At 75.2% G+C, this 114,544-nt stretch carries 100 protein-coding genes and 1 pseudogene (2 of these 101 cut by a window edge); 57 read left to right on the forward strand and 44 right to left on the reverse strand.

Annotated features, from left to right (window positions below; all coding sequences use genetic code 11):
• The 4 genes from RMN56_RS23235 to RMN56_RS23250 form a co-directional block, all read right to left on the reverse strand.
• On the reverse strand, positions 1-463 hold the 5' portion of the coding sequence (locus RMN56_RS23235; protein ID WP_313719647.1) for an ABC transporter ATP-binding protein. The gene continues 428 nt to the left of window position 1, outside the view; 463 of the gene's 891 nt are visible here — the first part of the coding sequence; the start codon lies at positions 461-463; its stop codon lies beyond the left edge, outside the window.
• A 96-nt stretch (positions 464-559) separates the two neighbouring features.
• Positions 560-865, reverse strand: a complete 306-nt coding sequence (locus RMN56_RS23240; protein ID WP_313719648.1) for a hypothetical protein — start codon at positions 863-865, stop codon at positions 560-562.
• An 86-nt stretch (positions 866-951) separates the two neighbouring features.
• The gene (locus RMN56_RS23245; protein WP_313719649.1) at positions 952-1,314 is read right to left on the reverse strand and encodes a hypothetical protein; all 363 of its coding nucleotides are present in this window, start codon (positions 1,312-1,314) and stop codon (positions 952-954) included.
• Positions 1,315-1,494: 180 nt separating this feature from the next.
• Positions 1,495-2,484, reverse strand: a complete 990-nt coding sequence (locus RMN56_RS23250; protein WP_313719650.1) for an ArsR/SmtB family transcription factor — start codon at positions 2,482-2,484, stop codon at positions 1,495-1,497.
• Positions 2,485-2,558: 74 nt separating this feature from the next.
• On the opposite strand from RMN56_RS23250, the gene RMN56_RS23255 reads away from it, so the two are divergent.
• A complete protein-coding gene (locus RMN56_RS23255; protein WP_313719651.1) occupies positions 2,559-3,065 on the forward strand; it encodes a tetratricopeptide repeat protein in 507 nt (168 codons plus the stop codon).
• 53 nt (positions 3,066-3,118) lie between these two features.
• Here RMN56_RS23255 and RMN56_RS23260 read toward each other — a convergent pair whose 3' ends face one another.
• On the reverse strand, positions 3,119-4,492 hold the full coding sequence (locus RMN56_RS23260; protein ID WP_313719652.1) for an MFS transporter: 1,374 nt from the start codon (positions 4,490-4,492) through the stop codon (positions 3,119-3,121).
• Positions 4,489-4,836 (reverse strand): nuclear transport factor 2 family protein, encoded by a 348-nt coding sequence (locus tag RMN56_RS23265; protein ID WP_313719653.1) that lies wholly within the window; start codon positions 4,834-4,836, stop codon positions 4,489-4,491. The genes RMN56_RS23260 and RMN56_RS23265 overlap by 4 nt, the downstream gene beginning before the upstream one ends.
• A 77-nt stretch (positions 4,837-4,913) precedes the next feature.
• Between RMN56_RS23265 and RMN56_RS23270 the strand changes: the two genes are divergently transcribed.
• A complete protein-coding gene (locus tag RMN56_RS23270; RefSeq protein WP_313719654.1) occupies positions 4,914-7,529 on the forward strand; it encodes a helix-turn-helix transcriptional regulator in 2,616 nt (871 codons plus the stop codon).
• 19 nt (positions 7,530-7,548) lie between these two features.
• Here the strand turns inward: RMN56_RS23270 and RMN56_RS23275 are convergent, their stop codons facing one another.
• Positions 7,549-8,487 (reverse strand): helix-turn-helix domain-containing protein, encoded by a 939-nt coding sequence (locus RMN56_RS23275; protein ID WP_313719655.1) that lies wholly within the window; start codon positions 8,485-8,487, stop codon positions 7,549-7,551.
• Between the two features lie 96 nt (positions 8,488-8,583).
• Between RMN56_RS23275 and RMN56_RS23280 the strand changes: the two genes are divergently transcribed.
• The 7 genes from RMN56_RS23280 to RMN56_RS23310 all read left to right on the forward strand — a co-directional run bounded on the left by RMN56_RS23280 (position 8,584) and on the right by RMN56_RS23310 (position 18,784).
• Positions 8,584-9,630 carry a saccharopine dehydrogenase family protein gene (locus RMN56_RS23280; RefSeq protein ID WP_313719656.1) on the forward strand — a complete coding sequence of 349 codons (1,047 nt, stop codon included), beginning with the start codon at positions 8,584-8,586 and terminating at the stop codon, positions 9,628-9,630.
• A gap of 93 nt (positions 9,631-9,723) precedes the next feature.
• Positions 9,724-10,176 carry a Fur family transcriptional regulator gene (locus tag RMN56_RS23285; RefSeq protein WP_313719657.1) on the forward strand — a complete coding sequence of 151 codons (453 nt, stop codon included), beginning with the start codon at positions 9,724-9,726 and terminating at the stop codon, positions 10,174-10,176.
• Positions 10,176-12,455 (forward strand): catalase/peroxidase HPI, encoded by a 2,280-nt coding sequence (gene katG, locus RMN56_RS23290; protein ID WP_313719658.1) that lies wholly within the window; start codon positions 10,176-10,178, stop codon positions 12,453-12,455. Before RMN56_RS23285 ends, katG begins: the two co-directional genes overlap by 1 nt.
• A 220-nt stretch (positions 12,456-12,675) precedes the next feature.
• Complete coding sequence (locus tag RMN56_RS23295; protein WP_313719659.1) at positions 12,676-13,128, forward strand: iron chaperone; 453 nt, start codon at positions 12,676-12,678, stop codon at positions 13,126-13,128.
• Positions 13,129-13,248: 120 nt separating this feature from the next.
• A complete protein-coding gene (locus RMN56_RS23300; protein ID WP_313719660.1) occupies positions 13,249-16,068 on the forward strand; it encodes an AfsR/SARP family transcriptional regulator in 2,820 nt (939 codons plus the stop codon).
• Positions 16,069-16,182: 114 nt separating this feature from the next.
• On the forward strand, positions 16,183-16,707 hold the full coding sequence (locus tag RMN56_RS23305) for a sigma-70 family RNA polymerase sigma factor (protein ID WP_313719661.1): 525 nt from the start codon (positions 16,183-16,185) through the stop codon (positions 16,705-16,707).
• Positions 16,708-16,795: 88 nt separating this feature from the next.
• Positions 16,796-18,784 (forward strand): AfsR/SARP family transcriptional regulator, encoded by a 1,989-nt coding sequence (locus RMN56_RS23310; protein WP_313719662.1) that lies wholly within the window; start codon positions 16,796-16,798, stop codon positions 18,782-18,784.
• Here the strand turns inward: RMN56_RS23310 and RMN56_RS23315 are convergent.
• The gene (locus RMN56_RS23315) at positions 18,772-22,107 is read right to left on the reverse strand and encodes a S8 family peptidase (RefSeq protein ID WP_313719663.1); all 3,336 of its coding nucleotides are present in this window, start codon (positions 22,105-22,107) and stop codon (positions 18,772-18,774) included. The genes RMN56_RS23310 and RMN56_RS23315 overlap by 13 nt on opposite strands.
• A 120-nt stretch (positions 22,108-22,227) precedes the next feature.
• On the opposite strand from RMN56_RS23315, the gene RMN56_RS23320 reads away from it, so the two are divergent.
• Positions 22,228-23,322, forward strand: a complete 1,095-nt coding sequence (locus RMN56_RS23320; protein WP_313719665.1) for a nucleotide disphospho-sugar-binding domain-containing protein — start codon at positions 22,228-22,230, stop codon at positions 23,320-23,322.
• Between the two features lie 52 nt (positions 23,323-23,374).
• Here RMN56_RS23320 and RMN56_RS23325 read toward each other — a convergent pair whose 3' ends face one another.
• Together RMN56_RS23325 and RMN56_RS23330 are read right to left on the reverse strand one after the other, a co-directional pair.
• Positions 23,375-25,762: an ABC transporter permease gene (locus RMN56_RS23325; RefSeq protein ID WP_313719666.1), complete on the reverse strand. Its 2,388-nt coding sequence runs from the start codon at positions 25,760-25,762 to the stop codon at positions 23,375-23,377.
• The gene (locus tag RMN56_RS23330) at positions 25,756-26,487 is read right to left on the reverse strand and encodes an ABC transporter ATP-binding protein (protein ID WP_313719668.1); all 732 of its coding nucleotides are present in this window, start codon (positions 26,485-26,487) and stop codon (positions 25,756-25,758) included. The genes RMN56_RS23325 and RMN56_RS23330 overlap by 7 nt, the downstream gene beginning before the upstream one ends.
• A 67-nt stretch (positions 26,488-26,554) precedes the next feature.
• Here RMN56_RS23330 and RMN56_RS23335 point away from each other — a divergent pair, with 67 nt between their 5' ends.
• Complete coding sequence (locus tag RMN56_RS23335; RefSeq protein ID WP_313719669.1) at positions 26,555-29,260, forward strand: helix-turn-helix transcriptional regulator; 2,706 nt, start codon at positions 26,555-26,557, stop codon at positions 29,258-29,260.
• Between the two features lie 51 nt (positions 29,261-29,311).
• On the opposite strand, the gene RMN56_RS23340 is transcribed toward RMN56_RS23335, so the two are convergent.
• Together RMN56_RS23340 and RMN56_RS23345 are read right to left on the reverse strand one after the other, a co-directional pair.
• Positions 29,312-30,046 (reverse strand): alpha/beta fold hydrolase, encoded by a 735-nt coding sequence (locus RMN56_RS23340; protein WP_313719670.1) that lies wholly within the window; start codon positions 30,044-30,046, stop codon positions 29,312-29,314.
• Positions 30,047-30,072: 26 nt separating this feature from the next.
• Positions 30,073-30,426 carry a cupin domain-containing protein gene (locus RMN56_RS23345; RefSeq protein ID WP_313719671.1) on the reverse strand — a complete coding sequence of 118 codons (354 nt, stop codon included), beginning with the start codon at positions 30,424-30,426 and terminating at the stop codon, positions 30,073-30,075.
• Between the two features lie 156 nt (positions 30,427-30,582).
• Between RMN56_RS23345 and RMN56_RS23350 the strand changes: the two genes are divergently transcribed.
• Positions 30,583-31,773: an SPL family radical SAM protein gene (locus RMN56_RS23350; protein ID WP_313719672.1), complete on the forward strand. Its 1,191-nt coding sequence runs from the start codon at positions 30,583-30,585 to the stop codon at positions 31,771-31,773.
• Positions 31,774-31,836: 63 nt separating this feature from the next.
• Here the strand turns inward: RMN56_RS23350 and RMN56_RS23355 are convergent, their stop codons facing one another.
• The 3 genes from RMN56_RS23355 to RMN56_RS23365 are packed head-to-tail and all read right to left on the reverse strand — an operon-like array spanning position 31,837 to position 33,139.
• Positions 31,837-32,316, reverse strand: coding sequence for an SRPBCC family protein (locus RMN56_RS23355; protein WP_313719673.1), 480 nt, complete (start codon positions 32,314-32,316; stop codon positions 31,837-31,839).
• Positions 32,313-32,636, reverse strand: a complete 324-nt coding sequence (locus RMN56_RS23360) for an ArsR/SmtB family transcription factor (RefSeq protein WP_313719675.1) — start codon at positions 32,634-32,636, stop codon at positions 32,313-32,315. The genes RMN56_RS23355 and RMN56_RS23360 overlap by 4 nt, the downstream gene beginning before the upstream one ends.
• Positions 32,637-32,668: 32 nt before the next feature.
• Entirely contained in the window at positions 32,669-33,139 is a 471-nt protein-coding gene (locus RMN56_RS23365; protein WP_313719676.1) for an RrF2 family transcriptional regulator, read from the reverse strand.
• Between the two features lie 125 nt (positions 33,140-33,264).
• Between RMN56_RS23365 and RMN56_RS23370 the strand changes: the two genes are divergently transcribed.
• Complete coding sequence (locus RMN56_RS23370) at positions 33,265-34,005, forward strand: SDR family oxidoreductase (protein WP_313719677.1); 741 nt, start codon at positions 33,265-33,267, stop codon at positions 34,003-34,005.
• A gap of 14 nt (positions 34,006-34,019) precedes the next feature.
• Here RMN56_RS23370 and RMN56_RS23375 read toward each other — a convergent pair whose 3' ends face one another.
• The 4 genes from RMN56_RS23375 to RMN56_RS23390 all read right to left on the reverse strand — a co-directional run bounded on the left by RMN56_RS23375 (position 34,020) and on the right by RMN56_RS23390 (position 40,822).
• The gene (locus RMN56_RS23375; RefSeq protein WP_313719678.1) at positions 34,020-36,269 is read right to left on the reverse strand and encodes a hypothetical protein; all 2,250 of its coding nucleotides are present in this window, start codon (positions 36,267-36,269) and stop codon (positions 34,020-34,022) included.
• A gap of 133 nt (positions 36,270-36,402) precedes the next feature.
• Positions 36,403-37,479 carry a hypothetical protein gene (locus RMN56_RS23380; protein WP_313719679.1) on the reverse strand — a complete coding sequence of 359 codons (1,077 nt, stop codon included), beginning with the start codon at positions 37,477-37,479 and terminating at the stop codon, positions 36,403-36,405.
• Positions 37,476-39,536, reverse strand: coding sequence for a hypothetical protein (locus RMN56_RS23385; protein ID WP_313719680.1), 2,061 nt, complete (start codon positions 39,534-39,536; stop codon positions 37,476-37,478). The genes RMN56_RS23380 and RMN56_RS23385 overlap by 4 nt, the downstream gene beginning before the upstream one ends.
• Positions 39,533-40,822, reverse strand: a complete 1,290-nt coding sequence (locus RMN56_RS23390; protein ID WP_313719681.1) for an MFS transporter — start codon at positions 40,820-40,822, stop codon at positions 39,533-39,535. The genes RMN56_RS23385 and RMN56_RS23390 overlap by 4 nt, the downstream gene beginning before the upstream one ends.
• Before the next feature lie 130 nt (positions 40,823-40,952).
• Between RMN56_RS23390 and RMN56_RS23395 the strand changes: the two genes are divergently transcribed.
• The 6 genes from RMN56_RS23395 (at position 40,953) to RMN56_RS23420 (ending at position 46,534) form a co-directional block, all read left to right on the forward strand.
• On the forward strand, positions 40,953-43,745 hold the full coding sequence (locus RMN56_RS23395; protein ID WP_313719682.1) for an ATP-binding protein: 2,793 nt from the start codon (positions 40,953-40,955) through the stop codon (positions 43,743-43,745).
• Between the two features lie 80 nt (positions 43,746-43,825).
• On the forward strand, positions 43,826-44,287 hold the full coding sequence (locus tag RMN56_RS23400) for an SRPBCC family protein (RefSeq protein ID WP_313719683.1): 462 nt from the start codon (positions 43,826-43,828) through the stop codon (positions 44,285-44,287).
• Complete coding sequence (locus RMN56_RS23405; protein WP_313719684.1) at positions 44,284-44,634, forward strand: ArsR/SmtB family transcription factor; 351 nt, start codon at positions 44,284-44,286, stop codon at positions 44,632-44,634. Before RMN56_RS23400 ends, RMN56_RS23405 begins: the two co-directional genes overlap by 4 nt.
• A 23-nt stretch (positions 44,635-44,657) precedes the next feature.
• On the forward strand, positions 44,658-45,101 hold the full coding sequence (locus RMN56_RS23410; RefSeq protein WP_313719686.1) for an SRPBCC family protein: 444 nt from the start codon (positions 44,658-44,660) through the stop codon (positions 45,099-45,101).
• A gap of 131 nt (positions 45,102-45,232) precedes the next feature.
• Positions 45,233-45,826, forward strand: coding sequence for an NADPH-dependent FMN reductase (locus RMN56_RS23415; protein ID WP_313719687.1), 594 nt, complete (start codon positions 45,233-45,235; stop codon positions 45,824-45,826).
• Positions 45,827-45,922: 96 nt separating this feature from the next.
• Complete coding sequence (locus RMN56_RS23420) at positions 45,923-46,534, forward strand: dihydrofolate reductase family protein (RefSeq protein ID WP_313719688.1); 612 nt, start codon at positions 45,923-45,925, stop codon at positions 46,532-46,534.
• A 21-nt stretch (positions 46,535-46,555) separates the two neighbouring features.
• On the opposite strand, the gene RMN56_RS23425 is transcribed toward RMN56_RS23420, so the two are convergent.
• On the reverse strand, positions 46,556-47,017 hold the full coding sequence (locus tag RMN56_RS23425; RefSeq protein ID WP_313719689.1) for a VOC family protein: 462 nt from the start codon (positions 47,015-47,017) through the stop codon (positions 46,556-46,558).
• 99 nt (positions 47,018-47,116) lie between these two features.
• Here RMN56_RS23425 and RMN56_RS23430 point away from each other — a divergent pair, with 99 nt between their 5' ends.
• On the forward strand, positions 47,117-48,109 hold the full coding sequence (locus RMN56_RS23430; protein ID WP_313719690.1) for a helix-turn-helix transcriptional regulator: 993 nt from the start codon (positions 47,117-47,119) through the stop codon (positions 48,107-48,109).
• A gap of 38 nt (positions 48,110-48,147) precedes the next feature.
• Here RMN56_RS23430 and RMN56_RS23435 read toward each other — a convergent pair whose 3' ends face one another.
• Positions 48,148-50,397: a hypothetical protein gene (locus RMN56_RS23435; RefSeq protein WP_313719691.1), complete on the reverse strand. Its 2,250-nt coding sequence runs from the start codon at positions 50,395-50,397 to the stop codon at positions 48,148-48,150.
• Between the two features lie 196 nt (positions 50,398-50,593).
• Between RMN56_RS23435 and RMN56_RS23440 the strand changes: the two genes are divergently transcribed.
• On the forward strand, positions 50,594-51,211 hold the full coding sequence (locus RMN56_RS23440; protein WP_313719693.1) for a VOC family protein: 618 nt from the start codon (positions 50,594-50,596) through the stop codon (positions 51,209-51,211).
• A 10-nt stretch (positions 51,212-51,221) separates the two neighbouring features.
• Here RMN56_RS23440 and RMN56_RS23445 read toward each other — a convergent pair whose 3' ends face one another.
• Together RMN56_RS23445 and RMN56_RS23450 are read right to left on the reverse strand one after the other, a co-directional pair.
• On the reverse strand, positions 51,222-52,796 hold the full coding sequence (locus tag RMN56_RS23445; protein ID WP_313719695.1) for an FMN-binding glutamate synthase family protein: 1,575 nt from the start codon (positions 52,794-52,796) through the stop codon (positions 51,222-51,224).
• A gap of 134 nt (positions 52,797-52,930) precedes the next feature.
• On the reverse strand, positions 52,931-53,380 hold the full coding sequence (locus tag RMN56_RS23450; protein ID WP_262286704.1) for a VOC family protein: 450 nt from the start codon (positions 53,378-53,380) through the stop codon (positions 52,931-52,933).
• A 115-nt stretch (positions 53,381-53,495) separates the two neighbouring features.
• Here RMN56_RS23450 and RMN56_RS23455 point away from each other — a divergent pair, with 115 nt between their 5' ends.
• Positions 53,496-54,389 (forward strand): hypothetical protein, encoded by an 894-nt coding sequence (locus tag RMN56_RS23455; protein ID WP_313719696.1) that lies wholly within the window; start codon positions 53,496-53,498, stop codon positions 54,387-54,389.
• On the opposite strand, the gene RMN56_RS23460 is transcribed toward RMN56_RS23455, so the two are convergent.
• From RMN56_RS23460 to RMN56_RS23485, 6 genes are all read right to left on the reverse strand, one after another.
• Positions 54,379-55,068, reverse strand: a complete 690-nt coding sequence (locus RMN56_RS23460; protein WP_313719697.1) for a hypothetical protein — start codon at positions 55,066-55,068, stop codon at positions 54,379-54,381. The two genes, RMN56_RS23455 and RMN56_RS23460, sit on opposite strands and share 11 nt — an antisense overlap.
• Positions 55,069-55,101: 33 nt before the next feature.
• Positions 55,102-55,932, reverse strand: a complete 831-nt coding sequence (locus tag RMN56_RS23465) for a hypothetical protein (protein WP_313719698.1) — start codon at positions 55,930-55,932, stop codon at positions 55,102-55,104.
• 11 nt (positions 55,933-55,943) lie between these two features.
• Complete coding sequence (locus RMN56_RS23470; protein ID WP_262286708.1) at positions 55,944-56,645, reverse strand: WXG100 family type VII secretion target; 702 nt, start codon at positions 56,643-56,645, stop codon at positions 55,944-55,946.
• Positions 56,642-56,968 (reverse strand): type VII secretion target, encoded by a 327-nt coding sequence (locus tag RMN56_RS23475; protein WP_313719699.1) that lies wholly within the window; start codon positions 56,966-56,968, stop codon positions 56,642-56,644. The genes RMN56_RS23470 and RMN56_RS23475 overlap by 4 nt, the downstream gene beginning before the upstream one ends.
• The gene (locus RMN56_RS23480; protein WP_313719700.1) at positions 56,965-57,408 is read right to left on the reverse strand and encodes a YbaB/EbfC family nucleoid-associated protein; all 444 of its coding nucleotides are present in this window, start codon (positions 57,406-57,408) and stop codon (positions 56,965-56,967) included. Before RMN56_RS23480 ends, RMN56_RS23475 begins: the two co-directional genes overlap by 4 nt.
• 135 nt (positions 57,409-57,543) lie before the next feature.
• Positions 57,544-58,554: a LacI family DNA-binding transcriptional regulator gene (locus tag RMN56_RS23485; RefSeq protein WP_313719702.1), complete on the reverse strand. Its 1,011-nt coding sequence runs from the start codon at positions 58,552-58,554 to the stop codon at positions 57,544-57,546.
• Between the two features lie 128 nt (positions 58,555-58,682).
• Here RMN56_RS23485 and RMN56_RS23490 point away from each other — a divergent pair, with 128 nt between their 5' ends.
• A complete protein-coding gene (locus RMN56_RS23490; RefSeq protein WP_313719703.1) occupies positions 58,683-59,267 on the forward strand; it encodes a CGNR zinc finger domain-containing protein in 585 nt (194 codons plus the stop codon).
• 51 nt (positions 59,268-59,318) lie between these two features.
• Here RMN56_RS23490 and RMN56_RS23495 read toward each other — a convergent pair whose 3' ends face one another.
• Complete coding sequence (locus RMN56_RS23495) at positions 59,319-60,113, reverse strand: class I SAM-dependent methyltransferase (RefSeq protein ID WP_313719704.1); 795 nt, start codon at positions 60,111-60,113, stop codon at positions 59,319-59,321.
• Positions 60,114-60,197: 84 nt separating this feature from the next.
• Between RMN56_RS23495 and RMN56_RS23500 the strand changes: the two genes are divergently transcribed.
• On the forward strand, positions 60,198-60,749 hold the full coding sequence (locus RMN56_RS23500; RefSeq protein ID WP_313719705.1) for a DUF5872 domain-containing protein: 552 nt from the start codon (positions 60,198-60,200) through the stop codon (positions 60,747-60,749).
• A 29-nt stretch (positions 60,750-60,778) separates the two neighbouring features.
• Here RMN56_RS23500 and RMN56_RS23505 read toward each other — a convergent pair whose 3' ends face one another.
• Positions 60,779-61,663, reverse strand: coding sequence for an META domain-containing protein (locus tag RMN56_RS23505; RefSeq protein ID WP_313719706.1), 885 nt, complete (start codon positions 61,661-61,663; stop codon positions 60,779-60,781).
• 179 nt (positions 61,664-61,842) lie between these two features.
• Positions 61,843-63,186 (reverse strand): glycoside hydrolase family 18 protein, encoded by a 1,344-nt coding sequence (locus tag RMN56_RS23510; protein ID WP_313719707.1) that lies wholly within the window; start codon positions 63,184-63,186, stop codon positions 61,843-61,845.
• 270 nt (positions 63,187-63,456) lie between these two features.
• Here RMN56_RS23510 and abc-f point away from each other — a divergent pair, with 270 nt between their 5' ends.
• The 3 genes from abc-f to RMN56_RS23525 all read left to right on the forward strand — a co-directional run bounded on the left by abc-f (position 63,457) and on the right by RMN56_RS23525 (position 67,936).
• A complete protein-coding gene (gene abc-f, locus RMN56_RS23515; protein WP_313719708.1) occupies positions 63,457-65,094 on the forward strand; it encodes a ribosomal protection-like ABC-F family protein in 1,638 nt (545 codons plus the stop codon).
• 43 nt (positions 65,095-65,137) lie between these two features.
• Complete coding sequence (locus RMN56_RS23520; protein WP_313719709.1) at positions 65,138-66,286, forward strand: acyl-CoA dehydrogenase family protein; 1,149 nt, start codon at positions 65,138-65,140, stop codon at positions 66,284-66,286.
• A gap of 108 nt (positions 66,287-66,394) precedes the next feature.
• Positions 66,395-67,936 carry a long-chain-fatty-acid--CoA ligase gene (locus RMN56_RS23525; protein ID WP_313719710.1) on the forward strand — a complete coding sequence of 514 codons (1,542 nt, stop codon included), beginning with the start codon at positions 66,395-66,397 and terminating at the stop codon, positions 67,934-67,936.
• Between the two features lie 21 nt (positions 67,937-67,957).
• Here the strand turns inward: RMN56_RS23525 and RMN56_RS23530 are convergent, their stop codons facing one another.
• Positions 67,958-71,725, reverse strand: a complete 3,768-nt coding sequence (locus RMN56_RS23530) for a CHAT domain-containing protein (RefSeq protein WP_313719711.1) — start codon at positions 71,723-71,725, stop codon at positions 67,958-67,960.
• 160 nt (positions 71,726-71,885) lie between these two features.
• Here RMN56_RS23530 and RMN56_RS23535 point away from each other — a divergent pair, with 160 nt between their 5' ends.
• Entirely contained in the window at positions 71,886-72,266 is a 381-nt protein-coding gene (locus RMN56_RS23535) for a hypothetical protein (protein WP_313719712.1), read from the forward strand.
• Positions 72,263-73,210, forward strand: coding sequence for a hypothetical protein (locus RMN56_RS23540; RefSeq protein WP_313719713.1), 948 nt, complete (start codon positions 72,263-72,265; stop codon positions 73,208-73,210). Before RMN56_RS23535 ends, RMN56_RS23540 begins: the two co-directional genes overlap by 4 nt.
• Before the next feature lie 4 nt (positions 73,211-73,214).
• Here the strand turns inward: RMN56_RS23540 and RMN56_RS23545 are convergent, their stop codons facing one another.
• The 4 genes from RMN56_RS23545 to RMN56_RS23560 form a co-directional block, all read right to left on the reverse strand.
• A complete protein-coding gene (locus RMN56_RS23545; RefSeq protein WP_313719714.1) occupies positions 73,215-74,240 on the reverse strand; it encodes a tetratricopeptide repeat protein in 1,026 nt (341 codons plus the stop codon).
• A 76-nt stretch (positions 74,241-74,316) separates the two neighbouring features.
• Positions 74,317-75,903 carry an MDR family MFS transporter gene (locus RMN56_RS23550; protein ID WP_313719715.1) on the reverse strand — a complete coding sequence of 529 codons (1,587 nt, stop codon included), beginning with the start codon at positions 75,901-75,903 and terminating at the stop codon, positions 74,317-74,319.
• An 8-nt stretch (positions 75,904-75,911) separates the two neighbouring features.
• Positions 75,912-76,559 (reverse strand): acyl-CoA-like ligand-binding transcription factor, encoded by a 648-nt coding sequence (locus RMN56_RS23555; protein ID WP_313719716.1) that lies wholly within the window; start codon positions 76,557-76,559, stop codon positions 75,912-75,914.
• Positions 76,560-76,633: 74 nt separating this feature from the next.
• Positions 76,634-77,809, reverse strand: coding sequence for an alcohol dehydrogenase catalytic domain-containing protein (locus tag RMN56_RS23560; protein ID WP_313719717.1), 1,176 nt, complete (start codon positions 77,807-77,809; stop codon positions 76,634-76,636).
• 375 nt (positions 77,810-78,184) lie between these two features.
• Between RMN56_RS23560 and RMN56_RS23565 the strand changes: the two genes are divergently transcribed.
• The 5 genes from RMN56_RS23565 to RMN56_RS23585 all read left to right on the forward strand — a co-directional run bounded on the left by RMN56_RS23565 (position 78,185) and on the right by RMN56_RS23585 (position 85,139).
• The gene (locus RMN56_RS23565) at positions 78,185-79,657 is read left to right on the forward strand and encodes a glycosyltransferase family 39 protein (RefSeq protein WP_313719718.1); all 1,473 of its coding nucleotides are present in this window, start codon (positions 78,185-78,187) and stop codon (positions 79,655-79,657) included.
• Between the two features lie 137 nt (positions 79,658-79,794).
• Positions 79,795-81,627: a glycosyltransferase family 2 protein gene (locus RMN56_RS23570; RefSeq protein ID WP_313719719.1), complete on the forward strand. Its 1,833-nt coding sequence runs from the start codon at positions 79,795-79,797 to the stop codon at positions 81,625-81,627.
• A complete protein-coding gene (locus RMN56_RS23575; protein WP_313719720.1) occupies positions 81,624-82,730 on the forward strand; it encodes a glycoside hydrolase family 26 protein in 1,107 nt (368 codons plus the stop codon). Before RMN56_RS23570 ends, RMN56_RS23575 begins: the two co-directional genes overlap by 4 nt.
• Positions 82,731-82,732: 2 nt before the next feature.
• Complete coding sequence (locus tag RMN56_RS23580) at positions 82,733-83,899, forward strand: glycosyl hydrolase (protein WP_313719721.1); 1,167 nt, start codon at positions 82,733-82,735, stop codon at positions 83,897-83,899.
• A 76-nt stretch (positions 83,900-83,975) separates the two neighbouring features.
• A complete protein-coding gene (locus RMN56_RS23585) occupies positions 83,976-85,139 on the forward strand; it encodes a glycoside hydrolase family 26 protein (protein WP_313719722.1) in 1,164 nt (387 codons plus the stop codon).
• A gap of 9 nt (positions 85,140-85,148) precedes the next feature.
• Here RMN56_RS23585 and RMN56_RS23590 read toward each other — a convergent pair whose 3' ends face one another.
• On the reverse strand, positions 85,149-85,778 hold the full coding sequence (locus RMN56_RS23590; protein WP_313719723.1) for a hypothetical protein: 630 nt from the start codon (positions 85,776-85,778) through the stop codon (positions 85,149-85,151).
• Between the two features lie 150 nt (positions 85,779-85,928).
• On the opposite strand from RMN56_RS23590, the gene RMN56_RS23595 reads away from it, so the two are divergent.
• The 9 genes from RMN56_RS23595 (at position 85,929) to RMN56_RS23635 (ending at position 96,622) form a co-directional block, all read left to right on the forward strand.
• The gene (locus tag RMN56_RS23595) at positions 85,929-86,861 is read left to right on the forward strand and encodes an alpha/beta hydrolase family protein (protein WP_376787333.1); all 933 of its coding nucleotides are present in this window, start codon (positions 85,929-85,931) and stop codon (positions 86,859-86,861) included.
• Between the two features lie 89 nt (positions 86,862-86,950).
• Positions 86,951-87,589 carry a TetR/AcrR family transcriptional regulator gene (locus tag RMN56_RS23600; protein WP_313724841.1) on the forward strand — a complete coding sequence of 213 codons (639 nt, stop codon included), beginning with the start codon at positions 86,951-86,953 and terminating at the stop codon, positions 87,587-87,589.
• Between the two features lie 40 nt (positions 87,590-87,629).
• Positions 87,630-90,320 (forward strand): helix-turn-helix transcriptional regulator, encoded by a 2,691-nt coding sequence (locus RMN56_RS23605; protein WP_313719725.1) that lies wholly within the window; start codon positions 87,630-87,632, stop codon positions 90,318-90,320.
• Between the two features lie 85 nt (positions 90,321-90,405).
• Positions 90,406-91,062, forward strand: a complete 657-nt coding sequence (locus RMN56_RS23610) for a class I SAM-dependent methyltransferase (RefSeq protein WP_313719726.1) — start codon at positions 90,406-90,408, stop codon at positions 91,060-91,062.
• 282 nt (positions 91,063-91,344) lie between these two features.
• Positions 91,345-93,624, forward strand: coding sequence for an FAD-dependent monooxygenase (locus RMN56_RS23615; protein WP_313719727.1), 2,280 nt, complete (start codon positions 91,345-91,347; stop codon positions 93,622-93,624).
• On the forward strand, positions 93,621-93,941 hold the full coding sequence (locus tag RMN56_RS23620; RefSeq protein ID WP_313719728.1) for a putative quinol monooxygenase: 321 nt from the start codon (positions 93,621-93,623) through the stop codon (positions 93,939-93,941). The genes RMN56_RS23615 and RMN56_RS23620 overlap by 4 nt, the downstream gene beginning before the upstream one ends.
• Positions 93,938-95,164 carry a cytochrome P450 family protein gene (locus tag RMN56_RS23625; protein ID WP_313719729.1) on the forward strand — a complete coding sequence of 409 codons (1,227 nt, stop codon included), beginning with the start codon at positions 93,938-93,940 and terminating at the stop codon, positions 95,162-95,164. The genes RMN56_RS23620 and RMN56_RS23625 overlap by 4 nt, the downstream gene beginning before the upstream one ends.
• A gap of 40 nt (positions 95,165-95,204) precedes the next feature.
• On the forward strand, positions 95,205-95,870 hold the full coding sequence (locus RMN56_RS23630; protein ID WP_313719730.1) for a TcmI family type II polyketide cyclase: 666 nt from the start codon (positions 95,205-95,207) through the stop codon (positions 95,868-95,870).
• A gap of 104 nt (positions 95,871-95,974) precedes the next feature.
• The gene (locus RMN56_RS23635; protein WP_313719731.1) at positions 95,975-96,622 is read left to right on the forward strand and encodes a DUF2238 domain-containing protein; all 648 of its coding nucleotides are present in this window, start codon (positions 95,975-95,977) and stop codon (positions 96,620-96,622) included.
• A 30-nt stretch (positions 96,623-96,652) separates the two neighbouring features.
• Here RMN56_RS23635 and RMN56_RS23640 read toward each other — a convergent pair whose 3' ends face one another.
• Complete coding sequence (locus tag RMN56_RS23640; RefSeq protein WP_313719732.1) at positions 96,653-96,820, reverse strand: hypothetical protein; 168 nt, start codon at positions 96,818-96,820, stop codon at positions 96,653-96,655.
• Positions 96,821-97,047: 227 nt separating this feature from the next.
• Between RMN56_RS23640 and RMN56_RS23645 the strand changes: the two genes are divergently transcribed.
• Entirely contained in the window at positions 97,048-97,431 is a 384-nt protein-coding gene (locus RMN56_RS23645) for a DUF1622 domain-containing protein (protein ID WP_313719733.1), read from the forward strand.
• 15 nt (positions 97,432-97,446) lie between these two features.
• Here RMN56_RS23645 and ygiD read toward each other — a convergent pair whose 3' ends face one another.
• The gene (gene ygiD, locus RMN56_RS23650; protein ID WP_313719734.1) at positions 97,447-98,316 is read right to left on the reverse strand and encodes a 4,5-DOPA-extradiol-dioxygenase; all 870 of its coding nucleotides are present in this window, start codon (positions 98,314-98,316) and stop codon (positions 97,447-97,449) included.
• A gap of 136 nt (positions 98,317-98,452) precedes the next feature.
• Here ygiD and RMN56_RS23655 point away from each other — a divergent pair, with 136 nt between their 5' ends.
• The 6 genes from RMN56_RS23655 to RMN56_RS23680 all read left to right on the forward strand — a co-directional run bounded on the left by RMN56_RS23655 (position 98,453) and on the right by RMN56_RS23680 (position 104,034).
• Entirely contained in the window at positions 98,453-100,528 is a 2,076-nt protein-coding gene (locus RMN56_RS23655) for a heavy metal translocating P-type ATPase (RefSeq protein WP_313719735.1), read from the forward strand.
• 98 nt (positions 100,529-100,626) lie between these two features.
• Positions 100,627-101,028 carry a TOBE domain-containing protein gene (locus tag RMN56_RS23660; RefSeq protein ID WP_091259071.1) on the forward strand — a complete coding sequence of 134 codons (402 nt, stop codon included), beginning with the start codon at positions 100,627-100,629 and terminating at the stop codon, positions 101,026-101,028.
• An 11-nt stretch (positions 101,029-101,039) separates the two neighbouring features.
• Positions 101,040-101,804 carry a molybdate ABC transporter substrate-binding protein gene (gene modA / locus RMN56_RS23665; RefSeq protein WP_376787334.1) on the forward strand — a complete coding sequence of 255 codons (765 nt, stop codon included), beginning with the start codon at positions 101,040-101,042 and terminating at the stop codon, positions 101,802-101,804.
• Positions 101,801-102,601, forward strand: a complete 801-nt coding sequence (locus RMN56_RS23670; protein WP_313719737.1) for an ABC transporter permease — start codon at positions 101,801-101,803, stop codon at positions 102,599-102,601. Before modA ends, RMN56_RS23670 begins: the two co-directional genes overlap by 4 nt.
• Positions 102,583-103,659 (forward strand): ABC transporter ATP-binding protein, encoded by a 1,077-nt coding sequence (locus tag RMN56_RS23675; protein ID WP_313724842.1) that lies wholly within the window; start codon positions 102,583-102,585, stop codon positions 103,657-103,659. The genes RMN56_RS23670 and RMN56_RS23675 overlap by 19 nt, the downstream gene beginning before the upstream one ends.
• Positions 103,660-103,755: 96 nt before the next feature.
• Positions 103,756-104,034, forward strand: coding sequence for a hypothetical protein (locus RMN56_RS23680; protein ID WP_313719738.1), 279 nt, complete (start codon positions 103,756-103,758; stop codon positions 104,032-104,034).
• 24 nt (positions 104,035-104,058) lie between these two features.
• Here RMN56_RS23680 and RMN56_RS23685 read toward each other — a convergent pair whose 3' ends face one another.
• Both RMN56_RS23685 and RMN56_RS23690 read right to left on the reverse strand, forming a co-directional pair.
• On the reverse strand, positions 104,059-105,819 hold the full coding sequence (locus tag RMN56_RS23685; protein ID WP_313719739.1) for an alkaline phosphatase family protein: 1,761 nt from the start codon (positions 105,817-105,819) through the stop codon (positions 104,059-104,061).
• Positions 105,820-106,070: 251 nt separating this feature from the next.
• Positions 106,071-106,868: pseudogene (locus tag RMN56_RS23690) on the reverse strand (CDP-alcohol phosphatidyltransferase family protein); the annotation flags it as partial.
• 93 nt (positions 106,869-106,961) lie between these two features.
• On the opposite strand from RMN56_RS23690, the gene RMN56_RS23695 reads away from it, so the two are divergent.
• The 7 genes from RMN56_RS23695 (at position 106,962) to RMN56_RS23725 (ending at position 112,618) form a co-directional block, all read left to right on the forward strand.
• Positions 106,962-107,939, forward strand: a complete 978-nt coding sequence (locus tag RMN56_RS23695) for a zinc-dependent alcohol dehydrogenase (RefSeq protein WP_313719740.1) — start codon at positions 106,962-106,964, stop codon at positions 107,937-107,939.
• A gap of 2 nt (positions 107,940-107,941) precedes the next feature.
• Positions 107,942-108,340 (forward strand): 6-pyruvoyl trahydropterin synthase family protein, encoded by a 399-nt coding sequence (locus tag RMN56_RS23700; RefSeq protein ID WP_313719741.1) that lies wholly within the window; start codon positions 107,942-107,944, stop codon positions 108,338-108,340.
• Positions 108,341-108,344: 4 nt separating this feature from the next.
• The gene (locus RMN56_RS23705; RefSeq protein WP_313719742.1) at positions 108,345-109,382 is read left to right on the forward strand and encodes a glycosyltransferase family 4 protein; all 1,038 of its coding nucleotides are present in this window, start codon (positions 108,345-108,347) and stop codon (positions 109,380-109,382) included.
• Complete coding sequence (locus RMN56_RS23710; RefSeq protein ID WP_313719743.1) at positions 109,379-110,191, forward strand: small ribosomal subunit Rsm22 family protein; 813 nt, start codon at positions 109,379-109,381, stop codon at positions 110,189-110,191. Before RMN56_RS23705 ends, RMN56_RS23710 begins: the two co-directional genes overlap by 4 nt.
• A gap of 52 nt (positions 110,192-110,243) precedes the next feature.
• The gene (locus RMN56_RS23715) at positions 110,244-111,221 is read left to right on the forward strand and encodes a lysylphosphatidylglycerol synthase domain-containing protein (RefSeq protein WP_313719744.1); all 978 of its coding nucleotides are present in this window, start codon (positions 110,244-110,246) and stop codon (positions 111,219-111,221) included.
• Positions 111,222-111,290: 69 nt separating this feature from the next.
• A complete protein-coding gene (locus RMN56_RS23720; protein WP_313719745.1) occupies positions 111,291-111,926 on the forward strand; it encodes a GTP cyclohydrolase II in 636 nt (211 codons plus the stop codon).
• Entirely contained in the window at positions 111,923-112,618 is a 696-nt protein-coding gene (locus RMN56_RS23725; protein WP_313719746.1) for a RibD family protein, read from the forward strand. The genes RMN56_RS23720 and RMN56_RS23725 overlap by 4 nt, the downstream gene beginning before the upstream one ends.
• Before the next feature lie 21 nt (positions 112,619-112,639).
• Here the strand turns inward: RMN56_RS23725 and RMN56_RS23730 are convergent, their stop codons facing one another.
• Complete coding sequence (locus RMN56_RS23730) at positions 112,640-113,746, reverse strand: FUSC family protein (RefSeq protein WP_313719747.1); 1,107 nt, start codon at positions 113,744-113,746, stop codon at positions 112,640-112,642.
• A gap of 359 nt (positions 113,747-114,105) precedes the next feature.
• Positions 114,106-114,544 carry the 3' portion of an amino acid ABC transporter ATP-binding protein gene (locus RMN56_RS23735; protein ID WP_313719748.1) on the reverse strand. It continues 305 nt past the right edge of the window, so only the last 439 of its 744 coding nucleotides appear in the window; its start codon lies off the right edge, out of view; its stop codon occupies positions 114,106-114,108.

Consider the following 114,544-nt stretch of genomic DNA (forward strand, 5'->3'; position numbering starts at 1 on the left):
CGTCGAGGACCAGCAGGTCCGGCGCGCCGGCCAGTGCGAACGCGAACCGGGCGCGTTGCGCCTCGCCGCCGGAGAGCCTGTCCCACCGCCGGTCGGCCCGGTCGGTCAGCCCCGCGGTCGCGAGGATCCGGTCGGTGGCCAACGGGCGCGGGTAGAGCGCGCGGGCCAGCTCGATCACCTCGCGGACGGTGGCGCCGGGCACCACGCCGGAGTCCTGGAGCATGGCGCCGACCAGGCCGGCCCGGACCGCCTCGGCGGGGGACCGGCCGAACAGGGACACGGTGCCCGCGTCGGGCGGGGTGAGGCCGAGCATGATCGAGATGGCGGTGGTCTTCCCCGCGCCGTTGGGTCCGAGCAGGGCGAGGGTGGTTCCCCGCGCGATGGTCAGGTCGAGGTTGTCGACGGCCCGAACGGCTCCGAACCGCCGGGTGAGCCCGGTGAGGCGTACCGCGGTGTCATCCATGCCCGTGACGCTATGGAGGTCTCCACGAGCGGGGCAGAGCCGCCGGTACGCGGTGTGCGGTGACAAATGTCCCGGCCCGTGGGCCGGGCGCGTGGCTCAGCGCGGGGCGTGGCGGTCCGCCGCGGCGTACGAGGCGGCCGCGGTGAGCGCGGAGACGACCAGCACCGAGGGCCACGCGCCGATGCGCCTGGCCAGCGGGTGCGACAGGCCGAAGGCCCCGGCGTAGGTCGCGAGCAGGGCCGCCGTCACGGCGGGGCTGGTCCGCCGGGCCCACTCGCGGCCCGCCAGCACACCGCCCGTGGCGAGGACCGCGCCGCCGAGGGGACGGTTACCGGTCCGGCGGGCGAGCTGCCAGCCGCCGATGAGGGACCCGGCGGTGGTCACTGCGGTGGGAAGGCCCATTTCCCGACCGTACACCGGCGAGCGCCGCCCGGGTCCCAGCTCGGTCGGGTGGTCAACCGGCGGGCGTCAGCGGACCCGGCCCCCGGTCAGGAGCGCCGGCCGCGCGTGCGCAGCGCGTCCTCCGACTGGACGTCGATGTCCGCGTCGTCGGGGAACGACCGTCGCGTCGGCGCCGGGTCCGGGGGCGCGCCGGGACCCGCCATCTGCGTACGGGTGGGCTCGACCGGTCCGAACCCGTGCCGGCCGGATCGGACCGACGGCGCGGCCGGCGTATCGGCACGGCGCTCGCCGCGCCGTCCCTCGGGTACGGCGGTCTCCTCGCTGCCCTCGTCCATCGGATCGTGCTCGCCCAGGCCCCACGGCGGTTCGGCGTCGAAGCCGTCCCGGGTGACCCAGGGGTTCGCCGCCTCCGGCTGCTGCCTGTCGCCCCGCCCGCTGCTGCCCGTCATCGCGCACCTCACTGGTCTCGTCCGCCGGTACCCGGGTCGATTGCCCGCCCCGGTCGACGTCATTCCCCGGACCGCCGGTCGTCCGCTCCGCCGGTTCGTCCGTAATGCGCCCGGCTGCGCGGTTTGGCGCCCGCCGTCGTCAGGCGGGGAGCGCCCCGCTGTGCGGTTTGGTGCCCGTCGTCAGGCGGGGAGCGTCCCGCTGAGCAGCGCGGTGCCCAGCGGCGTGCGGCGGTAGCGGATCTCGTGCCCGTGACGCTCGCCCACCGCCAGCCCGGCCTCGCGGAGCACGGTCAGATGCTGCGACACGGTGCCGGCTGCCAGGGCGTGCCGGTGGGCCAGGACGGTCGTGCTGACGGGCTCGGTCAGCCCGGCCAGGAGGGTGGCGCGGCTGCGCCCGATGAGGCGGCCCGCGGCCGCCAGCTCCTGCGTCCGCGTCGACTGCCACAGGGTGCCCAGGCCGCGCGCCGGATAGATCACGGTGGGCTGCCACGGCTCGTCGAGGATCACCAGGACCTGGTCGAACTTGAACGCGCTCGGGATGAGCAGCAGGCCCTCGCCGGTGAGCTGGCGGTCCTCGTGGTCACCGCGGTCGCGGGTGAGGACCCCGTCGTGCCAGCGCAGCTGGGGGTGCAGTTCGGCGAAGAGGCGGTCCAGGCCGCCCTCGGCGAGCCGGCGGCTCTGATGGGCCACGTCGGCGTCGAGCAGGGCGCGGACGTTCGGCCACACCGGCCGGATCACCTCGTCCCACACGTTCCGGATCACGCCGGTGAGCAGGCGCAGCGCGTCGGCCGGGTCGGCCAGCAGCCGGCGGCCCACCGAGCTGCGCGCCGCGCCGCGGGTCTCGTGCAGCGAGCGGGCGATCTCCCCGGCCACCCGGTCGAGGGGGGTCGCCTCGATGCGGGCCAGCTCCTCCTCGAAGCGGGGACGGGCCGTGGTCGGCGGCGGGGACAGGAAGTCCGGGCTGTAACCGCGGCGGGGTTGCAGCAGCGTGACCGGGCGCAGGTCCAGCGCCGCCAGACGGTCCCGCATCGCGTGGAGGAAGCCCTGGTGGTAGCCGGGGGTGTCTTCGGGTGTGGTCAGCCGGATGGCCTCGATCGTCTCCAGCGCCGGCGACACGGCGAACCGGCAGCGCATGAGGTCGGCCGGGCTGAACCGCAGCGTGATCGCCATGTCCGTCCCTCCAGTGATTCGCTCCTCGCCGAATCACTGGCGACACCCTACCCGTTCCGGCCACCATCGCCGCCATGACGACATCACCGGACTGGGAACGACGCAGCGCCGAACTGTGGGCTTCCATCGACGACCACGAACCCGCGGAGTTCCGCAAACGCGTCGACGCGCTCGCCGCCGAACTGCCGGACGGCGACCCCGTGGCCGCGTTCGAGCGCGCCTGCGCCTTCGACTCCACCGGCCACTCCGACCGGGCCGTGCCGCTGTACCGGGCCGCGCTGGCCGGCGGCATCTCCGGCATCCGCCGCCGGCGGTCGGTGATCCAGTTGGCCAGCTCGCTGCGCAACGTGGGCCGGGCGGAGGAGGCGGTCGACCTGCTCACGGCCGAGCGGCAGCAGCCGGCCGACGAGCTCGACGACGCGGTCAGCGCCACGCTGGCCCTGGCGCTGACCAGCGTGGGCCGGGAACGGGAGGCCGTCGCCGTCGCGGTCGCCGCGCTGGCCCCGCACCTGCCCCGCTACCAGCGTTCCATGGCCAACTACGCCCGCCTGCTGGTCGAGCCCGAGGAGGCGGAGAGCTAGGAAGCACCGTTGCACCGGCCGCCGTCGCGGGGACGGCGGCCGGTGGATCGGCGTCATCGCTTCGGCAGCAGTTGGATGACCGCGGCCAGCGCGAGTTCCAACGCGACGAGCGCGACCAGCCCGGCGCGGAACCCGCCGGTCAGGTCGGCGGCCTGGTAGAAGACGATGCCGATCAGGGCCACGCCGACAGCGTTGCCGGTCTGGTTGACCGTGGCGAGCACGCCGGCGGCGGCGCCGGTGTGCGACGGGCTGACCCGGGCCAGCACCGTGGTGGTGAGCGGCGCGAGCGCGATGCCCATCCCGATGCCGTCCACCGCGAGCCCCGGCACGAGCCAGCCGGTCCCGTGGCCGGCCGCCGCCCACATGCCGTACAGGCCCACCACCATCACCAGCGCGCCGACCGTGACCACCTGGCGACCGAGCCGGGCGGCGATCCGGTGGGCGTACGTCGAGGTGGCCAGGTAGCCGGCGCCGATCGCGGTGAAGACGACGCCGGACTCCAGCGCCGACAGGCCCCGTTCGACCTGCAGGTAGAGGGCCAGGATGAGGAAGAAGGAGGCCTGCCCCATCCAGAACACCTGGGTCGCCACCAACCCCACCGAGAACGCCCGCTCGCGGAACAGCGCCGGGTGCACCAGGGGTTGCCCGCTGCGCCGCTGGGTCGTCACGAACAGCGCGAACAGCAGCACCGAGGCGGCCAGGCTCAGCCACGTCCAGAGCGGCCAGCCCTGTTCACGCCCCTCCACCAGCGGGAGCACCAGCGCCACCAGCGCCGCGCTGACCAGCACCACGCCGGCCAGGTCGAGCCGGGCCGCCGGGTGGCGGGACTCGGGCACCCGGCGGAGGAGGGCCAGCGCTGCCACGCCGATCGGCAGGTTGATCAGGAAGCACAGCCGCCAGTCCAGGCCGAACAGGTCGGCCTGGATGAGCAGGCCGCCGATCAACTGCCCGAAGACGGCGCCCAGGCCCATCGTGAGGCCGTACCGGGCGAACGCCTTCGGCTGCTCGGCGGGCGCGACGCTGGTGCGCACGATGGCCAGCACCTGCGGCATGAGCAGCGCCGCCGCGAGCCCCTGCAGCACCCGGGCGCCGAGCAGGACGCCCGCGGTGGGCGCGAGCCCGCAGAGCACCGAGGCGGCGGTGAACAGCGCGAGGCCGAGCCCGAAGATCCGGCGGCGGCCGTACCGGTCACCCAGCCGGCCACCGGTGATCAGGCCGGCGGCCACCGCGAGGACGTAGCCGGCGACCACCCACTCCAGGGCGGCCGGGCCGGCGTTGAGGTCGCGTTGCATCGCCGGCAGTGCCACGTTGACGATGAACGCGTCGATCGCCGTCATGAACGTGGCGGTCAGCAGCACCGGCAGGAAGCTGACGGAGCGGGCGGCCGGGGCGGTGACCGGCGCCGGCCGCGCGGCCAGGACGGTCATGCCGGCACCCGGTCCAGGAAGCCGTGCACGGTGGTGATCCGGCCGTCGGCGACGACCGCGACGTCGAAGCCGACGACGATCGGCTCGGCGCCGCGCGGGCCGAGGTGCCAGGTGAAGCGGGCCAGGTCGTGGTGCGCGTCGACCGGGCCGGCGAGGCGGAACTCCAGGCCCGGGAACTGCTGCTGCACGCCGGCGATCAGCGCGTCGATCTGGTCGCGCCCGGCGACGGCGGCCAGCGGGTCGGTGTACGTCCCGTCGGCGGTCCAGACCTCGTCGATGAGGGCTCGGCGGGCGGCGGGGTCGGTGGTGTTCCAGGCGGTGAGGTACTTCTCGATCAGTTCCATGGCCCCGACGCTAGGGATGATCCGGGGCCCGGGAATCGGTAGCGCTTAGGTACTGCGTACCTGTGTAGGGTGCGGGAATGTTGCACGGCCGCGGCGCAGAGCAGGACCGGATCGCGGCCCTGGTGGCGCGGGCCCGGGCGGGGGAGAGCGCCGCGCTGGTGCTGCGGGGCGGCCCGGGCATCGGCAAGACGGCGCTGCTGGACTGGGCGGCCGAGCTGGCGTCACCGGCCGCCGGCCCGGCGCGCGTGCTGCGCGCCAGCGCCGCCGAGTTCGAGGCCGAGCTGCCGTTCGCCGGGCTGAGCCAGCTCGTGCGGCCCGCGCTCGACCGCCTCGACCGGCTGCCCGGGCCGCAGCGGCAGGTGCTCGCCGCCGCGTTCGGCCTCGGCGGCGGCGTTCCGGCCGACCGGCTGCTGGTGGGGCTCGCCGTGCTGTCGCTCCTGGCGGATCTCGCCGAGGACGGTCCCCTGCTCTGCCTCGTCGACGACGCGCACTGGCTGGACACCGTCTCGGCCGAGGCGCTGCTCTTCGCCGCGCGCCGCCTGCACGCCGAGGGCGTCGTCATGATCTTCGCGGCCCGGGACGGCAGCTTCCCCGCCCCGGGCCTGCCCGAGCTGACCGTGGGCGCGCTCGCGCCGGCCGACGCCGTCCGGCTGCTCGACCCGCGGCTCGCGCCGGAGGTGCGGATGCGGGTGCTGGCCGAGGCGCAGGGCAACCCGCTCGCGCTGATCGAGCTGCCCGGAGTCGTCGCCGCCGGCGGGACCGACGGCCCGCTGCCGCTGACCGACCGGCTGCTCGCGGCGTTCCACGGCCAGGTCGACCGGCTGCCCGCCGGCACCCGGGCGCTGCTGCGCGTCGCCGCCGTCGAGGACACCGGCGACCTGGACGTGCTGCTGCGCGCCGCCGCGCCGCTCGGCGGCGGCCCAGCCGACCTGCGCGCGGCGGAGGAGGCCCGGCTCGTCGAGGTCACCGGACGGCGGCTGCGGTTCCGTCACCCGCTGGTCCGCGCCGCGGTGCACGCGGCCGCACCGTACCCGGAGCGGCTCGCGGCGCACCGGGCGCTCGCGGACGTGCTCACCGCGCCGGACACCGCCGACCGGCGGGCCTGGCACCTCGCCGCGGCCACCACGGGCCCGGACGAGCGGGTGGCCGCCGCGCTGGAACGCACCGCCGAGCAGGCCCGCGGGCGCAGCGGCTACGGCGCCGCCCTGGCCGCGTTCGAGCGCGCCGCGGAGCTGAGCGGGGACGAGGCCGCGAAGGCGCGCCGGCTGTTGCTGGCCGCGGAGAGCGGGCTGCAGTCCGGGCGCCTCGGCGACGCCGTCCGGCTCGCCGAGCGGGCGGCCGGCCTCGTGGCCGACCCGACCTTCCACGCCCGCGTCGCCTGGGTCGAGGGGCACGCCTGGTTCTGGCAGGGCGGCCACCAGACCGCGTACGACCTCATGACCCAGGGCGCGACGCTCGACCCTGAACAGCGGGACGCGTTGCTGGTGGCCGCGTTCCACCCGGCCTGGTACCTCGGTGAGCCGCAGCTGGGCGCCTGCCTCGACCAGCTCGCCACGCTCGACCATCCGGTGGCCCGCTACCAGGTCGCCGCCGTGCGCGACCGACCGCTGCCGCTGGCCGCGACCGCCGCCCAGGTGGGCGGCGAACCGCGCGACCGGCTGCAACTCTGCGGGCTCGGCTTCGTCGCCGGGCAGGACGCCGAGACGTACGAGCTGGCCGGCGCCCTGGTCGCCCGCTGCCGGGCCGACGGCGTCCTCGGCCTGCTGCCCACCCTGCTGTTCTTCCTCGCCGAGGCCGAGTTCTTCCACGGCCGCCACCGGGACGCCACGGTCAGCCTCGACGAGGCGGTGCGGGTGGCCCGGGACGGCGGCCAACCGCTCTGGGTCAGCCAGTTACGTGCCGTCCAGGCGGTGCTCGCCGCGGTGGCCGGTGACGAGGCGAGCTGCCGGGACCTGGTGGCCTCGGCGCTGGACGGCGCCCCGGCGGGCGCGGAGGCGGGCGGTCGGGCGTGGACGCTGTGGGCGCTGGGCCTGCTCGACCTCGGCCAGGGCCGCGCCGAGTCCGCCGTGGCCCGGCTCGCCGCCCTGCAGGAGAACCCGTACGCCCACCAGGTGTGCGCGTACCGGAGCGTGCCCGACCTGGTCGAGGCGGCCGTCCGGGCCGGCGTGCCCGAGCGGGCCGGCGAGGCGTACGCCCGTTTCCGGGCCTGGGCGGAGCGGGTGGACCAGCCCTGGGCGATGTCCCTGGCGTACCGGTGCCGGGCGCTGCTCACCGGCGACGAGCAGGATCACCTGCTCGCCCTGAAGGCCGGTGGCCGCGCGTTCGAGCAGGCCCGCACCGAGCTGCTGTACGGCGAGTGGTTGCGCCGCGCCCGGCGCAAGGCCGAGGCACGCGGCCAGCTGCAGCGCGCCCTGCACACGTTCGACCAGTTGGGGGCGGCGCCGTGGGCGGCGCGGGCGCGCGGCGAGCTGGAGGCCACCGGGCTGCGTGCCCCGCAGCCCGCCGCGTCGGCCGGCGCCGACCTCACCCCGCAGGAGCTGCAGATCGTCCGGCTGGCCGCGACGGGACTGTCCAACCGGGACATCGCCGCGCAGCTCTTCCTCAGCCCGAAGACGGTCGCGTACCACCTGTACAAGGCCTACCCGAAGCTCGGTGTGGCCGGCCGCGCGGAGCTGAGCGCCCTGGCTCTGTGAGAACGGCGGGGGCCGGGGGTCAGGCGCTGCGGAAAGTGCGACGGTAGGTCTCCGGCGGCACGCCGACGGTCCGGTTGAAGTGTCGGCGCAGCGTCGTGGCGGTGCCCATGCCGGCCGCCCGCGCGATGGCGTCGATGCTCCGGTCGGTGTTCTCCAGCAGCTCCTGGGCCCGGCGGATCCGCTGCGTCGACAGCCACTGCAGCGGGGTGGTGCCGGTCGCCGCCACGAAGTGGCGGGCCAGGTTGCGCGAGCTCATGTTCGCCTGGCGGGCCAGGTCCTCCACGGTGAGCGGACGGTTCAGCCGTGCCATCACCCAGGGCAGCAGGTCGGCGAGGGGATGGTCGTCGCGGGCGGGCACCGGGGTGGTGACGAACTGGGCCTGGCCGCCGGCGCGATGCGGCGGCACGACCAGGCGGCGGGCGACGGCGTTGGCCACCGTCGAGCCGTGGTCGCGCCGGATCAGGTGCAGGCACAGGTCGACCGCGGCGGCCTTGCCGGCGGAGGCGAGCACGGTGCCGTTGTCGACGTAGAGCACGTCCGGGTCGACCCGCACCCGGGGATGACGGGCGGCCAGCTCCTCGGTGTGGGCCCAGTGCGTGGTGGCGCGCAGCCCGTCCAGCACCCCGGCGGCGGCCAGCACGAACGCGCCCGTGCACAGCGAGACCAGCCGAGCGCCGGCCTGGTGGGCCGCGCGGACGGCGTCGAGCAGCTCGGGCGGCACGTCCGCGTCGATGTCCGCCACGGCGGGAACGATCACGGTGTCGGCGTGGGCGAGCCAGTCCAGGCCGTCGTCGGGTTCCACCCGGAACCTGCCGATCGCGACCGGGCCCGGGCCGCAGACCACGAGGTCGTACCACGGGTCCGCCAGGCCCGAGGGGTCGCGGGCGAAGACCTCGCACGCCATGGCGAACTCGAAGTGCAGCATCCCGTCGGTGGCGGCGAGCGCGATCGTGGCCATGTCCGAAACTGTACGGGCCATGGCGTTCCAGACACTGGCCCGGGTCGGCCGTCGCGGCGAGGATCGTCTCAGTCGATCTTCCGAGGGGGAATTCAGATGGGTTCGGGTCAGACCGTGGCGGTGTTCGGTGCGTACGGGCACACCGGGCGGTTCGTGGTGGCGGAGTTGCGCGCTCGCGGGTTCGTCCCGCTCCTGCTCGGCCGCGACGCGGGCCGGCTCCGGGCGCTGGCGGCGTCGCATCCGGGGCTCGAACACCGGGTGGCGTCGGCCGACGACCCGGCCTCGCTCGACCGGGCGTTGCGGGGCGCGGCCGCGGTCGTCAACTGCGCCGGCCCGTTCGCCTCGACGGCGGCCCCCGTCATCGAGGCGGCCCTGCGCGCCGGGATCCCGTACGTGGACGTGGCGGCGGAGATCGAGGCCAACGTCGACACCTTCGCGCGGTTCACCGACCGGGCCCGGAGCGCCGGCGTCGCGGTGGTCCCGGCGATGGCCTTCTTCGGCGGCCTCGGTGACCTGCTGGTCACGGCGGCGATGGGCGACTGGACGGCGGCCGACGAGGCGCACGTCGCGTACGGGCTGAGCAGTTGGCACCCCACGGCCGGGACCCTCGCCTCGGGCACCGTCTCCCGGGAGCGGCGGGACGGCCGGCGGGTCCGCTACACCGGTGGGCGGCTGGAGTACCACCGCGGCGAGGGCGACCTGCCGGTTCTGGAGTGGACCTTCCCCGCTCCGCTGGGTACCCGCACCGTCCTCGGCGGGTTCACGATGGCCGACGTGGTCACCATCCCCAGCCACCTGTCGATCCCCGAGGTGCGCACCTACATGACCACCGACGCCGCCCGGGACCTGGCCGGCCCGGACACGCCCGCACCGGCCGCGGTCGACGAGCTCGGCCGGTCCGCCCAGACGTTCACGGTCGACGTGGTCGTGCGCTCCGGCGACCGGCGGCGCGGCGTCGTCGCCAGCGGCCGGGACATCTACGCCGTCAGCGCGCCGCTGGCGGTCGAGGCGGTCCGGCGCATTCTCGCCGGTCTGACGCGGACGACCGGGGTCGCCTCGGCCGGCGAGATCTTCGACGCGCCGGATTTCCTCCGGGCATTGTCCGCCCACCTCTCGGTGGCCGCGCGCCAGGACGGCAATTAGGCGCTGTTCGTCCCGAATGGCGGGTATCTTTTTGGGTGGATCGAATCGCGGCAAAACTTGATTGATTCCAAAAGAGTGAGCTATGTTCGTCGCATGGCGCCCGACTTCGAGACCCAGCTCCGCGCGGTCTCGTTGCGGGTCACCCGGCCCCGGTTGGCGGTGCTCGCCGCGCTGCGCGACCACCCGCACGTCGACACCGACACCGTGATCGCCCTGGTCCGGGCCGATCAACCCACGGTCTCCCACCAGACGGTGTACGACGTGCTGCGTGCCCTCACCGACGCCGGTCTGGTGCGGCGCATCCAGCCGGCGGGCGCCACGGCCCGGTACGAGTCGCGGGTGGGGGACAACCACCACCACGTCGTGTGCCGCTCCTGCGGGGCGATCGCCGACGTCGACTGCGCCGTGGGTCAGGCCCCGTGTCTCACCGCCTCCGACGACCAGGGGTTCCTGGTCGACGAGGCGGAGGTCGTCTACTGGGGCACCTGCCCCGACTGCGCGACCGAACGCACCTCCCAGCGATCCGCCAGTTCGGAAGGACATTGATGAGCGACACCCAGGACAACGCCCCCTCCAGCGCCCAGGGCGTGGACAAGAAGGAGGCGGCCGGCTGCCCGGTCGCGCACGACTCCGTGACCGCGCACGGCAGCGAGAGCGAGAACCCGGCGATCGACTCGCCGACCCCGAAGACCGGCGGTCGCCCGCGCACCAACCGGGACTGGTGGCCCAACCAGCTCGACCTGTCGGTGCTGCACGCGCACTCGCCCAAGGGCAACCCGCTGGGGGCGGACTTCAGCTACGCCAAGGAGTTCGCCAAGCTCGACGTCGAGGCCCTCAAGCAGGACATCGTCACCGTCCTCACCACCTCGCAGGACTGGTGGCCCGCCGACTTCGGGCACTACGGCGGCCTGATGATCCGGATGAGCTGGCACGCCGCCGGCACCTACCGGATCGAGGACGGTCGCGGCGGCGCCGGCGACGGCGGTCAGCGGTTCGCCCCGCTGAACAGCTGGCCGGACAACGCCAACCTCGACAAGGCCCGCCGGCTGCTCTGGCCGGTCAAGCAGAAGTACGGGCAGAAGATCTCGTGGGCCGACCTGCTCGTGCTCGCCGGCAACGTGGCCCTGGAGTCGATGGGCTTCAAGACCTTCGGCTTCGGCTTCGGCCGCGAGGACGTCTGGGAGCCCGAGGAGATCTTCTGGGGTCCGGAGGACACCTGGCTCGGTGACGAGCGCTACGCCTCCGAGAAGGAGATGGTGTCCGGCGTCGGGTCGACCGAGATGGGCCTCATCTACGTCAACCCGGAGGGTCCCCGCGGCAACGCCGACCCTCTCGCGGCGGCGCACTTCATCCGCGAGACCTTCGCCCGGATGGCGATGAACGACGAGGAGACCGTCGCCCTCATCGCCGGTGGCCACACCTTCGGCAAGACCCACGGCGCCGCCGTCGCCGACAACCACGTCGGCCCCGAGCCCGAGGGCGCCCCGCTGGAGGCGCAGGGCCTGGGCTGGCTGAGCACCCACGGCACCGGCAACGGCCCGGACACCATCACCAGCGGTCTCGAGGTGACCTGGACCGACCGGCCGACGCAGTGGAGCAACCGCTTCTTCGAGATCCTCTTCGGCTACGAGTGGGAGCTCAGCACGAGCCCCGGCGGCGCCAAGCAGTGGGTCGCCAAGGACGCCGAGGCGATCATCCCGGACCCGTACGACCCGTCGAAGAAGTACAAGCCGACGATGCTGACGACCGACCTGTCGCTGCGCGTCGACCCGGCGTACGAGAAGATCTCCCGCCGGTTCCTGGAGAACCCGGACGAGTTCGCGCTGGCGTTCGCCAAGGCCTGGTACAAGCTGCTGCACCGCGACATGGGCCCGATCGAGCGGTTCCTCGGGCCGTGGGTGCCGGAGCCCCAGCTGTGGCAGGACCCGGTGCCGGCCGTCGACCACGAGCTCGTGGACGACGCCGACGTCGCCGCGCTCAAGGCGAAGGTCCTGGAGTCCGGCCTCACGACCGCCCAGCTGATCTCCACCGCCTGGGCCTCCGCCGCGAGCTTCCGGTCCACCGACAAGCGCGGCGGCGCCAACGGCGCGCGGATCCGCCTCGAGCCGCAGCGCAGCTGGGAGGTCAACCAGCCCGAGCAGCTCGCGACGGTCCTGTCGACCCTGGAGGGCATCCAGCAGGAGTTCAACTCCGCCGGCGGCGCCAAGAAGATCTCGCTCGCGGACCTGATCGTGCTGGCCGGCTCGGCCGCGGTCGAGAAGGCGGCGCGCGACGCCGGCTTCGACGTGACCGTGCCGTTCCGCCCGGGCCGCACGGACGCCTCCCAGGAGCAGACCGACGTCGAGTCCTTCCGGGTCCTCGAGCCGCGCGCCGACGGGTTCCGCAACTACCTGCGTCCGGGTGAGAAGACCCAGCCGGAGGTGCTGCTCATCGACCGTGCCTACATGCTCAACCTGACCGCCCCGGAGATGACCGTCCTCGTCGGCGGCCTGCGCTCCCTCGGGGCCAACGTCGGCGGTGCGCGCCACGGCGTGCTCACCGACCGGCCCGGCGTGCTCACCAACGACTTCTTCGCCAACCTGCTCTCCCCGGGCACCCGGTGGAAGGCGTCGGAGTCCGAGGAGCACGTGTACGAGATCCGGGACCTGGCCACCGACCAGGTGAAGTGGACCGCCACCGCGGTCGACCTCATCTTCGGCTCCAACTCCCAGCTGCGGGCCCTCGCCGAGGTCTACGCCAGCGACGACGCGCGCGAGAAGTTCGTGACGGACTTCGTGGCCGCCTGGACCAAGGTCATGGAACTGGACCGGTTCGACGTCCGCTGATCCGGCCTGCACCGCCGAGCCCCGGTCGATCCACGAGGATCGACCGGGGCTCGGTCGTCGTCGGCGCCGGTCTGCCGGTTGCGGGCGGGGGCACCGACCCGGGTGTCCGTGGTGGTTTCCGTGGTCAGCACGGAGGCGGCCCGTGCCCGGGCCGGGAGAGGCTGTGACCACAGCGATCGGGCCGGGGAGGACACGCCGGGCCCACGAGCAAGGGGGAACCATGGCCAGCACCAGGACCAGCGGGTACGAGGGATTCACGGCCGAGGAGCGGGCCGCCATGAAGGAGCACGCCCAGGAGCTCAGGACCGCGGCGCGCCGGGGCTCGCGCGCGGACAAGGAGGCCGAGGCGGAGCGGAGCGTGCTCGCGAAGATCGCCGAGATGCCGGACTCGGACCGGGTCATGGCCGAGCGGGTCCACGCCGTCGTCACGGCCGCCGCGCCGGTCCTCGCGCCGAAGCTCTGGTACGGGATGCCCGCCTACGCGCGGGACGGCAAGGTGGTCTGCTTCTTCCAGAGCGCGCAGAAGTTCACGGCGCGCTACGCGACGCTCGGCTTCAGCGACCAGGCGAAGCTGGACGAGGGCACGATGTGGGCCAACGCTTTCGCCCTGACCGAGGTGACGCCCGAGGTGGAGGCGCGCATCGCCGCGCTCGTGAAGCGCGCGGTGAGCTGAGCTGCGCGGCGGGCCGCCGGCCCGGGCCGGCGGCTCTCGCCGTCCTCGCGTACCGGAACCGGCCGTAGCTTGCCCGATCGCAAGCTCCGGCCGGCGGATCGGCCGGTTACCGTGGCCGCTGTGCGAGCGGAGGAGGGCGACACGGTCGGTTTCTCGGTGCTCGGCTCGATCCGGGTCGTCCGCGCCGGCGCCGAGCTGCGTCTGGGCGCCCGCCAGCAGCGCCTGGTGCTCGCGTTGCTGCTGGTCCGGGGCGGGCTGCCGGTCACCCTGGCCGAGCTGGTCGACCTGCTCTGGGACGAGGAGGCCCCGGCCAGCGCCGCGAACGTGGTGCACCGGCACGTCGGGATGCTCCGGCGGCTGTTCGAGCCCGAGCTGCCCACCCGGGCGGCGGGCGGGCACATCCACCGGGAGCTGTCGGGCTACCGGCTGCGCGCCGACGAGGAGTCCCTCGACCTGCTGAGGTTCCGGTCGCTGAGCCGGCGGGCGGCGCGCAGGCTGCAGGACGGCGATCCGGAGTCGGCGCTGCGGCATTCCCTCGACGGGCTGCGGCTGTGGCGCGGCCGGTGCGCCGCCGGTCTGGAACCGGCCTCCCGCCTGCACCCCGCGTTCCTCGCCGTGGAGGCCGAACGCGCCGAAGCTGTGCGCGGGGCCGCCGACGCCGCCGAGCGCTGCGGCCGGCTGGGCGCGGTGCTGGCGCCGCTGCGGCAGGCCGCCGAGCAGCACCCGTTCGACGAGTCGCTGCAGAGCCGCCTGCTGCTCGCCCTCGCCGCCGACGGCCGGCAGGCGGAGGCCGTCGAGGTGTACCGGGCGGTGCGCCACCGGCTCGCCGAGGACCTGGGCGTCGACCCCGGCGAGGAGCTGCGGGAGGCGTACGACCGGGTGCTGCACCAGCGCACCCGGCCCGCCCGTACCGGCTCGCCGGCGCCGCTCCCACGGCCCGCACAGCTGCCACCGGACCTGCCGTTCTTCAGCGGCCGGGACGACCTCATCGCGGAGGCCCGCGCGGCGGTCGCGCGCCCGGGCGGGCCGGCGGTGCTCGCCATCGACGGCATGCCCGGGATCGGCAAGACCGCCCTCGCCGTCCACCTCGCCCACGGGTTCGCCGCCGGCTACCCGGACGGGCAGCTGTACGTCGACCTGCGCGGATATGACGGGCACGAGCCGGCGATGAGCTCGGCCGAGGCGCTGCGCGGCTTCCTCGGCTCGCTCGGGGTGCCCCAGGACGGCATTCCCGCCGAGCTGCACGCCCAGGCCGGCCTGTACCGCAGCAGCCTCGCCGGCCGGCGGCTGCTCATCCTGCTCGACAACTGCCGCGACGCCGAGCAGATCCGGCACCTGCTGCCCGGCACCCCCGGCTGCCTGGTGATCGTCACCAGCCGCAGCCGGCTCAGAGGCCTGCTGACCACGGCCGGCGCCCACCCGTTGCCGGTCGGCCTGCCGAGCGTCGAGGAGGCCCGCGCGGCGCTGTCGCGGCCGCTGGGCGCGGCCCGCGTCGCGGCGGACCCGGCCGCGATCGACGCCATCATCGCCAGCTGCGGGCGGCTGCCGCTCGCGCTGGCGGTGGTGGCCGCCCGCGCGGCGGGCCTGCCGGGGACGCCACCGGCGCAGATCGCCGCGGAGCTGGCCCGAGCCCCCGGGAACCTGGACGGCTTCGACGGCGACGACCCGCAGACCGGGCTGCGTGCCGTCTTCTCCTGGTCCTACCGGGCGCTGTCCGCGCCGGCCGCCCGGCTCTTCCGGCTGCTGCCGATCCATCCCGGCCCGGACATCTCAATCGCCGGCGCGGCGGGACTGGCCGGCGTCCCCCTGCGGAGCGCGCGGGCACTGCTCGGCGAGCTGAGCCGCGCGCACCTGGTCACCGAGGACCTGCCGGGCCGCTACCGCACCCACGACCTGCTGCTGGCCTACGCCACCGAGCTCGGCGAGGAGAACGACGGCCCGGCCGAGCGCGCCGCCGCGGAGCTGCGCTGCCTGGCGTTCTACCGGGCCACCGGCTATCAGGCCCACCGGTGGCTGCTGGCCTCCGAGTACCAACCGCTGATCGAGCCGGGGCCGGGCGAGACGCCGCTGCGCTTCGACGGGCACGGTGACGCCATGCGCTGGTTCACCGCCGAGCGGCACGTCCTCATCGCGCTGGTCGGCCGGGCCGCCCGGCAGGGCCGGCACACCGAGGCCTGGCAGCTCGCCCTGGGGATGCAGCACTTCTTCGAACGCAGCGGCCGGTGGGCCGACTGGACGACGACCGGCGAGGTGGCCCTCGCGGCGGCCCGGGCGGGCGGCGACCTGGTCGGGCAGGCCCGGATGCACCGCAGCCTGGCCGGGGCGGCCTACTTCCGGCACGAGCACGAGACCGCGCTCGGGCATCTCGACCGGGCGGTCGAGCTGCTCGCCCGGCTCGGCCTGTACGGGGAGATGACCCGGGCCGGGTTCAACCGGGCGATGATCCTGAGCGCGCAGGGGCGCCACGAGGAGGTCATCCGGGCGCTCTCCGCGGCGCTGGGGCCGTGGGTGGCCGGCGACGACAAGCTGCTGGCGGACGTCCTGGTCATCATGGGCGCGAGCCACGCCGAACTGGGCCGGGCGGACGAGGCCGTGCGCTGCGCCGAGCGGGCGATGGCGCTGTCGCGCGGCGCGCGGTACCGGTTGGGCATCGCCGAGGCGTGGGAGGTGCTCGGCCGGGGGCATTCCGCCCGCGGGGAGCTCGACCGGGCGGTCGACTGCTGGCGCGCGGCCGCCGTCGGCTACCAGGAGGCCTCGGCGCCGGCGCCGGCCGCGGAGGTGCTTGCGCTGCTCGGCGACGCCCTCGCCGCCGCCGGCGACCGGGACGCCGCGGTACGGGCGTGGCAGGAGGCGCTGGCTCTGATCCCGCACGCGCACACGCACACGCCGACCGGCCGGCGACTGGCCGGCCTGCTCGCGGCGGTCACGTCCGGTCCGTGACCGGTCGCGGTCGGTGACGGCACTCGATTCGCACTCGCGCGTCAGTCCATTCGCATCCGCCGTCCCTAGGCTCCTGCCTCATTCACCGTTGCTGCTGCGGAGGGGGGAGCGACCGTGCTGTGGACGTCCGACGGATCTCCGGCCGGCCGGGCCGAGCGCATGACCGCGCTGCACGCGGACCATGCCCGTGCCGTGCTGCGTCTCCTGCTCCTGCTGACCCGCGGGCAGCGGCAGACCGCCGAGGACCTGCTGCAGGAGACGATGCTGCGCGCCTGGCGGCACCTCGACTCGGTGCCGGCCGAGCCCGAGGCCGCCCGCCGCTGGCTCCTCACCGTCGCCCGGCGGCTCGTCATCGACGGGGTCCGGCGCCGGCAGGGCCGCCCCGCCGAGGTCCATCTCGTCGACATGACCTGGATTCCGGCCGGTGACGACACGACCGGCACCGCGCTGGCGTCGTACGCCGTCCGGCGCGCGCTGCGCCGGCTGAGCCCGGCGCAGCGCAGCCTGCTCTCCGAGGTGTTCCTGGTCGGGCGGTCGACGGAGGAGGTCGCGGGCCGGCTGGGGGTGCCGATCGGCACCGTGAAGTCCCGGACCCACCACGCCCTGCGCGCTCTGCGCACCGGCGTCCAGGCGGCCTGAGCAGGGAACACCCCCGCCACCGGTCCCGCGCCGGCCCCTGCCATGCTGTGGCGGTCGTGGCAACGAGCTCTGTACGGATCGCGTCCGGATGACCACCCCGCTCTCCTTCGCCGTTCTCGGCCCGGTGCGGGGCTGGCGCGGCCGGTCCGAGCTCGACCTGGGCACCCGGCAGCAGCGGCTGATCCTGGCGCTCCTGCTCGTCCGGGCGGGCGGCGCGGTCAGCGTCGCCGAGCTCGTCGACCTGCTCTGGGAATCCGACCCCCCGCCCAGCGCGGTCAACGTGGTGCACCGGCACGTCGGGGCGCTCCGGCGGCGCTTCGAGCCGGACCTGCCGACGCGGGCGGCGGGCTCGGTGCTCATCCGCGACGGCGCCGGGTACCGGCTGCTGATCGAGGAGGATTCGCTCGACCTGCTGCGCTTCCGGCGCCTGGTCGACCGGGCCGGTGGCAGTTCCGGCGCGGCGGGCGTCGAGCTCTACCGGGAGGCGCTGGCGCTGTGGCGCGACCGGTGCGCCGCGAACCTGCGGGCCGGCGGCCGTACCCATCCGGAGTTCGTCGCCGTCGACGGCGAGTGGTTCGCCGCCGTCCGGGCGGCGACCGACGCCGCGCTGCGGGCCGGCAGCGTCCCCGCGGTGCTGCCCGCGATCCGGCTGGCCGCCGAGCAGGAGCCGCTGGACGAGGGACTCCAGGCGCGGCTGCTGCTCGCGCTCGCCGCGGACGGCCGGCGGGCCGAGGCCCTCGCGGCGTACGCCGACATCGAGCACCGGCTCGCCGACGAGCTCGGCATCCGGCCGGGCGCCGACCTGCGAGCGGCCCGGGACCGCCTGCTCGACCACGACGCTGCGCCCGGCGGCTCCCGGCCGTGGCCCGGCGCCGGACCGGCCTCCATCCGGTCCGCAGCGCCGCCCGACGTGACGGCGGCCGGATCTGCGCCGGCCGGGCCGGAGGCCGCGCCGTCGACCGGTGCCGGGCGGCCGGCGCAGTTGCCGGCCGACCATCCGTACTTCAGCGGCCGCCGCGACCTGGTGGCCGCCGCGGAGGGGCTGCTGGCCGGCGATCGGCCGCCCGCCGCGCTGGTCATCGACGGCATGCCCGGGGTGGGGAAGACCACCCTGGCGGTGCACCTGGCCCACCGGCTCGCCGCCCGCTACCCCGACGGGCAGTTGTACGCCGACCTGCGCGGCTTCGGCTCCGGCGACTCGATGCTGACACCGGCCGAGGCGCTGCGCGGCTTCCTGTGGTCGCTGGGGGTCGCGCCGGCCGCCATCCCGGCCGAGCTGCACGCGCAGGCCGGCCTCTACCGCAGCATCCTGGCCGAGCGCCGGATGCTGATCCTGCTCGACAACTGCCGCGACTGGGACCAGGTCCGACACCTGCTGCCCGGCACCGGCGGGAGCCTCGTCATCGCCACCGGCCGCCGCCGGATCACCGGCGGGGCCGGCCCGGCGGGCGCCCACCCGCTGCACCTCGACCTGCTGACCGACGCCGAGGCCCGTGAACTGCTCACCCGCTGGCTCGGCGACGCGACGGCCGCCGACCCGGCCGCCGTCGACGAGATCGTCGCCCGGTGCGGCGGGCTGCCGCTGGCCCTGGCGCTGGTCGCCACCCGTGCCCTCGGCCGGCCCGCGCTCAGCCTGCCGGCGGTCGCCGGTGAGCTGGCCGGGGCCGGCGGCCGGCTGGCCGGTTTCGGGGACGCACACGCCGATCTGGAGACGGTCTTCTCCTGGTCCTACCGGGCCCTGACGCCCGGGGCGGCCCGGCTCTTCCGGTTGCTGCCCCGACACCCGGCCGGGGCGGTGAGCACGGAGGCGGCGGCCGCCCTGGCCGGCCTGTCCCCGCGCACCGCCCGCGGCCTGCTCGCCGAGCTGGCGGCGCACCTGCTGGTGCGGCCCGACGACGGCCGGTGGCGGATGCACGACCTGCTGCGGGCCTACGCCGCGGAGCTGGCGGAGGAGCACGACGACGCCGCGGAGGGGATACACCCGGCACACCCGTACCCGATGACGTCGCACGCCACGGTGACCCCGGACGCGGCGCCGGTGGGCGCCGCGCCCGGGGACCACCCTCAGTACCGGTAGGCGCGGATGACGGTCTGCTTGACCGTGTTACCGCCGGTGTCCGTCGCGGCGGCCCGCAGCGAGACGAAGCCGGTGCCGGTCGGGTTGCGCACCCAGGCGACCGCCTTCTCGCCGGACCGCTTCACGGTCAGCTGCTGCCAGGTCCTGCCGTCGTCGAAGGACGCCTCGACGGTCAGGGTCCTGGTCCGGCCCGGTGCCGCACCGACCTGACGGTCGAGCGAGATCGGGATCGCGAACAGCCGGCCGGCCGGCGCCCGGTTGTCGATGTCGAGCTCCGGGGTGTACCGGACGGCCGTGAGAGGCAGCTTCACCAGGTCGCCGTCGCCCACGTGCGCGGACGTGAAGGTCCACTCCGCGTCGACCACGGTGGACAGGGTGAACTCCGGGTCGCTGCGGAAGGTAGCGGCCAGCCGGTAGTCACCCTTCTCCGCGGGCACGGTCCACACCCAGGGCGTCTCGCTCCCGTCGCCGATCTTGGTCCCGTTACGGTAGAGGCTCACCTGTGCGCTGCCGCCGCGGACGTGCCGGAAGCCCATGTGCCCGGTGCCGTCGCCGTGCAGCGGCCCCGGCCCGCCGATCGTGTCGCCGAAGTAGCGGGTGGCGAACTGCTGGCCGAAGTTCGGCTCCGGGAAGACCGGCCCGGCCACGCCGTTGGCCCACTTCACCGTGTACGTGCGCCCGGGCTGGAAGCTGGTCCACGCCGACTGGTAGTAGGTGTACCTCAGCTGGGACGAGGTCGACTGCCACACCGCCTTCTTGTCCTGGTTGTAGTACTCGGTGATGGTGCTCGGCACGTCGTAGGTGAAGCTCGGCGGAATGTTGCGCTCGTCCCGGTAGATCGGCGAGTTGCCGGGCGCGTGCGCGACCGCGGTCCGCGCGACCGGCACGCCGGCCACGTCCGCGCTGATCCGGGAGCGGACCGTGGCGAAGTCGCCCGCGCGCATCGTGCGGGTCAGCCCGGTCATCATCCGCTCCGGCTCGTAGAAGTAGACCCGGTAGACGTACGGGCTGTTGTGCAGGCTGCCGTCCTCGGCCACCTGGCCCCACATCCCGTTGACGTAGGAGACGAAGCCGGGAGTCCTGCCGCCGCCGATCTGCCCGGTCCGCGCGTGGTCGAGGGGGAGCCCCATCACGACGCCGAACGGGTCGTTGCTGCCCCAGACCTGTGGCTGCTCGGTCCGGATGGTCCAGCCGAACTCCTGGTGGACCGCGGTGGCCTTCGGGTTCGGCACGGACACCGCGACCGGCTTCGCCGAGCGGGTGTCCACGGTGAGCGACTGGTCCGTGGTCAGATCGAGGCTCGGCCGCACCATCGAGGTGATGTTCGGGACGTACGGGTCGCCGGTCAGCAGATAGGTCTGGAGCAGGTAGCGGCCCGGGCGGACCCGGTACGTGGTGATCGCGGGGTTGTCGAACACCAGGGTGGTCTGCCGGTCGAGGTCGGTCAGCAGGGTCACCCAGCTCTGCTCGGGCGTGGGCGCGCCGCCGTCCGGCCCGACGAGCTTGAGGCTGAGCTGCTGGCGGGCGATGTCGAGCGCGACCGGGGTCTGCACCTGCACGCCCCCGCCGGTGGCGGTCACCTCACCGCCGAAGTAGTGGTCGGGCAGGTCGGTGCCGGCCCGCACGCTCACCGTCACGGTGGCCGTGCCGCCGGCCGGGACGGTCACGGAGGAGGCACCGAGGCTGAACAGGCCGGCCGGTGCCGGGGCGCCGTCGGCGTCCTTCGCGTCGAGGGAGACGTTCAGGGTGAGGGGGGAGGAGCCGCTGTTCGCGTAGGTGATCGTGCGCTGCTGCGCGGCGCTGGTCCGCGCGAAGGCGACGCTGACCGGGTTGGCCGTGACGGGCTGCCGGATCGCCCGGGCGACGTCGAGGAAGCCCGCGCCCTGCTCGTAGACACCGATGGCGGCGTTCGGCCGCGCGGCCGCCATCAGCGTGGACTTGATCCGCTCGGGCGACCAGTCCGGGTGCTGCTGGGTCAGGATCGCCGCCGCGCCGGCGACGTGCGGAGTCGCCATCGAGGTGCCGTTGAGGCTGGTGTACTGCGGGTTCCCGTCGTCCGGCGCCAGGTCGGAGGTCGAGCTGCGGGCGGCGAGGATGCCGACGCCGGGCGCGGTGACGTCCGGCTTGATGCCGGCGTCGCTCGCGCGCGGACCCCGGCTCGAGAAGGCGGCCAGCTCGCCCGTCTTGGTCACGGCGCCCACGGTCAGCGCCTCGTCCACGCTGCCGGGGGAGTTCACCGTGGACTCGCCGGCCTCGCCGCTGTTGCCCGCGGCGACGACGAACAGCACGCCGTAGCGGTGGGTGAGGTCGGCCAGGGCCGCCTCGATCGGGTCGGTCTCCGGGCTGTCCGGGCCGCCGAGGCTCATGTTCGCGACCTTGACGCCCTGCTGCGCCACCCAGGTCATGCCGGCCAGGATCGCCGACTCCGGGCAGCCCTCCACCATGCAGACCTTGGCGCTGTAGAGGGTCGCGCCGGGCGCCATGCCCTTGAAGCGGCCCTGGGACGCGGCCGCGGTGCCGGCGATGGTCGAGGCGACGTGGGTGCCGTGGCCGACCCGGTCGAGGGTGTCCGGGTCGGCGGTGAAGTTCTCCGCGGCGGCGACGCGGCCAACCAGGTCGGGGTGGGTCTGGTCGATGCCGGTGTCGATCACGCCGACCTTCACCCCCGTTCCCGTCCAGCCGGCCTGCCAGGCTTCCGGCGCGCCGGTGAGCGGGACGCTGACGTCGAGCGTGGGGCGGCGCAGCCCGTCGAGCCAGACCTTGTCGAACCCGGCCCGCAGCTGCCGCTCGGTGCCGTTCGCGGCGGACGTGAGGCTGTTCCAGAAGGACACCGCGTCCGCTCGGCTCTCCGCGACCGCGCTCGACCCGGAGAGCTGCCGGGTGGTCCGGGCGCCGGGGAGGCCGGCGGGGGTGGCGCCGCTGTGCTGGACGATGAGCGGCAGGGTGGCCCGGGTGTCGTCGTAGCCGAAGCCGAGCAGCATCGAGATGTCGAAGAGCCGCTCGTCGAGCTTGCCCCGGTTGAGCAGGCCGACGGCGTCGGCGGGGATGACCCGCACGTCCTTGCCGGCGCTGTGGGTGATGAACGGGATCCGCTCCCGGCCCTTGCCCGGCACGACGTTCACGGCCGTCTGGCCGTCCACGGTGCTGACGTGGACGGTGTCGCCGGTGAGCAGCGTGACCGTCCGGCTCTCGGACGCGACCGGGGGTGTGGTCGCCGGCTTCGCGGCTCGGGGCTGCGCCGACACCGGCGTACCGCCGGGAGCCACCACCGAGACGCCCAGCGCGAGCAGCGCCAGCGCCGATAACTTGCGAACTGAACTCATCATTCTCCCTGGATGAACACGAGGGGTATCCAGGTGCTCCGGACGTGGCCGGCGGCCGAGAGTTCACCCATTGTGACCTGGGTCACAATGGGTGGCAGCGTCTTCGGGTTTCAATGGGGCATGCGCGTCCTGGTCGTCTCCGCGCCGCTGCAGGGGCACCTGCTGCCGCTGGTCCCGCTCGCCCTCGCCTGGCGGGACGCCGGCCACGACGTGGTGATCGCGAGTGGCGGCGACGCGCTCACCGTCGACCTCGGCGGCCTGGCGGCGCACGACGTCGCGCCCGGGTTCGCCTTCGGTCGGATCGCCGGCCGGGTCCTGCTGCGACATCCGCTCCTGGCCCGCCGGGAGCTGGCCGGGCGTGCCGGCACCGCGGTCGTCGGTGAGCTGTTCGGTGCCGCCAACGCCACGTTCGTCGACGCGGTGGTCGCGCTGGCCCGGCGCGAACGGCCCGACCTGATCGTCTACGAGCCGCTGGGCGTGGCCGGAGGCGTCGCCGCCGAGCGCATCGGGGTTCCCGGCGTCCTGCAGGAGAACAACCTGTTCCCCGCCGCCGACCTCGTCGCGGCCGTGGCGGCGAGCCGGCCGATGAGGCGGCAGCGGATCGGCACGCCGGCGGCCACGATCACCGTGTCGCCGCCGAGCCTCACCGGGCCCAGACCGGGGCTGCCCATGCGGGCGGTGCCGTACTCGGGCGGCGGAGAGGTGCCGGCCTGGCTTCTGCGTGCCGGGGAGCGGCCGCGGATCATCGTCAGCCGCAGCACCGTCGCCGGTCCGGGCGGCGGCGACCCGACGGCGGCGATCATCGCGGCCGCGCCCGCGGTGGACGCCGACATCGTGCTCGTCCGGCCGCCCGGCAGGCTGCCGCGGCTGCCGCCGAACGTCCGGGCGGTCGGCCGCGTGCCGCTGGACCGGGTGCTCCCGTACGCGACGGCGTACGTGCACCACGGCGGTGCGGGCAGCGTGCTGGGTGCACTGGCGGCGGGCGTGCCGCAGCTCGTCGTGCCCGGCCCAGGCGACCGGCGGCACAACGCCGAGGTGGTCGAGCGTCGCGGCGCCGGTCTCGGGGTGGCAGCCCGGGCCATCACGCCGGACGTCCTGACCCGGCTGGTCACCGACGCGGCGCTCAGGAAGGCGGCGGGCGAGGTACGCGACGAGATGGCCGCGATGCCGCCGCCCACCGACCTGGTGCCCGAGCTGACCACGCTGTACACGTGACCCTGCCGCGGCCCGGGCCACGGTGCCAGCCCCCTTCGCGTCCGGCGTGACGTCACGCTGCCGGCTCCGACGCCGAGGCGGTCGGTGAGTGGGAGGCTCGCTCGAGCAGGGCCGGCAGGACCGTGGCGATCAGGACGCAGCCCGCCACCACCGCGCCGAGCACCGTCCACGACACGTCGAGCGGAACGGGCCCGGCCACCCGGAGCAGCGCCACCCACAGCCCGCTCAGCCCCGCCGCGGCGACGGCTGCCGCGAGCACCACGCCGACACCGACGGCCACCAACGACTCGGCCAGCGCGTAGCGGAGCACCTGGTTCCGGTCGGCGCCGAGCAGGTGCAGGACGCGCCGCTCGCCGGCGCGGTCCGGTGCACCCATGACCAGGGTGTTCACCAGCGCGATCGTGGTGTAGGTCAGCAGGATCCCGAGGACCATCAGCAGTCCGAGGCGGCTCGCGCTCGCCCGTCCGGCGGCGGCCGCGGCCGACCACTGCCGCTTGCTGACCACCAGGGCGCGGTGCCCCTCCCCGGCTCGACGCAGGGCCGCCTCCACGGCCGCCGGGTCGTCGCCGGGCCGCACGTCGACGAGGGCCGTCGACGGCAGCCCGGCACGGGCGTTACGAGGACTCACGAGTGCGGCCGTGCCCGCCCCCGGGGAGAGGAGCCGCACCACGCGCAACCGGGCCTCGGTGCCGTCGGCCAGCCACAGCCGGGCCGTGTCGCCCACCCGGTACCCCCAGTCCGGCTCCGGGACGATCGCGTCGTCCGGGACGGACTCCACGCCCTGCGTCGGGCGCTGGATCAGCACCGTGTCGCCCTCGAGCGTGTAGACGCTGCTCTCGGTCACGGTCGACACGTCGGCGCCCGGAACGGACCGCAGGCGGGCCGTCAGCTCGGCGTCGAGTCCCGCGGTGCCGTCCGGCAGCACGAGGTAGTCGGCCCGCACCGACCCCGCGTCGACCGCCGCGCTCGCGGTGTCGGTCATGGCGGAGGCGGTGAGCAGCGCCGCGGGCAGCGCCACGGTCAACAGTACGGGCGTCGCGAGCGCCGCCGTCCGCCGCGCCGAGCTCGTCGCGGCGGCCGCCACCAACATGCCGACGGCGCCGCCCACCCGCTCGAACGGCCGCGTCAGCAGCCGGGCGGTGGGCCGGACCACGGCGGGGGCGAGCAGCGCGGCGGCCGCGATCAGCAGCATCAGCACGGGCATGTACGACTTGCGGTTGGTCGCCGAACCGGGATCCGCGACGGCGGTGACCGCCATGCAGACCAGCGCGGTGGCCAGCGTTCCGGAGCCGAGCAGCCAGCGGCTGAGCGGCATCGACCGGGCCTGCGCCGGCGCGTCGCGCAGCGCTTCGACCGGCCGGACCCGGCTGGCCCGCCACGCGGCCGTCACCACGGCGAGCAGAGCGACGAGTATGCCGGCGGCGAAGGAGAGGTACGCCGGTACAGGGGAACCGCTGACCGAGTCGATCCAGTCCGGGGCCATGCGCCGCGCGACGAGCCAGTCGAGGACGGCGGGGGCGGCGTACGGGCCCGCGACGGCGCCGGTCGCGGCCGCGAGGACGGAGATGGTCAGCGCCTCGAGGTAGACCATCCGGCGGATCTGGCCCGGTGTGGCCCCGGTCGCCCGCAACAGCGCCATCTCCCGGTGCCGCTGGCCGACCGCGAAAGCGAAGGTCGCGGCCACCACGGCGATCGAGATGAAGATGGCGAACCCGAGGGCGATGCCGGCGATGGTGTTGGCGTTGTTGCGGGCGTCGGCGTCACTCTCCCGGTTCGGGTCCGACCGGGCACGTTCCTCGCCGACCAGCACCCGGGCCCGCGTACCGACCGCCGCCCGGACGTCGGCCTCCGGCTGCCAGGTGAGGAGCGCGTCGACGCGCGGGGAGAGCTGCGCGGCGCGGACGTCGGTGAAGAAGAGGGAGACCTCGCGGGCGGTGCTGCTGACGCCGACGACGGTGTACGGCCGCACCCCCGCCGCCGTGACCACCCGCACCCGGTCGCCCGGCCGGGCACCCTCGCTGACGACGATCTCGTCGTTGGTCGTCGGCGCCCGGCCGGCGACCAGGTGCTGCCCGGCGGCGGGCAGGGCCGACCAGGGGCGCCCGACGCTCCCGCCGGGCCCGGTGGCGAGCGTCGCCGGGAAGACCCGGTCGGCGACCGCGTGCGGCAACGCGGTGGCCAGCGCGGCGGGAACTCCCTGCGGCTGCGCCAGCGGCACCGTCTCCCCGCCGTCCCAGGTCGGCACGCTCAGCTCGTCGACACCCACCACGACGACCGGGACGTCCCGGTAGCGTTGCGGTCCGCGGTCGGCCGCGCCGACCGTGGTGGCGAGCACCTGGCCGAGGGCGGCGACCAGCGCCGACCCGAGGGCCAGAGCCACGAACATGCCGACGAACGACCGCCACCCGAACCGCAGCGTCGTCAGCGCGAGCGTCAGCATGCCGCCGCCTCCAGCCGCGCCATGTGCATCATGATGGCCTCCGCGGTCGGCGCGGGAATCTCGCCGTCGATGCGGCCGTCCGCGAGGAAGAGGACCCGATCCGCGTACGCGGCGGCGTGCGCGTCGTGGGTGACCATCACGACGGTCTGCCGGCGCTGGTCGACCACCTCACGCAGCAACCGCAGCACCTGCTCACCGGAGCGCCGGTCCAGCGCGCCGGTCGGCTCGTCGGCGAAGAGCACCGCCGGCGCGGTCAGCAGCGCCCGGGCGATCGCGACGCGCTGCTGCTGCCCGCCGGAGAGCTCACCCGGCCGGTGGCCGCCGCGGTCGGCGAGACCGACAGCGGCGAGGCTCGCGAGCACGTCCGCGCGGTGGGGGCGGCGCCCCGCGAGCCGCAGCGGCAGGGCGACGTTCTGTTCGGCGGTGAGTGCCGGCATCAGATTGAAGGACTGGAACACGAAGCCGATGCGGTCACGCCGCAGCAGGGTCAGCCGTCGCTCGCTGAGCACGGAAAGGTCCTGTCCGGCGAGGCTGACCCGGCCGGAGGTGGGCCGGTCCAGGCCGGCCGCGCACTGCAGGAGGGTCGACTTGCCGGAGCCGGAGGGCCCCATGACGGCGGTGAAGGATCCGGTGTCGAAGCTGACGGAGACACCGGCCAGGGCGGTGACCCCGTTGGGATAGCGCCGGGTCACCTCGCTGACCTCGACGACGGGTACGGAAGGCATGTACCGACGCTATGGAGATCCATTCCCGTGGGGTACCGGACAGGTGACTGGTGTAGTTTCCGATCCCATGCTGGTGGGCCGCGACGCTGACCGGGCCGTCCTGCGGACCGCCGTGGAGCAGGCACGTGCCGGCCGGAGCGCCGCGCTCGTGGTGCGCGGGGAACCGGGCATCGGCAAGTCCGCGCTGCTGGACCACGTCGCCACCGGCCCGGGGCTGACCGTGCTGCGCTGCGCCGGGGTCGAGTCCGAGGCGGAGATACCGTTCGCCTCCCTCCACCTCCTGCTCCACCCGGTGCTCGGCCGCGCGGAGGCGCTGCCCGACCTGCAGCGCGCCGCCCTGCTCGGTGCGCTCGGGGTGGAGCCGGCCACCGGCCGGGACCCGCTGCTGATCGGCGCCGCCGCGTTGACCCTGCTCGCCGACCTGGCCGAGGACGAGCCGGTGCTCTGCCTCATCGACGACGCGCACTGGCTCGACGAGTCCTCCGCGCGAACGCTGCGCTTCGTCGCCCGGCGGTTGCACGCCGACGCGGTGGCGATGGTCTTCGCGGCGCGTCCGGAGTTCGACCCCGCAGGTCTGCCCGAGCACCGGTTGGCCGGAATCGGCACCTCGGCCTGCGCCGCCCTGCTGGACCGCTGGGCTCCCGGTCTGGACCACGCGGCGCGGGAACGGATCATCCGGGAGAGCGGGGGCAACCCGCTGGCACTGCGCGAGCTGCCGCACGTGGCGGCGGAGCAGACCCATCTGCCCGCGCCGCTGCCGCTGTCGAGGCGCCTCGAGCACGCCTTCGGTACGCGCATCGCCCGGTTGGCGCCAACCGTGCGTACCGTGCTCGCCATCGCCGCCGCCGACGAGGCAGCCGGGCTCGGCAACCTGCTACGCGCCGCCGCCACCCAGGGGATCTCCCGCGACGCGCTGCGCGCCGCCCTGGTCGAGGCCGAGGAGGCCGACCTGCTGCGGGTGTCCGGCGGTCGGGTGGTCTTCACCCATCCGTTGCTGCGGGCCGCCGCGTACCAGCAGGCCGGGATCGAGCGGCTGGCCGTGCACCGGGCGCTCGCCGAGGCCGTCGCCGCGGAGCCGGATCAACAGGCCTGGCATCTCGCCGCGGCGGCGACCGGCCCCGACGAGACCACCGCCCGCGCGCTCGAACTCGCCGCCGAGCGGGCGCAGGGCCGCAGCGGATACGCCGCGGCAGCGGCGGCACTCGAACGCGCCGCCGAACTGACCGCCGATCCCGGGCTGCGCGGTCACCGGCTGATCGCCGCCGCGGTCGCGGCGAACGATGCCGGACAGCGGCACCGCACCCGGCACCTGCTGGACCGGGTCGGCGAGGCTCCCGCCGATCCGCTCCGAGCCGCCCGCTACCACGAACTCCGGGCCCGGGTCGCCTTCGACTCCGGCGACGCCGCCCGGGCCCACGACCTGCTGGTGGCGGCGTCCGCGGCACTCGCCGACGTGGATCCCGCCGGGGCGCGGGCCGTCCTCATCGACGCCGCCCGCAACGCCTGGCAGCTCAGCGACCCGCCCCGCGTGGCCGATGCGGCCGAACGGCTGGCGAAGCTGGGCACTGCCCCGGACAGCCTGGCAGCGGCGGTCTCCGCCGTCACCGGAGCCGCCACCCTGCTCACCGCCGGCCCGGCGGGCGCCCTGCCCGTGATGCGCCCGCTGGTCGCCGTGGGGCTGCGAGCCCGCGGCGCCTACGCCCTGCGGCTCAACGCCGCGTTCGTGGCGGGCATCGTCGGCGACTTCACCGCCGGTGGAAGCATCGCCCGGCAGGTCGTCGACGACTGCCGCGCCGCCGGCGCGGTCGGCTGGTTGCCACTCGCGCACGTGACCCTCGCCACCGCCGAGCTCTATCTCGGACAGTTCCGCAACGCGGTCACGTCGGCCACCGAGGGCCTGCAACTGGCCGCCGACACCGGCCAGCCGAACCGCGCCGGATACCTGGAGGGCGTGCTCGCCTGGATCGCCGCCGTGCAGGGCGACGAGGACGCCTGCCTGCGCCTCAGCGCTCAGTGCCAGGACGGCTTCGCCACCCACCGCATCGCCAACGGTCTCGCCTGGGCAGTCTGGGCCCGGGCGATGCTGGACCTCGCCCAGGGCCGCACCGCCGAGGCGCTGGACCGGCTCGACGCCGCCCTGGACGGGCCGGTGCGGCACCAGGCCCACGCCGTCTACTTCGCACCCGACCAGGTCGAATGCGCCGTTCGCCTCGGTGACCCGGAGCGCGGCCGCGCGGCGAGCGACCGGTTCGGGGCGTTCGCCGACGCGGCCGGACAGGACTGGGCGCGGGCCGTATGGCACCGCGGCCAGGGCATGCTCACCACGGACACCGACCTCGCGGACCACCACTTCGCGGCGGCGTTGCGCGCGCACGCGGACGGCTCACGGCCGTGGGAGATCGCCCGTACCCATCTGTCGTACGGCGAGCGGCTGCGCCGCGACCGGCGCAAGCACCAGGCCCGGTCGCACCTGAGGACCGCGCGGGAGATCTTCGAACGGTTGCCGGCACCGCCGTGGGCCGACCGGGCGGCCGCGGAGCTGCGTGCCGCCGGCGAGCAGACACCGTCCGCCGCTGCCGTCGACCTGCTCGCGGCGCTCTCGCCGCAGGAACTGCAGATCGTCCGGCTGGCTCACGCCGGGTTGACGAACCGGGAGATAGCGGCACAGCTCTTCCTCAGCCCGAAGACGGTCAGCTATCACCTGTACCGCGCGTTCCCGAAGCTCAACGTGGCCACCCGGGGCCAGTTGGCCCGCCTCGACCTGCCGGCGTGAACCCCTGCGGCGCGCCGGCACCGCGGGGGGTGCACAGCGGCCGTATTGCCGTCACCGGGAGACTCCGTCGAGCGCCTGCATGATGACGTCGGTGACCGCCTGGGGCTGGGTGACCATGACGACGTGGGAGGCGTCGACCCGGGTGATCGTGGCGCCGGCACGCTCGGCCATCCGGAGCAGCGCGTCGGTGCCGGCGGCCCGGTCGCCGGTGGCGACGACGGCCCAGGAGGGAAACTTCTTCCAGGCGGGGTTCGTCGTGGGCGTGGAGAAGGCCAGCGAGGAGGCCGGGCGCTGGGTGGCCGCCATGACCGTGGCGTCCTTCTCGGTGAGGTCGGCGGCGAACGCGTCGTGGAACTTCGCCGGGTCGATGAGGAACTCCGTCTCGGTGCCCGAGGCGGTCGGATACTGCACCGGCACCAGCGCCGAGTTCAGCACGCTGTCCTTGGAGCCGCCCTCGATGTCCATCAGCGTCTCGCCGTCCTCGGGGGCGAAGGCGGCGACGTAGACCAGGCCCACGACGTTGTCCACCCGCGAGGCGGCGTTGGTGATGACCGCCCCGCCGTAGGAGTGGCCGACGGCGAGGACCGGGCCCGGCGTCTGCTGGAGGGCGCTCGCCACGTACGCGGCGTCCTCGTCGATGCCACGCAGCGGGTTGGGTACCGCCTTCACGGCGACGCCCGCGGCGGTCAACCGCTCCACCACCCCGTTCCAGCTGGAACTGTCGGCGAAGGCGCCGTGCACCAGGACGACAGTGGGCCTGCCGGAACGCGCGGAGGTGCTGGTCATGATCGGTCCTTTCGGTCGACGGTCCGTCAGTCACACGGCGTCACCAGGGGCTGCGTCTCGTCGACCAGGTACGTCGAGAGCATCATGGTGGTGACGTCGGCCGTGATGTTCCGGGCGTTGTGGACGACTCCGGGCGGGATCAGGAACGGCTCCCCGGCGTGGACCGTCAGGCTGGGCCGGTCGTCGAACTCCATGGCGATCACCCCGTGGATGAGGAACCCCACCTCCTCACCGGGGTGTCGGTGCCGCCCGGATGCCAGCCCGACCGGGATCTCGAACAGGGTCTGCACGATCAGCCGACCCGGTACGGAGGCCGGGTGCCGCTGGAGTTCGGTACGCCGGACGGTGGGCGGCTCCGCGACGCCGGAATGGTGCGACATGCCCGTCTCCCGTCCAGTCGATCTCCACGCTCGCCTGCCGCCCGGGATGCGCGCGGCACCGGGGACGTGGCGTTACCCGCCGCCGGTCGAGACATGCCCGGCCCCGCAGGATCAGCGCCACGGGTTGACGGGAGGGGGAGCGGGTAGGCGGGCCGGATGAGGCCGGACAGCGACTCCGTCGACGTCGACGAGCCGCTCGCCGTGGACGTGTCCCCGGCATCGCACGACGCCAGCGGTGAGGGGGTGCCGACGCGCGACCTGACCGGTCTGGCGCCGGCGGCCCGGCCGGCCCGGCGCTGGACCCCGCGCCGGGTGGTGGCGACTCCGGCGGCCCTCGACCACCCGCACGGGCGGCGGGTGGTCGACCGGGTCGAGGCTCTGGGCATCGAGGTGGAGCGGTTGCGCGCCAACCGGCTGACCGGCGTGCGCGGGGAGACCGAGCGGGAGACGTACGCGCGGGCCAAGGCCACCCTGGCGATCGTGGTCAGCCCGCCGTCGCGGCGGGCGCTGCAGCCGATCGCGCCGAGCGCGGACTGGCGGGTCGACCTGGCCGAGGGCTGCCCGGCGCACTGCCAGTACTGCTATCTCGCCGGGTCGCTGTCCGGCCCGCCGGTGACCCGGGTGTACGCGGACCTCGACGACATCCTCGCCGGGCTGGCCGCGTACGCCGGGCGGGGAACCGTGACCAGCCGCAGCGCCGCGCGGGCCGGCGAGGGCACCACGTTCGAGGCGTCCTGCTACACGGACCCGCTCGCCCTGGAGCACCTGACCGGGAGCTGGCGGCGGGCGGTGGAGCACTTCGCGGCGTGGGACGCGCCGGTGCAACTGCGCTGGACCACCAAGTACGCCGATGTGGACACCTTCGTCGGGGTGCCGCATGCGGGGCGTACGCGGGTGCGGTTCAGCGTCAACGCCGCGCCGGTCAGCGAGCGCCTGGAGGGCGGGACCGCGACGGTGGCGGACCGGCTCGCGGCCCTGCGCCGGCTGGCCCTCGCCGGCTACCCGGTGGGACTGACCATCGCCCCGATCATGCCGGTGCCGGACTGGCGGCGGCACTACGGCGCGCTCCTGGACCGGGTGGCGTCGGCCGTGGCCGGGCTGGCCGGCCTGGACCTGACCGCCGAGCTGATCACCCACCGGTTCACGCCGGGCAGCAAGGAGGTGCTGCTCGGCTGGTATCCGCGGACCCGCCTGGAGATGGACGAGGAGTCCCGCCGGCGCAGGTACGGACGGTTCGGCGCGGTGAAGTTCGTCTACCCGCGCGAGACGATGACGGAGCTGCGTACCTGGTTCGAGCGGGAACTGGCCGCCCGGGTGCCGGCCTGTCGGGTGCTCTACTGGACCTGACCGCGAAGCGGCCCGGTGACGGTGCGGGGACGCGGACGCGCGGTCGCGTCCCCGCACCCGCGGTCAGCGGTCGGTGAACACTGCGGCGTACCGGGTGAGGTAGAGCGGCCAGCCCTCGTCTTGGCCCACGCCGTCGCGGACGGACTGCCAGCCCGGGCCGTGCCGGTCGAGGTGGCGGTGTTCCAGTTCGACGCGGGTGCGGTGGGGGGTCTCGGCCACGAAGCGGACCTCGACCTCGCTGGTGTTGTCAGGGTCGGTCTCGACCTGCCACCGAGGGCTGATGTCCCAGCTGAACACCACCCGGTCCGGCGGCTCGTACGCGAGCACCCGCGCCCAGCGGCACTCGCTGCCGTCGACGCCGCGGTCGTAGATGTGGCCGCCGACCTTGGGCTCGAACACGGTTTCCGCGATCGCCGCGCCGAGCAGGTTGTGCTCCGGCGGCTTGAAGTCACCGAACCGCTCGGTGAACACGGTGAACGCCCGTTCCAGCGGCGCCTCGACGACGATCTGCCGGCGGACCACCGCGGCTTCTGTCTCGGTCATGGGGTCTCCTCGGTCGGTTGTTCGACGGCGCTCCGGTAGCTGTCCAACGCGCGGTGCCAGAACGTGTCGAGCTGGTCCCGTAGCGCGGCCACGCCGGCCGGGTTGAGCCGGTAGACCCGCCGCGTGCCGGCCGCCTGGTCGGTGACCAGCCCGGCGTCCTTGAGGACCTTGAGGTGCTGGGACACCGCCGGTCGGCTGATCGGCAGTTCGTCGGCGAGCTCGCCGACCGCACGGGGTCGCTCGGCCAGGCAGGCGACGATGGCGCGCCGGGTGGGGTCGCCCAGGGCGTCCCAGCCGTCGCCCGTTCGGTAAGTAGCCACGAACGTAAGCTACGGCTTACCGAGGGTGGGAGTCAAGACAGCCAGTCGCGGATGTCGGCGAGCGCGGTGGGGCCGTAGTCCTCGTCGACGTCGCGGGCGAGGTCCGCGATGGAGACGGCGCGGAGGGCGGCGCGCCAGGCGGCGTCGGCGCCGGCCATCGCGCGGGCGATGGGGCACGGCCCGGTGCAGGCCTCCGCCGGTGTGGCCAGCGGGCCGCGCTGGCGGATCTCGGTGCACACGAACGCGGGCTGGTCGCCGTCGACGGCGGCGACGACGTCGAGGATCGTGATCAGTTCGGGCGCCCTGGTGAGGACGTAGCCGCCCGCCTTGCCCTGGACGGAGGTCACGAGGCCGGCGCGGGAGAGCGCCTGCAACTGCTTGGCCAGGTAGCTGCCCGAGACGTCATGCAGCTCCGCCAGCCGGGCCGCCGGCACGGGTTCCGTCGCCGTAGTCAGCACCACGCAGCAGTGCAGCGCCCACTCGACCCCGCCGGACAGCTTCATGGGACCCCCTCTTGACTCGGACAAAGACTATCCGATTAGAGTCTCGGACAGAAGTTATCCGAGTTCGAGGCGGCGTCTCGACGAAGCCGGCGTGCCGTGCGGCACGTCGTGGAAGGGTGAGAGCCATGAAGCTCACAGTCATCGGTGGCACCGGACTGATCGGCTCACAGGTGGTCCAGAAGCTGACCGCGGCCGGGCACGAGGCCGTCCCCGCGTCGCCGTCGACCGGCGTCGACCTGCTCACGGGGGAGGGCCTGGACACGGCGCTGGAGGGCGCCGAGGTCGTCGTCAACGTCGCGAACTCGCCGACCTTCGACGATGCCTCGATCGACTTCTTCCGTACCGCCATGAACAACCTGCTGGCCGCGGGAGAGCGTGCCGGCGTCCGGCACCAGGTGGTCCTCTCGATCGTGGGGGTGGACCAGGTGCCCCAGCTCGACTACTACCGCGCCAAGACCCTGCAGGAGGACCTGCTCCGGCAGGGGCCCACGCCGTACTCGATCGTGCGGGCCACCCAGTTCTTCGAATTCATGAACGCGGTCCTGTCCTGGACCTCCGACGGCACCACGGTTCGCCTGCCCGCCACCCGCATTCAGCCGATGGCCGCCGCGGACGTGGTCGACGCGGTCGTCGACGTCGCCACCGGCGCGCCGCTGAACGGCATCCGCAACGTCGCCGGCCCGGACGTCTTCGCCCTCGACGAGCTCGGCCGGCTCACGCTGGCCGCACAGGGGGACGACCGGAACGTCGTCGTCGACGACAAGGCCGGCATGTTCGCGGTGGTCGAGGGCGACGTGCTGATCGCGGGCCCGGACGCCCACCTGGCGCCCACGCACTACCGGGACTGGATGCGGTCCGCCCACTGAGCCGGGTGGAGCCGTCAGCCGGCGGCGTCCGGCGGGTCCGGCGGCTCGCGGAGGCGCGCGACCAGCTCGCGCGCCGCCTCGATGAACGGCTGGTCGGACTCGCCGGGCCGGTGCCCCTCGATCGGCGGCGGGACGCTGTCGCCCGGTGGCGCCACCACGGCGGCCGGATCCCGCAGCCGGCGGTCCACCGCCGTGGCCGGGTCCCCGGCCGGATCCGGCCCCGCCGGCCGGTGGGCGGAGAAGATCCAGCCCCCGACCGGGTCGGTCGCGCGCCACAGGTTCAGCCACCGCCAGCCGACCCGCGCGCCGATCTCGCGCAGCGCCTCGTCGTCGACGTAGGCGGGGTAGAGCCGGGCGTAGAGGCGGCGCAGCGGTGAGCCGTAGGTGAGCAGCGCGACCCGGCGGCTGACCCGGGGCGGCAACTGGAGCACCGTCGCGGCGGCCAGGACCGAGCCGTGGCTGTGGCCGGTGAGCAGGACGGCGTTGCCGGACTCGACCAGGAAGGTGATGCGCCGGGCCAGCTCCGGCACGGCGCGCTCGGCGTAGCAGGGCGGCGCGAACGGGTGGGCGGCCCGGGGCCAGAACGTGCCGAGGTCCCACAGGATGCCGACGTGACGCCTGAACTCGGCGGTCCGGTAGGCGAAGATCGCGCCGAGCACCAGGCCGAGGATGACCGCCGCGATCACCCAGCTGCCGAACGCGATGAGGAAGGTGACCAGGTCGGCCGGCACCCCGGCGAACCGCTCGATGACGTCACCCGGCCACACCTCCATCCGGCCGAGGGTGGTGGTGGCCGTGCCGATCCCGGCGAGGCAGGCGTAGACCACGGCCAGCGGTATCAGGATCTCGGTGAACCGCGCCCGAGCCACCGCCTTTCGCACCTGCCGCAGCCGGGGTTCGGCGTCCGGCGGCGGGTCGGGATGGTCGCGCGCGACGATCGCCGCCGCGGCGCGGAGCCGGCCCGGCCGGGAGAGCAGGGTCACCAGGCCCGCCACGACCAGGGTGATCAGCACGGCCCGGAAGAAGCCGAAGATCGCCCAGGTGTACGCCCGCGGCGGCCAGGCGGTGATGGCCTCCCCCGTCGGCGCGTCACGGTCCAGGAAGTCGGCCACCCGGTAGACCAGCTCGGCGGAGTACGCCACCGCCAGGCTGATCGCCGCGGCCGCCATCGCCAGCGCTCCCAGCCCGAGCAGCGGGGTGGCGCCCGGCCCGCGGTCCCGGCGGCACAGCAGCACGACGCCCAGGGCGGCCAGCAGGGTCGTCTGGATGACGAACAGCCAGGTGAGGATCATGTCGTAGCCGGGCAGGCCGCCACCCTCGCGCCACGGCGCCGGACCGGCCAGGACGTGGGCCGTGACGACGACGGTGAGGACCAGCGTGACCGTCCGCAGCGTGCTGGTGATCCGGTCGAGTCGCCGGTCCGTGGCGGCCCGGTCGATCAGCGGCGGCGTGCAGAGCAGGACGGCGCAGGTGACCAGGACCGCCCCGGTGACGACCGCCAGCGCCACGGTGCCGGCCGAGACGCCGGGTGCGGCCCGGGCGGCGAGCAGCGTGACGTCCAGCGTCGCGAACGCCGCCGCGACGTGGATGGAGCGCAGCCGGCCCACCAACGGCTCGGAGTCCCACCGGCCGACGGTGCCGAGCTGATGGGCGGACACCTCGGCCTCGGGTGCGCGGAACGCCTCGAACACCCGCCCCGGGCGGGTACTGGCACGCCAGAGCAGGCCGACGGCGCCGGCCGGCACCAGCGCCAGCACCGCCAGCCGCAGCCCGACCGGCCGCCCACCCAGCCAGGACAACCAGGTGCGCCCGGCCAGGCAGTGCGGCGACGCCGTGCACTTCCACGCGATCAGGTCCAGTGCCACGCCGGCGCACGCGAGCACGTACAGCGCGGTCAGCGTGAGCGCCAGCAACCGGCACAGCGACCGGACCGTCACGTCGGAGCCGCGGCCCGGCGGACGCATCCAGATCGCCACGTTGACCAGCATGAACGGCAGCAGGAAGACCAGCGAGAGGGTCCGGGCCACGGTCCCGGCGGGCAGGTCACCCCAGCGGTACGCCTCCAGCGTCACCCGCCCGGCCCCGCCGGCGCCCGGTCTGCGGCGGGCGGGCCGGTAGAAGCCGCCGCTGCGGTCGCCCGCGACCTGCTCGACCTGCGGCAGGTCCAGGACCTGGCCGGCGCTCGCCCGGGAGGCCCCGTGCACCCGCAGCTCGATCACGTCGCCGGAAGCCGCCGGCCCGCCCCGCGCTGCCGCACCCGACATGGGCCCCCCGAGTCGTCTCCTGGGGGCCAGACCGGGTGAACCCGGCCGAGGAGGGCCCCGCCGCTCGGGGCGGTCTACCCCGCCCGGCCGGGCCCAACCGCTCCCCGGCGTCGCCACGCACCCTCCGGACCCGTCAGGCGCGGTCCCGGTCACCGCTCCGGCGGGTCGTGGCGCCCGCCGGAGCCGGTCCGGCCGTCCGCCGTGCCCGGCCGGCGGACAGCAGGACGCCGACGCCGGCCAGGATCGCTCCGACGGCGGCGGCGTGCCCCGCGAGGTCGGCGGGAATGCCCAGGTAGACCGTGATGCCGAGGATGCGGGACAGGCCCCAGGGCAGCAGCGCCAGCTGGTCGTTCCACACCGTCAACGCGCGTTCCAGGCCGATCACCGCGACCAGACCGGCCAGCACGCCGAGCGGGACGCCCGCGGCGGTCAGGGTCAGCCCGACGACCCGGCGTCGCCGCACGGCGTACCGGTCGCGGAGGACGACGGCGGTGGCCACGAACAGCCAGCCGAACGCGGCGAACGCGGTCGTGAGGTAGGCGGCGCGCAGGGCCGGCGCGGTCCAGAAGGCGAACCAGTAGCCGCCGGGCCCGCGGCCGGCGAGCGCCGCCAGGAGCAGCACGCTGCGCAGCAGCGCGACGCCGCCCACCACGGCCCACAGGTGGAACGGATCCCGCCGGCCGACGGCGACGCGGACGACGAGGGCGAACAGCGCCCACCCGCCGAGGCTGACCAGCAGGTGCGCCGGGGCGGCGAACCACGTGAACACGAGCCGGCTCGCCACCAGGACCACGGCCGGGACCAGCCACACGAGAACCCGGTCCGCCCGGGACCGGGGCGCCGGCAGCGCGGCCACCCGCCACGGTCGGACCGCGCCCAGCAGCAGCCCGCGCGCGGCAGCCGCGCCGAACCCCCGCCCGCGCAGGCCGAGCAGCCCCACCGCCAGGATCAGCGCGAGCAGCGCCCGGGCCGCCCAGGCCATGGCCGGGTCCCGGTCCGCGCGCTGCGCCCCGAGGTCGGCGGCAGTGAAGTTGTACGCGGGCAGGTCCGGGTCGGCGCCGTAGCGCTGCCGGTGCGCGTCCCGCGCCTGCTGGTACGCCGTCGCGGCGGCCCGCCAGCCGTCGTGGGCGGCCGGGGTGCCGGTGTCCAGCCACTGCGCGTGCCGCAGCACCATGGTCCGGTAGGCGGCCAGCGCCTCGAACAGGTTCACCTGGTAGTCCAGCGTGCCGGTGAAGTGCTCGCGGAGCGCCGCGTCCGCCAGGTCGCCGGGTCGGTGGCGGCCACCAGGTCCCGCATGCGCCGGGCCAGCGCGACGGCCTGCCCACCCTCGTCGATCGCCTCCTCGACCCGGCCTCCGGTGACCGCGTAGATGCTGTCCAGGGCCGCCGAGTCGCCGGTCGGGATGTCCCACTCGAAGATCCACATCATCGGCGGTGGCTCCAGTCCGAGCGCCCGCACCGACCGGTCGGCGTACGGCCCGATGTAGAGCCCGCGGGTGACCGCCGGCCGGGACAGCGCCATGGCCTGCCCGATCGCCGCCACGGTGTCCGGGTCGGCGGAGAACGTGCGGTACGCCCAGTCCGCCGTGACCTGCGCCGGATCGGTGTCCGGATCCCAGGCCAGCCGCGCCACGGCGTACGTGTTGAGGTCGTAGAGCTGCCAGAACCCGGTGCGCAGGTAGAGCGACATCGGTCCGGCGCGCAGCGGGCCGCCGTCCTGGGTCCAGTTCCAGACGCCCTCGACCCTCGGGTTGGCGGCGAGGAACGCCCGCAGCGCCTGGCGGTGCAGCGGGCCGAGGTCGTTGGGCAGCGAGCCGAACCCCTCGAACTCGCGGCGGGCCTGGAACTCCACGATGCGGCGGTGCGCACCGGCCAGCAGGGTGGTGTTCAGCGGCAGGTGGCTGTAGAAGTCGCCGAGGGTGTACTTGGTGGACACGATCAGGTGCGGGTCGTCGATGCCGCCCAGCACCCGCGCGTACGACTCCGGGTTGGTGTGCAGGTCGCCGACCGCGCCCACGCCGACCGTCCAGGTCCGGAAGATAACCTCCCGGCCGGCTTTCCCCGCGGTGTCCAGCAGTGCGCGCAGCATCGCCCGCACGGACGCCTCCGTGGTGACGGCCAGCTTCGAGGAGTAGTCCCAGCCGTCCTGGGCGTACACCTCGCCGCCCTCGCCGACGCGGACCATCAGCCCGTCGACGAACGGCATGCTCTCGAACAGCTCGGCCAGCCCGGCCTGGTAGACGGCCCAGAGCCGGGGATCGGCCACGTTGAGCCCGCCGACGGTCCTCGTCAGGTACGCCTCCAGCGGCGGCGAGACGGCGAGCATGTCGGTGAGCAGGAAGACCTTCACGCCCATCTGCTCGGCGTACCCGAAGACCGGTCCGAACGCCGCGACCATGGCCCGCGCGCGGTCGACGTGGGTGTCGCCCGGCGGGTACACCGCGTGCCCGTCGCCGACCTTCGCGAAGGTGACGTACTCCAGGAAGCCCGGCACCACGACGGCGTTGTAGCCCTGGGCCACCGAGTGGTCGACGAACTGCCGGAACTGCGCGCCGACGCGGGCCATCGCGTCGGCGTCCACCCACGGCGCCCGCGGCAGGAGCGCCGGCCCGACCACGTCGGTGTTCAGGCGGTAGTCGTCGCCCGCGGCGAAGGCAGCGGGGTCCGGCTCGCGGCCCACCGAGCCGGCGTCGGTGAGCCGCAGGCCGAGCCGGGGCGTGACCAGCCGGCCCGCGTCGGCGGCGGGCAGCACCTCGGCGCCGGAGCGGATCCGGTCGGCGAGCCGGTACAGCCCGGCCGCGGCGCCCGCCACGTCGGTCCCGTCGACGGCCAGTTCGGTCCCGCGGGCGCCGAGCCGGTAGGACTCCGGCGCCGCGCCCGGCGCGGCGAGCACGGCCGCCCGCAGCGTGGTCAGCGCCGACGGGTCCGGTGCGGTCGGGCTCGCCGGGGTCGTGGTCTCCGGCGGCGCCGGCGCGGCCGGGGTGACGGCCGGGCGGGGCAGGCCGCGCGCGGCGAGGGCGTCGGCGACCGCGGCTCCGGCCTTGCGGGTCCGCGCCTCGTCGGGCACGACCACGGACGCCAGCGGCGGCGCCGGCGCGGCGACCCGCCGGGGCGCGGCGGCGGCGTCCTCGCGCGGCACGGCCGCGGGGGCGTGACTCAGCCCGAGCGCGTCGTCGACGCCCCAGGCCACACCCGCGCCGAGCACCAACAGGACGATCGCGGCGGCGAGCAGCGGGTACGGCCTCCGGGCCGGAGTGACGTGAATCACGCTCGCATCGTAGAGGTGCTCCCGCCGCTGCCCGTGTGCGCGGGCCGGCGGTCGAACCGGGCGGGTCGCAGGGCGGCGGCGACACCGGCGCCCAGCGCGATCGTGAGCACGGCGGAGATCAGCAGGGTGTGCCGGCCGCCGACCGCCGCGACGAGCGGACCGCCCAGCAGGGTGCCCAGCGCGGTGGCCGGAGTGGTCAGCGCGGTGCGGGCGGCGAGCACCCGGCTCAGGGCCTGCGGTGGGGTGTCCCGCTGGAACAGCGCCGTGGAGATGGCGGTGAACGGGCCGTAGACCAGGCCGCCGAGGGCCAGCCCGACCAGCCCGGGCACGACGGCGTCGGTGAGCCCGAGGGGGAGCAGGGTGGCGCCCCAGCCCACGATGATGCCCACCACGACCGGCCAGGGCGCGCGGCGCCGCAGCAGCGGAGCCCCGAGCGCGCCCGCCGTCGCCCCGACGCCGAACACCGTCCAGTAGAGACCCAGCAGGCCCGGCGAGCCGTGCAACCCGTGGGCCACGTGGACCGGCAGGGCCACCTCGACCGGGCCGTAGAGGAAGAAGAACGCGCAGGTGACCGCGATCAGCCCGAGCAGGCGTGGCCGGTCCGCGATGGTGCGCCAGCCACCCGCCGCCGGCTCGGCCGCCGTCACGCCGACGGCGGCGGCCTGCCGGGCCCGGACCGTCCAGCCGGCCACGGCCAGCACCGCGAAGCTCGCCGCGTCGACCCCGATCACCCAGCCGGGGCCGACCAGCGCGGTCAGCCCGCCGGCCAGGGCCGGGCCGACCACGAAGGCGGCCTGCGCGAACGTGGACAGCAGCGCGTTGCCGGTGAGCCGGTCCTCCTCCTCCGGCAGCACCTCCGCGACGAGCGTGTACGCCCCGGCGTTCCCCCACGCGTGCAGCAGGGAGGACACCGCCAGCAACGCCACGTACGTCACCGGCTCCAGCAGCCCCGACACCGCCAGGACCGCGACCGTGCCGAGGGCCACCGCCCGTACCGAGGCGTCGGCCGCCACGAGCTGCGCGGCGCGCATCCCCCGCACCAGCCGGGCGAGCACGGCCGCGCCGATCGGGGCCGGCAGCGCGTACGCGGCCACGGCCAGCCCGGTCCAGACACCGGCCTGGCCGGCCGGCGCGATCTGGACCGCGAGCCACGCCACGGCGACCATGCTCATGCCGTCGCCGAGGGACGAGACCAGCACTCCGGGCAGGATCCGGCGGAGCACCGGCTGTCTCAGCAGCCGCCCCACCGAGCCGGCCCACGACCGCACACCAGACCCTGGGTTCATCTCCGCGCTCCGTTCGCCGTCACCGATCTGCCTGCGCCTGAGCCTCGCCCGTGGGAGGCGGGACCGGCATCGGTGCCGACCACGGAAACCACCACGGATCGACGGCTCGGGGATGGGCGAGAATGGGCCCGTGACGGCGACGGGGGAGGTCTCGGCCCGCGAGGCCGAGGTGTTGGCACTGGTGGGGGAGCACCTCAGCAACGCCGAGATCGGGGCACGGCTGTTCATCTCGGTGCGCACCGTGGAGAGCCATGTCTCCTCGCTCCTGCGCAAGCTGGCGCTGCCGGACCGGCGGGCGCTCGCCCAGCGCGCGTCCGAGCTGGGTCGCGCCGACCGGTCCCATCCGGCGCCGGCCCTGCCGACGCCGCTGACCTCGTTCGTCGGCCGGGCCCGGGAGCGGGCCGAGCTGGCCGAGATCGTCAAGACCCACCGGCAGGTGACCGCGGTCGGCCCCGGCGGCGTGGGCAAGACCCGGCTCGCGTTGACGCTGGCCGCCGAGGCGGCCGACGAGTACGCCGACGGCGTGTGGTTCGTCGACCTGGTCCCGGTCACCGACCCGGGCGCCACCGTGGTCGCGGCCGCGGTCGCCGCCGCGCTCGGCCTCGGCGAGCAGCCCGGCACCGCCATCGACGAGTCGGTGGTCGCCGCGCTGGCCGACCGGCACGCCCTGCTGGTGCTGGACAACTGCGAGCAGGTGCGGGACGGGGTGGCGCCGTTCGTCGAGCGGCTGCTCGCGGCCTGCCCCCGGGTGACGGTGCTGGCGACCAGCCGGGCCCGACTCATGGTGCCGTTCGAGCGGGTGTACCCGGTGCCGCCGCTGTCCCTGGCCGGCGACGGGGAGTCCGACGCCGTCGCGCTGTTCCTGGAGCGGGCGGCGGCCGTGGGCCGGCCGCCGGATCCCGCCCTGCGCGACCACGTCGCCGCGGTCTGCGCGCGGCTCGACGGGGTGGCGCTGGCCATCGAGCTGGCCGCCGCCCGCTGGTCCACGCTCGGGCTCGACGGCCTCACGGCCGGCCTGTCCGACCAGCTCCGGATGCTCGCCGGCGGGTCCCGCGCCGACGACCGGCACCGCTCCGTGCGGGCGGCGCTGGACTGGAGCCACGCCCTGCTGGAGCCGGCCGACCGGGCGCTGCTGCGCCGGGTGTCGGTGTTCGTGGCGCCGTTCACCGTCGCGGCGGCGGCGGAGGTCGCCGGGTCCGACGTGGGCATGGTCGCCGACGGTCTGGCCCGGCTCGCCGAGCAGAGCCTGCTGGTGGTGACGGCCTCCCTCGGCGGCACCGAGTACCGGGCGCTGGAGACCATCCGCCAGTACGGGACGGAGCGGCTCACCGAGGCCGGCGAGCTGGACGACGCGCGCGCCCGGCACCTGCGCTGGTGCCTGGCCGAGGCCGCCGGCCTGGCGGTGGTCGGCGCGGACTGGCGGGCGCGCTTCGACGCGGTGGCGGACGACCTCCGGTCCGCGCTGGCGTGGGCGGCCGACCGGCCCGGGCAGCGCACCGACGCGTACCGCCTCGCCCGGCGCCTGGCGGAGCTGACCTTCACCCGCAACCTGGTCGGCGAGTCGCAGCTGCGTTTCGCGCAGGCGGCCGCGCTCGCGGACGACCCGGCCGACACCGCGTCGATGCTCCGGGAGGCCGCGGCCGTGGCCGGCTGCCGGATGCGCGGCGACGACATGTACCGCTTCCAGCGCGCCGCCGCGGACGCGGCCCGCCGGGCGGGGGACACCGCGGGCGCCGCCGTCGACCTGGCGACCGCCGCCACCAACGCCTACCGGTTCTGGAGCAAGTTCGCCCGGCTCACGCCGGAGGCCGAGGCGGTCGCGCTCATCGCCGAGGCGCGGGAGCTGGCCGGCGACGATCCGGCCGCCGCGGCCGCGCTGGCGCTGGCCGAGGCCGGGGTGCTCACCGACGCGTTCGGCGCCGCCCAGGGGCCGGCCGAGAACGCCGTGCCGGAGACGGTCGCCCGCGCCGAACGGGCGGTGGAACTGGCGCACCGCACGGGGGACCCGCTCGCCGAGTCCGCCGCGCTCGACGCGCTCACCGGCGCCCGGAGCTGGGCCGGTGACGCGTTCGCCGCCGCGGCCACGGCGCGGCGCCGGATCACGCTGCTCTCGGCCGCGCCGGACACACCGGCCGGCACCCACGAGCTGATCGACGCTCTCGGCATGGCCACCGAGGCCGGCCTCGGTGCCGGGGACCTGCCGGGCGCCCGCCGGTGGGGCCGGCAGCTCGCGGATCATCCGTTGCTCGCCGAGGTCGGCCACCGTGCCACGAGCTGGCTGCTGGTGGCCGGCGCGTTCGCGGGCAACGTCGACGAGGTCCTCACCGGCAGCGCCCGGTTCCTGGAGGCATGGCAGCGGGCCGGCAGCCCCGCCCGGTCGGTTCTCGGCCCGGCCGTGGCCGGTGTGGCGATGATCCACGGCCTGCGCGACGACCACGACACCCGGCGCGAGTGGGACGCGGTCCTGCGCCGGCTGGGGACCCCGCCGGAGCATGTCTACGGCTACGGCGCGGTCTTCGACGCCATGCTCATGCTGCACCAGGGGCGGGCCGGGGAGGCGTGGGAGCGGCTGGCGCCCGAGCCGGCCGACGTGTGGAAGTGGGTCACCTGGATCTGGCTCCACTGGTACGTGGCGCTGCGCGCCGAGGCGAGCGTGCTCGCCGGGAACCCCGACGCGGCCGATCGCCTGGCCGAGGCGCGGGCCGTCGTGGCCGGCAACCCGGTCGCGGCCGCCATCGTGGAGCGGGCGGCGGCGTTGTTCGACGACGACCGGCGGCGGCTGCTCGCCACGGCTGCCGCGTTCGACGCGAGCGGTTGCCGCTACCAGGCGGCCCGGACCCTGGTACTCGCCGGCGGCGACCACGCCGTCCGCGGGTCCGCGGCGCTCGCCGGCCTCGGTCTCGCCCCCATGGCGCCCCGCTGACGTCAAAGCGCAACCAGTGGTTGCGTGAGGCCGGACTTCCGGGTAGCGTCATGCGCAACCAAACGTTGCAGGAGGTCGTCATGGAGTTCGGAACCATCGAGCGCGAGATCTACGTCGAGGCGTCGCCCGAGATCGTCTTCGAGGTGGTGAGCAGCCCCGACCACCTCAGGCAGTGGTGGCCGGACGACGCCCGGTACGACCCGACGCCCGGGTCGACGGGGGAGATCGTCTTCGGCGACCGCGACGCCGCCGGGACGGCCGTGCCGTTCACCGTCGTCGACGCGCGACCGCCGCGGACGTTCTCCTTCCGCTGGACGCACCCGGCCGGCGAGGTCGCGGCGGAGGGCAACTCGCTGCTGGTCACCTTCGACCTCACCCCGTCGGGCGCCGGGACGCTGCTCAGGATGACCGAGAGCGGCTTCCGGGAGATGGGCTGGGAGATCGCCGTGCTGGAGCAGCAGTACCAGGAGCACGTCACCGGCTGGGACTTCTTCCTGCCGCGGCTGGCGCCGTACGCCGCGACGCTGCCGGTGCGGGCATGAGCACCGGGGTCATGGAGCAGGTCGACGACGACCTCTGGTCCGCGATCGGGGACCCGACCCGGCGCCGGATGCTCGACCTGCTGCTCATCGAGGGCGACGGCACCGCGACCACGCTCAGCCAGCAGATGCCGGTCACCCGGCAGGCGGTGGCCAAGCACCTCGCTGTCCTCGACCGTGTCGGCCTGGTCCGGGCGACGCCGGCCGGCCGCGAGAAGCGCTACCGGGTGGACGACGCGCAACTCGCCCGCGCGGTGGCCCAGCTGTCGTCGGTCGGATCGGCGTGGGACGCCCGGCTGCGGCGGATCAAGCGGATCGCCGAGGCCATCCAGCGCAGCCAGACGGACTGACAAGAGGATCAGGGGGAGTCGAGATGGTGGACATTCTGCACCGCGTCGGGGTCAAGAGCCCGACGCCGGACAACGTGTACGACGCGCTGACGACCGTCGAGGGCCTCGCCGGCTGGTGGACCGACGACACGAAGGGCAGTGGCGAGGCCGGCGGCGTCCTCGAGTTCCGCTTCCCGCCGGGTGGCTTCGACATGGAGGTCGTCGAGCTCCGGCCCGCCGAGCGGGTGACCTGGCGGGTGGTCGACGGCCCCGAGGAGTGGGTGGGGACCACGGTCGAGTGGGACCTCCGCCAGGACGGCGACTACACGATCGTGCTCTTCACGCACCGGGGTTGGCGGGAGCCGGTGGAGTTCATGCACCACTGCAGCACCAAGTGGGGCTCGTACCTGATGAGCCTCAAGTCGCTGGTGGAGACCGGCGAGGGCGCGCCGTCGCCGCGGGACGTGCAGATCAGCGACTGGCACTGAGGCCGGGTCACGGCCTCCCCGTGACCGACCAGGGACGACCGTGCCGTCGGTGCCGCCGTTCGAAACCGTGTCGACCGGGTACACGCCGGCCGCGACCGCTGTCACCGGGCGGACGGACGGAAGGAACCGCGATGACCAGGATCGGCATCATCATCATCGGCAGCACGCGTCCCGGACGTAACGGGGAGACCGTGGCCCGGTGGGTCCACGAGATCGCCGCCCAGCGCGACGACGCCCAGTACGAACTCGTCGACATCAAGGAATTCAACCTGCCCCACCTCGACGAGATGGCGCCCCCGTCGCTCGGCCAGTACACCCAGCCGCACACCCTGCGGTGGGCCGAGAAGATCGCCTCGTTCGACGGCTACGTCTTCGTCACGCCGGAGTACAACCACTCCACCTCCGGCGCGCTGAAGAACGCGATCGACTTCCTCTACGCGGAGTGGAACAACAAGGCGGCCGGGTTCGTCAGTTACGGCAGCGTCGGCGGCGCCCGCGCGGTGGAGCACCTCCGCCTCGTGGTCGCCGAGCTGCAGATGGCGGACGTGCGGGCCCAGGTGGCGCTCTCCCTCTTCACCGACTTCGAGAACTTCAGTGTCTTCAAGCCCAGCGAGCACCAGGTCGGCGCCGTGAACACGATGCTCGACCAGCTGGTGGCCTGGAGCGGAGCCCTGGCGACCCTGCGCTCCGGCACGACGATGGCCACCCCGCAGTCCCACGCGTAGCGGCCGGGCCGGATCCCACGGGCCCCGACCGATGAGTTCCGGCCGGCGCCGCGGTCTGCCGAGGGACGGATCACGGAGTGAGAGGGGACGCGGCCCATGGGCAGGCTGGTCGTGACGGAGTTCGTGACGCTGGACGGGGTGGCGCAGGCGCCGGGGGAGCCCGACGAGGACCGCGCCGGCGGCTTCACCCACGGCGGGTGGCAGGCGCCGCTGGTGGACCACGAGACCGGCGAGGCCATGTTCGCGCAGGCCAGCAGCATGGACGCGCTGCTGCTGGGCCGCCGGACCTACGAGATCTTCGCCGGCTACTGGCCGACCGCGCCCGCGGAGATCCCGTTCACCGGGCTGCTCAACCGGGTGCCGAAGTACGTGGCGAGCCGCACGCTGAACGAGCCCCTCGACTGGGCGAACTCGACGCTGCTCGGCGGCGACCTCGCCGACGCCGTCGCCGAGCTGACGGACCGGCACGACGCGCTCCACGTGATCGGCAGCCTCGACCTGGTGCAGTCGTTGCTGCGCCTGCGCGTCGTGGACCGGCTGCACCTCTGGCTCTACCCGTTGACGCTCGGCGCCGGGAAGCGGCTGTTCGCGGAGGGCACGATGCCGGCGGCGTTCCGGCTCACCGAGTCGGTCGGCCACCCCAACGGCACCCTGCAACTGACGTACGAGGCCGCGGGACGGCCGACCTACGGCAACCTCGCCGCCTAGGGGCCGCGTCGAGGACGTCGGTCAGTCCAGGCAGAACTCGTTGCCCTCGGGGTCGGTCAGCACGATGTGGCCGGCGCTCAGCGGGGGCTCGGGCTCGTAGCGGCGCACCCGCTTCGCGCCCAGCGCCACCAGCCGGTCGCACTCGGCCTCCAACGCCGCCATCCGCTCCTCTCCCCGCAGCCCGGGAGCGGCGCGGACGTCGAGGTGGACGCGGTTCTTGGCGACCTTGTCCTCCGGCACCTGCTGGAAGAACACCCGGGGGCCGTGCCCGTCCGGGTCCTCGATGGCCGACCGCGTGTTGCGCTGCTCCTCCGGTACGCCCATCCGGGCCAGGAAGTCGTCCCACGCGGCGAGGGGGTCGGCGGCCTCGGGCAGGTCGACCCCGGGCGGGCCGGGGTGGACGTAGCCCAGCGCGTCCCGCCAGAAGGACGACAGCGCCCGCGGGTCGTGGGCGTCGAAGGTGACCTGGAAGTGGCGGCTCATCGGGTTGCTCCGTTCGTCGCGGTGTGCCGGTGCGGATGTCGCCTACTCTGACACCCCTGGCGGACAGGATCGGTCCGCTATCTCGGGCAGGGTGGGGGCATGGGCGTGGCGGGCGGCGACGAGCGGGGCACGACGGAGCGGGTGCTCACCCTGCTCGGGCTGCTCCAGCAGCGCCAGGTCTGGACCGGCCCGGAGCTCGCCGACCGGCTCGGGGTCACGCCGCGCACGATCCGGCGTGACGTCGAGCGGCTGCGCGCGCTCGGCTACCCGGTGCACGCCGGCCAGGGCGTCGGCGGCGGCTACCGGCTCGGTCCGGGGCGGGCCCTGCCGCCGCTGCTCCTCGACGACGAGGAGGCGATCGCCACCGCGGTCTCGCTGCTCGCCGGCGCGGGCGGCGCGGTCGCCGGGGCGGCCGACACCGCGCTCCGGGCGCTGGCCAAGCTCGACCGGGTGCTGCCCACCCGCCTGCGGCACGACGTGCGCGCGCTCGCCGGCTCGGTGGAGTCCTTCGGCGGAGGTCGGCCGCCGGTCGACCCCGGGGCGCTCATGACGCTGGCCCGGGCCTGCCGGGACGAGGTCGAGGCCGGCTTCGACTACCCGTCCCGCAGCGAGGTGCGACGTCGGCGGGTGGAGCCCTACCGCCTGGTCACCTCCGACCGGCGCTGGTACCTCCTCGCCTACGACCTCGACCGCGACGACTGGCGCAGCTTCCGGGTCGACCGGATGACCGACGTGGCCGCAGGGACCTGGCGCTTCCGCCCGCGTACGGCGCCCGACGCGGCGACGCACGTGCAGGAGGGGGTGGCGAGTCGGGTCTACCCGCACCGGGCGCGCTTCCTGGTGCACGCGCCGGCCGACACGGTACGCGCGCAGATCCCGGCGTCGGCGGCCGTGGTGCGGCGGCGCGACGGCGAGGGCTGCGAGGTGCTCAGCGGCGCGGGCAGCCTCGACTTCGTGCTCGTGCACGTGCTGCTGCTGGGCCACGACTTCGAGGTGCTCGACCCGCCGGAGCTGCGGAGACGCTGTCGCGTGCTGGCGGAGCGGCTGCTGGCGGCCGGTGCGGCTCCGGCGCCCGGCCCGGCACAGCCCTGAGCCGGTACGCCGACCCGGCGTCACGTGCCGGCGCGTGGTCAACGGGTCGGCGGGCCGGGGGCGGCGTCCCGCAGCCGGTCGGCCAGTTCGCGGACGGCCGCGTTGTGCCGCGGATCCGACGCGCCCGGCAGGTGCCGGACGATCGGCGGCGGGACGGTGTCACTGGGCGGCGCGACCACGTCCATGGGGTCCCGCAGCCGCCGGTCCACCGACCCCGCCGGCCCGCCGACCGCCGGTGTTTCCCCCGGCCGGTGGGGGGAGAACACCCATCCGCCGATGGAGTCGGTGTCCCGCCACAGGTTGATCCACCGCCAGCCGACCCGCCGGCCGATCTCCTGCAGAACCTCGGGGTGGACGTAGGCGGGGAACCAGTGGGCGTACAGCCGGGACAGCGGCGACCCGGACGTCAGCAGCGCCACCCGCGCGCAGACCTCCGGCGGCAGTTGCAGCACCGTCGCGGCGAGCAGGACCGAGCCGTGACTGTGCCCGGCCAGCAGCACGGTCCGCCCCTGCCCGGTCAGGTAGCTGATCCGGCGGCTGAGCTCGGGCACCGCCCGCTCGGCGTAACAGGGCGGCGCGAACGGGTGCGCGGCCCGGGGCCAGAAGGTGCCCAGGTCCCAGAGCACGCCGACGTAGCGGCGGAACTCGGGGGTGCGGTAGGCGAACAGGCCGCCCAGGACCAGCCCCAGGATCGCGGCGGCGATCACGTAGCTGCCCAGGCCGATCCCGAAGTTCACGAGGTCGGCCGGGATCGGCGTCCACCGGTCGATCACGTCCCCGGGATACCACCGGGCCAGCCCGAGGGTGCTGGTGGCCAGCCCGAGCCCGGCGAGAGCGGCGTAGGTGAGGACCAGCGGGGTCACCCGCTCGGTGAAGCGGGCCCGCGCGATCACCTTCTCGACCTCACCCAGCCGCTCGGCGGCCTCGGCCGGCGCGTCGGGGTGGTCGCGGGCCACGATGCCGGCGGCGGCGCGCCGGCGGGCGGGCCGGGACGACAGCGCCATGACGACGCCGGTCACCGAGGCGACCGTCACCGCCAGGAAGAACCCGAAGATCGCCCACTTGTACGCCAGCGGCGGGCTGGTGGCCAGCCGCTCGGCGGTGGGTGCGCTGCGGTCCAGCAGGTCCGCCACCCGGTAGACCAGCTCGGCGGAGTACGCCACCCCGAGCCCGGCGGCGACGGCGTCGATGACCGGGGCGCCGAGCGCACGCAGGCGTGCCCCGCCCGGCAGCTGGGCGCGCGCCCACAGCACGGCCGCTCCGAGGACGACCAGGAGGCCGGTCTGCGTCGCGAAGAGGAGGGTGACGATCTCCCCGTACCGGGGCAGTCCCGTCCGGGCGGCCCAGGGGGCCGGCTCGGCCGCCACGACGACCACGACGGCGACGGTGAGCAGGCAGGCGACGGTCCGCAGGCGGCGCAGGTTCCGCTCGACGCCCGGGGCCGGCGTGGCGCGGTCCAGCAGCGGGTGGGCGCAGACCAGCACCACGCACGTGGCCAGCACCGCCGCGGTCAGCGCCAGCAGCACGGTGGTCACGACGGACGCCCGCCCCCCGGCGGAGCGCGCGGCGAGCAGGACGGCGTCCAGCGTGGCGAAGGCCGCCGCGACGTGGATCGCCCGCAGCCGGGACACCAGCGGCGCGGCGTCCCACTGGCCGACCGCCGTGAGCCGGTGCTCGCTCGACACCGTGGCCGGGCCGCGGAACGTCGAGTACGTCCATCCCGGCCGGCTGCTCAGCCGCCAGACCAGCGCCACCGCCGCGACCGGTACCAGGGCGAGCACCGCCAGCCGCAGCCCGGCCGGCCGTTCGCCGAGCCAGGACAGCCAGCTCCGGCCGGTCAGGCACCGCGGCGAGCCCATGCACTTCCAGGCGATCAGGTCCAGCGTCACCCCGGCCACCGCGATCACGTAGACCGCGGTGAGCGTCAGCGCGAGCAGCCGGCAGAGCGCCTTCACGGTGGCGGCGGGCAGCCCGGTGCAGGGCGGGTGCATCCAGATCGCCATGTTGCCGAGCATGAACGGCAGCAGGAACACCAGGGACAGGGTGCGGACCGCCTTGCCGGAGGGAAGGTCCCGCCACAGGTAGGCCTCCATCAGCACACTGCCCGACCCGGTCGTGTCCGGGTAGCCCTCCCGCGGCCGGTAGAAGCCGCCGCTGCGGTCACCGGCCACCTGCGTCACGTTCGGCCGGTCCAGCACCTGCTCCGCGGCGGTGCCCGAGACGCCGTGCACCCGCAACTCCACGACCTCGACCGGCCGTTCGTCCGAGCCCATCGGCGTGTCCGACATCGATCTCCCGTGGCAGTGGCCGGTGCCGGGCGGCGACGCGCCCGTGCCCGGGGGGTGCGGTCTACCCGTTCCGCGCCGTTTCAAGGGGGCCGCGGACGGGCGGCGGGATGCCGGGAAACCGGGCGGCCGGCGGCTGCCGGAGCAGTAACGTGGCGGGCGGAGGCCCTGCCGCCCGACCGAGTCCAGGGAGGCCGCGATGAGCGCGACGGACGCCCGGAGCGACGACGCGAGCCGGAGCACCGATGTGAAGCTCGAGGTGGTCGTCCTCCCGGTGGCGGACGTCGACCGCGCGAAGGAGTTCTACGGGCGCCTCGGGTGGCGGCTCGACCGGACGCCGCCGGGCGTCGTCCAGTTCACTCCGCCGGGCTCGGGGTGCTCGGTCCAGTTCGGCCCGACCCTCACGGCCGCCGCCCCGGGCTCGGCGAAGGGGTACCTCGTGGTCTCCGACATCGAGGCCGCCCGCGGTGAGCTGGTCGCCGCCGGCGTCGAGGTGAGCGGGGTCTTCCACGTGGGTCCGGCCGGCCCGGTGGGCGGCCGGGACCCGGAGCGCCGCAGCTACGTCTCCCGCGCCTCGTTCACCGATCCGGACGGCAACGAGTGGCTGCTCCAGGAGATCACCACCCGGTTGCCCGGGCGGATGGCGGCGGACGTGACCTCGTACACCTCGGCCACCGACCTGGCCGGTGCGCTCCGCCGCGCCGCCGCCGCGCACGGCGAGCACGAGAAGCGCATCGGCGCGACGGACGAGAACTGGCCCGACTGGTACGCGGCCTACCTGGTGCGCGAGCAGGCGGGCGAGGAGCTGCCCACCTGACCGCTCCTGATCAGCCCACGGCGGTCGGGGAGGGCGGCGCGCTGCCGCCCTGCGGCGCCTCGGCGGTCATCAACCGGATGATCTCGGCCCGGTCGGCGGCGGACGGCAGCCCCCACCCGGGCCGGTACCCGTACACCCGGTCCAGCGGGGTGGAGGCGGTGCGGCCGTCGAGGATCTCGACGGCGCCGGTGTCGATCAGCCCGGGATGCTCGACGCCGCACGCCTCGGCGACCTTGACCAGGTCGCGCCGCAGCGTCCGCACGTAGTTGGCGGCCCGCACCGACTTGCGGGCCGGGTCGAGGCCCCGGGCCAGCCACGGGTTCTGCGTCGCCACGCCGGTGGGGCAGGTGTCGGTGTGGCACTTCTGCGCCTGGACGCAGCCGATCGCCAGCATGGCCTCCCGCCCGACGTTCACCAGGTCGGCGCCGAGCGCGAAGGCCACCACGGCGTTGTCCGGCAGCCCGAGCTTGCCGCCGCCGACGAAGACCACCCGCTCGTGCAGGTCCCGTTCGGCGAAGACCCGGTAGACCCGCGAGAAGCCCTGCTGGAACGGCAGCGAGACCGAGTCGGTGAAGATCAGCGGCGCCGCCCCCGTGCCGCCCTCGCCGCCGTCGACGGTCACGAAGTCCACGCCGCGGCCGGTGTCGCGCATCAGCGTGGTCAGCTCCTCCCAGAAGCCCAGGTCGCCGACGGCGGACTTGATGCCGACCGGCAGGCCGGTCTCGGCGGCGAGCAGCTCCACCCAGTCCAGCAGGCTGTCGCAGTCGGAGAACTCGGCGTGCCGCGACGGGCTGACGCAGTCGCGGCCCATCGGGATGCCGCGGGTGGCGGCGATCTCGGCGGAGACCTTCGCGGCCGGCAGCAGGCCGCCGAGGCTCGGCTTCGCGCCCTGGCTGAGCTTGATCTCCAGCGCCCGGACCGGTGCGCCGGCCACCAGGTCCTTCAGCCGGGCGAGGTCGAACCGGCCGCGGTCGTCGCGGCAGCCGAAGTACGCGGTGCCGATCTGGAAGATCAGGTCGCCGCCGTTGCGGTGGTACGGCGACAGCCCGCCCTCGCCGGTGTTCTGGAGGCAGCCGGCCAGCGCGGCGCCCCGGTTGAGTGCCTCGACGGCGTTGCCGGAGAGCGAGCCGAAGCTCATGCCGGAGATGTTGACCACCGACTCCGGGCGGAACGCGCGGGCCCGACCCCGGGCGGCGCCGAGCACCTTCGCGCAGGGGAGGGTCACGTCGTGCGCGGCGCCGGGGGAGGACGGCGGCACGGCCCGCCCGAAGGTGCGGTGCTTGATGATCGGGTAGCCGGGGGTGTACTCGATGTCGTTGTCCGTGCCGAACCCGAAGTAGTTGTTCTCCTGCTTCGCCGACGCGTACACCCAGCGCCGCTGGTCGCGGGTGAACGGCCGCTCCTCGTTGTTGCCGGCCACGATGTACTGGCGCAGCTCGGGCCCGATCGACTCCAGCAGGTACCGGGCGCGGCCGAGGACGGGGAAGTTGCGCAGCAGCGCGTGGTCGCGTTGCAGCAGGTCGCGTGCGGCGAGGGCCGCGACGGCGGCCACGGCGGCGGGTACGGCTCTACGGGCCCAGCTCATGCCGCCACTCTTTCCGGGATCGCCGCGCGCCAAACGGGGAGCGTCCCCGCTGCGGGCGCTCGGCGGCCGCCGACGGCCGGTGGCGTACCCGCGGCACCTTCGCCCTGCCCCGGCCGGAAGCCGGCCGGCCGGGGTCAGCCCGGCACGGGCCGGCCCATCTCGGCCAGGATCCCGGTGCCCTGGCCCAGCTCGATCAGATACCCGTCCGGGTCACGCAGGTAGCACCTGATCTCCACCCCGTGGTCCTTCGGTTCGGTCAGGAACTCCCCGCCCCGGGAACGCCACAGCTCGTAGACGGCCCGGACGTCGGTGACCCGGATGTTGAGCGCGCCGCTGAGCGTGTCCGGCTCCGTCGGCGCCCGCGCCGTCACGGTCGGCTTGTCGTCGGTCGGGCCACCCTCGTCGTTCAGCACGAGGTAGCTGTTGTGCAGCCGGAGCACCGCGGGCCGCCGGTCCCGCACCACCGTGGCGCCCAGGACATGGCGGTAGAACTCCCGCGAGCGGTCCACGTCCCGCACGATCAGCAGGTGGGTGACGACCAGGCCGTGTTCGGGCTGGAAGTAGTCCGGTGCCTCATCCGTCACGACGCCCCCTCCCTCGGCCCGCCGGTTACCCGGGTGCTCGCGGGCCACACCCCGCCCGGAGCGGTACCGGTTTCGGGGTTCGCCGCGGTTCGCGGGCCGATGGTATGAATGCAGCGTGGCGTCGGCGCAGAACATGGACCTGATGGGCAACGTCCGCACCCTGGTCGAGGACGCGCTGCCGGCTCGACTGCCGGGCGCCCGCGTCGCGGCGGACCGCGACGAGATCGTCGTCGCCGTCCCCGGCGGCCGGGCCCGGGTGTCCCTGGTCCCGCTGTTGCGCAGCTGCCTCGACCAGCCCCGGCAGGCGTGGCCGGAGCTGGTGGCCGACTGGGTCACGGCGGTGCAGCGGGAGCTGCCGGACAGCGTCTCCGCCGACCTCGGGCCGGTCGACGTCGAGCAGCTCCGGCTCCGCCTCACCCCGGCGGCCGCGACCACCGAGGCCGACAGCTATCTGGCCATGCCGTTCGGCGACCACTTCACCGCGGTGGTGGTGGTGAACCGACCCGAGCGGCTGGACCTGCTGACCCTCGCCCAGGCCGCGGGACTGGACCGCGAGCCCGCGGACCTGGTGCGCATCGCCGTGCGGCAGACCGTGGAGCGCGAACTGACCACTCTCGACGTGCGCGACCACGAGCTGCCCACCGGTGGGTCGGTGCGCCTGCTCGCCGCCGACGGCAACCCCTTCGTGACGACCGCCCTCATGTCGGTCAAGCGGTTCCTGCCCGAGGGCGCCGACCACGGTGCGCTGGTCGCGGCGCCACAGTACGGCGCCGTGCTGCTGCACCCGGTGGACGGCCGGGTGCGGGAGGCCGCCGTGGCCGTGCACCGCCTGACCGGCTCCCTGTTCGCGGCCGCCGCCGACCCCTGTTCCGACCAGGTCTTCTGGTGGTACGCCGGGGAGTTCCACCCGGTGCGCGTCCTGCCGGCGGAGGCCGGCGGGGTCGTGCCGGTGCGGCTACCCGAGGCGCTGGCGCCCGTCGTGGCGCGGCTGGACGGGCCTACGGGGTGAGCGCGGCGTCGAGCTTCCGGGCGGCCAGCGCCTGATCCCGCTGCGCGGTCAGGAAGCCGAGCGCGGCGTCCCGCTCCCCGTCGTGCCAGGCCCGCACGAGCCCCTCGTAGAACGCGGCCTGCTCGGCCAGCTGACGGGCGCCCGTGCCGGAGGAGCCGGCGGCCCGGTCGCGACACAGCTCGGCGAGCTCGGTGGCCGGCTCGACGGGCGACGCCGTGCCGTTGACCACCCGCCAGCCGGGCAGCTGGTGCCAGTGCGTGCGGCGCCGGCGCGGATCCTGGGCGTAGTCCCGCTCGGCCACGTCGGCGAGCCGCTCGGCCGGCCACTTGTCGATCTTCTCCAGGCCGGCGTCCAGCACGAACCGCCGCGCCTGGTCCACCGCCTCGTCAGCGGACAGGTCGACCGTCGGCGGCCCGGAGCGGACCTCGTCCATCCGGACGCCGTACGTCATGATCCAGCTGGTGAAGGGCGCCACGAGCGGCTGCACCCCGGCGGTCACCCAACCCACCGGTCGGGTGGGCGAACCGGACCAGCCGATCCACGCCAGCGACCAGCCCAGCGGCTCGCGCGCCAGCACCGTGTCGAGGCCGCTGCCCCGCAACGACCACTCTCCGGGCAGATCGGCGCGCAGCTCGGAGAGGACCTGCCGCCACCGCCGCGCCGCGTCAACAGAGGACATACGCACCTTTCGCGGGTCGGTGGCCGGGCCCGGTCAGTCTACGCTCAGCGGTCGCTGCGTCGGCCTCAGCTCCTCCGGGGGCTCGGGCAGGCCCAGCACCCGCTGGACCTTGTTGGCCCAGCTCGGCTCGATGCCGGTCTTCAGGCCGGTCTTGAGGTCGTAGGCGTGCGCGACCTCCCAGTCCAGCTCGTCGGTCGCCGAGTCCCGGTACTGCCGCTCCAGGATGACGTCCGGCCGGAAGTCCTGGTCGGTCACCTTCGGCGTCTCGACGCCCTGGGCGTCGTAGCCGACCTCGGTGCGCAGCCGGAAGCCCGTCTCCGGGTCGAGCATGGTGGTCGCCTCGCTGTCGATCGCGTTGGCGAGCTGCCGGTGGGACTCGGTGCCCAGCGCGGTGCGCTCCACGATGAGGTCCGCCACGTCCTCGGGGTAGCCCCGCTCCAGGAGCTTGTCCCGCTGCCGCTGGTAGCCCTCCCGCTGGAGGATCGAGTCCCGGTTCTGGTCGACGTGGTCCCAGGCGTCGTCGACCATCTCCTGGAGCTGGTCGGCGATCTGCCGGCGCGCCTTGCCGATCTCCTCGAGGCTCTTCTCGTCGTGCTTGTCCAGCTCCGGGTCGTTCTGCGGGCGCTGCGCGTCGGCGTCCCCCTCGGTGGACCTGCCATCGGTCGACCTGGGGCCGCCGGGCCGGCCGCTCTCCGCCGCCTCGGTGACGGCCCGGTGGGTCTCGGCGACGGTGGTGGGCCGGCCGTGCGACCCGCCGCCCCGTTGCCGCGGCACACCGCCGTCGTTGACATCCCCGCCGTCGCCGACGCCCCCGCCGTCGCCGCCGTCGCCGGTGCCGCCGTGCGGTCCCTTGGGCTTCGCCACGATCCCCCCGGTCAGCCGTTGACGAGCTTGGACAGGTTGGTGAGGCTGGTGACGAGCGCCGTGGTGTAGCTCAGGATCCGGCCCGCCCACTTGAGCACGGCGGCGGTGATCTGCGCGGCGATCACCGGAATGGTCACCACGAAGATCGCCTCGACCGCCCACACGACGACGCGCGCGACGAGGTCCGCGATGAGGTCACGGACGATGTCGCGGGTGAACGAGACGAGGTTCCCGGCGGCCTGCGTGGCGGCCGCCATCGCCGCCGACGCGCCACCGAGACCGGCGATCGCGTCGACGTTGTTCTTCATCAGCGACTGGTACGCCTCGGCGGCGTGCCCCCGCCAGTCGGGCAGGTCGCCGGCCAGGTGCGCCTGCAGGTCGGCCGCCATCCGCTGCAGGTGGCCGGCCATGTTGTCCCAGGTGGCCGCGTGCGACGCGACCACGTCGGGCATGCCGGTGAGCCAGTCGAGCATCTCCCGCAGCGGCTCGAAGTATTCCATCGCCCAGCCGATGCCGTTGGCCAGCAGGGCGCTGAACGGGTCCAGCACCGTCGCGGCGACGTCCAGCCCGAAGGCCGCCCCGGCGAGCAGGTCGTCCACCCAGCCCTCGCTGCGGATGGCGTCCACCAGGCCCTCGACGCCGTCCGCCAGCGACGAGCCCGTCCACACCTCCCGGGTGGACCGGACGTCCGCGACCAGCGAGTTGTCGGTCATGCCCGCAACCGCCGGCTGATCGCCTCCATCGAACTCGCCGCGTCACCGTCCACACCGTCGTAGCTGTCGGCGGTGCGGCGCAGGCCGTCGGCGACCAGCCGGAGGTTCTCGTCGACGTACGCGACCAGCTCGTCCTGGCGGGTGTGCCGGTCCTCCAGGATCGCGGAGATCCACCCGCAGAGCAGCCCGTACGCCTGGTCGTCCCGCGCGATGTGCGCGCTCGCGCCGCGGACCGCGTCGAACCGGGCGCGCAACCCCTCGACGTACGCGGCGTGCGCGCGGATCTGCTCGGGGTCGGCCGACCAGCCGGCCGGGCCGCTCACCGCTGCCAGCCGTGGCCGTCGTAGGAGCCGGGCTCGCCCCGGCCGGGTTCCGGGTCGGGGCGCAGCTGCCGGCCCACCCGCTCGGCGATGGCCCGGGCGGCCGGCGACTCGGTGCCGACGGTCTCGGCGATGATCTCCTGCGACCGCTCGGCGAGCTGTCCCTTCGCCCGCCGGATCGCCTCCAGGACCGCCTGGGCGACCACCTCGGGGGAGACCCGCTGGATCTGCCGGCCCAGGCGCAGGTCCAGCAGCGCGCCGCTGGAGTCGACGGTGACCTCGGCCAGGCCGTTGTCGTCCTCGGCCACGACTCGCAGCTCCTGGAGGCGGTCGCTCATCGCCTTCGTGTCCGCCGCGAGCTTGTCGATGCGGCCCTTCCAGGCCCGCATCTGGTCCATGGCGCCGTCCGGGTCCAGCACGCCGCCGCTCAGAGCCCCGCTCACCATGCGCCTCCCCCGAGTAGGCCCGGATCCCGTGAGGACTGCTGATCCCCAGCGCCTCGCAGGGCGGCGTCGATTGTAGAACACCCTGTCACATCCGGGTGGCACACTGAAACCACAGTGGACCGCCGCGAGTGGTCACCGGGCCGGACGGGTGCTCTCCCGGGGCAGGATCGTGTGCGGTGCGGTGATCCGGGTGGGTGGGGCGTCCGGGCGGTCCAGTCGGGCGGTGGCCAGGGCGACCGCCTTCCGGGCGAGGAACGCCGGGTCGACCGAGACGGAGGTCAGCGACGGCCGGGAGTAGCGGCCCTCCTCGCTGTCACCGAACCCGATCACCGCCACGTCGGCGGGCACCCGCAGCCCGGCGTCGGCGGCGGCCCGCAGGGCGCCGATGGCGAGCCGGTCGGAGTAGCAGAGGACGGCGTCGGGGCGGTGCTCTTGTACGAACAGCCACCGGGCGGCCCGGTAGCCGTCCTCGTACCGGTGCTCGGCGGTGGCCCGCAGGTAGCCGGCGGGTGGGTCGAGTCCGGCCCGGCGGACCGCCCGCTGGTAGCCGAGGGTGCGGGGTTGCGCCGGCCCGGTGGCCTCGTCCGGCCGGGCGCCGATGGCGGCGATCCGCCGCCGCCCCGCGCGCAGCAGGTGTTCGGTGGCGTCCGCGGCGGCGCGGGCGCCGTCGACGGCGACCTGGTCGCAGCGGGGTTCGCGGCACTCGCCGAGCAGGACGAGGGGAGTGCCGGTGCCGAGGTGGGCGTCGATGAGGCCCGGCGACACCGTGTCCGCCCCGAGCAGGACGGCGTCCACGCCCGGCGGTGCCCCGGTGTCCGCCGGGGGCGTGGGGCGGTCGGTCCCGGGTCCGAGGTGCTCGACGACGACCCGGAAGCCCTGGCCGCTCGCCGCGCGGACGACCTCACGCGCCAACCCGTGCAGGCCGGGCGCCTCGACGTCGGGAACGACAAGCGCGAGCAGCCCGGTGCGGCCGGTGCGCAGGGTGCGGGCCGCGAGATTCGGCCGGTAGCCCAGCGCGTCCACGGCCTCCCGCACGCGGCGGCGGAGGTCGTCGCTGACGTGCGGGTGGTCGTTGACGACATTCGAGACCGTCTTCACCGACACGCGGGCGTGCCGCGCCACGTCCCTGAGCGTGGTGGCCACGATCCGTCCTCCCGCCTCGGCGTTCCTGACACCAGCCAACCGCCTTCGCCGGTGTACACACCGGACGATCCCAGAGCGGGCTACACCGGTCAAGGCGTTACGCTGGTGTGGACGAAAGGAGCGCGACGGTGCCTGACGAGCGATCGGTGCCGGCCGCCGTGCGGCTGGTCCGCGACTTCGTCAACACCTTCGAGCCACAGGTCGACGAGGAGTCGCTGACCACGCCGGACGCGTTGCGGGACTGGCTCGCCGAGCGGGCACTGATCCCCGCCGGAGCGCGGCTGAGCCCGGCGGACCTCGCCGTGGCCCGCACGGTCCGCGAGGGCCTGCGGGCGGTGCTGCTCGGCCACGCCGGCCACCCCGCCGACCCCGGCGCGCTGCGCCGCCTCGACGAGGCCCTGGCCGCCGCGCCCGTGCGGATGACGCTCGCGGACGGCGCTCCCCGGCTCGTTCCCGCCGCGACCGGCCCGCTCGACGTGGCGTTGGCCGCCCTGGTCGACGCCATCCGGCAGTGCGCGCAGGACCAGGTGTGGACCCGGCTCAAGGTGTGCGACCGGGACACCTGCCGGTGGGCCTACTACGACGCCTCCCGCAACCAGGCGCGCCGCTGGTGCTCCATGGCCGGCTGCGGCAACTACGTCAAGATGCGCCGGGCCTACGCCGTCCGCCGCGACCGCCGGTCCCGGACACCGGGCACCGGCCGGGACGGCTGACCCCGCGGTCGGCCACACGGCCCGGCCGCGCCCCCGGCACGGCGGGCGCGGTCACGACGGCGCGGTGCCGTGCACCGCCCAGGCCCGCGCCGTCAGCCGGACGGACCCGTCCGCCTCGACCGGCAGGCGGCTCACCAGCAGGTCGCGCAGCGCCGCCCGGTCGGGCCCGGCCAGGGACGCCACGTACGCCGGTGCCGCGCCCTGGCCGCCGAGGAACGGCGCCCAGTACGCGGCCACGTCGGCGAACACCGTCGGCACGACCACCGGCCGGACGGTCGCCGCCGCGAAGCCGGCGTCCGTCCACAGCGCGCGCAGCGGCCCGGGCCGGCACAGCGGGAACCGGCGCCCCTCGGACCGCTCCGCCACCGCCGGATCGAGCACCTCGGCGGCCGCCCAGAAGTGGCGCATCATCGCCATTCCCTCGGCGTAGTCCCAGACGTACGCGGCCGCGACGCCGCCGGGTCGCAGGACGCGGACGAACTCGGCCACCGCCCGCGCCGGCTCGGGCACGAAGTTGAGCGCCAGCCCGCTCACCACGACGTCGACGCTCGCGTCGGCCACCGGCAGCGCGCGGGCGTCACCGACCTCGAAGGCGGCCCGCGGGTCGTCGACCCGGTCGCGGGCGTGGGCCAGGAACCCCACCGCCGGGTCGACGCCGGTGACCCGCGCCGGATCCGCCTCGGCCAGCACGGTCGCGGTCAGCGCGCCGGTGCCGCAGCCCACGTCAAGCCAGCGCAGGCCGGGCGGGAGCGCCAGCAGGCGCAGGAAGTCGTGCGCGACCAGCCGGCTCCACCGGCCCACGTACGCCTCGTACGCCGCGCCGTCGGCCCAGACCGGATCCGCCATGCGGGCAGGATACGACCGCGGGCGCCCACCCCGATTCGGCTGGCCGGACGCATACGACCCGCCGCCGGTGGGAACGCCTCCCGCATGGCCAGGTACACGAAGCCCGAACTCCGGGCGCAGCTCAAGGAGGAGATCCAGGCGTCCGACAAGGGCGGCCGGCCGGGGCAGTGGTCGGCGCGCAAGTCGCAACTGCTCACCAACGAGTACAAGAAGCGCGGTGGGGGCTTCGAGGGACCCAGGGACCAGCGGCAGCGGTCCCTGCAGCGGTGGGGCACCGAGGAGTGGCAGACCCGCTCGGGTTCCACCCGTGCGCGCCGGAACGGTGAGACCGCGCGGTACCTGCCCAAACGGGCCTGGGAACAGCTTTCGGACGAGCAGCGGCGCGACACCGACACGAAGAAGCGGCAGGCGTCGCGGTCCGGGCGGCAGTTCGTTGCCAACACCGGACCGGCGAAGCGGGCCCGCCGGGAGGCCACCTCGGCGGGGCAGTTGTCGGACCTGCCGGTCACCGAGGCGGTGAAGCTGGTCCGTGGCCTCGACACCCGCCAGCTCCGGGCCGCGCTGCGGCGCGAGCGCGACGGCAAGGACCGCAAGACGCTCGTCCAGCGGATGGAGTCGGAGCTGGCCCGGCGCTGACCGCGCCCGCCGGCGCGGACCCGTGCCCGTCAGCCGTCGCGCCGCAACCGGCCCGTCTCGTCGCCTCGGGCGTCCACGAGCACCAGCACGTCGCCGTCCAGTCCCGCCCGGGACGCCCCGGACAGCCAGCGCGCCACCGGGACGCTCGCGCAGCCGATCAGCGTGCTCGGTCCGGCGGTGGCGAGCAGGGCGCCCTCCGCCCCGGCGACCCACCGCCCACCCTGGCCGTTGCAGCCGTCGGAGCCGCGCCATCCGCCGTCCTCACGCAACTCCACGTACGCCGGTGTCCGCCCGCCCCGCGGTGGGCCGGCGGGTACCCAGCGGCCGAGCAGGGCGGCCCGGCCGGCCGGCGTCAGGCCGGCCGGCAGCGCGGCGGCCGGCGCGAGGGCGCGCCGGACCTCGGGGGTGACCACCGGCGGCTCGGCCAGTTCCGGCAGCAGGTGGGGACCGGGATCGGGCTTCGCGCCGGGCGCCAGCCGGACGACCTGCCGGCCCCGGTCGTCGAGGAGGACCGGGGTCTTACCGGTCACCCGGAATCCGGTGGCCCGGGGCAGCCAGGCCGGTCCGTGCCGCGGATCGGTGGGGCAGCCCGGACGGCCGGACGGCGAGAGTCCGGAGAGCTCGGTCACGAACAGGCCGCCGGCGCCCGCCCGCCACGTCCCCGTCGACACCCCGCAGCGGTCGAACCACAGCAGGTCGCCCTGGTCGGAAGGAGCGAGCCGCAGCACCCCGCCGCCGTCGGCGGCGGTCACGGTCCAGTTGCCGATCAGCGCGACCGGGTCGGGGGACGGTCCGGCGCCCGGGGGAGCCGCGCTCGGGTCCGGCGGGCCGGTGGTCGGCCCCGAGCCGGCGGCACAGCCCGCCAGCAGGGTGCCCACCGCGACGGCCACCACGAGGTGCCTGCTGCGCCGCATCATCCCGCTCCCTCCGCCGGCCCGACCGTTCTCGGACGTCCGGTGGTTGGACGAGGCGGCGGGACCACCGGTTCCACCGCCGCGGTCCGGCGGCGAGTCGCGGCGGGACGGTCCTCGGGGTCCACCGCCTCCGCCGCCGGCCGGGAGGGACGGCGTCGCGGCGGAGGCGGCGAGCCGCGCTACGGCGTGCTGAGCCCCAAGCTGATCGTCCTGGTCAGCGTCGCGTTGTCGTCGTCGCCGTCGAGCGACCAGACCATCGCCCCGGCCAGCCCGGCGCGGCGGATGTAGAGCGTCTTCTGGAGCACCACCACCGGATCGTCGTACGTCCAGAGGGTCGTGCCGTCGAACAACCAGGCGTGCCCGGCGCGCAGGTCGCGGTGGACGGAGTAGCCCTTGCCGGGCAGGGTCTTGAGCTGTTTGTAGTCCTCGTAGCCGGCCTCGAAGGTGGCCGGTGCCGGCCCGGCCGCGGGCTGGAACAGCCCGTCCCCGCCCCCGGTCACGCCGGTCCAGCCGCGGCCGTAGTAGGGGATGCCCAGGACCAGCTTGCCGCGCGGCGCGCCGCGCGCGAGCCAGCCGTCGATCGCCACCTCGGCGGAGAAGTCCGGGTCGTCCGGCGCGCCCGCCGGCACGCGCAGCGCCGACTGCTGGTTGGTCACCGGGTCCCAGGAACCGTGGAAGTCGTAGCCCTGCACGGTGGCGAAGTCGAGATACCGGAAGATCTTCCGGCCCTCGTACCCGGCGTCCATGGTGGCCGGGTTGGCCGGCAGGAACGCGGTCAGCGCGTAGTGCCGGTGGGCCTGCCGCCCGTACGCGTCGAGCTGCCGGCGGAACTCGGCGAGCAGCTTCGTGAAGTTCTCCCGGTCCTCGGGGCGGACCACGTTGCCCGGTTCGCCGGGCCAGTTCGGCCACTCCCAGTCCAGGTCGACGCCGTCGAAGACGCCGGCGGCCGCGCCCGGGCCGCCGCTGCCGCCGTCGAGGACCGGCAGGTTCCCCTTGAGGTAGAGGTCGATGCAGGAGGCGACGAACGCCCGGCGGGACGCGTCGGTGCGGGCGGCGTCGGAGAGGTACGTCGACCAGCTCCAGCCGCCCAGCGAGATCAGCACCTTCAGGTCGGGGTGCCGGGCCTTGAGCTTGGCCAGCTGGCCGAAGTTGCCGTTGAGCGGCTCGCCCCAGGCGTCGGCGACGCCGTCGACGCTCTCCTCGGCCGGGACGGTGCGCTGGTAGTCGGCCCAGGCGTCCCCCTCGCCCGGCCCGCCGTCGACGTAGCAGCGCCCGTCGGCGCTGATGTTGCCGAACGCGTAGTTGACGTGGGTGAGGCGGCTGGCCGCCCCGGAGGTGTCGAGCTTCTTGACCGGGAAGGCCCGGTCGTAGATGCCCCACTGGGTGAAGTAGCCGACCCGGTGGTAGCCGGTCCGGCGGGCCGCGGCGTCGGCCGCGCTCGCGGCGCTCGGTGGTGCGGCGGTGACCAGCAGGGTCGACAGGGCGACGAGGGCGGTGAGGCGGCGGTGGCGGAACGGTCGCATCGGCACTCCCACGGAGGGACGGAGCGGGATTAGTTAAGAGACCTTTCTGATCGATGAAGCTAAGCCGGTCGTCGATCGAGGTCAAGAGCGCCGCGCGGAGTTGCTAGGCTGGTGGGTGCGCGCGCCGAGAGACCGCGCGCCGACTCGAAGGAGACAGACATGACGGGCGACGACGACATCTCCGGGTGATCCCGGCCCACCTCGTCGCATCCCTGTCTCGTCATCCGGGCGGCCGTGCCCTGCCCGGCTCACAACCCGAGGGTCTCTTCGATGTCCGACACCTGTGTCGTGTGCACCAACCTCTCCTTCTCCTGGCCGGACGACACCCCGGTCTTCCAGGACCTGTCCTTCACCGTGCCGCCCGGCCGCACCGGCCTGGTCGCGCCGAACGGCGCCGGCAAGACCACCCTGCTGCGGCTGATCGCCGGCGACCTCACCCCCACCGGCGGCGCCGTGACGGTGGACGGCGTGCTCGGCTACCTGCCGCAGAACCTGCCACTGGCCGGCGACCTGACCGTGGCCCAGGTGCTCGGGGTCGACGCGGTGCTCCGGGCGCTGCGCGCCATCGAATCCGGTGACGCCGCCGAGGAGCACTTCACCACCGTCGGCGACGACTGGGACGTGGAGGAGCGCAGCAGGGCCGAACTCGACCGGCTGGGTCTCGGGGACGTCGCGCTCGACCGGCGGCTGGCCACCCTCAGCGGCGGGCAGGTCGTCTCCCTCGGCCTCGCCGCGCAACTGCTCCGCCGCCCCGACGTGCTGCTGCTCGACGAGCCGACGAACAACCTCGACCTCGACGCGCGGCACCGCCTGTACGCCGTGCTCCAGGAGTGGTCCGGCTGCCTGCTGCTGGTCAGCCACGACCGGGCCCTGCTGGACCGGATGGACCGCATCGCCGAACTGGACCGCGGGGAGGTGCGCCTGTTCGGCGGGAACTTCACCGCGTACGAGGAGGCCGCCCGGGCGGCCCGGGAGGCGGCCGAGCGCACCGTGCGCGGTGCCGAGCAGGAGGTGAAGCGGGAGAAGCGGGAGATGCAGCAGGCGCGGGAGCGGGCCGAACGGCGGGCCGGCAACGCCGCCCGCAACCTCGACAGCGCCGGCCTGGCCCGGATCGTCGCCGGCGGGCTCAAGCGCAGCGCCCAGGAGTCGGCCGGCCGGTCCCGCCAGACGCACGCCAACCGGGTGAGCGAGGCCCAGTCCCGGCTCGACGAGGCCAGCGCGGCGCTGCGCGAGGACCAGACGCTGACGCTGGATCTGCCGGAGACCACCGTCCCGGCCGGCCGGACGGTCGTGGCGGGGGAGCGGATGCAGGTCCACCACGACGGGCGGGCCGTCTTCGCCGGCGACGGGGTGGACCTCACCATCCGGGGGCCCGAGCGGATCGCCCTGACCGGGCCCAACGGCGCCGGCAAGTCCACCCTGCTGCGGCTGCTCCAGGGGGATCTCGACCCGGAGGGCGGGCAGGTGCGCCGGGGCGAGGGCCGGGTCGCGTACCTGTCGCAGCGGCTGGACCTGCTCGATCCGGACCGCACCGTGGCGGAGAACTTCGCCGCGTACGCCCCGGACCGGCCCACGGCCGAGCGGATGAACCTGCTCGCCCGGTTCCTCTTCCGCGGCGCGCGGGCCCACCTGCCGGCCGGCGTGCTCTCCGGCGGTGAACGCCTGCGGGCGACCCTCGCCTGTGTCCTGTACGCCCAGCCGGCGCCCCACCTGCTGCTGTTGGACGAGCCGACGAACAACCTCGACCTGGTGAGCGCGGGCCAGTTGGAGAACGCCCTGGGCGCGTACCGGGGGGCGTTCGTGGTGGTGAGCCACGACGAGCGGTTCCTCGCCGAGATCGGCGTGCGGCGGTGGCTCCGGCTCGACGGCGGCGGGCTCCGCGAGGTGCCGGCACCGGATCCGGCCTGAGCGGGTCTGGACGGACTTAAACTTGCGCCGCTAGTTTAAGCCGATGGACCTTCAGCTCTCCGCCGAGCAGGTGGCGGCTCGCCGGCTCGCCGCCGAGTTCGTCGACCGGGAGGTGGCGCCGCACGCGGCGGCCTGGGACCGCCGGGAGGAGGTGGACCCCGACATCGTCGGGAAGCTGGGGCGGCTCGGCTTCCTGGGGCTCACCGTCCCCGAGGAGGACGGCGGTTCCGGCGGCGACCACCTCACCTACTGCCTCGTGCTGGAGGAGCTCGGCCGGGGCGACTCCGCCGTCCGGGGCATCGTCTCGGTGTCGCTCGGGCTGGTCGCCAAGTCCGTGGCCGCGCACGGGTCGGCCGCCCAGAAGGAGGAGTGGCTGCCCCGGCTCTGCTCCGGAGCGGCACTGGGCTGCTTCGCGCTCACCGAGCCGGACAGCGGCTCGGACGCGGCCGCGCTGCGCACCCGCGCGGTCCGCGACGGCGGCGACTGGCTGATCACCGGGACGAAGACGTTCATCACCAACGGCACCACCGCGGACGTGGCACTGGTCTTCGCCCGGACCGGCGGCCCGGGGCACCGGGGCATCAGCGCGTTCCTGGTGCCCACCGGGGCCTCCGGGCTCACCCGCCGGCCGATCCACGGCAAGCTCGGCCTGCGCGGGCAGGCCACCGGTGAACTCCGGTTCGACGCCGTCCGGGTGCCCGACTCGGCGCGCCTCGGCCCGGAGGGCGGCGGCTTCCGGCTCGCCCTGGCCACCCTGGCCAAGGGCCGGATGTCGGTGGCCGCCGGCTGCGTCGGCATCGCGCAGGGCTGCCTGGACGCCGCGGTCGGCTACGCCGGGCAGCGCAGCCAGTTCGGCAAGCCCATCGCCGGCCACCAGCTCGTGCAGCAGCTCATCGCCGGCATCGCCGTCGACACCGCCGCCGCCCGGCTGCTCGTGTGGCGGGTGGCCGACCTCGTCGACCGCGGCGAGCCGTTCGCCACCGAGGCCTCGATGGCCAAGCTGTTCGCCAGCGAGGCCGCCGTGCGGGCCGCCAACAACGCCGTGCAGGTCTTCGGCGGGTACGGCTACATCGACGAGTTCCCGGCCGGCAAGTACCTGCGGGACGCCCGCGTCATGACCCTCTACGAGGGCACCAGCCAGATCCAGCAACTGCTCATCGGGCGCGCGCTCACCGGCGTCAACGCCTTCTGACCACAGGACGAACCCGACGACCCCCGGGAGGGCATCCGGCATGAGGAGCAACGCCCGCATCGAGAAACCGGCCGCGGCGAGCGGCCGCCCGCTCCGGAGCGCGGCCCGGTGACCGCGCTGTCGCTGGCCATGGTGCTGGCCGAGGCGGCCCGACGGCACCCGGACACCGTGGCCGTGGTCGACGGCGACACCCGGGTCGGCTACGCCGAGCTGTGGCGGCAGGCCCGCGGGTACGCCGCCGGCCTGCGGGAGCTGGGCGTCGCCCCGGGCGAGCCGGTGGCCCTGCTGGCCCCGAACGTGGTCGACTTCCCCCGGGTCTACTACGGCGCCCTGGCCGCCGGCGCGGTGCTCGTGCCGGTGCACCTGCTGCTGACCGTGGACGAGGCCGTGCACGTGCTGCGCGACAGCGGCGCGAAGCTGCTGGTCTGCCACGGCTCGCAGCTCGCCCTGGGCGCCGCGGCCGCCGCGGCGGCGGGCGTCCCGTTGGTGACCGTCGGGCCGGGCGGCACGGGCGTGTCCCGGCTGGAGGAGGTGAGCGAGCCCCTGCCGGCGCTGCCGTCGTACGTCACCCGCCAGGCGGAGGACACCGCCGTGGTGCTCTACACCAGCGGCACCACCGGCGTGCCCAAGGGCGCGCTGCTCACCCACCTCAACCTCGTCATGAACGCCACCGTCAACGTCTTCGACGCCAACGACGCGCGCCACACCGATGTGGTGCTCGGCTGCCTGCCGCTGTTCCACAGCTTCGGCCAGACCGTGGCCATGAACGGCACCTTCCGCGTCGGCGGGACCCTGGTGCTGCTGAGCCGGTTCAGCGGGCCGGCCGCCATCGACCTCATGCTGGCCGAGGGGGTGAACGTCTTCCACGGCGTGCCCACCATGTACGTGGCGCTGCTCGACGCCGCCCGGGACCGGGCCACCCTGCCCCGGCTGCGGCTGTGCGTCTCCGGTGGGGCGTCGCTGCCGGTGGCCGTGCTGGAACGGTTCCACGCCGCCTTCCACACCACGATCTTCGAGGGCTACGGGCTCTCCGAGACCTCGCCGACGGCGACCACCAACCAACCGCACTTCGGCACCCGCCCCGGCACCATCGGGCACCCGGTCTGGGGCGTCGAGGTGGAGATCGCCCGCGCCGACCTGGACGACCGGATCGAGCTGCTGCCGACCGGCGAACTCGGCGAGATCGTCATCCGCGGGCACAACGTCTTCGCCGGCTACCTCGGGCGGCCCGAGGCGACCGCGGAGGCGGTGGTCGACGGCTGGTTCCGCAGCGGCGACCTGGGGCGCAAGGACGACGACGGGTTCATCACCATCGTGGACCGCAAGAAGGACCTGATCATCCGGGGCGGCTTCAACGTCTACCCGCGCGAGGTCGAGGAGGTCCTGGCCCGCCACCCCGCCGTCGGCCAGGTGGCCGTGATCGGCGTGCCCGACCCCCGGCACGGCGAGGAGGTCTGCGCGGTGGTGGTGGCCGACCCGGCCGGCCCCGGACTGCCGGCCGAGCAGGAGCTGATCGACTGGTCCCGCGCGCACCTGGGCCGCCACAAGTACCCGCGCCAGGTCCGCTACGTCGACGCCCTGCCGATCGGGCCGAGCCACAAGGTGCTCAAGCGGGAGCTGCGCCGCACGGTCGCGCCCCCGGCGGACTGACCGCCACCGGCGTCGGGGCGGTCACAGCGGCCGGTTCAGTCCGACGTGGAGGTGGCCGGCCCACCGGGTCGGCGTCGCCGGGTACTCGTCGCGGACGGCCCGTACCGTCTCGGCGAGCACCCGGGCCGCCGCCGCGGTGTCCGGCGGGCGGGTGCCGCCGTCGGTCAGCCCGGAGTAGAACGCCGCGGCGACCCGCGCGCTGTCCGGGGTCCGCCAGGTCGTGCCGATCACCCCCCGGAAGCCGGCGAGCTGGAAGGCCGCCGCCAGGTGCAGCGGTTCGTCGGTCGACCGCGGGTGCGTCGCGGCCGAGCCGCACGCGGACAGGAAGGCCAGCTCGGCCCGCTCCAGGTGGTAGGCGCCCACCATGTGCGGGCTGAGCGAGCGCCCGCCGCCGAGGCGCAGCCCGCCGGTCAGCATCGAGACGACCCGCGTGTCGGCCTCGGCGTGGCAGGCGAAGTGCGCGATCGGATGCTCCCGCAGCGCGTCCTCGACTGCGTCGAGCGCCACCTCGGTCCCGGCCAGCACCGTGGAGCCGGGCATCAGCCGGGCGACCTGCTCGACCTCCGCGCGTACCTGGGACAGCGCCGGCAGGTCCCGCGCGGTCGGCACGCCGACGATGGCGGCCGTGGCGGCCGTCGGCCGTGGCGGCCGGTCCGCCCCCGCGTGGGCCAGGGCCGTGAGCGTCGGCGTCCACGACGACACCGCACGGTCGAGGACCGTACGCCGACCGCCCGCCTCGCGATGGTGACCGGCCGCGTGCAGCGGGAGCCGGGCCAGCGGGCCGACCGGGCACCACCAGATCCGCGGCGGCGGGCCGTCCGCCGGGGTCAGGAGGTCGAGCACCGGCCCGGCGACGGCATCCCACAACCAGGCCAGGATGCCGTGCAGCTCCTCCTGGGCGGCGGCGCGCCGGTCGAACGGCACGGCCGGGTCGGTCGCGTCGGCCACCGCCGCGTACCAGGTCGCGACGTGCCGCTGGACCGTGGCCGCGCGCAGGTCGGGCAGGCGCACCGGCCGCACGGGCCGCTCCGGGTCCGCCGGGACGAGCAGGGCGTCGCCCCGGTCGCCGTGGGTGGTGACGACGGCGACCGGCATCCCGGCCAGCCGCTGGCGCAGCAGCGGCATCGACGGCGGCCGGAGGAAGTCGGCGAACCCCGGCAGCCGCCGGATCCGCTCGACCACCCGGTCCCGTTCGGTGGCGAGCTGCCGGGTCTGGGCGAGCCAGACCGGCCGGGGGTCCCAGTCGGTGGTGGAGCTGTCCACCACCTCGCCGGACTCGGTCCGGCGCTGCACCTCGATGGTGAACTTCCGGATCTGCGTGTAGGCGTCCGCCTCGGCCAGCTTGCGGTCGATGCGGTCCAGTTCCGCGGCGAGCCGAGCGTCGACCGCGCGCAGCTCCACGCGGCCGCCGCGGATACCCAGGGCCTCGTGGAACAGCAGACCCCGGCCGCGTTCCAGGAGTTCGACGGCGCCGTCGGCGTCGCCGGCCGCGATCGCCGCGACGGCGGCCTCGGTGGCCACCCCGCCCAGCGCCGCGACCGTGCCGAGCCGGCGGTGCCCGGACGCCGACCGGTCGACCGAGGCGGGCAGCTGCCGCACCGCCCGCTCCAGGGCGGCCAGCCGGGCCGCCGGGTCGCCGGCCTCGCGGGCCAGCTCGGCCTGCTGGCGTTCCGCGTCGATCGCGGTCTCCGCGTCCACCACGGACGACGTGGCGATGGCGGCGTACGTGGCGATGGCCTCGCTCCTCGCCTCGCCGGCGTCCGGGCCGCCCGCCCGGGCCAGCGCGGCCGCGGCCCGGGCCAGGAGCCCGGCCCGCAGCGCCCACCAGTGGTGCCCGGTCGGGGTCTGCGCCACCGCCTGCCGGGCCAGCCGCACGGCGTCGGCCAGCACGTCGCGGTCACCGCTCACCAGGTACCGCTGGTACCGGGTGTCCGCGATCGAGCTGCCGATGCGGGGCTGGTCCGGGTGCTCCGGCGGCAGCAGGGCGAGCGCGTCGCGGAACGTGCCTTCGGCCGCCAGCAGGCCGGCCTCGTCGGCCCGGCGCCCCGAGAGCAGGGCCAGGCTGCTCGCCTGGTTGTACAGGAAGCCGACCCGTCGGGAGTCGCCGGCGGGCAGCGCCTCGGCGGCCCGCCGGCTGGCCTCCACGGCCTCGGCGAGGAGCGTGTCGTCGGGCACCAGCGCCGCCCGGCGGGACAGGATGTCGGCGAGCCGCATCAGCCGCAGCGGGTACGCCTCGTGTTGCGCGGGCGTCTGCTCCAGCGCCTCCCGCTGGTGGCGCAGCGCCTCGTCCAGCAGCTCCGGATCCTTGGCGAGCCAGCCGGCGTCGGACAGCGTGCCGGCGAGGACCGCGAGCTGCTGCCCACGCGCGTCCGGCTGCCCGTCGGCCAGGTCCAGTGCCGCGCGCGCGGCGGAGACGGCGACCTCGACCAGGTGCTCGACCTGCCCGTGCACCCCCGCCCGGGACGTCGCGGCCGCCAGCAGGTTGAGGCCCTCCCGCCGCAACGGGTGCGCCGGCCCGGCGGCGTCCAGGGCGAGCTGCGCCCAGGACGCCGCCCGCCCCGCGCCCTCCAGCTCGCCGCCGTGTTCCCAGCGGGCCAGCTCCGCCTCGCCGAGCAGGAGCAGGGCCCGCGGCCGCCCCGGATGGAAGCCGGGCACCGCGGCGGCCAGCACGACGGCCGCCTCGTACCGCTCGGCCAGGGCCGGCGGTGCGGCGTCCACCGCGACCCGATCGGCCGCCTCCTCGGCCCGCCACAGCAGCCGATCGAGCACCTCCGGCTGGTCGGCCGCGGTGACGATCGTGCCGGCCAATTCCGTGCCGATCTCGCGGACCAGCAGGTTGACGACGGTGTTCAGCCGCTCCAGCGCCGGCGCCGCCCCCGGGTGGTCCGGCGGCGTGGTGAGCACGGCGTCCCGCCAGGCGGCGGTCGCCTCCACCAGCAGTTCCACCGACGCGTGCTCCGGAACGCCGTGCAGCCGGCACAGCGCCGTGCCGAGCCGCGACACGACCCGCGGATCGGTTGGCTGGCGCCCCCACGCGAGCTGCGCGGCCCGGCGGTAGTCGCCCACGGCCAGCTTCAGGGCCCGTGGGCCGGCGCCCCCGTCGAAGTAGAGCGTGAACAGGTCGCCGCGGCGGAGCAGCCGGAGCAGCCGGTGCGGGTCCCGCGCCGAGGTGGCCTCCAGGGCCTGCGTCAGGGTGTCCAGCGCCTCGTCGTAGGTCCGGACGTCCTCGCCGTCCTCGGCCAGTGCCGCCAGCGCCTCGGCGAGGTCGGTCAGCAGCGCGGCACGGAGCAGGCCGGCCGACTCGTCGCGGTCGCGGGCCAGCTGCGGCAACCAGTCCCGGTAGAGCGTGACGAGCATCCGCAGGGCCTTGCCGGAACCTTCCCGGTACCGCTGCCGCAGCCCCGCGATCCGGTCGGCCTGCTGCGGGCTGAGCAGGACGTCGGACAGGCGCGGCGCGTCGGGCCGGCCGGTCTCCGGCTGCTCGTCCCGGATCAGCTCCGGCAGCCCGTCCGGGTCGTCGCGGCACCCCTGCCGGAACAGCGCGACTGCCGCGCGGCGCTCCCGCACGCCGTCCAGCCCGGGCTGGTCGAGGTAGCGGTACCAGTGGAGCCGGGCCAGCTCCCGCGCCGCCGCCCGCCCGGCGCCGCGGTCACCGGCCGCGGCGGCAAGGACCTGCACGTCGGCCGACAGCTCCGGTCCGGTGAGGACGGACGGGTCACCGGTGCGCTCGTATTCGGCGAGCACCGCCGCGACCCGCTGTGCGGCGGCACTGGTGGTCCGTCTCGACATCGCCACTCGATCCCCGCGTCGGCCTGCGATCTCCGGTGTCCATCCTGCCCGCCCCGGCCGGAGGGCGGTAGTGCGTCCGCGACACACCTGTGGGGACGGTGGTGGCGTCCCCGGGTCGATAGGGTGGCGGCGGAAGCCAACCGGTGCCCGGGGAGCAACCTTGGAACTCGTCGCGGAGCGCGTGGCCCGGCTGTGCCGCCAGGCCGTCGGTGAGCAGTTGCGCCAGCACGCCGAGCGGTACGGCGCCGCCGACGTGCTGGACCGGATCGCCGAGGCCGTCGCCCAGGGCCGCCTCGATCACCACCTGGAGGAGGACCTCGACCGCCTCGACGACGCCTTCGCCCGGCACGGCATCGACGGGCTGACCACCGGCGTACGCGGGTTCGAGGCGTGGCTCGGCGGGGGCGGGCATCCCACCGTCGTCGCCTGGGGTTGCCCGAGCCCGCTACCGTGTCCCCGCGCGGTCCCCGAGGGCGACGGCGACCGTCCGGTGTGCGGGCTGACCGGCTCGCCGTTCGGGCTGCGCCGGATCGTGTTGTGAACGCCCTCCTCGCCGAGCTGGGCAAACAGCTGGTGACGCGGTGGACGGCGGCGCTGCTGCTGCCCGGCGCGCTGTTCGCCGCCGCGGTCGTCCTGGCCGAGGTCCTGGGCCAGCGGCACGCGCTGGACCGGTCCGCCCTGGCGGCCTGGTGGGACGGGCTGGCCGCCGGGCCGGCCGGTGGATCGGGAGCTGGTCTGCTCATCGGGGCGGTCGCGTTCCTGCTCGGCGCGGCGGCGGCCGGGCTCGTCGCGCAGGCGGTGGGCGCGCTCGTCTCCTGGGCGTGGAGCCGGACCGGCTCCGGGCCGGTGCCGGGCCGGCTCGCCGCCCGGCGCCGCCGCCGCTGGGAGCGGGCGGACGCGGCCGTGCTGGCCGCGGAACGCGCGCTGCTCACCGACCCCGGCGACACCGCGCTGCGCGACCGCACGCGCCGGGCCATCGCCCGCCGGTCGGCGATCTGCCTCGTGGAGCCGGCGCGGCCCACCTGGATCGGCGACCGGCTGCACGCGACGGACGTCCGGGTGCACCGCGGCTACGGCATCGACCTGGCCAGCTGCTGGCCGCGCCTGTGGTTGGTGCTGCCGGACGAGGCGCGGGGCGAGCTGGCGGCCGCGCGGGACCGGTGCGGGGCGGCCGCCCGGCTGGTCGGCTGGGGCCTGCTGTACGCCGCTCTCGGGGCGTTCTGGTGGCCGGCCCTGGTGGTCGGTCTGGTGGCGCTGCCCACCGCGCGCTACCGCGCCCGCCTGGCCGTGGCGGTCTACGCCGAGCTGGCCGAGGCCGCCGTCGACCTGTACGGGCGGGACCTGGCCGTCCAGCTCGGACTGTCGTGCCCGGACCGGCTCACCCGCGAGATCGGTGAGCAGGTCAGCGCCATCGTCCGCAAGGACGACGTGGTGCCGCGCGCCCGCCGGGCCGGCTCGGCCGAGGTCTCGTCGCCCCTGCCCTGACCGGTCACGGTCGCCAGGACGGGTTGTGCAGGATGGCGAGGTTCTGCCGGGCGGTGACCGCCAGGCTGTCGTCGCGGGCGTCGGGCGGCAGCGCGTCGAGCACCTCCCAGTAGAGCCCGATCGCCCGCCGCCGGAAACCGGCCAGCGCCAGGGTGGCGGCCAGGTTGTTGCACCGGCCGACCGTCTGCCGGCTCAGCTGCCCGTGCTTGCGTTCGCTGTGCCGGATGTTCTCCTCGTGCAGCTCGATGGCCTGCGCGTACTGGCCGGCCTGCTGGTAACCGACCGCCAGGTTGTTGCGGATGACGAGGGTGAGCTCCGCGTCGGCGCCCTGCCCGTGCTCGGCGGCCGTCACCGCCTCCCGCAGCACGTCCAGGCCGTCGTCGACCTGCCCGGCGGCCAGGTAGGCCTGACCGAGCGCGTTGCGGACGGTCAGGGCGTCGGCGTCGAGTGGCCCGAACGCCGTCGCCGCCCCGGCGGCCAGGGGTTCGAGCAGGGCGACGGCCTCGGTGAAGCGGCCACAGAGGCGGTGGTCCTCCGCCACGCTGAGCCGGTAGGCCAGGGTGCTCCGGTCGGGGACGGACTCCCGGCCGACGCCGGCGGCCCGCCAGATGTCGAGCGACACCCGGACCACGTCGGCCGGACCGCGCACCTGGCGCGGCGGCGGTGGGGGAGTGGCGGGCAGCGGCTCGGGCGGCCCCGCCTCCTCCGCCGCCCACGCCGCGAGCCGGTCCCGCAGCTCCGCCGCCGGCGGACCGTCGACGTGCAACCGGCACACCCCGTCGTCCAGGTGCAGGTCGAGGCGGACACCGCCGGACCGCAGGCCGTGACCGTCGAGCGCCATGGAGACCAGGCTCGGGGTGCGGATGTCCAGGCCGCGGAGGGTGGGCCAGGGCAGGCGGAGGAACCGCCGGATCGGCCGCCGCAGGTCGACGCCGGAGCGGTCGAGGACGGCGGTCAGCCCGGTCGTCTCGCCCGTGTGCCGCGGATGTCCACCGAGGAAGGTCACGTGGGGTATCGCGAGCGATGACACCCGGTCATCCTTCCATCCGGCGCGGGTCCGCGCAGCCCCGGAAACCGGTGGCTGCGCGGACCGGCCGGACCGCCCGTCAGTGGGTGAGGGCCGCGGCCTGCGCCGCCTCCTCCTGTGCCCGCCGCTCGTCGCCGCTGAGCGTGTGCAGCGGCTTCTCCCTGATGAAGAGCACCACCACCATCGCGAGCAGGGCCAGCGGCGCGCCGACCAGGAACAGCTCGGCGGTGGCCGTGCCGTAGACGTCCTGCACGATCCGCAGCAGCGGCTCGGGCAGCGTGGACAGGTCCGGCACGGCGGCGGAGGAGCCGCCACCGGCCGCGGCCGGGCCCAGGCGCTCGGTCATGAGGGTGGTCACCCGGTTGGCCAGGACGGCGCCGAGGGCGCTGACCCCGATGGCGCCACCCATGCTGCGGAAGAAGGTCAGCACGGAGGTGGCCGCGCCCAGTTCGCTTGCGGGCACGTCGTTCTGGGCGGCCAGCACCAGGTTCTGCATCAGCATGCCGACGCCGATGCCGAGCACCGCCATGTAGATCGAGACCACGACGACGCCCGTGCCCGCGCCGATGGTGCCGAGCAGCAGCATGCCGGCGGTCATGACGGCGGCGCCGGCGACCAGGAAGATCTTCCAGCGCCCGTACCGGGTGATGAGCTGACCGGCGACCGTCGAGGACACCAGCAGGCCGAAGATCATCGGCAGGCTCATGAGGCCGGCCACGGTCGGCGACTTGCCCAGGGAGATCTGGAAGTACTGCGACAGGAAGACGGTGCCGCCGAACATCGCCACGCCGACCAGGACGCTGGCCACGGTGGCCAGCGAGACCGTCCGGTTGCGGAAGATGCCCAGCGGCACGATGGGCTCGGCGGCACGCGACTCGACGTACACGGCCACGGCCAGCACCGCGACGCCGCCGGCGACCATGAGCGCCGTCCAGCCCGACGCCCAGGCGAACTTGTGCCCGGCCAGCGACGACCAGACCAGCAGCAGCGAGACGCCCGTCGTGATGAGGGCCGCGCCCAGCCAGTCGATCCGCACCTCGCGGCGGACGACCGGCAGGTGCAGCGTCCGCTGGAGCAGGAAGATCGACAGGAGGGTGAACGGGACGCCGATCAGGAAGCACCAGCGCCAGCCGAGCCAGGAGGTGTCGACCAGGACGCCGCCGATGAGCGGTCCGGCGATGGTGCCGACGCCGAAGACGGCGCCGAAGATGCCCGCGTACCGGCCGAGTTCGCGCGGCGGGATCATGGCGGCCATCACGATCGTGGCCAGCGCAGTCATGCCGCCGGCGCCGACGCCCTGCACGATCCGGCTGAGCAGCAGCACCTCGACGTTCGGGGTGAAGCCGGCGATCAGCGAGCCGACCACGAACAGGCCCAGGGACGACTGGATGAGCAGCTTCTTGCTGTAGAGATCGGCCAGCTTGCCCCAGATCGGCACGGTCGCCGTCATGGCCAGCAGCTCGGTGGTGACGATCCAGGTGTAGACGGTCTGGCTGCCGTCCAGGTCGGCGATGATGCGCGGCAGTGCGTTCGCCACGACCGTGGACGCCAGGATCGACACGAACATGCCCACCATGAGGCCGGAGAGGGCCTGGAGGACGTCGCGGCGGGACATGCGGGCCGGGCCGACCTCGGCGGCGTCGGCGGGCGCGGTGGGTACGGACATGCGGTTCCTCAGCTCGGGGTGCGGTACGGGTGGGGCTCCGGCGTGCCGGGATCCGGCAGGCCGGCGGCGAGGGTGTCGAACGCCTCGTCGACCAGGTCGGCGAGGGACCGGGCGCCGGCGGTGGCGGCCCAGCGGAGCGCGGCGGTGCGGAACGCGGCGCCGGTGACGGAGGTGAGCAGGGCCGGGAAGCCGTGGTCGGCGGGTACGCCCACCCGGGCGGCGACGACGTCGGTCATCGCCCGTTCCGCCTCGGCGCCCGCCGCGACCAGGCGGGGGAGCAGGGCGGGGTTCCGCATGACGACGTCCATCCGGAGCAACCACAGCTCGCGGTCCTCCTGCAACTCCTCGATCGCCTCACCGAGCGCCGTTCGGATGGCGGCGAGGGCGGGCACCTCCGGCGGCACCTCGGCGAGCCGCGCCACGAACCGGGCGTTGAGCGCCGCCTGGTCGCCGACGAGCGCGTCGTCCTTGCTCGGGAAGTAGTTGAAGAAGGTCCGGGTGGAGACGTCCGCCGCCGCGCTGATCTCCTCGATGGTCACCTGGTCGAGACCGTGCTCGGCGACCAGGCGCAGCGCCGCGGTGGCCAGCGCCGTGCGGGTCCGCCGCTTCTTGCGGTCGCGGAGGCCGCCGTCGGCGGGAGGGCTGTCCGTGGTCACCGGGCGACCCTACCGGCGATCTTGCACGCCCTGCAAACTTTCCTGGACTGAAGTGAGCCGGCCGACAGGTGTGGTCACCGGCCGGGCTCGAACACGGCGCGGACGCACCCGTCGAGCCGGTCCCGGAACGTGTCGTAGCCGAGCGGCGCCCGGTCGAGCGGCATCGTGTGGGTGGCGAGGTGTTCGGTGACCAGCTCGCCGCGCGCCATCCGGTCCAGCAGCATGGGGATGTACCGGTGGCCGTGCTGCCGGGCGCCGCGCAGGGTCAGGCCCTTGGCGAGCACGGCGTCGAGCGGGAACCGGTCGACGGCGCCCGGGTACGTCCCGAGCAGGAAGACGCTGCCGCCCTTGCGGCAGTGGTGGACGGCCTCGCGGGCCGCGACGGGCCGGTCGGGCGTCGGCCGGAACCGCTGTCCGAGCCGGCCGCGTCGGCTCCACCGGCCGCCGCCGGGCGCCGCCGCGCCGGCCGCGTCGATGCACACGTCCGGGCCGCGCCCGCCGCTGCGTTCCCGCAGCTCCCCGCCGACGTCCTGGGTCCCGTGGTCGAGGGTCTCGACGCCGAGGTGCCGCTCGGCCATCCGGAGCCGGTCGGGCAGGCGGTCGATCACGACGACCCGCTCCGCGCCCAGCAGCGCGGCGGCCCGCGCCGCCAGCTGACCGACCGCGCCGGCGCCCCAGACCGCGACCACGTCCCCGGGCCGGACGCCGGCCAGGTCGGCGGCCATCCAGCCGCTCGGGGCGGCGTCGGAGGCGAACAGCGCCCGCTCGTCGGTGACCGCGTCCGGCACGGTGAAGGCGCCCCGGTCGGCGTACGGGACCCGGACGTACTCGGCGTGGCTGCCGGCGAACCCGCCGAGGGCGGGCGAGGAGCCGTAGCAGCCGCCGGGGGAGAGGTCCCCCGCCTGCCCGCCGAGGGCCGGACCGGTGCCGCCGTTGTCGCACAGCGAGAACTGCCGCCGCCGGCACGGCCCGCACCGGCCGCAGGAGACGACGGAGCAGACCACCACCCGGTCGCCCACCCGGTGCCGGCGCACCCGGTGCCCGACCTCGACCACCTCGCCGAGGAACTCGTGCCCCAGCACGTCGCCGCGCGCCGGGAACGGCAGGTGACCGCCGAGCAGGTGCAGGTCGGAACCGCAGGTGGCGCTCTTGCGCACCCGGACGATCATGTCCTGCTCGTTGCGCAGCTCCGGGTCGGGGACCTGGGTCACGGCCAGCTGGTTCACGCCCCGCCAGACCAGTGCCCTCACGTCGCCCCCCGGCGTCCCTGGCGCGTGGCCAGCTGGAGCGGCCGGTCGGTCGCCGTGGTCCGTCCGGGACAGATGCTCGCATGAAAACCCCGGCCCGGCGGCGGTTCGGAGCAGGTCCCACCTTCCGCGACGGGGCGCGGAGAACGCCCTGCCGGCGACCTCCCCCGTCCGGGGTATCGGCTCGTCCGGTTAGTCGTATATGAGCGTTATGTCGGAGTGGGTCATTAAGCTCCACGGTGTCATCCAGTCCTCGACCCGGGGACTCCCGGTGCCGGCCGCGCCACGCGGTCGCACCGTCGCGAGCACGCCGAACCGGCGTCGCCCCGGGGCGGCTGGAACCATGTCGCCGGCACCCACAGGGATGCGTGAGTCACGATGATGGACGCGGACACCATGGTCCTGCCCCGGCTCGGGTCGGGAGAGATCCGGGTCGAGGACCCGTGGGGCGAGGACCGTGCGGTCGGTTCCAGGGCCGGCGGCCACCGTCCACCGGCCGACACCGCCCGCTGGCGGCTCGCCGCATGGCTGCTGCCGGCGCTGCTGGCCGGCGCGCTCGGCGTCGTGGGGGCCGGCACACCCGGCCTGCGCCTCGCGGAACTGGCGACCTGGCGGGCCGCCACCTCTCCCTGGCCGGACGGGATGCCCGGCGGCGACACCACGCTCGTGCCGTACCACCTGCTGATGCGCGCCTGGGCGGCGGCCTTCGGCATCACCGACCTGGCGCTGCGCGTACCGTCCCTGCTCGCCGTGGCGGCGACCGCCGCGCTCGTCGGCGCGCTGGCCGCGCGGATGTTCGCGCCGGGCACGGGGCTCCTCGCCGGGGTGATCTTCGCGCTGCTGCCGAGCGTCACCCGGTACGCCCAGGAGGCCCAGCCGTACGCGCTGGCCCTGTTCGCCGCCGTGCTCGCCACCTGGTTCCTGCTGCCCGCACTGGACCGGCCGAGCCTGCGCCGTCTCGCCCCGTACGCCGCGGCGGTGGCCCTGCTGGGCCTGTGCCACGCGATGGCGCTCCTGCTGCTGGTCGGGCACGGCTGGGTCGTGCTCGCGTTCCGGCGGGGGATGACCGGCCGGTGGCTGGCCGCCGCCCTCCTCGGCGCGCTCCCCGCCGCCGCGCTGCTCTGGGCCGGGGTACGCGCCGGCGGGCAGGTCGCGCCGGCGGCCCGCCCCGACCTGGCGGCCCTCGCCGCGACCCCCCGGGAGTTGTTCGGCGTCGCCGCGCTGGGCGCCGTGCTGCTCGGACTGGCGCTGTTCAGCCTCCCGCTGCGGCGCGCCGCGGCGATCTGCACCGCGTGGGCGGTGCTGCCGCCGCTCGGCCTGCTGCTCATCGCGCAGGCGACGCCGGTCTGGTCACCGTCGAGCCTGCTCTTCACGCTGCCGGCCTGGGCGACCCTGGCCGCGGCCGCCCTGTCCCGGGTTCGCCCCCGCTGGTGGGTGGTGGCGGTGGCCGCGCTGGCCCTGATCGTCGCGCCGGCCCAGGCGGCCGTCCGCGCGCCCGACGGGCACGGGCAGGCCACCCGCGAGGTCGCCGAGATCGTCGGCGCCCGGCGGCTGCCCGCCGACGGCGTGGTCTACGGCGACGCGGACGCGCGGACCCTCGTGGCCCGCTACCTTCCCGCCGACCGGCGGCCGACGGACCTGTTCGCCGCGGCGCCGCCGCACGACTGTGCCGGTTGCCTGTGGGGCGTTCGGCGACTGTGGGTGATCCGCCCCGGCGAACGGTCGGATCCCGTGCCGCCCGTCGGCGGCGCGGCGGAACGGCTGCTGCGCAGCGGATACCAGGTGGCGCAGGTCTGGCACCGGGCCGGGTTCACGCTGGCCCTCCTGGTGGACGACCGCACCGCCCGCTGACCGAGCACGACCTTTTTCAACCCCACTGCCCGCTCAGGGTTCGTGGCGAGATCACCATGGGGGAAAACGTGGCCATCGCCGCTGATACACGCCCGTCCCGGGCCAGCACGCCGGGCAGCTCAGGCAACCGTCCGCCGGTGATCGCCCCGGCCGGACCGCCTGCCGGGAAGGGACCGGACCGCCGCCAGCTGAACATCCGGGCCCGCCTGGCGTACGCCAGGTGCGGCGCCACCGCCGGGCCGCTGGTCGCGCCGCGGCACCCGGGGGCGGCGGTGGAGTTCCGGCACGCCGCCTCGCCCGCGGCGCGGCTGGTGCTGACCCTGCTGGTGCTGGTCAACAGCGCGGCCGGGCTGCTGTTCGTCGGCTGGCTGCTGCTGCCCCAGCACGTGCCCGGCGTCGGCGTGGCCGGGTCCGGCGGCTGGCAGACGATCGCGGCCCGGCTGGGCTTCTGCGTGGTCGTCGGCGTCGAGTTGATCCGCCTGGCGCAGAACGTGGTGGTGTGGGTGTTCGCGTTCCACGCCCGCGACCCGGTGCCGGTCGACCCGCCGGTCGGCCTGCGGGTGGCCCTGCTCACCACGATCGTGCCCAGCAAGGAGCCGCTCGACGTGGCGGAGCGGACGCTGCGGCGTCTTCGGGAGATCGTCTACTGCGGGCGGGTCGACGTCTGGATCCTCGACGAGGGGGACGACCCGGCGGTCAAGGAGATGGCCGCGCGGCTCGGCGTCCACCACTTCAGTCGTAAGGGCCGGCCGGAGTACAACCAGCCCGGCGGGGAGTTCCGGGCCCGGACCAAGTCCGGCAACCACAACGCCTGGCGGGCCGAGCACGAGAACCGGTACGACGTGGTGGCCAACGTCGACCCGGACCACGTGCCGCTGCCCAACTTCCTCGAACGCACCCTTGGCTACTTCCGGGATCCGGACGTCGCCTTCGTGGTGACCCCCCAGGTGTACGGCAACATGCATCAGAACTTCGTGGCGCACGGCGCCTCCGTGCAGCAGTACCTCTACAACGGCCTCATCGCCCGCGGGGGCAACGGGCTGGACGCGCCGCTGCTCACCGGCACCGGCCACCTCTACCGGCCGGCGGCCTGGCGGACCATCGGCGGCTACCAGGACTCCATCATCGAGGATCACCTGACGAGCATCCGCATCCACGCCGCGACCAACCCGGAGACGGGCAACAAGTGGAAGGGCGTCTACACCCCCGACGTGGTGGCCATCGGCGAGGGCCCGACCTCGTGGGCGGACTACTTCAACCAGCAGAAGCGCTGGGCGGCCGGGATCTGCGAGATCCTCGTCCGGCCCGAGCTGCGCGCGCCGCGCGAGCTGCCCGCACGGCGGCGGTGGCAGTACCGCCTGCTCCAGTTCTACTACCCGAGCGTGGCGGTGAGCCTGCTGCTGGGCAACCTCGCCACCGCCATGTACCTGCTCACCGGGGTCGGTTCGGCGCAGCTCGACGTCACCGTGTGGTCGGTGCTCTGGGGCTCGACCTTCGGCACCTGGTTCCTGCTGTGGCTCTGGCTCCGCCGCTTCAACATCGCCCCGCACGAACGGGAGGAGATCGGCATGGCCGGCATGGCGCTGGCGCTGTTCGCCGGGCCCATCTACGTGGCCGCCGGGTTCACCGCGCTGCTGCGCCGCAAACTCGGGTTCGTAGTGACGGCCAAGGGGAGGCTGCGCACCATCGAGTCGTTCCGCACGTTTCGGCTGCACCTCTGCTGGGCGGGCGTCTCCGCGGGTCTGCTCGGCGCGAGCTTCGTGCTGGACAACAGCTCACCCCTGCTGCGGGTGTGGCCCGTCCTGACCCTCCTGACCGGCCTCGGTCCGCCACTGATCGCGCTCGCGTCGAACCTGCGGGCCGATCGCCGCCAGGACGACGAGGTGGTCGTGCCCGCCCCCGCTCGCGCGGAGGCCGAGGAGGTCCATCCGCCGAGGTCCCGGGTCGCGGCTGAGGGAGTCCTGCGATGATCAGGTTCACCTTTCCGCGGGTCGTGATGGTGTTGACCGGCGCGCTGCTGCTGACGTACGCCTTCGCCGTCGCGCCCACGACCGGCTCCGGGGGCCGGGGCGGGGCGGTGACGGCCGAAGCGAAGGCGCCCCGACCGCGCGGACCGTTCCCGCCGGCGGGAAAGACGTTCATCGGTGTCATGACCGACAAGGGCCCTCACGACTTCACGCCGGTGGACCGGTTCACGGCTGCCGCCAGACACCAGCCGCAGGTCATGCTTTTCAGCGAGGGGTGGGCGTCCGCAACGTTCGACCGGACGCTCTTCGACCGGATCCGCGACCACGGCATGATGCCGATGCTGGGCTGGGAACCCTGGGACTACCGGCTCGACGAGCGGGCCCGGCAGCAGAAGCTGACCGCCCAGCAGATCGACGCGGTCCGGTCGGCCCAACCCAGCTACCGGTTGTCCCGGATAGCGGGGGGAGAGTTCGACACCTACATTCGGTCCTGGGCGGAAGGGATCAAGTCACTCGGCTACCCGGTGGCGCTCCGCTTCGCCCACGAGATGAACGGCTACTGGTACCCGTGGTGCGAGCTGGTCAACGGCAACCGGCCCGGTGACTACGTGAAGGCCTGGCGCCACGTGCACGACGTGTTCCGGGCGGTCGGGGCCACGAACGTCACCTGGGTGTGGAGCGCGAACGTCCGGTACACCGACCTGACCCCCCCGATCTCCACCTACTACCCGGGCGACGACTACGTGGACTGGGTGGGCGTCACGGGCTACTACGGCAAGTACGACTTCGCGCCGTATCTCTCCTTCGACGGAGTCTTCAAGAAGACCGTCACCGAGATCCGCGCCTTCAGTACGAAGCCGATGGTCGTCACCGAGACCGGCGCCTCGGACCACATCGGGCGCAAGGCCGAATGGATCAAGGAGGCCTTCCAGACCCTGCCCCGGTACCCGTTCATCATCGGGCTGATCTGGTTCGAGGTGAACAAGGAACTCGACTGGCGCATCGTCAGTTCCCCGGCCGTGTCCGCGGCCTTCGCCGGCGCGGTCGCCGCCCCTCGCTACCAGGTCACCTGGTCGCCCGACATGGTCTCGCGGACGGAGGAGTAGCGGTGCGCAGGTTGACCGCCGCACGGGTCGTGCTGGTACTGACCGGCGCGCTGCTGGTGACCTACGCGGCCGCCGTGGCGCCGACCGCCCTGTTCGGGGGCCGGGAGGACGGCCGGTCCGACCGGCCCGTGAGGGCCGAGCCGGAATCCCCGCCCCGGCCCGCGGCAGCCGAGCCGGAAGGTTCGCCCCGGCCGGCCGCGGAACCCTTCCCGCCGGCCGGCAAGGCGTTCATCGGTGTGATGACCGACAAGGGCCCGCACGACTTCGCGGCGCTGGACTCGTTCACGGCGGCCGCGAGACACCAGCCGCAGGTGATGCTCTTCAGCGCGTCGTGGAACCTGGACCCGTTCGACCGGACGCTCTTCGACCGCATCAGCAGCCGGGGGATGCTGCCGATGCTGGGCTGGGAGCCGTGGGACCACCGGGTGGACCGTGCGGCCCGCGAGAAGAACCTGCCCACCCGGGAGATCGACGAGATCCGGTCCCACCAGCCCGCCTACCGGCTGTCCCGGATCACGGCCGGGGACTTCGACACCTACCTGCGGTCCTGGGCCGAAGGGATCAGGTCCCTCGGCTACCCGGTGGCCATCCGGTTGGCACACGAGATGAACGGTGACTGGTACCCATGGTCCGAGGCGACCAACGGCAACCGGCCGGGCGAGTACGTGCAGGCGTGGCGGCACGTGCACGACCTCTTCCGCGCGGCGGGGGTGACCAACGTGACCTGGGTGTGGAGCCCGAACGCCAGCTGGGACCAGTCGCTCCCGAAGCTCTCCGGGTTGTATCCGGGCGACGACTACGTCGACTGGGTGGGTGTCACGGGCTACTACGGGATCGGGGCGTACACGGACTACCGGTCCTTCGACTCGATCTTCGGCCCGACCATCACCGAGATCCGCACGTTCACCAGGAAACCGTTGGTCATCACCGAGACCGGCGCCTCCGACGCCGCGGGGCGCAAGGCCGAATGGATCGCGGAGGCCTTCCGCGCGCTGCCTCGGCACAGGGACATCCTCGGTCTCATCTGGTTCGAGGTGGACAAGGAGCAGGACTGGCGCATCGTCAGTTCGCCGGCCGTGGCGCAGGCCTTCGCCGCCGCGGTCGCCGACCCGCGCTACCGCTTCGGCTGGCGGCCCGGGATGGTCCCACGCACCAAGCTGAACGACTAGTTATCGGGACGTAAGGCCGACAACCACCATAAACTGGCTCGATGTTCGAGCGGGTGGCGGTGGAGAAGGTGGCGACGTGGCACGGCTGACCAGGCCGCGGGTCCTCGTGCTGGCGATCGCCGCCCTGCTGCTGGCCTACGCCCTCGCCCTGGCGCCGGTCACCACGAGCGGGGGCGGGGAGGACGCCGCGCCCCGGCCGCCGACGACAGCCGAATCGGGAGCGGTGGTGCCGGCCGGTGCCGCCAGCCCGCCACTCCAACTGGTCCCGGAACTCTTCCCGCCGGCCGGCAAGGCCTTCGTCGGTGTGATGACCGACAAGGGCCCGTACGACTTCGCGGCGGTGGACCGCTTCGCCGCGGCCGCGCGGCGCGAGCCGCAGGTGATGCTCTTCGGCGTGGGCTGGGAGTCCGGCACGTTCGACCGGGTGCTCTTCGACCGGATCAAGGACCGCGGCATGCTGCCCATGCTCGGCTGGGAGCCCTGGGACTACCAGGCGGACCAGGCGGCCCGGAAGCAGAAGAAGCTGACCGCCCGCCAGATCGACCGGCTGCGCTCGACGCAGCCGCGCTACCGCCTGTCGCGGATCGCGGGCGGCGAATTCGACGGCTACCTGCGATCCTGGGCCGAGGGCGTGAAATCGCTCGGCTATCCGGTCGCCATCCGGTTCGCCCACGAGATGAACGGCGACTGGTACCCGTGGTGCGAGAAGGCCAACGGCAACCGGCCCGGCGAGTACGTCGAGGCCTGGCGCCACGTGCACGACCTCTTCGAGCGGGCCGGGGCCACCAACGTCACCTGGGTGTGGAGCCCGAACGCCCGGTGGAGCAAGACCGCCGCGAACCTCGCCCAGTTCTACCCGGGGGACGACTACGTCGACTGGGTGGGCACCACCGGCTACTACGGCACCGGGGCCTGGTCGCGGTACTCGTCCTTCGACGCCATCTTCGGCCCCACCATCGCGGAGATCCGCACCTTCAGCCGGCGGCCGCTGGTCGTCACCGAGACCGGCGCCTCCGACGCCGGAGGGCACAAGGCCCAGTGGATCCGGGAGACCTTCCGGACGCTGCCGAAGCACCGGGACGTCATCGGCCTCATCTGGTTCGAGGTGGACAAGGAGAAGGACTGGCGGATCGTCAGCTCCCGCGCCGCGTCGACCGCCTTCGCCCAGTCGGTCGCCGCGCCCCACTACGACGTCCGCTGGTCACCGGAGCTGATCCCGCGCACCGACCTGGACGAGTAGGCCGGCCGCTCATCCGTCGCGGCGTGGCTCCGGTCCCGCGCCGGGAAGCAGCCGCGCCGCGGCCCGCCGCAGCGGCCGGCCGTCCTTGGCGATCTTCTTCATCCGTCGCCACGCCGTGCGCCCGGGCGGGCCGGTCGCCCCGCCCTCGGCGTCGGCCGGCTGCCCGAGCGTCCTGGGCGGCGGGCCCGGTGCCGGCGGCGCCGTCGGGGAAACCCGGTCGGCCGCGGTGTCGACGGTGCGGACCACCGCCTCGATGATCTGCGGGTTGCGGTCGATGGTGCTCAACGCGCGGTCGAGGATGCCGTTCAGCTCGTCGAGCCGGACCTCCAGCATCGCCTCGGTCGTCACGCCCCGGATGTCGATCCGGACCGTCCCGAGCCGGGCCTGCATCCCGACGTCCAGGTGGAGCAGGCCACCCAGCCGGGCGCGCAGGGACACGTGGGCGTCCAGGTCGTCGACCTCGACGCGGATGTCGTCGACCTGGAGGTGGGGGACCTGGAGGACCACGTCCGGGTCGGACATGGTCGGGCCGCTGTGGTGCCCACCGGCGGGCGGGCGCGCGTCGCCCTCCCCGGCCGGGCGCCACGGATCGCCGGCTCCCGTCCCGGGCTCACCCGGATCCTGCCTCCCGTTGCCCACCTGACCTCCGTCGCCCGCGCCGGCCCGTCGCCGGCCGGCCGGCGTGCCCATTCCCGGAAACCGGGGCGGCACACCTGGGCGCGGCGCGCGACGACCGGTGATTTCGCCGATGCGGTGGCCGGGGGAGCGCTCCAATACTGACGCATGTCGATGGACCTCCCTACCCGACTAGGAGCGACCGACGTGCGATCAGCCACCACCTCCCGTCCCCGTACCCGCCTCCACGCCCTGGGCCGGCTCGCCGCGGCGGCCGTCCTGGCCCTCGGCGGCGCCCTGGCCGTCCCCGCTGGCGCGCAGGCCGCCGACAACCCCTACGAGCGCGGCCCCGCGCCGACCAGCGCCATCCTGGAGGCCAGCCGCGGTCCGTTCGCCACCTCGTCCTACAGCGTCTCGTCGCTGAGCGTCACCGGCTTCGGCGGCGGGGTCGTCTACTACCCGACCAGCACCAGCGAGGGCACCTTCGGCGCCATCGCCATCTCGCCCGGCTTCACGGCCACCTGGTCGAGCCTCAGCTGGCTCGGACCGCGGATCGCCTCGCACGGCTTCGTGGTCATCGGCATCGAGACCAACACCCTCTACGACCAGCCGGACAGCCGTGGTCGCCAGCTTCTGGCAGCGCTGGACTACCTGGTCCAGCGCAGCACGGTCCGGAGCCGGATCGACGCCAGCCGGCTCGCCGTGGCCGGGCACTCGATGGGCGGGGGCGGCACCCTGGAAGCCGCCGCCGCGCGGCCGTCCCTGCAGGCCGCCGTCCCGCTGGCCCCCTGGAACCTGGACAAGACCTGGTCCGGGGTGACCGTGCCGACGCTCATCGTCGGTGGCGAGAGCGACACCGTGGCGCCGGTCGCCAGCCACTCGGAGCCTTTCTACAACAGCATCCCGGCCTCCTCCGAGAAGGCGTACCTGGAGTTGAACGGGGCCAGCCACTTCTTCCCGCAGACGGTGAACACGCCGATGGCCAAGCAGACGGTGGCCTGGCTGAAGCGCTTCGTCGACAACGACACCCGCTACGAGCAGTTCCTCTGCCCGGGCCCGAGCGGACTGGCCATCGAGGAGTACCGCAACACCTGCCCCAGCTCCTGAGCCTCGCCCACCGGGGGGCGGCCGCCACGGCGGCCGCCCCGCCGTGCGGGGCGGCCCTAGACTCGGCCAGCGTGGAGGAGGCGGGCGGGATGGGCGGCACCGGTTCCCCGGGCCGGGTCGACGGGCGGGCCGCGCGGGCCACCCGCACCCGGGCCGCCATCGTCGAGGCCCACCTCGCCCTCATCGCCGAGGGCGACCTGCGCCCGACGGGCGACCGGATCGCCGAGCGGGCCGGTGTCTCGCTGCGCACGCTGTGGACCAACTTCAAGGACATGGAGACGCTGTTCGAGGCCAGCGGCGAGGAGCTGCTGCGCCGCCAGGACGCCGCCTGGCGGCCGATCTCCCCGGCGCTGCCGCTGGCGAAGCGGGTCGAGGCCTACTGCCGGCAGCGCGCCCGCTTGCTGCATCTCATCGCGCCGTCCGCCCGGGCGGCGCAGTTGCGCGAGCCGCTCTCCCCGCAGTTGCACCGCAACCGCCGCAAGCACATCGACCGGGTCCGCGACGAGGTCGAGCAGCTGTTCGCCGCCGAGCTGGACCGGGCCGGTCCGGGGCGGGAGCAGCTCGTGCACGCCCTGGTGGCGGCCAGCATGTGGTCGACCTGGTCGATGCTGCGCGACGGGCTGGGGCTCGGCGTGGGCCCGGCCCGGGCGGTGATGGCGCGCACCGTGGCGGCGCTGCTGGCGGATCCCGAGGGACAAAGTCTTTTCCGACTGGTTACCGATAGGTGAAACTGGATGCATGGTTACTGCATTCAGAGTGCAAATAACCTTGCGGGGTCGGGACGGCGAATGCCGGGCCGTGCGCGCCCTGCTCGACCGGGCGGCCGGCGGTGCGCTGCTGTTCCACGGCGAGCCCGGCTCGGGCCGCAGCGCGCTGCTGGCGTACGCCCGGCGGCACGCCGGTGAGCGGGCGGTCCTCGCGGGCGCCGGGCTCGCCGACGAGGCGACCCTGCCGTACGCGGGCCTGCAACGCCTCCTCGACCCGGTGCTCGACCGGGCCGGGGCGCTGCCGGAACGGCAACGGCGGGTGCTGCGGCGCGTGCTGACCGGCGGCGGCTGCCCGGACGCCCAGCGGCTGACCCTGGCCACCGCCGTGCTCGGCCTGCTCGCTGCCGTCGCCCGCGACCGCCCACTGCTGTGCACGATGGACGACGTCGACGCCGGCGACCCGCAGACCGCCGCGACCCTCGCCGTCGTGGCCCGCCGGCTGAGCGGGCTGCCGGTCGCCCTCGTGCTCACCGCGGCCGGCGCGGCGGCGGCCGGTGACCTGCCCACCCGCCGGCTGCCCCCGCTGGACGAGCAGCAGTGCCGGGCCCTGCTCGCCGACCGGTGGTCCGCCCCGCCGCCGGCCCCGGTGGCCGCCGGACTGGCCGCGGTCAGCGGCGGCAACCCGCAGGCGCTGGTCGACCTCGCCGACGTGCTCACGCCCGGCCAGTGGAACGGGGACGAGCCGCTGCCCGCCGCCCCGCCGGCCGACGGCGCGCTGGGTGCCGCCTACCGCGCCCGCCTCGACCGGCTGCCGCCGGACACCCGGCGGGTGCTGCTGCTGGCCGCGCTCGACCGCGACGGGGATCCCACCGCCCTGGACCGTGCCGCGCGGGTAGCCGGCGTGGACGTCGAGGCGCTCGCACCGGCCGAGGCCGCCGGCCTGCTGCGCTCCGGCCCGGCGGAGGTGATCTTCGCCCACCCGCTGACCCGGACCATGACCGAGGTCGTCGCGCCGCCGGCCGACCGGCGGGCGGCCCACCTGCTGCTGGCCCGGGCGCTGGGTGGCCGGCCGCTGCGCCGGGCCCTGCACCGCGCCGCCGCCACCGACGGTCCCGATCCGGCGCTGGCCGCGGAGCTGGAGGCGGCCGCCGCCGGCGCGGACGACCCGACCGAGGCCGCCGCCGCGCTGCGTCGCGCCGCCGAACTCAGCGACGACCCCGCCCGCGCCGCCGCCCGCACGGTCGCCGCGGCCCGCTGCGCCTGGACCGCCGGCCACCCCGACCAGGCCCGGCGCCTGCTCGCCGGGCCGCCCGCCGGCCCGGCCGGGACCGGACCGGCCGACCTGCTGCGCGGCGAGATCCAACTCCGCTGCGACGCGCCGTCCACCGCGGTCGCCACCCTGCTCGCCGCCGCCGAGACGGTCGCGCCGGCCGACCGCGGGGCCGCCCTGCTCGGCCTGGTCCGGGCCGGCGAGGCCATCTGCCTCACCGGCGACCACTACCGGTACGCGGAGGTGGCGCGCCGGGCGTGGGCGCTGCGCCGGCCCGGGGACCCGCCGGACGTCGAGCTGCTGACCACGTTCGCGGCCGGCGTCGGGGCGACCCTGCGCGGGGACCACGAGCAGGGCGGGCCGGCGCTGCGCCGGGTCGTCGTCCTGGGCGGCCGGCTGACCGGGCCGGCGCTCACCCCGGCCGCGCTGGTCTGCGCCGCCGTGGCCGGGTTGCTGGTGGCCGTGGACGGCGCGGCGCACCGGCTGGCCGACCGCGCCGTCGAGCTGTCCCGGGCCCGCGGCGAACGATCCGTGCTCTCCCGGGCGCTGGAGCTGCGCGCCGTCGCCGAGTACTGGCTGGGCCGGCACGCCACGGCGGCGGAGACCGCCCACGAGGGGCTGCTGGTGGCCCGTGCCACCGGCCAACGGACCTGCGCCCAGGTCCACCTCGGCATCCTCGCCGTGCTGGCCGCGGTACGGGCCGACCGGGCCACCAGCCTCGCCCGGATCGCCGAGATCGGCGACGGCGCCACCCCGGGCAGCCGCCCCTACGCGTACGCGCAGTGGGCGCTCGGCGTGCTCGACCTGGTCGACGGCCGGCACGCCGACGCGGCCACCCGGCTGGCCTCGCTCGCCCGCACCGGCACCGGCCGCGGCCAGGTCCTCGTGCAGGTGATGGCCACGCCGTACCTGGTGGAGGCCGCCGCCCACGACGGCCGGCGGCCCACCGCGGCGCTCGCCGTCTTCGACCACTGGGCCAGCAGCACGGCGAGCCCGTCGCGCCGGGCCCTCTCCGCCCGCTGCCACGCGTTGCTCGCGCCCCGCGGCAGCGCCGAGGCCGAGCGGGAGTTCCGTACGGCGCTGCGGCTGCACCCCACCGACACCGACCGGTTCGAGCGGGCCCGCACCGAGCTGCTGTTCGGCCGGGAACTGCGCCGGGCCCGCCGGCCGCGGGACGCCCGGGCGTTCCTGCACCGGGCGCGGGAGACGTTCACCCTGCTCGGCGCGACCGTCTGGGCCGAGCGGGCCGGCGCGGAGCTGCGCGCGGCGGGAGAGTCCGTCGGATCCCCGCAACAGCCGCCGGCGCAGCTGCTGACCGGCCAGCAGCTGCACATCGCCCAGCTGGTCGCCGAGGGGGCCACCAACCGGGAGATCGCCACCCGGATGTCGCTCTCCACCCGGACGATCGACCACCACCTGCGCAACATCTTCCACCGGCTCGGCGTCCGCTCCCGCACCGAACTGGCCCGCCTCTTCGCCTAGTCGTCGGCGGCCCGCACCGGCCGGAGCGCGGTAGGGTGCGGGTCGAGACCGGGTTCCCGCCACGCTGGTCGTCCAGGGGGTTCAGGTGAGCGCACGAGACGTCGAAGCGCACCGCGACGAGCCCGTCCACGGTGGGCACGACTACGACGAGGTCTACCGCGACACCGCCGACTCGGGCGGGCCGCCCTGGGACATCGGCGGCCCCCAACCGGCGCTCGCCGAGGTGCTCGACCACGGGGTCCGGGGCCCGACGGTGCTGGACATCGGCTGCGGCAGCGGCGATCTCGCGATCGCGCTCGCCCGGCGCGGCCACCGGGTGACGGCGGTCGACATCTCCCGGGTGGCCATCGACCAGGCCCGCGCCAAGGCCGCCGCCGAGGGCCTGCCGGTGCATTTCGAGGTCCAGGACGCCACCAACCTGTCGTTGCCCTCGGCGCCGTTCGACTCGGTGTTCGACTCCGGTCTGCTGCACAGCATCCACCGCAACGGCGGCGCGGTGGACCGCTACCTCGCGTCGCTGCCGGGCCTCGCCGCGCCGGGCGCGGCCGTCTTCGTGCTGGCCGTCTCGCCGGAGGCGGGCCACGGCTGGGGCATGACCGAGCAGGAGCTGCGGGCGGGCTTCGCCGGGCCGGAGTGGGTCGACACCGAGGTCACGGACATCGACGTGGTCGCGCAGACCGACGGCTCGACCCTTCACCTGGCCGGTCACCTGCTCCGCACGGTCCGCGCACTCGACGCCTGACCCTGCCCCCACTGGCCGCTTCCCACCCGGCCGGCCGGCCCCGGCGCCACCCGGCGGGCGAGCACGGGCTGCGCACCGGCGACGGCCCGGACCCGTCCGTCCCCGTATCCGCGTAGCGGCGTCCCGTCCCCACGGCGTCAACGGGCGGGGACGTCGCGGGGGCCGCCCGTGACGGCGGGTTGACGCGACCTCCGGCAGGGTCGCAGCGCGACGACGTGGTGGCTCGGGCAGCACCGGCCGCGACAGCTCCACCGTCTCCCGCAGGCCGTCGAAGGGGACTTCATGATCAGGACGATGCTCCGGCTGCGCGCGCGTCAGGGCTGCGAGCCCGCCGTGCGGTCCGCGTGGGGGACGGTCGCGGAGCAGGTCGGCGGGCTGGCCGGCAACCTCCGGCACGAGCTACTGCTCGACGCCCTGGACCCGCGCGGGTTCGTCCTCGTCACCGAGTGGGCCGACGAGAAGGCGCTGCGGGCGTACCGGGACGGGCCGGTGGCCGCGCGGCTGGCCGAGCTGGTCCGGCCGCTGACCGAGCCCGGCGGCCCGGTCGACTACCCCGTGCTGCGGGAGCACGGCACGGGCGACTCGACGGTCTACGTGGACGTCGAGCTGACCGTGCCGGCCCCCCGGCTCGCCGAGTTCCACCGCGGCTACCCGGAGGTCCGGGCGCGGATGGCCGGGATACCCGGGTACCGGCGCGAGCAGTTGCTGCGCGAACCCGGGTCGGACGTGCACCACATCTTCGCCGAGTGGAACAGCGCGGGGGAGTTCCTCCGTTGGATCGCCGACCCGGCCCACGCCTCCGCGCAGGCCGGGCCGATCGCGCCGTTCCTTCTCGACATCCGGCGCCGCCTGTTCCACGTCGTGCCCGACGGGAACGGCCGGCGACACGCCACCACGGGCAGGGAGGCCGACGTGCACAGGACAACGGACGTACTCGTCGTCGGGGCGGGGCCCGCCGGGCTGACCGCCGCCGTCGAGCTGGCCCGGCGGGGCGTCGACTGCCGGGTGATCGACAAGCTGGCCACCCCGGCCGGACAGGCGGACAAGGCGATCGGCGTGCACTGCCGCACCATGGAGATCTGGGAGGAGCAGGGCGTCGTCCGGGAGGCCATGGACGCCGGGATCTGGCTCACCGGCAACATGGTCTTCGTCAACGGGGCGGAGACCCACCGGATGAGCTGGGAGCTGCCCGGCCTGCCGTACGCGCACCTCGGCCTGCCCCAGTACGAGACCGAGCGCATCCTCACCGCCCGCCTGGCCACCCTCGGGGTGCGTCCGCGGCGCGGCGCCGAGCTGGTCGACTTCGCGCAGGACGACGACGGCGTGACGGCCACCGTCACCACGGCCGACGGCGGCACCGAGACGGTGCGCGCGAAGTACCTGGTCGGCTGCGACGGCGCGCACAGCCGGGTCCGAGAGCTGCTCGGGCTGACCTTCACCGGCGGGCTGGGCCGCTTCCCCCAGCTGTTCATGCTCGGCGACGTCGACGTGGACTGGGACATGCCCGACGGGCACCTGCTGCGGTTCCTGCACGAGACCGACGGCCGCATGGACGGCATGCTGGTCTGCGTCCCGCTGCGCGGCGAGCGCCGGTACCGGATCGCCACGCTGGCCCCGCCCCGGTTCTTCGCGCAGACCGGCGGGCAGGACGCCCCGCCCGGGTTCAGCGCGGAGCTGGGCGCGCCGACCCTGGCCGACGTCCAGGCCGCCCTCGACCACCTCGCCCCGCCCGGCACCCGCGCCTCGAACCTGCGCTGGTCGTCGGTGTTCCGGATCAGCCACGGCATCGTGGACCGCTACCGCGACGGCCGGGTGTTCGTGGTCGGCGACGCGGCCCACCTGCACCCGCCGGCCGGCGGGCAGGGCATGAACACCGGGATCCAGGACGCCTGGAACCTGGCCTGGAAGCTGGCCCTGGCGGTGCGCGGGCTCGCCGCGCCCGGCCTGCTGGACAGCTACGAGACCGAGCGGCGGCCGGAGGGCGAGGAGATCGTCGGCCGTGCCGTGCGGATGGCGTTCACCGACGAGCTGGACCGCGAGGACCTGAAGCGGCAGTTCCTCCAGGAGATGTCCATGCTGCTCAGCTACGCGGGCAGCCCGCTGGTCGGCGAGTGCGTGTCCGATCCGGACGCGCTGGGCGAGGCCCCCCGTCCGGGCGACCGCGCCCCCGACGTGGACGGGCTGCTGCGGCGCGGCGTCGGCCACCCGCTGCGGCTGCGCGACCTGACCCGCGGCACCCGCCACACGATGCTGCTCTACGCCGACGCGTCGGCCGACGAGGCGGCGCTGGGCGCCATCGCCGAGCTCTGCGCCGACGTGCGGCGGCAGGCGGCCGGGGAGGTCGACGCGTACCTGCTGCTCAGTCCGGACGCCGCCGAGCCGCGGTTGCTCGACCCGCCGACGGTGTGCGACGCCGACGGCCGGTTCCGCGCCGCGTACGGGCTGACCGGCGCCGGGCTGTACCTGGTCCGCCCGGACGGGCACGTCGGCTTCCGCAGCCAACCGGTCGACCCCGACGCGCTCCGCAAGCACCTGCACCTGGTGTTCGGGGGTGCCCGGTGAGTCGCGTACGGACCGTGCTCGCCATGCGCACCCGGGAGGGCTGCGAGGAGCAATTCGAGTCGGAGTGGCGCAGCGCGGCCGAGGAGATCCGCACACTGGACGGCTGCCTGCACCAGGACCTGGTACGCGACGCGGACGACCCCCGCAGCTACCTGATCATCAGCGACTGGGCGGACCGCGAGCGGCTGGACGCCTTCGGCCGCAGCGAGCACCGGGACCGGCTGCTGCGCATCATCCGCGAGCTGCGTGAGTCCGCGCAGCGGCACACCTACCAGGTGCTGCACAGCGTGGGCAGCGCACCCGAGGAGGACCGATGACCGAGGACGCCGTTCCGGCGAGCGAGCTCTACACCGACGGGTTCGCCGCCGACCCCTACCCGACCTTCGCCCGGCTGCGCACCGACCGGCCGGTGTGCCCGGTCAGCTCCCCGCGCTTCGACTCCTGGCTGATCACCCGCTTCGACGACGCCCGGGCGGCGCTCACCGACCCGCGGCTGTCCAAGGACCTCTACGGTCCCGGCCAGCACTACCTGCGGATCTTCGGGCCGAACTCCGAGGGCTTGAACCGCAACATGCTCAACTCCGACCCGCCCGAGCACACCCGGCTGCGCCGGGTCGTCTCCCAGGCGTTCGCGCCGCGGCGGATCGAGGCCCTGCGGCCGCGGGTGGCGCAGGTCGTCGACCACCTGATCGACAAGATGCTCCCGCAGGGCCAGGCCGAGCTGATGCACGACTTCGCCATCCCGCTGCCCATGACGGTCATCTGCGAGCTGCTCGGCGTGCCGCCGGAGGACCACGACCGGGTGCTCGACTGGACCCAGGTGATCCGCACCTCCGGCTCGACCCGCCGGCCGCCGCAGGAGGAGCGGGCGGCCGTGCAGGAGGCCCAGCTGCGCCTGCACCACTACTTCGCCGACCTGGTGCGGGCCAAGCGCGACGACCCGGCCGACGACATCATCGGGGCGCTGATCGACGCGGTCGACCGCGACGGGACGCTCTCCGAGGCGGAGCTGGTCACCACCACGTTCCTGCTGGTGTTCGCCGGGCACCAGACCACCGCGGACTTCCTCGGCAACGCGATGCTCGCCCTGCTCACCCATCCCGAGCAGCTCGAGATGCTGCGCGCCACGCCCCAGCTGCTGCCGGCGGCGATCGAGGAGCTGCTCCGGTTCGACGGCCCGCTTCCGGTGGCCAGCCCGCGGATCGCCACCGAGGACGTCGAGTACGAGGGGGTGTGCATCCCGCGCGGCGCGATCGTCGGCGTGGCGATCAACGCGGCGAACCACGACCCCGCGCACTTCACCGACCCCGACCGGCTGGACCTGCGCCGGGTCCGCGGCCCGCACCTGGGCTTCGGGCACGGCGTGCACTACTGCCTCGGCGTCTCACTGGCCCGGATGGAGGCGCAGATCGCGCTCGCCGCGCTGCTGCGCCGGCTGCCCGGGCTGCGGCTCGGCGTGCCCCTCGACGAGGTGCGCCGGCTGCCCGCCGCGTCGCCGTTCCGCGGCCTGCTGGAGCTGCCGATCACCTTCGCCGCCTGAGCCTCCCGCCCGCCCACCCGAACCCAACCAAGGAGCAGCCATGGTCTTCCGGAACGTGATCGTCTGCCACATGGTCCCCGGCAGCGACAAGATCGTCGGGGACGTCTTCGGCCACTACGACCAGGCCACCCGACCCCAGGACCTCGGGGTCATCGGGCGCATCCTGCTGTCCCACCACGACCTCTACATCCACGTCATCGAGCGCGAGCAGGACCCGCGGATCTCCGGCCAGACCCGCGGGCTGCCCGCGTTCCAGAAGATCGCCGAGGCCATCGGCCCGTACGTGACGCCGTACCCGCGCTACTGGAAGAACCCGTCCGACTCGGTGGCCAAGGAGTTCTACCACTGGGCCCCGGAGGGGGAGCCGCCCGCGGACACCACGCTGACCGTGATCGTCGGGCGGATCAAGCCCGGCGCCGAACCGGACGTGGCCCGGGTCTTCGGCGAGTCGGACGCCGGGTCGCTGCCGACCGAGCTGGGCGTCACCGGGCGCTGGCTCTACTCGATCGACGACGTCTACGTCCACCTGCTCGAACAGGAGGCGTCGGCGGCCGAGGCGACCCGGAACAACCACGACGCCAAGCCGGTCTTCGCGAAGGTGATGCAGGACCTGGCGCCCTACGTGAGCCCGTACCGGCCGGAGGAGTGGCACGGCCCGCAGGACTCGGTGGCCACCGTGTTCTACCGCTGGCAGGCCCAGGACTGAGCGGCGCGGCGGGGGCGTTCGAGGGCGCCCCCGCCGCCCGCTATCGTCGGCTTCTCCGGACGGCGTCGGGCCGCGCCGGGTGAGGCGTGAACAGGCGGTCACCGGTGTCCCGAGCGCGCGGATTCGTCCCACCGGCGCTGCTGGTCCTGGTCCTCGCCGCCCTGGTGGCCTCCGGCATCCGGCCGTACGACCGGCTGACCTGGCTGCTGGAGACGGTCTGGGTGCTCGTCGGCGTCCCCCTGGTGCTGGTCACCTGGCGGCGGTTCCCACTGACCACGCTGCTCTGCTGCCTGCTCGCCGCGCACGCGCTGATCCTCGTGGTCGGCGGCCACTACAGCTACGCGCGCACACCGGTCGGTGACTGGGCGCGGGAGGCGTTCCACCTGTCCCGCAACCCGTACGACCGGCTGGGGCACTTCGCCCAGGGCTTCGTGCCGGCGATCCTGGTGCGCGAGATCCTGGTCCGCCGGTCGCCGCTGCGCGGCAGTCGCTGGCTCGCCCCGCTGGTGGTCTGCGCCTGCCTGGCGTTCAGCGCCCTCTTCGAGATGATCGAGTGGTGGGCGGCGCTGGCCGGCGGGTCGGCGGCCGACGACTTCCTGGCCACCCAGGGCGACGTCTGGGACACCCAGTGGGACATGTTCCTGGCGCTGGTCGGCGCGATCACCTCGCTGGCGCTACTGAGCCGCCTGCACGACCGCCAACTGCCGGGCCCCGCCCCGCAGGCCGGGCCGCCGGTCGCCGTCCCGGGCTGAGCGGAGGGCCGAGGGCAGCCGCCCGGCCGGTCACTCGTCGCCGACGGGTTCCGTCTCGCCGTCGTGCTCGTACTGGGGCGTCAGGTGCTCGTCGGGCTGCGGCGCCTGGGCCAGGTTGTGGTGCGGGTCCCCGTCCGCGGAGTACAGGACGTCGTCGGTCTTCTTGGTCTTGCTCCGGTCCTCTTCCGGCTCCGTCACGTCCGCTCCTCGCCAGGCCGTCGGTGACCGCCCTGCCGGGCGGCCCTGTCCAAGCTCCCACCCTAGGCCGGGGGGAGCGCGGTCGCAGGCGGATGACGGCGCGCGTCCGCCTGCGGGTGGGCCCCGGGGCGAACGCCCTCGCGCGGCACCCGCGATGGGACATGGTGGTGCTGGGGACGGCTCGGCGACGGGCCTTTCCGGGTGAGCCGGCGGCGCGGGGGTGACGGGTGCCGACGAAGGAGATCATCCAGCACACCGGCACGCTCCTGGACCTCGCCGGGGTGCTGGTCATCGCGGTCGGCGTCGCGGTCGCCACGGTCGTCTTCGGGCTGCGCTGGTGGCGTACCCGGCAGGTCGTCGAGCACTACCGGGCGTATCGGCAGGGGGTGGGGCGGGCCATCCTGCTCGGCCTGGAACTCCTGGTCGCCGGGGACATCATCCGGACCGTGGCGGTGTCGCCCACCTTCACCAGCGTCGGGGTGCTGGCGCTGATCGTGCTGGTCCGGACGTTCCTCAGCGTCTCGCTGCAGGTCGAGCTGGACGGCCGCTGGCCCTGGCAGGGCAAGGGGTCGGTCGGCGCATCCGGCGTGGGGTCCCGGCCGGAGGGCTGAGGGGCGAACCGGAGTTCAGATGTTGGCGGAGTCCGCCGGCACCCCGCCCGGCAGCGACGGCGCGCCGCCCGGCGACTGCGCGCCCCCGCAGCGCAGCCCCACGGTGTACGCGGTCATCGACAGCGACCCGTACGCGTACCCGTCGACCAGCACCTCGGGGCGGTCCCCGGCGGCGCCGGCCAGCCCGGCCAGGTAGAGCAGCGGGATGAAGTGGTCCGGGGTCGGCACGGCGAGGTCGAAGTCCCGGTGCCCGTCCAGCCGGGCCGCCTCGGTCGGCGCGTCCTGGACCGTCTCCCGGGCGGCGTCGTCGAAGCGGCGCGCCCAGTCGAAGCCCTCGTCGGCCAGCCGCGGGTCGACGCCGCCCAGGTTGTGCACCACGTTGCCGCTGGCCACCACCAGCACGCCGCGCTCCCGCAGCGGGGCGAGCCGGGCGCCGAGGTCGAGGTGGTAGTCGAACGGCTTGAACGCGTTGATGCTCAGCTGCACCACCGGGATGTCGGCGTCGGGGAAGGCGTGGGTGAGCACCGACCAGGTGCCGTGGTCGATGCCCCACGAGTCCAGGTCGGCCCCGACCCAGGTGGGGTGCACCACGTCGCTGACCTCCTCGGCCAGCTCCGGCAGCCCGGGCGCCGGGTAGCGGACGTCGAAGAGCTGCCGCGGGAAGCCGTAGAAGTCGTGGATGGTGCGCGGCCGGGGCATCGCGGTGACCGCGGTGGCGCCGATGTACCAGTGCGCGGAGACCACCAGGATGGCCCGGGGCCGGGGCACCGAGCGGCCGAACTCCCGCCAGGCGGCGGTGTAGCGGTTGACCTCCAGGGCGTTCATCGGGTTGCCGTGCCCGAAGAACGCCGCCGGCAGCACCGTCTGGGTGTTCTGCTCGCTCATCTCGCTCCCGCGGCTCGGCCGTGCCCCGAGGCTAACCCGCGGGCCCCTCGCGTGTCCGGACACCGAGCCGGGCGGGACCGGGGAGTTGGCCGATACCCCCTAGGGGTATATGGTGGGCGACGGAGGTGGAGTTCCGATGGACCACGAACACGGGCACCACGGCGCGGGCCACGACACGCACGGGGGGCATCACACGCACGGGGGGCACGACAAGCACGCCGGGCACGACCCCGAACAGTTCCGCCGCAAGTTCTGGCTGAGCCTGGCGCTGACCGTGCCGATCGTGCTGACCAGCCACATGGTCATGGACTGGCTCGGCTACTCGCTCGACTTCCCGGGCGTCCGCTGGGTCGGCCCGGTGCTGGGCACCGTCGTCTTCTTCTACGGCGGCTGGCCGTTCCTGGTCGGCGGCGTCCGTGAGGTGCGCGACCGGGCGCCGGGCATGATGCTGCTGATCTCGATGGCGATCACCGTCGCGTACCTGGCGTCGGTGGCCACCAGCCTCGGCCTGTTCGACCTGGACTTCTGGTGGGAGCTGGCCGCCCTGGTCACCATCATGCTGCTCGGTCACTGGCAGGAGATGAAGGCGATCGGGCAGGCCCAGGGTGCCCTCGCCGCGCTCGCCGCCCTGCTGCCCGACGACGCCGAACGCCTCGATGACTCCGGCGCCGCGCACCGGGTGCCGGTGGCCGACCTGCGGGTCGGTGACCTGGTGCTGGTGCGCTCCGGCGGGCGGGTCCCCGCCGACGGCCGGATCGTCGACGGGGCCGCCGAGCTGGACGAGTCGATGATCACCGGGGAGTCCCGCCCGGTGCCGCGCGCCGCCGGGGACCGGGTGGTCGCCGGGACGGTGGCCACCGACTCGGCCCTGCGGGTACGCGTCGACGCCGTCGGCGAGGACACCGCGCTCGCCGGCATCGGCCGGCTGGTCGCCCAGGCGCAGTCCTCCGGCGGGCGCGCCCAGGTGCTCGCCGACCGGTTCGCCGCGCTGCTGTTCTACGTCGCGGCCCTCGCCGGCCTGGCCACCTTCGCGGCCTGGCTGCTGCTCGGCGACACCGACCAGGCCGTGGTCCGGACCGTGACGGTGCTGGTGATCGCCTGCCCGCACGCCCTCGGTCTGGCCATCCCGCTGGTCGTGGCGCTCTCCACGGCGCTCTCCGCCCGGGCCGGCATCCTGGTGAAGGACCGGCTCGCTCTGGAACGGATGCGCACCGTCGACGCGGTGCTGTTCGACAAGACCGGCACCCTCACCAAGGGACGGCACACCGTGACCGGGGTGGCCGCCACCGGCGGGCTGGACTCGGCCGCCGCGCTGCGCCTCGCCGGCGCGGTCGAGGCCGACAGCGAGCACCCGCTCGCCCGGGCCCTGGTCACCGCCGCGCAGGACCGGGGCCTGCGGGCGTCCGCCCGCGACTTCCGCTCGCTGACCGGCCGGGGCGTACGCGCCACGGTGGACGGCGCCGACTGGGCGGTGGGCGGCCCGGCCCTGCTGCGCGAACTGGGCGTCGACGCCCCCGCCGAGCTGACCCGGGCGGCCGAGGACTGGTCCCGGCGGGGCGCCGCGGTGCTGCACCTGGTCCGGCTGCCCGACAGCGGCCGCCCCGAGGTGGTCGGCGCGTTCGCCCTTGAGGACGAGGTCCGCCCCGAGGCCCGCGCGGCCATCGCCGAACTGCGCGAGCAGGGGGTGAAGAAGATCGTGATGATCACCGGAGACGCCCGGCCGGTCGCCGAGGCGGTCGCCGCCGACCTGGGCTTCCGCCCCGGCGTGGACGAGGTCTTCGCCGAGGTGCTGCCCGCCGACAAGGACAAGGCGGTCATCGAACTCCAGTCCCGCGGGCTGACCGTGGCGATGGTCGGCGACGGGGTCAACGACGCCCCGGCCCTGGCCCGCGCCGACGTGGGCGTGGCCATCGGCGCCGGCACCGACGTGGCGATCGAATCCGCCGGGGTGGTGCTGGCCGGCTCCGACCCGCGCGGGGTCACCGGCGTGATCCGGCTGTCCCGGGCGTCGTACCGGAAGATGCGCCAGAACCTGGCCTGGGCGGCCGGCTACAACGTGGTGGCCATCCCGCTCGCCGCCGGGGTACTCGCCTGGACGGGGGTCGCGCTCAGCCCGGCGGTGGCCGCGGTGCTGATGTCGGCCTCCACCATCGTGGTGGCGCTCAACGCCCAGCTGCTCCGTCGGGTCCGGCTCACCCCGGCGGACGACTAGGTCCACCGCAGCTGCGGCTGGCACGACCCCTCGATCCTGGTGGATGCGAGGGGTCGTGCCGCTTCAGACCCGCATCTGCGAGCCGCTAGGGTGGCCGGGTGACGGTGTTCCGGATCGGCGAGGCCGCCGAACTGCTCGGGGTCAGCGCGGACACGGTCCGCCGCTGGATCGACGCCGGGCGGCTGCCGGCCACCCGCGACGAGCACGGCCACCGGGTGCTCGACGGGGCCGACCTGGCCGCGTTCGTCCGCGCCCCGGGCCACCCCGAGCTCTCCTCGGCCCGCAACCGGCTGCGCGGCATCGTCACGGCCGTCGTCAAGGACACCGTGATGGCCCAGGTCGACATCCAGGCCGGGCCCTTCCGCATCGTGTCGCTGATGAGCCGCGAGGCGGTCGACGACCTCGACCTCCAGGTCGGCTCGGTGGCCGTCGCCGTGATCAAGTCGACCACCGTCGTGGTGGAGCGCGCGCCCGCGCCGAAGGGGAGAACGAACCCGTGACCACCCGGTGGATCCGCGCCGCCCTGGCCGGACTGGCCGCGCTGACCCTGTCCGTCACCGGCTGCGGTGGCGGCGCCGCCGACGAGCCGACCGGCGGCACGGTGACCGTCTTCGCCGCCGCCTCGCTCACCGAGCCCTTCACGAAGCTCGGCAGGGACTACGAGGCGGCACACCCCGGCACCCGGGTCGTCCTCAACTTCGCCGGCAGCTCGGCGCTCGCCACGCAGCTCACCCAGGGCGCGCCGGCCGACGTGTTCGCGGCCGCCTCGCCGGCCACCATGAAGACCGTCACCGACGCGGGCGACGCCGCCGGGACACCGGCCGTCCTGGTCCGCAACCAGCTCGTCATCGCCGTACCGGAGGGCAACCCGGACCGGGTGACGGGCCTGGCCGACCTGGCGCGGCCCGGGGCGAAGGTGGCGCTCTGCGCCGAACAGGTGCCGTGCGGCGCGGCGGCGAAGGCCGCTCTCGCCGCGGCCGGCGTGCGGCTCACCCCGGCCACTCTGGAGCAGGACGTCAAGGGCGCCCTCGCCAAGGTGAAGCTGGGCGAGGTCGACGCGGCGCTGGTCTACCGCACCGACGTTCGCGGCGCCGCCGCCGAGCTGGACGCCGTCGAGTTCCCCGAGTCCGCCCGGGCGGTCAACGACTACCCGATCGTGGTCCTGAAGCACGCCGGCAACCCGGCCGGGGCCCGCGCCTTCGTCGACCACGTCCGCTCCGACGCCGGCCTGGCGGTGCTCGCCGCCGCCGGGTTCCAGGCCCCACCGAGCCGATGAGTCGACCTCCACGCCGCCGGCAGCGGGTGCCGCTGGCGCTCCTGGTCCCCGCCGGGCTCGGGTTGCTCTTCCTCGTCCTGCCGCTGGCCGGGCTGCTGGTCCGCGCGCCCTGGACCACGCTGCCCCGGCGGCTGGCCCAGCCCGGCGTGCTCACCGCGCTGCGGCTGTCCCTGGAGACCGCGACCGCCGCCACGCTGCTCTGCGTCGCGCTCGGCGTACCCCTGGCCTGGCTGCTGGCCCGGGTCCGGTTCCCCGGCCGACGGCTGGTCCGCGCGCTGGTCACCGTGCCGCTGGTGCTGCCGCCGGTGGTCGGCGGGGTGGCGCTGCTGCTGGTCTTCGGCCGGCGCGGGCTGCTCGGGTCCTGGCTGGACGCCACCTTCGGGGTCACCCTGCCGTTCACCACCGCCGGCGTGGTGCTGGCGGAGGCGTTCGTGGCCATGCCGTTCCTCGTCATCGCCGTCGAGGGTGCGCTGCGCGGCGCCGACCCCCGCTACGAGGAGGCGGCGGCCACCCTGGGCGCCGGGCGCTGGACCACCTTCACCCGGGTGACCCTGCCGATTGTCGCACCCGGGGTGGCGGCCGGCGCGGTGCTCTGCTGGGCCCGCGCGCTCGGCGAGTTCGGCGCCACCATCACCTTCGCCGGCAACTATCCGGGACGGACCCAGACCATGCCGCTCGCCGTCTACCTGGCGCTGGAGACCGACGTGCAGGCCGCCATCGTGCTGAGCCTCATCCTGCTCACCGTCTCCGTGGCCATCCTGGCCGGGTTGCGGGACCGCTGGGTCGGCACGGCGTGACCGGCACGCCCCTGCTCGACGCGCACCTGGTCGCCGACCGGGGCGCGTTCCACCTCGACGTGCGGCTGTCCATCGGCGCCGGGGAGGTGGTGGCGCTGCTCGGCCCGAACGGGGCCGGCAAGACCACCGCCCTGCGGGCGCTCGCCGGGCTGCACCCGCTCACCGCCGGGCACCTCACCCTCGGCGGCGCCGACCTCGACCGCCCCGACCGGCGGGTGTGGACCCCGCCCGAGCGACGCCCGGTCGGCGTGGTGTTCCAGGACTACCTGCTCTTCCCGCACCTCAGCGCACTGGACAACGTGGCGTTCGGGCCGCGCCGCCGGGGCGCCGACCGGCGGGCCGCCCGGGCCCGCGCGCAGGGCTGGCTGGACCGGGTCGGCCTCGGCGGGCAGGCCCGGCACCGGCCGCGCCAGCTCTCCGGCGGCCAGGCCCAGCGGGTCGCCCTGGCCCGCGCGCTCGCCGTCGAGCCCACCCTGCTGCTGCTCGACGAGCCGCTCGCCGCGCTCGACGCCCGGACCCGGCTGGACACCCGCGCCGAACTCCAGCACCACCTCGGCGCGCACCCCGGCGCCACCCTGCTGGTCACCCACGACCCGCTGGACGCCCTCGTGCTCGCCGACCGGCTGGTCATCGTCGAGCAGGGACGGGTGGTCCAGGAGGGCGACGCGGCGACCGTGACGGCCCGCCCCCGCACCGACTACGTGGCCCGGCTGGTCGGGCTCAACCTGCACCGCGGGCACGCCGACGGGCACGCCGTCACGGTCGGCGGACTCACCCTCACCACGGCGGACACCGTGCGGGGCGAGGCGTTCGTGGCCTTCCCGCCGGCCGCCGTCGCGCTGCATCCGGCACGCCCGGACGGCAGCCCGCGCAACGTCTGGCCGGCCACCGTGACCGGTGTGCAGCGGCACGGCGACAACCTGCGGGTCCAGCTCGCCGGGCCGGTCGACGTGGCCGCCGACGTCACCCCCGCCGCGGCGGCCCACCTCGGGCTGCGCCCCGGCCAACCGGTCTGGGCGGCGGTCAAGGCCGCGGAGACCAGGGCGTACCCGGCGTGACGTACGCCGCTGGCCGGTCCACCCGAGCCGGTGGGAGGTTTGACGTCGACCCGCCCGGTCACTGAACAGGGGGAGCGATCACGAAGGGGGAACGTGGTGCCTGAGACGACACGGTTCCGGTCCAGTCAGAACGTCATCCTGCCGGACGACGTCACCGACCCGCTGCTGTGGCGGGCAGCGTACGACGTGGCCGCCGCGCACCAGCCCGACCCGACGGGACGCTGCACCAGCCTGCTGTGCGCCGGGCGCAGCGCGCCCTGCGAGCCGCTGGACAACGCCCGCCGGGCGATGCGGCTGGCCCGCGGCGGGGCGCGGCGCGCCGAGTTCCGCGAGACGTCCGGCCGGAGCGCCCGCGACCGGCGCCGGGCGGCCTGAGCCGGCCGGCGGCGCGGCACCACCTCAGTGCACGGGGGAGAAGGCGGCGAGGAAGCGGTCGCGGAAGCTGTCCATCCGCCACACCGGGGCCTGCGGGCCCGGGCGCAGCCCGTCCTGCCAGCCCCAGTCGGCGACCCGGTCCAGCACCGCCGGGTCCTTCGCCACGATGGTGATCGGCACGTCGCGGCCGGCGCCCTCGCCGGTCACCGAGGCCGCCGGCTGGTGGTCACCGAGAATGACCAGCACCAGGTCGTCCCCGCCGTGGGTCAGCACGTACGACACCAGCGTGCCGAGGCTGTACTCGATGGAGTGCGCGTAGTCGGCGCGGATCTGACCGGCGTCCCGCTGCAGCACGTCCTGGCTGCCGCCGGTCCGGATGGAGGCGGTGTGGAAGATGGTGCCGTCGCCGACCGCGGCCCAGGGCACCGGCTTCGGGATGGCCGACCAGGGGGAGTGGCTGGACACCAGCGGGATCTCCGCCATCAGCGGGGCGTGCGGCCGGTCCCGCTCCAGCCGCTGGAAGGTGGCCAGCGTGTACTGGTCGGGCATCGGCGCGTAGCTGAACTTCGGGCCCCGGTAGGCCAGCTTCTCGGCGTCGTAGTACCGGTCGTAGCCGAAGAACTTCCCCTCCGGCCAGGGCTGGGTGGCGGCGGGGAACACCCCGACGGTCTGCCACCCGGCCCGGTGGAACACGCCGCCCAGGGTGAGCCGGTTCCCGGCCAGCAGGTCCCGGTGCCGCTGGTCGTTGTCGATCCACAGCCCGGAGAGCAGGGTGGCGTGGGCCAGCCAGCTGCCGCCGCCGAAGGTGGGCGAGGTGAGGAAGCCGCTGCGGGCGTCGTAGCCGGCCGCCCGCAGCCGGCGGTAGCCGTCGTCGAGCACCGCGTTCACCCCCGGCGCGAGCGCCGGGTCCTCCACGGCGTCCCGGCCGTAGCTCTCCACGAACGTGACCAGCACGTCCTTGCCGCGCAGCCCGGTCAGCAGCCGGTCGCCGGGCACGTCCCGGTAGGCGTCGGTCGTCATCTCCCCGGCGAACGCCGCCCGGTCGCGCAGGCCGGCCCGCACCTGGCCGACGTGCGACGCCACCAGCGTGCTCGCCGTCCGGTCGGCGACCGGCACGCCGGCGGTGAGGCGCACCCCGAACAGGGCGCAGCCCAGCCACAGCACGGCCAGCGCGGCGAGCACCCGTACCGCGCCGGTGCGGTGCCGCGCCACGCCACGGGCCAGCCGCCGCGCCGCGAGCGCCAGGAGCACCGGCAGGCCGCCCACCAGCAGCACCACCCCGACCGCCGCGGCGACGGCGGCGACCCCGCCGGCCGAGTCGGCCAGGTAGCCGTAGCCGTCGTCGAACAGCCGCCAGTCGAGCAGCACGTCGAACGGCCGGTCCCGGGCCACGAAGAACCCCGTGTCCAGCAGCTTGACCACGGTCAGCAGGCCCAGCACGAGGCCGAGCGCCACGGCGACCGGCCGGCGGGCCCGGTCCGGCAGGACGAGCAGCAACGCCACCGCGACCAGCGCCTCCACCGGTATCCGCAGCACCGCGCCCGGCCCGACCCCGGCCAGCCGGTCCGGCGCGACCAGCGCCGCCACCACGAGCAGCGCGGCCAGCCCGGTGAGGATCCCGGCGGCGACCCGACGGGTACGCGAGGCCGGCCGCCCCGGACCGGCGGACAGCGCCGCGTCGCCGGGTGGGGTGGCGTCCTCGCCAGGCGTCGGCGGGGACGCCGCGGAGTCCGGGGCGGGAGTGGCCGGTCCGACCGGCCGGCGGAGACGGATACGCAGTGACACGGGGGCGTCCTTCGGCGAGGGGGAGGGGAGGGTCAGGCCGGCTGGTGGGCGACGATGCGGACGGCCACCGGCACCGGACGCGCCGGCGGGTCCGCCGGCCGTTCGCCGACCGGATCGCGGGCGTGGACGGTCGTGCGCCGGACCGCGCCGGCCGGGGCGGGGCCGGCCACCCACGCGGGAAGGTCGGCCGGCCCGGTGCCGGCGGCCCAGGACGGGACGGCGCCCGTGCCGGACCGAACCGGCCCGATGCCCGGGAGCGCCGTCGCGGGCCGGAGGCCCAGCGTGGGGAGCGCGGTCGCGAGGGGTGCGGCGGCGGGTCCGGCCGCCGGGACGACCTCGACGTCCGGGGTGGGCCGGGCCGCCGGGGCGACCGGGCGGCGCCGCCACAGCCAGGTGATGTCGCGGGCGAACGACTCGACCAGCAGGACCAGCGCCCCGGCGACCAGCGCACCCGTGGCTGCCGGCGGCAGCAGCCCGCTCGCCGCCACGGCGAGCACCACCCCCTGCGCCGCCGCGACCACCTTGCGCCAGAACCGGGGCGGCAGCGTGCCGCCCATCCAGGGCAGCGGCCAGCTCGCCGCCACGAAGGCGTACCGCATCCCGCCGATGAGCAGCACCCACGCCCCGACCGACGGCGCCAGGTGCACGCTGAGCACCAGGAGCAGGAAGGAGTCGACCTCCATGTCGAAGCGGGCGCCCAGCGCGCTCACCGTGCCGGTGCGCCGGGCCACCTGGCCGTCCACCGCGTCCAGCGCCAGCGCCACCGCGGTGAGCGGGACCAGCACGGCCACCGGCGCCGGCCCGCCGACGACCAGGGCGAGAACCCCGCCGACCAGCAGCGCGCGGGCCAGCGTCACCCGGTCGGCCGGGCCGAGCCGGTCCGCGCCGGCCGCCCGCAGGCCGCGCCGGAGCAGCCCGCAGAGCACCCCGGCGTACGCCAGGCCGGCCAGCCAGCCCGCCACGCCGAGACCCACCGTGCCGGCGAGCCCGGCCAGCAGGACGAACTGCACGATCAGCCCGACCAAGGGGCCATTCCGAACCGTGGACACCCTGCCTCCGTGTCTATGATCGACAACCCATGTCAGTCATCACGGGAAATTCGGCCGTCCGGTTCGGTCCGGATGCGGAAAAGAGGAGAATTCGTGACCGGTGAGGCCCGCGCCTTCTGGCTCCGCGCCCCCGGCGAGGGTGAGCTGCGCCCGGTCGCGCTCGACCCGCCCGGCCCCGGCGAGGTGCTGGTCCGCGCCCGCTACTCCGGTGTCAGCCGGGGCACCGAGACCCTGGTCTTCACCGGCCGGGTCCCCGCCGACCAGCACGCCGCCATGCGCGCCCCGTTCCAGGAGGGCGACTTCCCGGCCCCGGTGAAGTACGGCTACCTGAGCGTCGGCACCGTGGAGGCGGGCCCGGCGGAGCTGCGCGGGCGTACCGTCTTCTGCCTGCACCCGCACCAGACCGCGTACGTGGTGCCGGCCGACGCCGTGGTGGTCGTACCCGATCAGGTGCCGGCGGCCCGCGCGGTGCTGGCCGGCACCGTGGAGACCGCCGTGAACGCCCTCTGGGACGCCGCGCCGCTGGTCGGCGACCGGGTCTCCGTGGTCGGCGGCGGCATGGTCGGCTGCTGCGTCGCCGCCGTGCTGGCCCGCTTCCCCGGGGTCCGCGTCGAGCTGGTCGACGCCGACCCGGCGCGGGCGGCGGTGGCCGCGGCGCTCGGCGTCGACTTCGCGCTGCCCGCCGACGCGGCCGGCGACCGGGACCTCGTGGTGCACGCCAGCGCCACCGCCGACGGGCTGCAACGCGCCCTGGAGCTGCTCCGCCCGGAACGCACCGTGCTGGAGCTGAGCTGGTACGGCGACCGCCCGGTCACCCTCGCCCTGGGCGGGGCGTTCCACTCGAAGCGGCTCGGCATCCGCAGCAGCCAGGTGGGCACCGTGTCCCCCCGGCGCGCCGACCGCAGCTACGCCGACCGGCTGGCGGTGGCCCTGGACCTGCTCGCCGACCCCGCGTTCGACGCTCTGCTCACCGGCCGGTCCCGCTTCGCCGACCTGCCCGACGTGCTGGACCGGCTCGCCTCGGGCCGGCTCCCCGCGCTCTGCCACCTCATCACCTACGACGAGGAGTGACCATGTTCAGCGTCACCGTCCGGGACCACATGATGGTCGCCCACAGCTTCCGCGGCGAGGTGTTCGGCCCGGCCCAGCGGCTGCACGGCGCGACCTTCGTCGTCGACGCCACCTTCCGCCGGCCGGAGCTGGACGCCGACGGGATCGTGGTCGACATCGGCCTGGCCACCGAGCAGCTCAAGGCGGTGCTCGGCGCGCTCACCTACCGCAACCTGGACGACGAACCGGACTTCGCCGGGGTGAACACCACCACCGAGGTGCTGGCCCGGACGGTGGCCGACCGGCTGGCCGAGGCGGTGCACGCCGGGCGGCTCGGCGAGGGGGCGCGCGGCCTGGCCGGGATCACCGTCACCCTGCACGAGTCGCACGTGGCCTGGGCCAGCTACGAGCGGTCACTGTGACCGGATGACCGCCGTGCACGTGGTGCTGCCGGGCGACATCGACGACCCGGCGAGCCCCAGCGGCGGCAACGGATACGACCGCCGCGCCTGCCACGAGCTGGCCGCGCTCGGCTGGACGGTGCGGGAACACCCGGTGCCGGGCGGCTGGCCGCAGCCGACGCCGGCGGACCGGGCCGCGCTGGCCGGCGTGCTCGCCGCGCTGCCCGACGGCGCGGCCGTGCTGCTCGACGGCCTGGTCGCGTCGACCGTGCCCGAGGTGCTGGCCCCGCACGCCCGGCGGCTGCGCCTCGTGGTGCTGGTGCACCTGCCGCTGGAGGACGAGGTCGAGGGCCGGGCCCTCGCCGCGGCGACGGCCGTGGTCACCACCAGCGAGTGGACCCGCCGCCGGCTGCTCGACCGCTACCGGCTCGCCGCCGACCGGGTGTCGGTCGCCCCGCCCGGGGTGGACCCGGCGCCGGTCGCCCCCGGCTCGCCGGAGGACGACCGGCTGCTCTGCGTCGCGGCCGTCACCCCGCTCAAGGGGCACGACGTGCTCGCCGGCGCCCTGCACCGGGTCGCCGACCTGCCCTGGACCTGCGACTGGGTCGGCCCGCTCGCCCGCGACCCGGACTTCGTGGCGCGGCTGCGCCGGCAGCTCGCCGACACCGGCCTGGCCGACCGGGTCCGGCTGGCCGGCCCGCTGACCGGGGCCGATCTGGCCGCCGCGTACGCCGCCGCCGACCTGCTGGTGCTGCCGTCCCGCCGGGAGACCTACGGGATGGTGGTGACCGAGGCGCTCGCCCGGGGCGTACCGGTGCTGGCCAGCGACACCGGCGGCCTGCCCGGGACCCTCGGGCGCACCCCGGACGGCGACCGGCCCGGCCTGCTGGTGCCCCCGGCGGACCCGGCCGCGCTGGCCGGCGCGCTGCGCCACTGGCTCACCGACCCGGACCTGCGGGACCGGCTGCGCCGCGCCGCCCGGTGGCGGCGGGACACCCTCAGCGGCTGGCCGGTCACCGCGGACCGGCTCGCCACGGCGCTCAAGGAGGCCACGGCGGCATGACCACCTCGCTACTTCCCCCCGACTTCGCGGACTGGCTGCGGCTGCGCGAACCCGCCGACGCGGCCGCCCGCTCGGCCGAACTGCTCGACGTGGTCCGCCGCCGGCTGCCCGCCGACCGGCCGCTGGTCGTGCACGACCTGGGCAGCGGCACCGGCTCGATGGCCCGCTGGCTCGCCCCGCGGCTGCCCGGCCCGCAGCGCTGGGTGCTGCACGAACGCGACGCGGACCTGCTGGCGCTGGCCGCCGGTGGCAAGGCCGTGGCCGCCGACGGCAACCCGGTCACCGTGCTGACCCGCGGCTCCGACATCACCCGGCTGGGCGCGGCCGACCTGGCCGACGCCCACCTGGTCACCGCCTCGGCGCTGCTGGACATGCTCACCGCCGGGGAGGTCGAGCGGATCGTGGCGGCCTGCGCCGGCCACCCCACCCTGTTCGCCATCACCGTGCTGGGCCGGGTGCGTTTCACCCCCGCCGACCCGCTCGACGCCGAGTTCGAGGCCGCGTTCAACGCCCACCAGCGGCGGACCGCCGCCGGCCGCGCCCTGCTCGGCCCGGACGCCGTGGACGTCACCGTGGCGGCCTTCCGGCGCCGGGGCGTACCGGTGCGGGTCCGGTCCAGCCCGTGGCGCCTCGGCCCGGGGCAGGCCGCGCTGACCGCCGAGTGGCTGGTGGGCTGGCTCGACGCGGCCGTCGAGGAGCGGCCGGAGCTGGGCGGCGTGGTCGAGGCGTACCGGGAGCGGCGGCTCGCCCAGGTGGCGGACGGCCGGCTGCGGGTGGTGCTGCACCACGCCGACCTGCTCGCCGGGTGAACCGGACCGGCCGGCGGCACGTGACAACAGGTGGACCGAGGGAGGACCACTCTTGTCACACGCCGCCGTCGCCGGGCCCGTCCCGGCCGCCGCGCCCGCGCCGGCCCGGTCGTTCTGGGCCTGGGCCCGGCCGCTCGCCGGGATCGCCGTGCTCGCGGCGCTGGTCTGGTCGGTGGGCACCGGCCCGTTCCTGGCCGGGCTGCGGCTGATCGACGCGCCGGCGCTCGCCGCCGCGCTCGGCATCGGCGCGATCACCACGGTCTGCTGCGCCTGGCGCTGGTCCCTGGTCGCCGGCGGGCTGGGCGTACGGCTGCCGCTGCGGGCCGCCGTCGCGCACTGCTACCGGGCGGTCTTCCTCAACTCCACCCTGCCCGGCGGGGTGCTCGGCGACGTGCACCGGGCGGTCCGGCACGGCCGGGACGCCGGGGACGTGGCCCGGGGTGTCCGCGCCGTGGTCTGGGAACGCACCGCCGGCCAGGTGGTCCAGCTGGTCATCGCGGTGGCCGTGCTGGCGGCGCTGCCGTCCCCGGTCCGGCCGTACCTGCCGGCGGTGGCCGCCGGCCTGGCGGCCGTCGCGCTGGCGCTGGCGCTGGCCGCCCGGGCGGTGCCCCGCTCCGGGGCGTCCCGCTGGGCCCGCGCGGCGCGCACCGCCGTCGCCGACGTCCGGGCCGGGCTGCTCGCCCGGCGCACCTGGCTGGGCGTGGTGACGGCCTCGGCCGTGGTGGTCGCCGGCCACCTGGCCACCTTCGTGGTGGCGGCGCGCACGGCCGGCGCCGACGCGCCGCTGTCCCGGCTGGTGCCGCTGACCCTGCTGGCCCTGCTCGCCATGGGGCTGCCGACCAACGTGGGCGGGTTCGGGCCGCGCGAAGGGGTCGCTGCCTGGGCGTTCGCCGCGGCCGGCCTCACCGCCGCGCAGGGCGTCGCCACCGGCACGGTCTACGGGGCGCTGGTCCTGGTGGCCAGCCTGCCGGGCGCCGCCGTGCTGCTGATCCACCGGCGTCCGGTTGCGGAGCCCGGCGACTGTCGGTGATCCCGCCTACGGTGAGGGTGCGAGGTGTGCGTTGCCGGTGCGTCCCGGCAGCCCGGACTGAGGAGAAGCATGGACGAAACTCTGCCCGCCGCGACGGTCCGGACCCAGGTCACGGTCCCCCTGCGGTTCCCGGACGGCTACGTGACCACCGCCCGGGTGCACTCCTTCCACGGGCTGGTCGACGGCCGCGAGCACCTCGCCATCGGGCTCGGTGAGCAGCGGGACCCGGACGCCGCGCCGCCGCTGGTCCGCCCGCACAGCGAGTGCCTCACCGGGGACGTGTTCGGCAGCCAGCGCTGCGACTGCGGCCCGCAGCTGCGCGAGGCGGTCGAGCGGATCGCCGAGGCCGGCGGCTACCTGCTCTACCTGCGCCAGGAGGGCCGGGGCATCGGCCTCTACGCCAAGCTCGACGCGTACGCCCTGCAGGACGGCGGCCTGGACACCTACGAGGCCAACGTGGCGCTCGGCCGGGGCCCCGACGAGCGCGACTACACGGTGGCCGCGCAGATGCTCGCCGCGCTGGGCGTGACCCGGGTGGCCCTGCTCAGCAACAACCCGGACAAGGCCGCCCAGCTGGAGCGGCTGGGCGTCAGGGTGGTCGACCGGGTGCTCACCGGCGTGCACCTGTCTCCGGCGAACGCGGGCTACCTGGCGGCCAAGGTGACCCGCGCGGACCATGCCCTCGACCTGCCGTTCGTGCCGTGACCAGCCGGCCGTACGTGCTGCTCAGCTGCGCGATGTCGATCGACGGCTACATCGACGACGCCACCGCCGAGCGGCTGTTGCTCTCCAACGACGCCGACCTGGACCGGATCGACGCGGTCCGGGCCGGCTGCGACGCGATCATGGTGGGCGCCGCCACGGTCCGCCGCGACGACCCCCGGCTGCTGGTGCGCAGCGAGCGGCGGCGGGCCGAGCGGGTGGCACGCGGCCTGCCGCCGTGCCCCGTGAAGGTCACCGTCACGGCCAGCGGCGATCTCGACCCGACGGCCCGGTTCTTCACCATGGGCGACGGGCCGAAGCTCGTCTACTGCCCGGGCGGCGTGGCGGAGAAGACCCGGGAGCGGGTGGGCGCGGTGGCCACCGTGGTCGACACGGGCGACCCGGTCACACCCGGGGCGGTCCTCGCCGACCTGGCCGGGCGCGGCGTCGGCCGGTTGATGGTGGAGGGCGGTGGCACGCTGCACTGCCAGTTCCTCACGGCCGGTGTCGCCGACGAGCTGCACCTGGTGGTCGCGCCGTTCTTCGTGGGCGACCGCCGGGCGCCCCGGTTCGTCGGGGACGGCCACTTCCCGTGGCACCCCGGCCGCCGGGCCCGGGTGGTCGAGGTCCGCCAGATCGGCGACGTGGTGCTCACCCGCTACGCCCTCTCCGACCGCTGCTCCGCGGACCGGTAGAAGCGCGACGCCTGTCGCGCGTCAGCCGACCGGCAGGCCGAGCGCCTCGTCGACCCGGTTGAGCACTTCCACGTCGTCGGTGCCGACCCCGCGCAGCAGGTCGATGGCGGTGGACCGCACCTGCCCGACGATCATGACGATGGGCAGTGGCGGGTCGGACCGGAGCAGCTCCGCGCCGATCCGCACCGCGGTCAGCGCGGCCTCGTCGGCCCGTCCCGCGTGCCGGTCGGCGTCCTGCCCGGTCAGGTCGGTGGCCAGGGCCGCCCCGGCGGCGCGTACCGCCTCCGCCAGGGAGCGGAGCGCGGCGCCCAGCTCGGGCGGGGCGGCCGTTCGCAGTCGGGTCAGCGTGGCCGCGTTGCGGGCCAGCACCCGGATGTCGCGTACCGCATAGTCGAGTTGCCGGGCCGTGGCCTCGACCTGTTCGAGCTGGCCGAGGTGCCGGCGGCGGCGGACCCGCAGCCGTAGCGTCTCGGCGCACGCCTGCACGGTGGCGCGCAGCCGCTCCACGGAGCCGTCCAGCTCCCGGGCGCACTCCAGCGCCGCCTGCCCGGCGTCGGCGTCGCAGCGGTCGATGGCCTCGTCGATCCTCTCGAGCAGCGCGGCGAGGTCGGCGTACGTCCGGCGGGCCTCGGCGACCAGCGGGGCCAGCGGGTCCCGGGCCACCACGAGCTGGCTCGCGGCGAGGGCGACCGCCCCACCGATCAACGCATCGACGAACCGGAACGGAGTGAACTCGCCCTTCGGCGCGGCGACCACAACCAGGTAGAGCGCGGAGATCGTGGTCTGAATGACCAGGGTGCTGCTCGCCCCGGCCGCCACCGTGACGCCGAGGGTGAGCAGCAGGACGAGGAGCATGGTCCCCGTGCCGGGGCCGAGGGCGTGCACCACCAGGTCGGCGACGAGCACCCCGCCGGCCACCCCGAGCACCAGCTCGATGGTCTGCCGTACCCGCTGGCCCCGCGACTCGCCGAGCACGATCAGCGCCGCGCTCGGCGCGAAGAACGGGTCCGGATGGCCGATCAGCCGCGCGGCGATCAGCCAGGCCACGGTCGCGGCGAGCGCGGCCTCCACCACCGGCACCCACGCCTGTCGCAGCCGCCCCACGGCGACCTTCCAGCAGTTGCGCACCGGCGCCGTCCTCCCCTGACGGACCGGCGCACCCACGGAATCTCCGTTCCGGCCGTAGGGGCTCCTACCCACGAAGTTGATCGTCGTAACCGGACCCGACGGGCCGGTGGTCTGCGGCATCCCGCGGGCGGCGTTCCCCGGCGGCCGGCTGCCCGGGCGGGACGAGCGCGTCACCGTCGACTACACGCCGACCGGCTGCGCGCCGCCGCCGTCCGCGCCCGACCGGTTGCCGCCCTGGGCGATCAGCGCGGCGGGCGCCGCCGGCCTGGCGCTGGCGATCCTCTGGCTGTGGGCCGGTTCGGACCGGGCCGCCCGGCCCCGCTACCGGAGAACGAGGGAACGGGGCCGGGCGGCCGTGGTCACAGCACCTGGGACAGGAAGCGACGCAGCCGCGGGTGTTCCGGCGCCTCGAAGACGGCGGCCGGCGGGCCGGCCTCCAGCACGACGCCGGCGTCCATGAAGGCCACCGTGTCGGCCACCTCCCGCGCGAAGCCCATCTCGTGGGTGACCACCACCATGGTCATGCCGGCGGCCGAGAGGTCGGCCATCACCCCGAGCACCCCCTTCACCAGCTCCGGGTCGAGCGCCGAGGTGGCCTCGTCGAAGAGCATCACCTGCGGCCGCAGCGCGAGGGCCCGGGCGATGGCCACCCGCTGCTGCTGACCGCCGGAGAGCTGCGCCGGCCGGGCCTCGGCCTTGTGGGCCAGGCCGACCAGGTCGAGCTGGGCCCGGGCCACCTGCACCGCCTCGTCCTCGGGGAGCTTCTTCAGCTTGCGCAGGGCGAGGGTGAGGTTGCGC

This window comes from Micromonospora halotolerans (assembly GCF_032108445.1).
GTDB classification, from domain to species: domain Bacteria; phylum Actinomycetota; class Actinomycetes; order Mycobacteriales; family Micromonosporaceae; genus Micromonospora; species Micromonospora halotolerans.

Bases quoted from the DNA above. Each gene is read 5' to 3' on its own strand.
- RMN56_RS23240 (WP_313719648.1), bottom strand. From the start codon at position 865: ATGGGCCTTCCCACCGCAGTGACCACCGCCGGGTCCCTCATCGGCGGC.
- RMN56_RS23245 (WP_313719649.1), bottom strand. From the start codon at position 1,314: ATGACGGGCAGCAGCGGGCGGGGCGACAGGCAGCAGCCGGAGGCGGCG.
- RMN56_RS23250 (WP_313719650.1), bottom strand. From the start codon at position 2,484: ATGGCGATCACGCTGCGGTTCAGCCCGGCCGACCTCATGCGCTGCCGG.
- RMN56_RS23255 (WP_313719651.1), top strand. From the start codon at position 2,559: ATGACGACATCACCGGACTGGGAACGACGCAGCGCCGAACTGTGGGCT.
- RMN56_RS23260 (WP_313719652.1), bottom strand. From the start codon at position 4,492: ATGACCGTCCTGGCCGCGCGGCCGGCGCCGGTCACCGCCCCGGCCGCC.
- RMN56_RS23265 (WP_313719653.1), bottom strand. From the start codon at position 4,836: ATGGAACTGATCGAGAAGTACCTCACCGCCTGGAACACCACCGACCCC.
- RMN56_RS23270 (WP_313719654.1), top strand. From the start codon at position 4,914: ATGTTGCACGGCCGCGGCGCAGAGCAGGACCGGATCGCGGCCCTGGTG.
- RMN56_RS23275 (WP_313719655.1), bottom strand. From the start codon at position 8,487: ATGGCCACGATCGCGCTCGCCGCCACCGACGGGATGCTGCACTTCGAG.
- RMN56_RS23280 (WP_313719656.1), top strand. From the start codon at position 8,584: ATGGGTTCGGGTCAGACCGTGGCGGTGTTCGGTGCGTACGGGCACACC.
- RMN56_RS23285 (WP_313719657.1), top strand. From the start codon at position 9,724: ATGGCGCCCGACTTCGAGACCCAGCTCCGCGCGGTCTCGTTGCGGGTC.
- katG (WP_313719658.1), top strand. From the start codon at position 10,176: ATGAGCGACACCCAGGACAACGCCCCCTCCAGCGCCCAGGGCGTGGAC.
- RMN56_RS23295 (WP_313719659.1), top strand. From the start codon at position 12,676: ATGGCCAGCACCAGGACCAGCGGGTACGAGGGATTCACGGCCGAGGAG.
- RMN56_RS23310 (WP_313719662.1), top strand. From the start codon at position 16,796: ATGACCACCCCGCTCTCCTTCGCCGTTCTCGGCCCGGTGCGGGGCTGG.
- RMN56_RS23315 (WP_313719663.1), bottom strand. From the start codon at position 22,107: ATGAGTTCAGTTCGCAAGTTATCGGCGCTGGCGCTGCTCGCGCTGGGC.
- RMN56_RS23320 (WP_313719665.1), top strand. From the start codon at position 22,228: ATGCGCGTCCTGGTCGTCTCCGCGCCGCTGCAGGGGCACCTGCTGCCG.
- RMN56_RS23325 (WP_313719666.1), bottom strand. From the start codon at position 25,762: ATGCTGACGCTCGCGCTGACGACGCTGCGGTTCGGGTGGCGGTCGTTC.
- RMN56_RS23330 (WP_313719668.1), bottom strand. From the start codon at position 26,487: ATGCCTTCCGTACCCGTCGTCGAGGTCAGCGAGGTGACCCGGCGCTAT.
- RMN56_RS23335 (WP_313719669.1), top strand. From the start codon at position 26,555: ATGCTGGTGGGCCGCGACGCTGACCGGGCCGTCCTGCGGACCGCCGTG.
- RMN56_RS23340 (WP_313719670.1), bottom strand. From the start codon at position 30,046: ATGACCAGCACCTCCGCGCGTTCCGGCAGGCCCACTGTCGTCCTGGTG.
- RMN56_RS23345 (WP_313719671.1), bottom strand. From the start codon at position 30,426: ATGTCGCACCATTCCGGCGTCGCGGAGCCGCCCACCGTCCGGCGTACC.
- RMN56_RS23350 (WP_313719672.1), top strand. From the start codon at position 30,583: ATGAGGCCGGACAGCGACTCCGTCGACGTCGACGAGCCGCTCGCCGTG.
- RMN56_RS23355 (WP_313719673.1), bottom strand. From the start codon at position 32,316: ATGACCGAGACAGAAGCCGCGGTGGTCCGCCGGCAGATCGTCGTCGAG.
- RMN56_RS23365 (WP_313719676.1), bottom strand. From the start codon at position 33,139: ATGAAGCTGTCCGGCGGGGTCGAGTGGGCGCTGCACTGCTGCGTGGTG.
- RMN56_RS23370 (WP_313719677.1), top strand. From the start codon at position 33,265: ATGAAGCTCACAGTCATCGGTGGCACCGGACTGATCGGCTCACAGGTG.
- RMN56_RS23375 (WP_313719678.1), bottom strand. From the start codon at position 36,269: ATGTCGGGTGCGGCAGCGCGGGGCGGGCCGGCGGCTTCCGGCGACGTG.
- RMN56_RS23390 (WP_313719681.1), bottom strand. From the start codon at position 40,822: ATGAACCCAGGGTCTGGTGTGCGGTCGTGGGCCGGCTCGGTGGGGCGG.
- RMN56_RS23400 (WP_313719683.1), top strand. From the start codon at position 43,826: ATGGAGTTCGGAACCATCGAGCGCGAGATCTACGTCGAGGCGTCGCCC.
- RMN56_RS23405 (WP_313719684.1), top strand. From the start codon at position 44,284: ATGAGCACCGGGGTCATGGAGCAGGTCGACGACGACCTCTGGTCCGCG.
- RMN56_RS23410 (WP_313719686.1), top strand. From the start codon at position 44,658: ATGGTGGACATTCTGCACCGCGTCGGGGTCAAGAGCCCGACGCCGGAC.
- RMN56_RS23415 (WP_313719687.1), top strand. From the start codon at position 45,233: ATGACCAGGATCGGCATCATCATCATCGGCAGCACGCGTCCCGGACGT.
- RMN56_RS23420 (WP_313719688.1), top strand. From the start codon at position 45,923: ATGGGCAGGCTGGTCGTGACGGAGTTCGTGACGCTGGACGGGGTGGCG.
- RMN56_RS23425 (WP_313719689.1), bottom strand. From the start codon at position 47,017: ATGAGCCGCCACTTCCAGGTCACCTTCGACGCCCACGACCCGCGGGCG.
- RMN56_RS23430 (WP_313719690.1), top strand. From the start codon at position 47,117: ATGGGCGTGGCGGGCGGCGACGAGCGGGGCACGACGGAGCGGGTGCTC.
- RMN56_RS23435 (WP_313719691.1), bottom strand. From the start codon at position 50,397: ATGTCGGACACGCCGATGGGCTCGGACGAACGGCCGGTCGAGGTCGTG.
- RMN56_RS23440 (WP_313719693.1), top strand. From the start codon at position 50,594: ATGAGCGCGACGGACGCCCGGAGCGACGACGCGAGCCGGAGCACCGAT.
- RMN56_RS23445 (WP_313719695.1), bottom strand. From the start codon at position 52,796: ATGAGCTGGGCCCGTAGAGCCGTACCCGCCGCCGTGGCCGCCGTCGCG.
- RMN56_RS23460 (WP_313719697.1), bottom strand. From the start codon at position 55,068: ATGTCCTCTGTTGACGCGGCGCGGCGGTGGCGGCAGGTCCTCTCCGAG.
- RMN56_RS23470 (WP_262286708.1), bottom strand. From the start codon at position 56,645: ATGACCGACAACTCGCTGGTCGCGGACGTCCGGTCCACCCGGGAGGTG.
- RMN56_RS23495 (WP_313719704.1), bottom strand. From the start codon at position 60,113: ATGGCGGATCCGGTCTGGGCCGACGGCGCGGCGTACGAGGCGTACGTG.
- RMN56_RS23500 (WP_313719705.1), top strand. From the start codon at position 60,198: ATGGCCAGGTACACGAAGCCCGAACTCCGGGCGCAGCTCAAGGAGGAG.
- RMN56_RS23505 (WP_313719706.1), bottom strand. From the start codon at position 61,663: ATGCGGCGCAGCAGGCACCTCGTGGTGGCCGTCGCGGTGGGCACCCTG.
- RMN56_RS23510 (WP_313719707.1), bottom strand. From the start codon at position 63,186: ATGCGACCGTTCCGCCACCGCCGCCTCACCGCCCTCGTCGCCCTGTCG.
- abc-f (WP_313719708.1), top strand. From the start codon at position 63,457: ATGTCCGACACCTGTGTCGTGTGCACCAACCTCTCCTTCTCCTGGCCG.
- RMN56_RS23520 (WP_313719709.1), top strand. From the start codon at position 65,138: ATGGACCTTCAGCTCTCCGCCGAGCAGGTGGCGGCTCGCCGGCTCGCC.
- RMN56_RS23530 (WP_313719711.1), bottom strand. From the start codon at position 71,725: ATGTCGAGACGGACCACCAGTGCCGCCGCACAGCGGGTCGCGGCGGTG.
- RMN56_RS23550 (WP_313719715.1), bottom strand. From the start codon at position 75,903: ATGTCCGTACCCACCGCGCCCGCCGACGCCGCCGAGGTCGGCCCGGCC.
- RMN56_RS23565 (WP_313719718.1), top strand. From the start codon at position 78,185: ATGATGGACGCGGACACCATGGTCCTGCCCCGGCTCGGGTCGGGAGAG.
- RMN56_RS23575 (WP_313719720.1), top strand. From the start codon at position 81,624: ATGATCAGGTTCACCTTTCCGCGGGTCGTGATGGTGTTGACCGGCGCG.
- RMN56_RS23595 (WP_376787333.1), top strand. From the start codon at position 85,929: ATGGACCTCCCTACCCGACTAGGAGCGACCGACGTGCGATCAGCCACC.
- RMN56_RS23600 (WP_313724841.1), top strand. From the start codon at position 86,951: ATGGGCGGCACCGGTTCCCCGGGCCGGGTCGACGGGCGGGCCGCGCGG.
- RMN56_RS23615 (WP_313719727.1), top strand. From the start codon at position 91,345: ATGATCAGGACGATGCTCCGGCTGCGCGCGCGTCAGGGCTGCGAGCCC.
- RMN56_RS23625 (WP_313719729.1), top strand. From the start codon at position 93,938: ATGACCGAGGACGCCGTTCCGGCGAGCGAGCTCTACACCGACGGGTTC.
- RMN56_RS23630 (WP_313719730.1), top strand. From the start codon at position 95,205: ATGGTCTTCCGGAACGTGATCGTCTGCCACATGGTCCCCGGCAGCGAC.
- ygiD (WP_313719734.1), bottom strand. From the start codon at position 98,316: ATGAGCGAGCAGAACACCCAGACGGTGCTGCCGGCGGCGTTCTTCGGG.
- RMN56_RS23655 (WP_313719735.1), top strand. From the start codon at position 98,453: ATGGACCACGAACACGGGCACCACGGCGCGGGCCACGACACGCACGGG.
- RMN56_RS23670 (WP_313719737.1), top strand. From the start codon at position 101,801: ATGAGTCGACCTCCACGCCGCCGGCAGCGGGTGCCGCTGGCGCTCCTG.
- RMN56_RS23700 (WP_313719741.1), top strand. From the start codon at position 107,942: ATGTTCAGCGTCACCGTCCGGGACCACATGATGGTCGCCCACAGCTTC.
- RMN56_RS23705 (WP_313719742.1), top strand. From the start codon at position 108,345: ATGACCGCCGTGCACGTGGTGCTGCCGGGCGACATCGACGACCCGGCG.
- RMN56_RS23710 (WP_313719743.1), top strand. From the start codon at position 109,379: ATGACCACCTCGCTACTTCCCCCCGACTTCGCGGACTGGCTGCGGCTG.
- RMN56_RS23720 (WP_313719745.1), top strand. From the start codon at position 111,291: ATGGACGAAACTCTGCCCGCCGCGACGGTCCGGACCCAGGTCACGGTC.